Here is a 115,343-nt window from a genome sequence, read left to right as displayed (position 1 = left end):
GTTATAATTAACAATAAATTAAAATTGGGAGTAATTTCATGGCATTAAAAAAAGATAAATTTGAGCAAATGAACCGTTTATTGCGGAACTATATGATTAACATGAAGCATTTTTATACTGAACTTGCCCCTGAACTAGATATAACTCCACAGCAAGCTCATACGCTTTTTTATATAGAAAAACACGCTGGTCTTATTCAACGAGAATTAGGTGACCATTTCCATTTACGGAATGCTAGTGTTACCAGTATGGTGAAAAATCTTGAACGCGACGGGTATATTATCCGGAAGGCGGATCAAGAGTCAGCACGAATTAAGCGGATTTTTCTTACCAAAAAAGGTGAAGAAAAAACTAATGAGGTTAAAGAAATATTTGATAAAGCTTATTTGCAGATTATTGCCCGCCTCGATGAAGAAGATATTGATGCAATAGTTAAAGGGATGACTAATATTAATAACAATCTAAAAAAAAAGTTAGACTCTTGACAGTTAGGTATCTATGTGTTTAAATATTCATCATCATTAAAAGTTAGATATTTAACTGTTAGGAGGCTTATGCTTTGAACAGAAATAAATTTAGTTTTCGAAGTTTTTTTAGTTTAATAAATCAATTACATCCGCAGTATATTAAGCTTTTTGTGGGAATCTTACTAGGTTTTATCTCCACGGGTGCTAACCTATTTGTTCCTCAACTAGCGCAAAAGCTAATTAATAATTTTAAGAGTATTAGTCCAACGTTGGCAATTTTAACAGTTGTCATTTTTATAGCAGGGTTAATTACAAGTGCGTTATCAGGGTTATTATTAGGAATTTTTGGTGAAAATGTTGTTTCTAAATTACGGAAACAATTATGGCAAAAACTACTTAAAATGCCTGTAAAATATTTTGATGATGTTAAAACAGGCGAAATCAGTTCACGCTTAGTTAATGATACGTCACAGGTGAAGGATTTACTTGCTTCAACATTACCAAATGCAATGACATCGCTTCTGCAATTCGTTGGTGCACTGGTTATTATGCTAGCAATGGATTGGCGAATGACATTGTTGATGTTTGTGGCAGTTCCCTTAGTGATTTTAGTCATGTTACCGGTGATGAATCAGTCGCGTAAGATTGGTCGTGTTCGGCAAGATGAATTAGCAAAATTTGCTAGTGATTCCACCGATGTACTAGGTGAGGTCCGATTAGTTAAGTCTTCAAACGGTGAAGAACATGAACTGGCAAAGGGAAATCGTCGTATCGACAATTTATATCATGTCGGAAGAAAAGAAGCGTTGATTAACTCAGTAACGCAACCAATTACAAACATGCTCATGATGATAATGTTTCTTGGGATTCTTGGTTACGGAGCAATTCGTGTTATGAATGGTGCAATGACAATGGGCGCCTTAGTTTCGTTTTTAATGTATCTTTTCCAGATTATTAGTCCTGTTGTTGTAATTAGTCAGCTCTTCAATAATATGGCAAAGACTAGCGGAGCCACGGAGCGTATCCAACAAATCTTAACTGAACCAGAAGAATTTGCTGCTGATAAAGCAGAAAAAGATATTGCGAGTGCACCATTGAAATTTGAGAATGTTGATTTTGCATATGAGGAAGGTAAGCCAGTCTTACGAGATGTTAGTTTTGAAACTAAACCCAATGCAGTGGTAGCTTTTGCTGGCCCATCTGGTGGAGGAAAGACAACTATTTTCTCGTTGATTGAACGATTCTATCAGCCTACAGGTGGGAAAATTTTGATTGGTAAAGAGAATATCGAAAATGTAGACTTAGCCAAGTGGCGTGAACAAATTGGTCTCGTAAGTCAAGATGCCGCGGTAATGCCAGGAACTATTCGTGATAATTTAACTTATGGGTTGCGAAGAGAAGTCTCAGATGAGGAGCTTTGGCACGCGTTAAGACTGGCTTATGCAGATGGTTTTGTCAGTAAAATGAAAGATCAGTTAGAAACCGAAATTGGGGAACGAGGGATCAAACTTTCTGGGGGACAACGGCAACGAATAGCGATTGCGCGAGCTTTTCTTCGCGATCCCAAAATCTTAATGCTTGATGAAGCCACTGCTAGCTTGGATGCTGAATCAGAGGCAATGGTTCAAAAAGCACTTGGAGACTTAATGCAAGGAAGAACAACGCTTGTAATAGCTCATCGCTTGAGTACGATTGTCGATGCAGATAAAATTTACTTTATTGAAAATGGAACAGTATCTGGCGCAGGAACCCATCAAGAATTATTAAAAACAACACCACTATATGCACAATATGTAAAAGATCAATTTAAATAAAATAAAGTGAGTAGAAAATATTCTTCTCGACAAGGCTCGAGGCTAAGTATCGTTCGTACTTAGCCTCGAGCCTTGTGCTTATTTTCCACGTTATCTTACTGCTATTTTAAGTATGAAAAAAAGCGATTGAGATAAAATCTCAATCGCTGTAAACCTCTGATGGGCAGTCAGGGGATCGAACCCTGGACCCACGGATTAAGAGTCCGTTGCTCTGCCAGCTGAGCTAACTGCCCATATCCTTTAACAGAATACTTAGATATTTTAACCTGTCAGTGATCAAATGTCAAATATTTTTCATAAGTTTTTAGAAAATATTTATGGGACTTTTCCCTGTGCTATAATAGAGGCACTGATATATAGCAGATTTAAAGTAATTAATCAATTAACCCAATGGAGGGAATCATTGATATGGCAAAGAAAATTTTAGTTGTTGATGATGAAAAACCAATTTCTGATATCATCAAATTTAATCTTGAAAAAGAAGGATATGAAGTTGTCGTAGCCTATGATGGTGAAGCAGCTTTAGAACAAGTTGAAGCAGAAAATCCTGATTTAATTATTCTAGACCTAATGCTCCCGAAGATCGATGGACTTGAAGTCGCCAAGCGGGTTCGGGCCAAGCATACCATGCCGATTATTATGGTAACCGCTAAAGATTCGGAACTAGATAAGGTGCTAGGGCTTGAACTTGGGGCCGATGATTATGTTACTAAGCCATTCTCCAACCGCGAACTAGTAGCACGAGTAAAGGCTAATTTGCGACGGCAAGCTACTCTGAAGGCACCAGCAGAAGAAGAAAATAATACCGATATTCAAATTGGCGACCTTACGATTCATCCTGAAGCCTACACCGTAACTAAGCGGGGCGAAAATATCAATTTAACACATCGTGAATTTGAGCTTCTCCATTATCTAGCTCAACATATTGGACAAGTTATTAATCGCGAACATCTTCTTCAGACTGTATGGGGTTATGACTATTTTGGGGATGTACGGACAGTTGACGTTACCGTTCGTCGGCTTCGTGAAAAGATTGAAGATAACCCTAGCCATCCACAATGGTTAATTACCCGGCGTGGTGTTGGCTATTACCTAGCAAATCCTGATCAGAATTAGAGGCTGAACCATTGTGAACAGCAAGTTAAAATTTTATCAATCGATTCGTTTTAAAATCGCTCTCGTATTTGTGTTAATTTTAATGTTAACACTTGAATGTGTTGGGGCGGTTTTTGTGCGTCAATTAGAGCATCAAAACCTTAATACGTTTAAACAAACCATTGAATTACCGTCTTACGTTGATAATTCTTTAGCAGAGCAGTTATCGCAATCAAATACTAAAAAAGCTAACAAACAGATTAATCAAATTCTTTCAGAAGTTAATAACAATAATATTTCTGAAATTCGGGTGGTTGATAGTAAGAGCATTGTGCGGGGAACAAGCAACGCTGATAATCGGAATGCGATCGGTCAGAAAACAACTGATCAAGCCATCAAAGCAACCTTGCTAAATAATAGGTCGCATACCGAAAATTTGTATGATAATTCAAATCATACGCGCTACTATGTTAATGTTATTCCCCTCGTGGATAACAGTAATAATAACGTTGTGGGAGCTGTTTACCTGCGAGCTAGTTTGGAAAGTGTCTACTCTAATATTAATAATATTACTTTGGTATACTTGTCCGCGGCGATGATTACTATTGTTCTGAGTTTGATCTTGGCAATTATTATTTCCCAGGAAATTACCCGCCCAATTGAAGAAATGAGAAAACAAACATTACGAATTGCTCGGGGCGACTATTCCGGTCAAGTAAAAGTATTGGGAAATGACGAGTTAGGGCAATTAGCAGGGGCAGTTAATAATCTTTCGGTCCGGGTTGAAGAGGCACAGGAGTCGAGTGATTCTGAGCGACGGCGGCTTGATAGCATTTTGTCCCATATGTCTGATGGGGTTCTAGCCACTGATCGTCGAGGGAATGTGACAATTGTAAATAATATGGCGTTACAGTTACTGGGTGTCGAAAATGAAGATGATTTAATTGGTAAGTCTATTATTGATGTGTTGGATATTCGTCATGACTATACCGTTCGTCAACTAGTAAATGGTGAACAGCGCGAGATGATTATTGATATGTCAAACTCTGGCAATAATTTGATCTTAAATGCCTACTTCTCACCAATTCAACGTGAATCTGGTTTTGTCAGTGGGCTTGTTTGTGTTCTTCATGACGTAACGAGTCAACAAAAAGAGGAACGCGAACGGAAGCAATTCGTTTCAAACGTCTCGCATGAGTTGCGGACCCCATTAACAAGTGTCCGAAGCTATGTTGAAGCATTAAGTGATGGTGCTTGGCAAGATAAAGAAATTGCCCCTAAGTTCTTAAAGGTTGTTCAGGATGAGACGGACCGGATGATTCGGATGATCAATGACCTGTTGAGCCTATCACGGATGGATGCAGGGACAACGAAGCTCAATCTGGAATACGTAAATATCAATGAGTTATTTAACTATATCTTAGATCGTTTCGATATGATTATTAAAAAAGAAGAAGATCCAAAAAAGAAAAAATATACTATTGAACGATACTTTACTAAGAAAGATTTATGGGTTGAGATTGATACCGATAAGTTTACCCAGGTAATTGATAATATTATGAATAATGCGATTAAATATTCTCCAGATGGCGGTGTAATTACAACACGATTACTGGAGACGCATAATCATGTTATTTTAAGTATTTCTGATCAAGGTTTAGGGATTCCACGAAAAGATCTTGGACGTATCTTTGATCGATTCTTCCGCGTTGATAAGGCAAGAAGCCGGAAGCAAGGGGGAACAGGTCTAGGATTAGCTATTTCCAAGGAAGTTATCAATATGCTTGGTGGACAAATTTGGGTTGATAGTGTAGAAGGCAAGGGTTCAACCTTCTATATTTCCTTGCCATATGTACCTTATGAGGAGGAAGACTGGGATGATGAAGAAGCTGAAAAGTAATTGGCAAGCAATCGCCTTAACGGTTGTTGTGCTTCTTAGTCTATTCATTTCATGGATTGTTTGGACCAACCCATTTCCTTTTGAGGGAGCACGCCACGAAAATTTCAATAATAGCCAATCACAACAATATACACCGCAATCAATGGGTGATGTTTATCTTCCAACTAAAGCAGTGGAGACAAATAAAAAGGGAACTCAGAATCAACTTTATAGCCCTAAAGCTAATTTAATTCTGAGCGTAAAAAAAGAGTTAGAGGATTGGAAATTAGGTCGGACAAATGTTGTCAAACAAAATAACAGTGATGTTTATCTGAGTTATTTGCGGCGGCGGAACTCGTTAATGCTAACATATCCGGACGAGGTACCAAGCTCAGTCTTCAATGAAACATTTTCCCAGTCAATCGATACTGACCGGGTTAATCAGATTAACCATGTTGTTATCCCGCTAAACGGGCAACATGAGATTTACTTACTTGGTGACCACCATTATAGTGTGTACCGAGTACGGGTAGAGCAAGGAAAATTTAACCATATTCGGCAACTCTTAAAGTCAATGGATCGGATTCCAGTTGACCATAAAATTATTAACGGAGTAGCTGTAATGATGTATCCGCGGTCCTTTGAGTTACCAGCATTAGGATATCAAATTACTGCGCAAAATATTGATACCCTTAGCGCTAGTCTAATGAGTACTAACCAACACACAACAATTACGGCAAATCGGAATGGCAATGAAACTACTTATACGGACGGGACTAATCGTCGGCTGATATTTAATCGCCAAAATGGAACGCTTAAATACGAAAATTATCTTAGTAAGGATGATCGGGAATCAACAAGCCAGATCTTCCCACACTTCTATAATAAGTTGACGACAATTGGAATTCCGCTTGATAATTTGCGCTATGATGAGGTAAGTGAGCATGGGCGCCGGTTAAACTATCGTGCTTATGTTAATAGCTTTCCAATTTTCAATAGTGATGGTTATGGGGAAGTAACGCTTGAATCCACAAGTGGTGGAAATGAACGTTTCTGGCTAAGTCTTTATAGTCTTCAAATCCCATTGCCAATTGATCACCAAATGGTCAAACTCCCATCCAGTGCAGATGTAATTAACCAATTACATGCAACCAACCGAATGCATGATATCAAGGACTTACGTGTCGGGTATGTTTGGAAAACTGATAAAGATAGCCATGTTGTAAAGTTAGTGCCAACATATTTCATTAAGTATCGCGGCCACTGGGTTGAATATACTGAGTTAGAAAAGTAGGAGGGTTAAAGAATGAATTTTAAACGTATTCAATGGATCTTTATCCTTGCCTTTTTGCTTTTTGATATCTTTGTTGGAAGTTCATTAATTTTAGAAACTAGATTTACAGTTTCTAATGGTCAGCAAAATCGACAATCAACAGTGTTAAAAGAAATGCGTAGTGACTCGATTAGTTATGGCGAGCTTTCTAACAAGCAACAAACCGGATATTATATTGCTGGAAAAAAATCATCGGATGGCGGAGTCTTAGAGCAAGAAACCGGGAAATTACGTAATCAAAATTTTCGCCTTTCTTCAGGAACATTGACTAGTGAGTTCGATAAGCCAATTAAGACAACTAAAAATAATGATATTCGGCGTGTCGACCAGCTGCTAAAAAATAAAAAGATGGTAAGTTTGGGAAATCATTATCGTTATAACAAGGAATTATCTGACAAAAATACCCTTGTTTATACGCAAATGCTAGAAGGAAAGCCGCTATTTTCAAATGATGGGCAAATTCGTTTTCGGATCAACTCTAACCATGAGATAACAGGCTATACGCAGACTTACTTGCAAGATGTTGAAATCCTCCGGCAACGGTCAAATACGATTAGTCAGCGCCGAGCAATTACTTGGTTATATAAACATAACCAGATTCCTAATAATTCCCGCATTAGGTGGTCGGTGCTCAGTTATTCTAAGCTCCTTAACACTACTACTGATGATAAAGCGGTCTATGTGCCAACGTGGACTGTTGAAATCAAAACTAAAAATTCAGGAGCAATTCAACAATTACAAGTTAACGCATTCAATAGTACAGTTATGAAGGAAACGCCAGATAGTGTGAATACGAACTCGTTAAATAATAAGTAATTGAGGAGGAACTTTAAGTGACAGAAACGGATCCATTACGTTATAGTGTACTTGCGAGTGGGAGTACTGGGAATGTAACTTATTTGGAAACGCACAACCACCGGATCTTAATTGATGCTGGTTTAAGTGGGAAGCGGATTGAAAATTTAATGAAGAAGATTGATCGATCATTAAAAGACATCGATGCAATTTTTGTAACGCATGAACACAGTGATCATACGCATGGTGTGGGTGTCTTGGCACGCCGTTATGGAATGGATGTGTATGCCAATGAGGGTACCTGGCAGGCAATGGCCGATAAAGTTGGTAAAATCCCATTAGCACAAAAGCATATTATTGCACCAAATACTGTTAAGGATTTGGGAGACATGGATATTGAAAGTTTTGCGGTATCCCATGATGCTGCACAACCGCAATTTTACCAAGTTCACCACAATAATAAGACCTTCTGTATTATTACGGATACTGGTTATGTTTCTGATCGAGTTGCGGGAACCATCCGAAATGCAGATGCCTATGTAATGGAATGCAATCATGATACAGAAATGTTGCGGATGGGTCCTTATTCATGGCCATTAAAGCAACGAATATTAGGGGATGAGGGGCACCTTTCCAATGAAGAAGGTGCTGATGCATTGATGAGTGTTGTTGGTCGGCGAACTAAAGAGATTTTTCTTGGTCACCGTAGTCAACATAACAATATGCGTTCACTAGCCCACTTAACGGTTGCAAGTTTGATGGAGCAGCATGACTTTGGGGTTGATCATGATTTTAAATTGCAAGATGCTGAACCAGAAGAACCAAGCCAGTTAATGACGTTATAATAAAAGAGATCATGGTTTCTATCGACTTTATTCAATGATTTTTCATATTTAAATTGTAATTTGAAGATAGTAATTCTTTAACTTAGTGGAGGGTTTAATTGATGAATAGGATAAAACAAGCTTTTAAAGATCGTTTGTGGCTAGGCGTAATTATTGTCGGCTTATTTGCTGGGCTTATTGGTGGTGGAATCGCCTTAGGAATTAATAACCTGATACAACATCATGAAGAAGTGACGAGTACACGGGTTCCAGCTGGATCTAATAAATCTGGTGGCACGAAGGTTAATAAGAATAAGGCAGATTTAAACGGGGAAGCATCTCAAGCTTATAAGTCCGTTCAAGGAGCTGTTGTTAGTGTTATTAATAAACAAAAAGTTCAGCAATCAAGTGGGAGACTAGGCATTTTTGGTTATGGCAACAGTAGTAATGGAAGCAACAGTGATTCTTCTAGCGATAATAAATTAGAAACAGCTAGTGAAGGGTCAGGAGTTATTTACAAGAAGAGTGGAAATTCGGCTTATGTTGTTACTAATAACCACGTTGTCAAAGGTTCAAACGCGCTCCAAGTAATTTTAAGTAACGGTAAAAAAGTTAATGCTGATTTAGTTGGTGCTGATTCTGCAACTGACTTAGCTGTATTGAAGATTAACGCTACAAATGTTAAGACAGTTGCATCCTTTGGTAACTCTAATTCGATTGTTCCTGGTCAGGATGTGCTAGCAATTGGTTCACCAATGGGAAGTGAATATGCTAATACAGTAACAAAAGGAATTATTTCTGCAAAAGACCGGACATTAAAAGCCGGCACTGATGGAACTTTGACATCGGTTATCCAAACAGATGCCGCTATTAACTCCGGTAATTCAGGTGGTCCATTAATTAACATGGCAGGTCAAGTTATCGGAATTAATTCAATGAAACTAGCTTCTGATACACAAGGCTCTTCAGTTGAAGGAATTGGTTTCGCTATTCCAAGTAATGAAGTTGTGACAATTATTAACCAGTTAATTAAGAATGGTAAAATAACTCGTCCATCACTCGGAATTAGTATGGTGGATCTTAGTAATGTTACTTCTGATCAACAGCAATCAGTCTTAAAACTACCAACAAGCGTAAGCAAAGGGGTAGTGATTATGGATGTGAATAGTGGTTCAGTTGCTGATACTGCGGGATTGAAAAAGTATGATGTCATTACAAAGCTTGGTGATACTCAAGTTACAGATGCGGGTTCATTAAAGGCGGCCTTATATAAATACAAGGTTGGACAAAACGCTAAAGTTACTTACTACCGTGATGGTCAACAGCATACCGCAACTTTGCATCTAACAAAGAGTGCTGATACAACGTCAACTGATGACTCGCAACAAGATAATAATTAATGAATTAAGATTGGGGATGGACATTCCTGATCTTTTTTCATTAAAAGCTTCTTAACTAAAAGGGGTATAATATTAGTTATCAATATAAAGGATGGTGGGTAAAATGAATAATCCACAGTTTAAATACCCAGATACAAAGGCATATGAATTTGTAGTACATCGTTTAGAAGAACGCGGAGTAAACTTAGAAGAACTTGCGAAGATTGTGTATGAGACACAAAAGGGCTTTGAACCGGACCTAACAATGGAAGAATGTCAGAAATTTTTGATTGATACGATGCATAAACGTGAATTATTAAATAGTGCAATGGTAGCACTTGAACTTGATCGGTTAACCGAAGAAGGAAAAGTAGATGAACCCCTTGCAGGAATTATAAGAAATGATGCTGGGGTGTTTGGGGTAGACGAAACCCTAGCTTTACAAATTGCTAATATTTATGGAACGATTGGGACGACAAACTTTGGTTACTTTGACCGGGTTAAGAGTGGGATTATTGCCAAATTTGACCATGATAAGGTTCATGTAAATACATTTATTGATGATATTCTTGCGGCGATTGTAGCGGCTGTTTGTGGAAAGATTGCCCACCAGTACGCTTGATTAAAATAACCTCATTAACTTTTAAATGCTTTATCATGTACAAATAAGGGCCTGTACGGATTTCACGTACGGGCCTTTTTTATTTCGCTGGATAAATAATGGGAGTGCCAAAACGTGGAGATAGGGGTGAAACGAATTATGGGCTATATTATTGAAATTGTTGTGATTGGTGGTTATTTTAGGATTTTAAGGGTTCATCTTGGTGCTAGCTTAGTTATACCAAACATTAAGACCCTGAGAGTAATTTGCACATCGAGCTCTCTTTTCTGGAAGTCAGTACCAAACAATGTTGAGTAAAGTAGATGCGGTCATTGTTCCTAGTGACAATCCAATTGCCGGATCAATGGGAGTATTAGTAAAAAATGTGGCTTCCCTAGTGCTGATACAATAGTAAAAAATGGTGGAGTAGCTTCGATTAGTCTTAGCCAATACGAACAAGGAAAAATGGCAGTTAATAATTACCATCATGGGAAACCGGTTCTTAATTAGCAGGCACGTAAGTTAGGAATAAAAGTTCCAGCAAATTTTCAACGAGAAGCAGAACACCACGGAATAGTCTTTAAGTAAGATAGTGGGAAAATTCCGAATAATAAGAAAAAATAAAGAAGATAACATTCGCTAGGTAACATTCCGTTGTATATTTACCACAGATTGTGTTGTAAATAGTTAGAAATACGTTAAAATAATAATGTGAAATCGCTTGTGGATAAGTCAGTGGATAACTAACAGTAAATTTAAATTAATTTTATAAATGTCGGTATATTAATAAAATTTGTTGTTCAAAACTTATCCACAAGTTGAATGCGCATTTGTGGATAAGTGGAATTCTTTGTATAAGTTCATCGACAATGCTTACGGGTACAAGAGATAACGGAATGCTTGCTGAACAATTGTTCCTGTAGATAACTGTGGATAAGTAATTTTTAAGAAAACGCTTTTTTAACAAAAAATTAACCGAACATTCGGGAAAAAATAAAAAATCAACACTAGCTTGTGGATAACTTTGTGGATAAACTGTGGAAGGTAGTGGATATCTTGAATATAAAAATTATTGGTGTGGGTAAGTTAAAAGAAAAGTATTTTAAAGCAGGAATTGCTGAATATGCTAAGCGACTTGGACGTTATTGTAAGTTTGAAATCGTTGAGGTTCCTGATGAAAAAGCTCCTGAATCTTTAAGCCAAGCAGAAATGGATGAAGTAATGGCAAAGGAAGGAGAACGGATTCTTGATAAAATTAAAGATCGTGAATATGTATATGCTTTGGCGATTAAAGGCAAAGAACGTTCTTCTGAAGAGTTTGCAAAAGAGATCAATAAATTAACAACTTATGGCCACAGTGATATTACTTTTGTGATTGGGGGCTCATTAGGCTTAAGTCCAGCAGTATTAAAACGGGCAGATGCCCAAATCTCGTTTGGACGTTTTACTTTGCCTCATCAATTAATGCGTTTAGTTTTAAGTGAGCAAATTTATCGTGCTTTTACCATCATCAATGGCCTTCCATATCATAAATAAAGAATTTCTTGAGTTTTGTTTAGATTATTATTTATTGTCGTTAACGATGGTATAGTATTAATATGAAATGTGATGGCATAAGAATGAAGGATTTGATTTAAGATAGGTATACGAGGTTATCAAGTAATTCTTTTAGGGGTAATGGCAGGATTATGCATTTTAGTGATGCAAGGAAAAGTAAGTGCAAGAATAGTTAATGAAGCACGGCTAACATTGCCTAAGGAAAAAAGAATTGAGCATGATGAATTTGAACGTTACCAGTTTCGGACAAAGCAGTTACGAACTTGGTGGCAGGTCAAGCGACCGAAATATAAAATTGATTGGTCATTGTATCATAAGAAACGAGGATACTGGGATTAGCTCAGGTTCTCGTTTTTCTTTTAACTTTTCAAAAAAGTTATTAAAATGAAGATATTAAAGGAGGCAATGATAATGAAAAAAGTTGGGATTATTGTCGGCAGCGTTCGTCCAAATCGGCGGAGCATGCAAGTAGCAAACTGGTTAAAAGTTCAATTAAAGAAAAGTACAAAGGTGCAATTTGATATCATTGACCTAAAAGAAGTTAATTTACCGATGATGGATGAACCTAAAATTCCTTATTTAGGCTTATATGTTCATGAAAAAACGCGTAAATGGAGTGAATTAGTGCAAAGCTATGATGGTTTTGTGTTTGTTTTCCCGCAATACAATTGGGGCTATCCAGCAGTTTTGAAAAATGCTATTGATTACTTAGGAAAAGAATGGCAAGGAAAACCGATTAGTTTAGTAACATTTGGTGGACATGGTGGCTCGCAAGCACAAATTGCAATGAAATTAGTCGTAACTGGCTTAAAGATGGCGGCTCTTCCTGTTGATTTACAAATTAACTTGTTGCCAGATGATTCAACTGCGACTGCTGATCGGAAGTTAAATACGTATAATACGCAAGCAGCGTTATTAATGACTGCTTTTGAAAATGAGTTAAAGTAGTTTGTGATTAAAGTAGCAAATTATTGTGGGACATTAATATAAAATTGGTTCAATTTGTGAATATTATGACAAACATCGTGATATTGTAGCAGATTAGGCAAAATTATTATTACAAATTGGGCGATAATGAATAAAAAATCAAAATCTTTCTATTGCAAAAATAAAACGCTTGCATGATAATGGAATCGTATTCAAATGCCATGAGGAGGGTATTTTTAATGAATAGACAATTTGATTTCTTAATGCCAAGTGTTAACTTCTTTGGTCCTGGTGTTATTGCCAAGATTGGTGATCGTGCAAAGATGCTCAATATGCACAAACCATTGATTGTTACTACTGAAGGTTTGTCCAAGATCGACAATGGTCCCGTAAAGCAAACCATTGCTTCATTGGAAAAGGCTGGCGTTGACTATGCCGTATTTACTGGCGCTGAACCTAACCCTAAGATCCGGAACGTTCAAGCTGGTAAAAAGATGTACCAAGATGAAAACTGTGACTCAATTATCACTGTTGGTGGGGGGTCTGCTCACGACTGTGGTAAGGGTATCGGTATTGTTTTGACTAACGGTGATGATATTTCCAAGCTTGCTGGAATTGAAACACTGAAGAATCCACTTCCGCCATTGATGGCTGTTAATACTACTGCCGGAACTGGGTCTGAATTGACTCGTCACGCTGTTATTACTAACGAAAAGACTCATTTGAAGTTTGTTGTTGTTTCATGGCGTAACATTCCATTGGTATCATTCAACGATCCAATGTTGATGCTTGATATTCCAAAGAACATTACTGCTGCTACTGGTTGTGACGCGTTTGTTCAAGCTATTGAACCATACGTTTCTGTTGACCATAACCCAATTACTGATAGTCAATGTAAAGAAGCTATTCAATTAATTCAAACTGCTTTACCAGAAGTAGTTGCTAATGGTCACAATATTGAAGCACGGACTAAGATGGTTGAAGCTGAAATGCTTGCCGGAATGGCCTTCAATAATGCCAACTTAGGTTATGTTCACGCAATGGCTCACCAACTCGGTGGTCAATATGATGCTCCTCATGGTGTTTGCTGTGCCTTGCTCTTGACCACTGTTGAAGAATATAACTTAATCGCATGTCCAGAACGGTTTGCTGAATTGGCTAAGGTAATGGGCTTTGACACTACTGGTCTTACCCTTTACGAAGCAGCTCAAAAGTCAATTGACGGTATGCGTGAAATGTGCCGGCTTGTTGGTATTCCATCATCAATCAAGGAAATCGGTGCTAAGCCAGAAGACTTTGAAATGATGGCTAAGAATGCCCTCAAGGATGGTAATGCCTTCTCTAACCCACGTAAGGGTACTGTTGAAGATATTGTAAAGCTTTATCAAAAGGCTTACGATGGCATCTACTAATAATTAAATAAACACAAAGAGGCTGGAAATCAGCTCAGTCTCTTTACTGTTTTACGTATTAAACTGCCAGCCAACCTTACGGAGGTGGGACTATGAACTAGCCAAGCTAATTCTGTCCCCCTCTTTTTTTGTCTACTTTTAATTCTTAATATTTTGAATTTTTTTCACAAAGTTACTTGCAAGCGCATTCTTTTGAAACTATAATAAAAATTATTCTAAGAGAGAATAAGAGGAAAAGAGAAAATGATATATTTACTTGCTTTAATTCCAGCAATTGGTTGGGGTGCGATGCCATTAATTACTGGTAAAATTGGTGGTTCACCAGTTAATCAAATGTTTGGAATCGGTGCTGGAGCTTCAATTGTGGGAATTATTGCATATTTGATAACAAAACCAACCGTCAGTGTAACTGCTTTTTGGTTCTCGCTAGCGATCGGTTGTTTATGGACAATTGGACAGGTTGGTCAGTTCATCTCGTTTAAACATATGGGAGTTTCAAATACGATGCCCCTTTCTTCAGCATTTGTGTTAGTTATGACGTCGTTTGTCGGCATCTTTTTCTTTGATGAATGGCAAGGAGCCAGAGCATTAAGTATTGGGTTGACAGCGTGTGTAGTTGTAATTATTGGGGCTGTTTTAACCTCGATTTCGGACGGAACATCGGATAAAAAGGTTTCGACTAAGTGGGTATTATTTTTATTAGTAACAACAATTGGTTACTGTGCTTATTCGATTTTTCCTAAAATGCCACAGGTTGCTCATGAAAGTAGTCAGGGTATTTTCCTACCAGAAGTATTAGGAATTTTACTTGGTTCAGTAATTTATACTATTTGTTCGGGTAACGCTAAAGCATTTAAGCAAAAAGAACAATACTTAAATATTTTAGGAGGACTTTCATGGGGGATTGGTAACTTTGCCTATGTTTTTGTTGGTAAAGCTCTTGGAGTAGTGACTGCTTCAATTTTTGGTCAAATGAATGTTATTATTTCAACATTTGGTGGTATCCTACTTTTGCATGAAACCAAGACCAAGCGAGAAATGATATATACAGTAGTTGGAATTATCCTAATTGTAATTGGTAGTATTTTAACAGTAATTGCTAATTAATTATTGAAGATTTTAGGTAATATCAATAAATGAGAGAGGAAACGCGCAAAATCAGCTTTTTAACCGATTTTACGCGTTTTTTTAGTCTTATATTATTTCCCAGGTTATATTGTGCTATTTCTTATCAAGTAGATCAAACCTAATTTGTCCAAGTTGGAGTTTTTCAGGTTGCTTTGCGCCGTGAAAGATAAGTTTAAATAATCGGTTTTCAACGCCAGCCGTGAAGACAAGTTGCTTATTTCCAATATTGATTGTATAGGTATCACCCTCGCTCACTACTTCTGCTTGTAAGAGGGCTGACCATTGCTTAGCTGCTTCTTCTGGGTCGCTAACATTAAAGATAGCTTGTTTAACAAAGAGGTCGCCAGCTGGGTGGAATTTGATTAATCCCTGTTTCTTTAGGTCTTCGCGACGTTTATCATCATCTTCACTCCATTGAATAAAGAATGGGGCAGGCAAATGATTAACAAGTTCGTCATCAACATAGAAAATCTTCCATTGAATGAGTTTGCCAGCAGGATCAACCCGTTTTCCATCAGTAATATCACCGACATTAAGGCCCAGTCCCTTTAATCGCCGGTGGGTTTCTTCGATGTTATCAGTCCGAATAGCAATTGTTGTGATTCGCTGAATGCCAGCAAAATAATCCTCAACAGCATCATGAATTGCTGAGTTGTTTTCATATGGAAATGACTTAGCTTTTTCCTTATTGGCGACTGTTAATAGTTCAATATAGTTAAGTCCAAAATAATCTAGTGCGTTTTTGGTTCCCCAATATTCGTGATGACCACCAGGGGTAAAGGCTAAACCTTTAGAGTTGAAATAATCAATTGCATCTTGCAGATTAGTTACATCGACCATTGTATGATCCCAATTTAATGTTTCTGTCATTTTAATCACCCTTATTCTGTTTGCCTACTTCCTTTGTTCGTTTAACAGCAGCAAGGACAGCATTTTCGATTCCGGCTGAAAAAGAGCTTTTGTCTAACTCGTGCTGAGCTGTGATACCCACTCCGCCAGCAGAATTATTAATATCAAGTAATTCGGCAGGGTGTTTACCACTTTGTTCTACAAATGCAGCGGCTGCGCGTAAATTCTCAAGAGCAAGTTTATTTGCTTGTTGGCGAGGCATTCCGGCAAGCACGCCTGCGTTTGTAAAACTAATTAGAAAGTTATAGATATAGTTTGGCCCGGCCACGCCATATCCAGTAAATACATCTAGCAAGGATTCATCAATGTAATCAACTTTTCCGAAACTATTTAGAAAGTCTTCAATGACAGTTTGATTAGCTCGATCGTTTTTAACGACGCCACTATAACCCATGGCAACGTCAGTCAAAGTATTGGGGATAATCCGTGTAATTGCAAAAAGATCTTCCTGTGATGAAAGTTGCGCAACCGTTACGCCAGCAATAATTGAAAGCACGTCCTTTTGGTAGTGGTGGGCGACAAGTTCTTTCATGATCGCTTGCCAGTTATCTTGCGGACGTACTCCTAAGATAACAAGATCAGCCTTTTCAATGGCAGTCCAATCGGGTTGTTGACTTGCTTGAATATGATAAGCATCTGTCAAATAATTAACTCGATCTACCGAAATATCCGTTATGCCGGTTGTTTCAGGAGTGATTACCCCCTTCTTTAATGCAGCTCGGAACATTGCTTCCACCATTTGACCACCACCAAATGAGTAAATCTTAAGTGTCATTGAACCATCATCCTTTCCATATGTACCTAGTTCAATCGTAGCGTATTTCAAACCAAGACGCTAATTTAAACACTTCTTTCAAAAAAATAAATTCACAAATTGGTCTACTTGAAATCAAATTAACAAGAAAGCGTTTGCTGTATAATTAAATTATTAGTTAGAAATGGAATGAAATCGTTTTTATTTGTTAAAAAACACACTTTTCAATATGAGATAGTTGAATTTTTGTAGAGTGATATTAGTTGAATTGGTCTATTGAATAGTTATAAAATGTAAGCGTTTATTTAAGGAGGAACCATTATGGCATATCAAAGTATTAATCCATTTACTAACCAAGTAGAAAAAACGTTTGAAAATACAACTGATGAAGAATTAGAACAAGCATTGACTACGGCGCATCAATTATATTTAGATTGGCGGAAGTATAATGACCTTGAAGAACGGAAACATCAAATTTTAAAGTTAGGTCAAATATTACGTGAACGGCGTGTTGAATATGCGACAGTTATGAGTAAGGAAATGGGGAAATTAATTAGTGAAGCAGAAGGCGAGGTTGATCTTTGTGCATCTTTCTGTGATTATTATGCAGCCCATGCAGATGAATTTATGCAACCCAAAATTATTGCGACAACAAGTGGACGTGCCAAGGTTTTAAAGCAATCATTAGGAATTTTAGTTGCAGTTGAACCGTGGAATTTCCCATTCTATCAAATTGCCCGAGTATTTATTCCCAACTTTATTGCAGGAAACCCAATGATTTTAAAGGATGCATCGAATTGTCCAGCATCAGCCCAAGCATTTGCTGATGCCGTTAAGGAAGCCGGTGCGCCAGTTGGCAGTTTAACTAATTTATTCCTTTCATATGACCAAGTAAATAAGGCAATTGCTGATAAGCGGGTAGCTGGTGTTTGTCTTACTGGTTCTGAACGTGGCGGTGCAACCGTTGCTAAAGAGGCTGGTGCTAATTTGAAGAAGAGCACTTTGGAACTTGGTGGTAATGATGCCTTTATTATCTTAGACGATGCAGATTGGGATCTTGTCAAAAAAGTTGCGCCGGCAGCCCGGCTTTATAATGCTGGACAAGTATGTACATCATCAAAACGTTTTATTGTCCTTGAAAAGGATTATGATCGTTTCTTAAAGATGATGAAAGATGCGTTTTCTAAAGTTAAAATGGGTGATCCGCTCGATCCATTAACAACTCTGGCACCACTATCATCCAAGAAGGCGAAAGAAAAGCTCCAACAGCAAGTAGATATAGCTGTAGAAAATGGAGCCAAAGTTTATTATGGTAATAAGCCCGTAGAGATGGAAGGTCAATTCTTCATGCCAACAATTTTGACGGACATCACTCCGGATAATCCAATGTTTGATAAAGAAATGTTTGGTCCGGTTGCCGTTGTTTACAAGGTTGACACAGAAGAAGAAGCAATTGCCTTAGCAAATAATTCTAGTTACGGACTAGGAAATACTGTCTTTAGTGATAACTCAGAACATGCGGAACGAGTTGCTGAAAAGATTGAAACTGGAATGAGTTGGATTAATGCAGGTTGGGCCTCATTACCAGAATTACCATTTGGTGGTGTTAAGAATTCAGGTTATGGTCGTGAACTTAGCAGTTACGGAATTGATGAGTTTACTAACAAACATTTGATTTATGAAGCCCGCCGGTAAAATAGTTGAAATTAGATACAAGATAAGGGAGCGAGACAGAAGTCGCTTGTGACTTCGTTTTCGAGCCCCCGCAAGCAACAATAGGCCTCTAACGTTCGGTTTTGCCGGACGTTAGAGGCCATTGTTGTACTGCGTATTTGCTTTTTATGAAAGTAACTTAACTTATGTCACAGTCCCTTATTTTATTCCCCGGGAAATTAAAATTTGATTAATGTACTATTAATACAATCTTGCAATTTCATTCCATTGCTTATATACTTAATCACGTAAGTAGCTAACCATAGAATTACTATTTGGAGGAATATTCATATGACTGCGAAAAGAAACAGCCATCATAAATCTCGATTACGACAATTATTTGCAACACGTCGACGTCGATGGATTGGCATCGGTGGCCTAATTGTAATTATCATTCTTGTATTGGTTTCAATTCGACATACAAGTGAGGAAAAAGCTTCAGAAAAGAATGAATATAATATTCTACGGGTTACAGCGCAATCTGATTTTAATTTGACAGGAAAGATTGAACCAGTCCAGACGCAAACACTAACCTTGCCATCTGGTACCCTGCAAAATCTTAATGTGAAAAATGGCGATCACGTTGCGCAAGGAGAAGCGCTTTTGACTATGCATAATGATAGTACACAAGATAGTGTTGCTGAACTGCAGGGAGATCTTAGTAAAAGTCAACGAACGATGAATGCCCAACAACAAACGATCAATAATTTACGCCAACAGTTGAACGGGATGGGGCAAGGTGATGAAGGGTACAATGACCTGCGTAATCAGCTTACCGAAGCGCAAAATGCATATGCAGACGCACAAGCAAATGTTGCTGCCACTCAACAACGGCTTAACACCGCTTCAGGCAAGGTTAATCAAACGTTAACAGCACCTTTTGCTGGTTATGTTACGGTTGATCAATCAAAACAAAATGCTCCTGTAATTACTCTTTACTCAGATACGCTTCAATTTGTCGGTCAAGTCTCGGAATATGATTATAGTAAACTTCATCAAAGTGCTGATCTAAAGGTGAAAGCCTTAGCAACGAACCGGACTGCTAATACTCAGGTAAGTTATCTTTCAACAATTCCAACTAAAAATAGTGGAAATAATACCAAATATGAAGTAACTGCTAATGTTAGTGCTAATAAATTTATGGCGGGGCAAACAGCAAAAGCTTCTATTAAACAAGATGGAGTTCAAATTCCCAAATCAGCTGTCCGTCATGGGAAGGTATTTATTGTTGATTCAGACAACCGAGTTCGCGAGACAGATGTTAGTGGCCGGGCAGTCAATAGCTCTTATATTGTAACGGATGGTGTTGATGCTGGTGATCGGATTGTGACTAACCCTAACAGTAAGTTGAAAAATAATGCAAAGGTTGATTAATATGATCAAGCTAAAGAACATTAATAAATATTACCGTCAAGGTAGCCAACGTTTTCATGTTCTCCATGATATTAATGTTGATATTGAGCAAGGTGAATTAGTAGCAATTATCGGTGAATCTGGATCAGGAAAATCAACTTTGATTAATATTGTGGGCTTTCTTGATGATGATTTTGAGGGAACATACTTCTACCAAAATCATCCAATCCATGATTATTCACGAAAACAATTTTCAAATTTACGAAATCAAAATGTCGGTTTCGTTTTTCAAAATTTCAAACTGCTACGTGGATCAACCGTTGCAGATAATGTTGGATTACCCTTGCTATATGCAGGAAAACGACGCCGTGAAATTGGCGAACGTGTTTCTGAAGTCTTAGAGCAAGTTGGTTTAGCTGGATATGAAAATCAGTTCTCTAAAAATATGTCTGGTGGACAACAACAAAGAGTCTCTATTGCCCGGGCAATATCAACGAATCCGAAATTTTTAATTGCTGACGAACCAACGGGAGCGCTCGATACGGAAACAAGCCAAGAAATTATGAATCTTTTTAAGCGATTGAATCATGAAGAGGGAACAACGATTATTATGGTTACTCATGATCCTCATGTTGCTGAACAATGTGACCGGGTAATTAAAATTATTGATGGTCGAATTGTGAGTGACAGTAAAGGCGGTGAATATCATGCAGACAATTGAGTTGATAAAATCAGCTATCCAGTCATTAAAAGCGAATAAAAAGCGGAGTTTCTTAACCATTATTGGAATTATGATTGGTATTGCCGCAGTCATTGCTATCCTTGGAATTGGGGACGGGATTACGAAAACGATGTATGATAAGTTCGGTAATAATGCTAAGCAAGGCCAGCAAACGACCGAAATCGTCTATAATCCTGATAATGTTAATTCGACGGTTAATGGATTCACGCAGGAACAAGTTGCTGATATTAATACTCAATTCGGTGGTGAAATTAAAAAGGCTGAGATTGAGCAGGAATCAGATAATCTTTCAACACATGCAGATATTGGTGATGCGACTAAATCAGCGACACTAAGCTTATTAAAGAAACCAACCCATACGGTAAAACTTATTGCAGGCCACAACTTTAGTAAACGAACTTTTGAATTAGGGGAAGCTAATGTCCTAATGAGTGAAAAAGTAGCTAAACGGCAATATGGTTCAGCACAAAATGCGCTTGGCACAACTGTAACAATTAATAATGTCACCTATAAAGTTACGGGAGTATATAAGACACAGGCACAATTCACTGATGACGGAAACCAAAACTCATACGGCGTTGATTTATTATTACCGAAAAAAGTTTACTATCAAGGAGATAGTGCTAAAGAAGGAAATACGCTTAAATTAACCTTTAGCCAAGGTGTAAATGCCAGTGCGATTTCCCGCAGAGTCGCAAAATACTTAAAAAATAATAGTTCAGCAGCGACTCAAGGAACCTATGAATATTTAGACATGGAAAAAGCCCTTAAACAATTCTCTTCTCAAATGAGTATTATTACTACTTTCATTAGCTTTATTGCGGCGATTTCGCTTTTCATTGCTGGAATTGGGGTAATGAACATGATGTATATTTCAGTTTCTGAGCGGACACAAGAAATCGGAATTCGCTTAGCTGTGGGGGCCACACCCTTTAACATCATGATGCAATTTTTAGTGGAAGCAGTAATTCTTACCATGACGGGCGGATTATTAGGCTTTTTAGGTGGTGCAGGATTGGCGCACTTACTAGCACCGCTTTTATCAAGTGCGATTGGTGGCGATGGTATTCATATTCACGCTCATATTTCGCTTAATGCTTTCTTGTTGGCATTTGGAACATCGGCAGCTGTTGGTTTGATTTTCGGAATCTTACCGGCACGCCAAGCAGCTAATAAGAATTTGATTGATATATTGAGATAAGGAACTGTGACATAAGTTAAGTTACTTTCATAAAAAGCAAATACGCAGTACAACAATGGCCTCTAACATCCGGCAAAACCGAACGTTAGAGGCCTATTGTTGCTTGCGGGGGCTCCCAGAGGCTAGCTTCGCGTCGAAAAACGAAGTCACAAGTGACTTCTGTCTCGCTCCCTTGAAATTACTTTTTAAGCGATTGTGCAGTTTGGTTAATTAGACTTTGTTGTGCTTCAGTTGTATAGAATTCATTAATTAACGCGCTAATGTCATAAGTAGTCTTTGTCATTGATTGATCATTGTTATTCGGAGCCCAAACGGTAACGTTTTTCTTACCTTGGTTTACACGGAAAAGAATAGTACTATCAGGCGTGCCATCTCCAAGAATAAAGCGTGAGTGATTCTTATTCATGGTTAGTTGTAAGCCCTGATCATTAAGATGGTCAGCCCCAAAAGTCTTAGCATAAACTAAAGCTGCAACTTTATAGTAAGACAGTGTTTGCTTACCTTGAGATGAAGGAACAGTAATATTCTTACTTGCTTTCTTAGCAACTCGTTTAGTTTCTGCCGGTGTTTGTTTAGGGCTTGTTATTGCCGAGTTATTGGCTGAACTAGTTTGAGTAGTTTGCTTATTTGTTGTGGCATTAGAATTAGTGGTGCTTGAGCTTGTTTGACTAGCAGAATCCTTTGAACTTGACGCATGTGAAGAAGTGGTAGTTTGGCTACTATTTTGACTATCAGGATTAAATCCTAAGGAACTAAGGCTAATAGTTGAAGTAGTATATTTTTGCTGGGCAACTGGTGTACCAGGTTTGGATGCTAACTGCCATACAGTCATTGTTTTCCCATCACTATTAATCTTGTAGTACATGGTGCTTTCGGCTGTTCCTTGACCAATGCCGTAGCGACCATTACTATCCTTAAATATGCTAATATGAGAATTTTGAAAAGCATTACCGGAATAGTATTTGTTGTAAGCTTGCATTCCTAAATCATCAATAACCTGTTGATCTTGGAGTAATGCTTGTCGACTGGTTGGCTTTTGTGTAGTTGATGAACTTGAAGCCGTAGTTGACGAATTACTGCTCTGTGTTGGCGTTGATGATGGATTATTTTTAATTGCTGAAATGGCATTATTAATCGTTGCTTTTTGCGAAGATGTTTGGTTTTCGGATTTTTGTAAGCTGGCAATTGAGACGGTCTTCTTAGTATAGCCTTGCTTGTAAGTAGGTGTATTTGGATCACTCTTTAACTGCCAAATCGTTACAGTTCCATTATTATTAATTTTGAAGAAGGCAGTACTATCAGCTGTTCCTTGACCAATCCCATAACGGCCATTGCTATCTTTGAATACGCTAATGCTATGAGCATCGTTAACGTAATCTTGACCATAAGCATTTGAATAAACGAGTGAACCAACTTCATTAACATCATTAGTATTATTATTACTGCGTTGAGCTGCGTTGGCGTTACTTTCGGCGATTGATAATCCAGCAATAACCGCTAATGCAGTACTAAATAGGCTAACTTTTTTCATATTAACCCCTCCCAATTTTTAATCGCCATCATTATACGCCCTTTTTGGTTGATGAAAACGCTTCTTTACCATTTCTTTACCTTTTAGTGAAAATCGCTCAAACAGATAACGAATTCTGCAAAAAACACTACGAATTCTGCAAAATGTAAAAAATATCAAATTATCGAGTATAATAAAAAGATAAATTAAAGTGAAATATTAGGAGATAGGAAAAGATGAGTAAAAATAGGGGTAAATTAACGGTTATTTCATTGCTAGTTGTAATTATTGTGGTATGTGGAGGATACATGTTACTACACCCATCTTCATCAAAGAAAGTTGCTAGTGAAAAGGCTACTAAGACAGAGACAATTACAAGTAGTTCATCTAAAAAACATAAAGCAGCCAAAGAAGATAGTTCAGATAAAGTTAAAGATGATGATCCTGATGATTCGTCTTCAGTAGCTGATACTAATGATAGCGAGGTAACTTCTGCATCTGCCGCAGTAAGCAGTGGTAATCAAACAGCCCAACCTGCACAAAGTCAAAATACAACCCAAGCAACGGCGGTAAGTAATTCTGGCCAAACTGCTAGTCCTAAAGCTACTACGAATAATTACAAGGGAAATCGCAGTGTCGCCAACACAAACAACCGGCGGACAGTAAGCCGAAAGACAACCCAAGCTGCATCAACTCAACAACCTGTAACAGTGGAAGATGGGATGAACTTTAGCTACCGGGCTGCGCAAAAAGCGGGCGTGATTGATAATAATACATCTGTTGAAGAGTTTTACAAAAATGCCAAGGAAGGTAATGGTTCTGTAACCTACAAGGGTCAAACTGTTTACTATAAAGCAAATGGTAATGGTCAATATCAAGTTACAACCGCTAAATAGTTTGGTTATTAAAAAGTGTCCGGTATTTTTGCCAGACGCTTTTTTAGTAAAATACTATGAAAAATGTAAAATATACTAATTGTTTACGCTTTAGTATATAATGAATGAGCGTAATGAATATGTTTACAAAATGATCATTAAGTATAGAAATTATACTTAACTATTTGGATGTTATTGGAGTACTTTTATGCAAAAACTATCTATTAAACAACTAATAATAATCACATTGTGCTTATTAGTGCTGGTGGTTGGCTGCATGACTATTCACCAGCGTCGTCATTTTAATAAGAACGTTAAGATTGATAATGTGTCGGTTGGTGGATTGACTGCTAAGCAAGCATTAAAGAAGTTACAAGATAATCCACAATCGCCAAAAATTTATGTTAACAATGAGTTAGTATTTACGGATAAGCAATCAGTAGCAAAGTTTAGTAGTGCTGACGAACAAAAAATTGAAAATGCATTACATAGTCAGTATACTTTCTTCCCATCATCTAAGGCAAAGAACATTGCGATTAAGCCTCAAAATGTTAATCAAGATGAAGTATCAAAGATTGATCAAGCAGTCAGTCAAAAGGTAACAGAATTAAATAATGGTCGAAAAGCTCCTGTTGATGCTTACGCTGTATACGAAAATGGCCGAGTACAAGTAAAACCAGCAGTTGGTGGGACTCAATATAGTTTGGATGGTTTGCATAATAAGCTTGAAAAAGAAGTTGCTGGTGGAACAGTTCGTCTGAAGCCAAAATATACGGCTCCGCTTTCTGCAAATAGTAAAACTGTTCAGAATGAAAAAGCAAAGCTCGAAGAATTATCAAAACGAACTGTAACATACCAAGTACAAAACAAAAAGTATCAGTTAAATTGTGGTGAGATTATTACCAGAGCAACATATCAAAATGGAAAATATCACTTTGACACTGGAGCAGCTAATTCAAAGATTGATGAAATTAATAATACCCAAGCAACCCTTGGCAAATCATTTGAATTCAAAACACATGATGGATCAGTGATCAAAACAACGGCTGCTGGCTCGTATGGTTGGAAGATCAGTAAAAAACAAGCTGGAAAGACTCTTACGAATGCATTGGTTGCAAATAAGCAAACAGTAAACGCCAAAAATGATATTTATGGTAAGGGTTATAATCAACAAGGAACTGGGTATAATACTACAAGCAACAATGGTATAGGGGACACTTACGCCGAAGTTTCACTAGCCGACCAACATGCGTGGTTCTATAAGAATGGTAAATGTGTTCTTAGCACTGACATTGTTAGTGGGACCAATAACAAAGATAATGAGACGCCAAAAGGCGTCTGGTATATCATGTACCAGCAAACACCGTCTGTTCTTCGGGGCCTTAATGATGATGGTTCGAAATACGCTAGCAAAGTTCAATATTGGTCACCATTTACTGATAGTGGATGTGGATTTCATGATGCAAGTTGGCGTCACGATTGGTCAAAACAGGCTTATCTTGCTAAAGGCGGTGGATCGCACGGTTGTATTAACATGCATCCAGACGTAGCTGGTCAAGCTTTTAGTGACTTACATAAAAATGAGCCTGTGGTTATCTACTAAAGGAGGAGATGTTGTGCGCCCGAGTGCTGAACGCGCAATTATGATTGCAATAGCTTGCTTTGTTTTAACGATTATTATTTCTTTTGCATTATCAGAGGGATGGATAAAGTAGGAGTTAGTTATATGGTGGATTTGGATTTAGAAACGAAGAAAAATTTGGTAATCATTAACCTTTTTTATATCGGATTGATTGCCTTGTATTGTATTTTGCATGCAGGGCCACTGAATTTTTTAGTGTTTTTGGGAATGTTAGTGATTGCAAATGTAGCAGAGATTCTTATTGGATAGAGGAGGGACAGGCAATATGGTGCGTAGTAAGTATAAAATACTGTCAAAAACTTTTTTAGTAAAAATTTATGGTGGACGTAGCCATAGATTTAATAGAGATTGGAGATATCTTTTCCCCTATTGGAATAAAAGATGATCAAATTAACTATATTTCAAGCTTTTATCAATAGTTTTTCTAACATCTTTGAAATAATAATTATTTATCGTTTAATGATAAGTAGTCCAGTTGGAAAATCTATATTACATGATATATTATGGAGTTTAATTATAATTAGTATTCCATTAATAACAATTGGATCTATTAACTTAGTATTTTTGGTAATTTACTTATTTTTATTCGATCAAATAAGATCAAATAAAAATAAGGTTATGGATAGTATTCTAGCAATGTTTACGGCAGTTATAATGTCATCATTGTTTGATCTAGTTGATCACTATACTCATACTTTGCTTTTGCAAAAAAAATCAGACTTATCATTATGGGGATGGTTAATTCCCCTTAATGACTTTTTGACGACCCTTCTAATCGGAATCCTTGTTGTAAAAATAATTCGTCCTCGTATTAGTTGGTTAATGACTAGTCTTTCAAGGCCAACTTGGTTATGGAGGATAACAGCAATATTATTTATGTTATATATCTGGTTGACGGCAATTATGGAAAAAAATGGAATTGCTAATAGATACGCTTCTATGTTACTAATAGTATATTTCATCATTATTATTGTGAGTGCGATTGGCTTTATTGACTTTATGCGTACAAGCAAGCGAGCTCAGCAGCAACAACAAATCATTGATAAATACCAAGCACAGATTACCAATGCCAATCAGATGAACCAACAATACAATGAAATTCGACGGGAACGACATGATCTACGAAATATGCTCCTCAGTATTCAAGGTTATATTCGTGACCATAAGGATAAAGAAGCCGAAAAGTTGCTGTCAACATTTTTGCAAAACGATACAACCGAAAAGCACTATGATGAAGTCGACTTGGCCTTAGATAAAATCAAAATCTCTGGCTTACATAATCTTATTAAGGAAAAGGCTTATAAAATAGTAGAAAAAGGTATTCCATTTTCGTTTGAAGTTAATGCTGAGATCGACAAGTTACCAGGTTCCGAAATAAAAACTGCTAGAATCATCGGAATTTTAATGGATAATGCAATTGAAGCAACCTTTAAGCAAACTAAACCTTATATTCAGTTTGCATTGCTTAAGCACAGCCCAAAAGTTTATGAATTGGTAATTGCTAATTCAATTGAGCAAAAACTTAATATTAATACTGCACTAAAATTTGAACATTCGACTAAAGAAGGGCATCAAGGAATTGGCCTTTCAAATGTGACACAGTTGGTAGAAAATGATGACCATTATTCTTTTTCAGCGGAAGTTAAAGATAAGGTAGTTATGATGACTTGTTTTATTCAGAGAAAGTGAGAATAAAATGTTAAAAGTAATTATTTTGGAAAATGATGATTATCAAGCTGATTATACTGAGCGCCTAGTTTCTCAGCGAAAATTGATTAATGCTACTCCAAATAGTTATGACATCGAATTATATTTGCGGACAAATGATCCGCAAAAAGTGATTGATAGTATCAAAGATGAGGCTTATTTAGCGATTTTAGATATTGAACTAGATAATCAACTTAGTGGGATTGATGTTGCGGAGCAGATCCGCAAAAAAGCTGAATTTGCCGAAATTATCTTTGTAACTGCTTATCAAGAATATTTACCTTATACTGTTTCGCGCCGAATTGAGCCATTTGATTATATATCAAAGGGTAAGCAGATTGAGTCAATTGCGGATCGTCTCCGGATTGATATTGATGAAGCATATGCTCGCTATCAGAATTACATGAATAGTAATCAAAAACATCAAGAAAAGTTTACTTATGAACCGACTCATGGAGTAAAAAGGCAAGTTGATTTTGAAAATCTCTATTATATTGAATCAGTAAAAAACACAAATCGACGGTTACGGATTGTGGGAAAAGATATTCGGATTGAATATCGTGGCGAGTTAGGTCAAATTAATAACAAGCATTTATTGAAAGTGAATCAAAGTACGCTGATTAATCCCAAAGCAATCCAAGAATTTAATCGTAAAGAACGTGTGGTTTACTTTGATGAAAATCAGGAAATTAAGATAACTGTTAGTTACCGAAAAATAAAATCATTAATCAATTTTCTTGAAAAGGAAAATCACTAACTATTTTATTTTCAAAGAAACTGTGACAAAAAGCTGTCGTGGTTTCTTTTTTTGTCAAACAATTTTAGTAAACGTTTTCAAGAATTTTACTACGAATTCTGCAGAAAGGCTTACGAATTTTGCAAAATGACACAGAGAAAATTTTTACTTATATACTAAGGGTGGGATCAAGGTAAAGTATTATGCATTGGAACATAATGTTAAAATCCTAACTTTATCGTATCAGGAGGTAATTAAAATGACTTATCGTAAATTAAACTTCGATGAATTAAGCAAGGTTTCTGGTGGATGGAGTCTCTCTTCACAGGTTAATGAACTAGTTAAAGATGTTGTTAATTCCTTGAACAAATGGGCTCAATCTTGCTACGCAGGCTATAAAGATAGTCCATTTCACTAATAAGAGGAGAAGATGGTAAAAGTGAGAATTAATAAACAATTTTACAAAGATTTTAATTTTTATTTTTACATGTTATTTATTGTTCTTTGGATTAAACCGTTAATAGATGCAGAAAATGGTTATGAACTTACTTACTGCTTAGTTTTCTTAGTTGGAGCAATAATTGCTACTTTATTAACCATATTTAAAAATAAATAGTATCTTATGAGAATATAAAGCCCAGAATAATTATTAATTTTGGACTTTATTTCTTTGTCTAATTAGAAAGCGAGGTGAATGAAAATCAATTATCCTCATTATGTAGCTCAAGTTGATGAGGCAGATTGCGGAGTCGCCGCTTTAGCAATGATTTTGCACAATTTTGGGTCTGTTTATCCAATCGCAAAATTACGTGACTTAGCACGGACAACTAAGCAAGGAACTACCGCCTTAGGACTTGTAAAAGCAGCAAAACATCTTGGATTAGACGTTACCCCCATTCAAGCAGATATATCATTGTTTAATGATCCTGAAATTACTTACCCGTTAATCGCACATGTGATTAAGGATGATTTACTTCATTACTGTGTCGTTTTTAAGGCTGACCAAGATTACATCTATGTAGCTGATCCAGATCCTGCTACGAAAGTACAAAAAATGACTCGGGATGAGTTTGGTCGTTTATGGTCAGGTGTAAGTTTACTTTTTTCGCCTGCTAAGGGGTATACACCGCAAAAAGAACCTTTAGCTGGGTTAATGACGATGTTTCGACAATTAACTAATTATAAAAAAGATATATCAGGAATTATCATTGCGGCATTATTAATTACCCTCATCAGCATCGTTGGATCATACTATCTCCAATTAATTATTGATCGTTTTATTCCCTCGAAAAATATTGATGGCTTAGCGATCCTTGCTGGTAGTTTATTGGTAGTCTATGTGTTCAACTCTCTTTTTAACTATTTACGAGATGTTCTCTTGACTAGGTTGGATCAAAAACTAACATCACAAATAAGTCTTAGATATATTCACCATGTTTATCGTTTACCGATGAGATTTTTCTCTACAAGAAAAACGGGGGAAATTACTTCACGGTTCAATGACATTAATAAGATTATTGATGCCTTATCAAGCACTATTATTTCAATGTTCTTAGACGTTGGCGTGATGGTGATTATAGGAATTGTTCTTTCTTTGTACGATCGGTCATTATTTTTAACTACAATTAGTACCATTCCGATTTATGTCATTATCATTTATGCCTTTAATAAGCGCTTTGCTAAACTGGATCAAGAACAAATGGAGAGTAACGCTCAATTAAGTTCAGCAATTATTGAGGATTTAAAAGGCGTAGAGACGTTGAAAGTGCTGCAACTTGAAAATATCCGTTATAAAAATGTTGAAAAACAATTTGCGGATTTCTTACGAAAGAATCTAACATATGTTAAAACTAAATCTTTTCAGGATGCAATTAAAATGTGGATTCAATACGGCTTAGTAACAATCATTCTTTTTCAAGGAGCAGTTTTAGTAATTCAGGGTCGCTTAAGTATCGGGACATTGATGGCCTTTAATGCGTTATTAGCCTTTTTTATCAGTCCATTACAAAATATTATTAATCTTCAACCTAAACTCCAAGAAGCTAAAGTGGCGAATAATCGATTAAATGAAGTGCTGCAAGTTGACACCGAAAAGGCAGATACGAATTCTCAGGATCAAGTAGATTTGGTAGGTCCGATAAACATTCACCATGTTGACTATTCATATGAATATAGTCGTCCAATTTTACAGGATATCAATCTTCAAATTGGTTGTAATGATAAATTGACAATTGTAGGATTGAGCGGTTCTGGTAAATCGACCTTGGCAAAGTTATTAGTTGGCTTTTATTTACCTACTCAAGGACAGATAGAATTTAATCAGCATAAAACAACTGAGATTAATCTTTGCGATATTAGACAATATGTACATTACTTACCCCAATTGCCACAATTATTTTCGGGAACAATCAAAGATAACTTGCTAATGGGATTAGACCGGGAAGTATCAGCTGAAGAAATCGATAATGCATGTAAATTGGCATTAATCTATAATGATATTCAAGAAATGCCCCTAAAATATGAAACAAAACTAGATGAAGAAGCAACTGCATTATCTGGTGGTCAAAAACAACGCTTGACGATTGCACGGGCACTCCTAACTTCTGCGCGTGTTTTAATTTTTGATGAATCAACAAGTAGTTTGGATCCAATTACTGAAAAAAGAATCGTTGAGAATTTGCTTGAGATTGAAGACCGCACAATGATTTTTATTGCCCACCGTCTTTCAATTGCTAAAAAGGTCAACAAAGTAGTAGTAATGCGCGACGGAAAAATCATTGAACAGGGTACTCACCAAGAACTTTTGAATTATCATCAAGAATACTATAATTTGTGGAATGCATAAGGGAGCGAGACAGAAGTCACTTGTGACTTCGTTTTTCGACGCGAAGCTAGCCTCTGGGAGCCCCCGCAAGCAACAATAGGCCTCTAACGTTCGGTTTTGCCGGATGTTAGAGGCCATTGTTGTACTGCGTATTTGCTTTTTATGAAAGTAACTTAACTTATGTCACAGTCCTTTCTCAGTCTTTATTAAACATAATTGCGAGCATGGAACCGATAGTAAAAATTATAAAGAAGATACATAGTAGCGACTCATCTAATGGAAGCGAACCATCTGAAAATGGAGCAATCCAGAGAAACAAAAGTAATAAGTACACATAAAAGAAACCATCCCGCCAAAAGTCCTTATTGAAGTGAATTTTCATTAGTTCTCCCCCTAAGACAGTATGTGTACCTTAATTATAAGGAAAGATCTAATTTAAAGGACACTTTGCAAAATTCGTTAAGTTTCTTGCAGAATTCGTATAGGTTGACTATTTAGAAAAACGCCCTGGAAAATTCCAAGGCGTTTTTTCAACTAATCAACTTTTACAAATCCATCTTGAACAAATTTCGTTCCGTAGGTCAGAGTGTTTTCCACGGGACACTTTGCGGCAACGTCAGCGAGGAACTTCTTGATGTCTTCATCAGACTCGCTGCTGCGAAGGTGTGGTTGGTAACGGATCTCAGTAAATTTACGAACATTCTTACCATCAGCAACATCTTCACGACCAAGATCACCCTCGATTGTTACCCAAAAAGCTCGTAGGTCAAAGTTGCGTTTTTTAGCTAATGCTTGGGCAGTGATTGCCTGGCAGGCACCAAATGATGCGAGGAGAATTTCTACTGGGTTCATCCCCGTATTTGTACTTTCAGGTTCATCAAAGGTGATTTCAAAACCGCGGGTACCTGCTGAAACCTGCATTCCCGTTGTTGTCTTAGTCGCTGTTACTTTATATTTACTCATACCCGTTCCCTCCTTTAATACCCATAGTGTAATCGAGACGATACTTTTGGTCAATGAGGGTGCTCAATTATAAGGTGATTTCATGTGGTGATTTTCCTTCATTAAGGATTGTCATTACATCATTAAGAGAAATATCTACCATGTTTTTGACAGCTAAATTAGTAAAGAAAGCGATATGAGGAGTAAGAATAACATTATCCATTTCGTGAAGTTCTTTAACAAGTGGCTGGTCATCAAGCCCTTTTTCTCGACGATCTGTAGCTGCCACCGTTTCTTCACCCTCAAAAGTATCAAGGGCAGCCGCTGCAATTGTTCCTTTTTTAAGGGCCGCAACTAAATCAGCTGTATTAACGACTGGACCACGGCTAGCATTAACCAAACCGGCAGTTGGTTTCATCATTGCAAAGTCGTTAGCAGTCAGTAACCCTTTGGAAGTCGGATTTAAATCGACATGGAGGCTGACAACATCGGCTTGTTTTAGTAGCTCTTCTTTAGAAACAAACTGGACAATGCCATCGAGGTCAGTGCGCGGATTCGTATCATATCCTAAAACGGTAGCACCTAATGCATGAAGGAGTTTTGCTAGAGTTCCGCCAATGCGTCCAACACCAATAATCCCAACGGTAGCAGTATGAATTTCCGTTGATTGTTCATCGCTAAACCAGCGGAAGTCATTTTCGGCGACTTGATGGTCAAAGCGGTAAGTTTTCCGAAGTAACCGGAATATCTGCATTAATGCAAACTCAGCGACACTTCGCGGTGAATATGCTGGGACATTGGTCACGACTAGACCATTTTCATTAGCCTTTTTGACGTCGACCATGTCAAAACCAGCTGTCCGGGTCGCAATCTGTTTGAGACCATTAGCATGTAGTTTTTCATAAATAGTAGCCGGAACTTTACTACGTTGCTGAATCACGAGTCCATCAACACCGGCAGTTAATTCAACAGCATCGTCAATCAATTTCGGCGTTGTGATGATTTCGATATTATGTTCTTTTGCGTATTCGTTAATGGCGGTTTGTTCATCGTCCCGCACACTTGTCATTAAGATTTTTGTCATGTTAATCCTCCTTATTAATGAAGGCCGCAATGTTATCAAGAGCTCCGGTTAGATTTTCCATACTGGTTGCGTAACTAATTCGAACATATCCTTGGCCACCAGCTCCAAAGAAAGAACCAGGAATCACAGCAACTTTTCCTTCATTGGCAAGATTTGTCGCAAATTTAAGGTCATCATTACCATATTGTTCAGGAATCTTGGCAAAAACGTAGAAGGCTCCTTGAGGATTAATCAGCTCGAACCCTAATTTTTGGAGGCTATTAACAACGAAATCTCGTCGTTGCTTATAGGCTTCTTTCATTTCTTGAGTAGCTGTTTTTCCTTCGTCAGTACCAAATGCGGCTCCTGCAGCGGCCATTGCTGGATTAGAAGCAGCCGTTACTAACATCGCGTGAATGGCACTGACTGATTTCATCAATTCTTGTGGCCCAGCGATAAAACCAATCCGGTAACCAGTCATTGCATGTGACTTTGAGGCACCATTTAAAATTAGCGTTTGTTCGGGGATGTAATTAGCGATTGAAGTATGAGTAGCTCCGTAAACAAGTTCAGAGTAAATTTCATCTGCAATTACAATCAAGCTAGTTGATTTAACCGTATCGGCGAGTGCTTTAATTTGATCTTGGGTATAAGTAACACCAGTTGGGTTAGAAGGGTAGTTAAGAATTAGTCCCTTTGCGTTAGGATGTTCTTCTAGTATGCTTTGGAGTCTTGCGGGTGTGAGAACAAAATCATCGCTGCTTGTATCAACTTCAATTGGGATCCCACCAAGAATCTTTGTGACAGCTATATAGAAGGGGAAAGTTGGGGTTGGAATGATAATTTCGTCGCCAGGATTAATAGTAGTAGAAAGAGAAGCGAAAATCCCTTCTGTTGCGCCAACTGTAACCGCAATTTCATTTTCCGGATCGTAGTCCAGCTGGTAACGATCTTGCATGAAGTGGGCGATTGCTTGGCGTAGTGCTAAGGTTCCATTTCCCGGAGCATAGTGTGAATCATTGGCATTGATACTATCGATTGCGGCCTGCTTCATTGTGTTTGGCACATTAAAGTCTGGTTCACCTAATGTTAGCTTAATGATGCCAGGGATTGTACTGACTTGGTAGTCAAATTCGCGGATCCCGCCAGGAGTGAGTTTAGCGAAATTATTGTTAAGACGACTAAGAATTTCTTTTTTAGTAGCTGGCATGATAATTTCCTCCTATATAATATGTAAATTTAGAAAAAGAAGCCCTAAATGCTATCGGAATAACATCCAGGGCTTCTTGATCAGATTGGAATGAGTATAAAAGAGGCTCTCGGATGTTTGGGGGTCATCCGAGAACGCCACAATGACAAAATCACTGCTGGTTAGCGGACGGTAATCGCGCTAAACCAGAAGACATACGCTTGATTCAAGTGAATTGTCGCAGTGATCATCATTGTGTCCTCCTTTTGATTAACTGATTATTAATAATTCTAATTGTTTTTTAATTTTTGTCAAGCGGTGTTTGAAAAAAACTATTAATTACAAAATTATTTATTGGTTACAAATGTAAATATAACAAAGAGCGAAAATGTTTGTGATTATTAGTTCGCCTTTAATTTAATATTAAATTTATATCCTACAATTTTTTTAATTTTTTTGTGTCTTTTTTGTTGTCTTACTACACAAATGTGATATAATATTAATCGTAAAGGAAGTGGGTAGCAATGCGGATCGACATCAAACATTATTTGGAAGTTAACCACTTGACCATTTATCAAGTTTCCAAGCGTTCCGGTTACGGCTACACGACTTTACACAAATCGTTTAACAAACCACAGTCTAGTTCGACGTCGCTTAACCTGCGTGATCTTGACGCCTTGGCTCGCGCTCAGGACAAGAGCATGTGGGAGGTCCTTAAAGAACTAGAAGAGCATTACCTCGAATGAGATTGTGGTTTTGCTGTAGCCACAGGAAGTCAAGTGTGTTAACTTTTGGCTTTCAGAATACTTAGACTACGAAACTTAGAAAATAAAATATTATATTTAATTGAGGAGGGATTGCATATGGCTCAAAACCCAATGAATCCATTTGACAACGACATGAATGACATCTTTAATCAATTAATGGGTGGCATGAATGGTTTCAATTCTGATAATCGGCGTTACCTAATCAATGGTCGTGAAGTAACACCAGAAGAATTTGCTGAATATCGTAGAACTGGTCAATTGCCAGGCGGTGCAAATCCTCAACAAGGTGGTCAACCTGGCCCTCAACCTAACGCAGGTAAGGACAGTATCTTACACAAGTTAGGTCGGAATTTAACTCAAGAAGCTCGTGAACATGAACTTGACCCTGTTATTGGTCGTAACAAGGAAATCCAAGAAACAGCTGAAATTTTAAGCCGGCGGACAAAGAACAACCCTGTATTAGTTGGGGACGCTGGTGTTGGTAAGACTGCTGTTGTTGAAGGATTAGCACAAGCAATTGTTTCCGGCGATGTGCCAGCTGCTATCAAGGACAAGGAAATTATCAGTATTGATATTTCTGGTCTTGAAGCAGGTACCCAATACCGTGGTAGCTTTGAAGAAAACATGCAAAAGTTGGTTGATGAAGTCAAGAAGGCTGGAAACATTATTCTCTTCTTCGATGAAATTCACCAAATTATCGGTGCCGGTTCAACTGGTGATTCTAGTGGTTCTAAAGGTATGTCTGACATTATTAAGCCAGCATTATCCCGTGGTGAACTAACAGTTATCGGTGCAACTACTCAAGATGAATACCGAAACACTATTATGAAGGATGCTGCATTAGCACGGCGGTTCAATTCTGTTACTGTTAATGCTCCAAGTAAGGCTGATACAGTGGCCATCCTTAAAGGTATTCGTGACTTGTACGAACGTCACCACAATGTAAAGTTACCAGATGACGTTCTCCAAGCTGCTGTTGATTACTCTGTTCAATACATGCCACAACGCGCATTACCTGACAAGGCTATCGACTTAATCGATATGACCGCTGCTCACTTAGCAGCAAAGCACCCAGCACGTGATGCTAAGGCAATTGAAAAAGATATCGAAGCAGAAGAAAAGAAGCAAAAAGCGGCTGCTAAGAAAGAAGATTACAAGGCTGCCCAAGATGCTAAGGAAAAGATTGCTGACTTGAAGAAGCAATTGAGTGAAAACTCTGAATCTGAAAAGGTTACTGCTACTCCAGAAGACGTTGCTAAGGCTGTAGAACAAATGACTGGTATTCCAGTTTCTAAGATTGGTGCTAGTGACGTTGAACGTTTAAAGGACATGGACAAGCGGCTTGAAGGCAAGGTTATTGGCCAAGATAAAGCTGTTGAAGCAGTTGCTCGTGCTATTCGTCGTAACCGTGCTGGATTTGACGAAGGCGATTCACCAATTGGTAGTTTCCTCTTCGTTGGACCTACTGGTGTTGGTAAGACTGAACTTGCTAAGCAACTAGCCCTTGATATGTTTGGTAGCAAGGATGACATTATTCGGTTAGATATGTCTGAATACTCTGACCGGACAGCCGTATCTAAGATGATCGGTGCTACTGCTGGTTATGTTGGTTACGAAGACAACGGTAATACCTTGACTGAAAAGGTTCGTCGTCACCCTTATTCAATTATTCTTCTTGATGAAATTGAAAAGGCTAACCCACAAGTTATCACCCTCTTGCTTCAAGTGCTTGATGATGGTCGGTTAACTGATGGACAAGGTAACACTATTGACTTTAAGAATACTGTTATCATCGCTACATCAAACGCCGGCTATTCCAACGATGCTCCAGTCAAGATGGGTCGGAACGAAGATGAAGAAGACTTGATTAAGAAGTTGACTACTTACTTCCGTCCTGAATTCTTAAACCGGTTTAACGCTATTGTTGAATTCCACAGCTTGACTAAGGAAGATTTGAAGCAAATCGTTGACTTAATGCTCGCTGAAGTTAACCGGACATTGGCTAAGAAGGGCATGCATGTTAAGGTTACGGATACTGCAAAGCAATACCTTATTGATGAAGGTTACGATGAAGCCATGGGCGCTCGTCCTCTTCGTCGGGTTATCGAACGTGAAATCCGTGATAAGGTAACTGATTACTACCTTGACCACCTCGATGCAAAGGACCTTGTTGCCGAAATGAAGGATGGCCAACTCGTAATTGTTGATGCTAAGGATGCTTCAAAGGACGATAGCAAAGAATATACTTCACCATCTGAAAAGAAGGATGAAGAAAAAGATGATAAGAAGGAAGAAGACAAGAAGTCTGACGAAGATAAGAAAGACGAAAAGTAATTTTCCTTCATTACATTAATAAAACGCATGAATTATCTCTCAAGGGGATAATTTATGCGTTTTTTGTCTTTAAAAAATTGTTTCTTCAATAGAATAACGGTGAATAATGTTCCAAGCTAATCCATAGCCGATTCCTGAACTAGTTGGAACATTGATCTTGCCATTGTCTAACTTAATCTCAGGTTTAATAATGTCGTGAGCAAAGTAGCGTTGCGAAGCGGAGATATCATTCGGAAAGACGTAACCAGGAAGCGTAGCGGCAGCGATGTCAGCAGCCCTTGCAACGCCTGATCCTAACATTCCGCCACACCAGCAACCAATTTGATGAGCTTCTGCAAACGCTTGGATCATTTTTGCTGCGGTGAGGCCACCTACCTTGCTGATTTTAATATTAATTATTCGCCCACTTCCTAATTGCTCCATCGCCTGTGCATCTGCCAGGCTATTGATACTCTCATCGAGACAAAGCGGTGTGGTTAATTGTTGTTGAAGTTGGGCATGGTGAAGAAGGTCATCTGCTTCGAGAGGTTGTTCAATCATTAAGAGGTTAAGTTCATCGAGACGTTTTAAGCAGTCAATATCTTTTAATCGATAAGCTGAATTAGCATCAGCCATTAACATTAGATGAGGAAACTCATTACGAACTGCTTTAAGATATTGGTAATCGGCACCAGGCTTAATTTTGATTTTTACACGCTGGTAGCCAGCTTTTACCGCCTGACGTACTTTAGTAACTAAAAGCTCGGGAGAAGGTTGAATTCCAATACTAATGCCAGCTAGCACCTCTGTTTTATGACCACCAATTGCTCTTGCTAGAGATTGATGGTTTCTTTTTGCATATAAGTCCCACAAAGCGGTATCAACTGCAGCTTTTGCCATATTATTTCTCTTAATAGTCGTAAAATAGCAACTTAACTGGGTGGGTGATGAGAGCTCTTGATTAAGAATCATTGGAATAAGAGTATTTTTGAGAAGGAGATAAGCACTATCCCTGAATTCTTCCGTATAAAATGGCTGGCTGAATGCAGAACACTCCCCATATCCTGAATTACCCTCTTCATCATGTAGTGCTAATAGAGTGAAGTCTTTGGTTGTCATTTGACCGAAGCTTGTTCTAAAAGGTGATTGGAGTGGTAGGTTTATCTTATATAGGTGTGCAGCAGTGATTTTCATTAATACTCAGCTCCTTAATTAACTTATTAAATCCTAGTTTGAGATAAAGAAGGATAATTGTAAATGATATTATGCATAAAGTGCTCGGAAAAATAGCTAGAATATATGGGCTGAAAATAGAAAAAATAGGCAAAAATGGGGTGGAAAATGGGTTAATTAATGAGTTGACTTATCAACTCATTTGTTCGAGTGAAAAATAAAGTGAATTTGGTGGCTTTCTTGTTAAATGTAAGTGGATTAAATGTTGACATAACAACGGTTTAGTGAGTTACCGATTGTTAAATGATAGGCTAAAAAGATGATAAAAGGGATGTAAAATAGTCGTTGCATTCGTTTACAACCGTCTTATTTTGCGACAGATGTGTCGAAGTGTAAGAGGGTTTTAGGGCTATTTTAGTCGTTTTATTTGTCGATTAAATAGTGATTTAATGATCTATAATTATCACGGGAACGGTTTTAAAATTTTTTAAATTTTTTTGAAACTAGTTGTGGTGTTCAAATATATAAAAACAACTCCAATGATATTAGCTGTTGGCTGATTGCTTGATTAGTTTATAATCGTTGATATATAAGGAACTATTCCATACATTGATTTTTGTTCGAGTGATTAATGAACAGTTATTTCGCTGATAAGAAAAGCTATTTAACGGGTGAATAGCTAAAATATGAAAATAACCGTTTGAAAATTTGTGCTACTTGTAATCCCTCAAAACCTTGATATAGTAGGAACTGTTAAGTCATTAAGCAATAAACCTTGCATGAATAATTTATTTTCTTTTGAATATTTTTTCATAAACGGGGGTTTATTAAAATGAGAAATTCGAATACAAATAATTGGCGTTCAACTGCTTTGGTTGCGGGGGCAATCTTGACAGCAGGAGTCGTTACCACCACTTCAACGACAGATGTACACGCTGATAACAGTCAAAATAATGCACAAGTAAGTAATGACCAAGTTACTTACAATCAAGTTAGAGCAACCGCTGATCAGCAACTTGCACAATTGCAATCAGCAAATGATAGTAAAGAAGCTCAACAAGCTACGGCTAACGAGCAATCAAATGCTGCGGATCTTGCACAAACCAACGCACAAATTGATCAATTAAAAGCTAGTCATGCTGCTCTAGAACAAGAACAAGCCGGTGCTATCGCACAAGCACAAGCTTCCACTGCTGCTTCTATTGAGGCACAAACTTCAGCTGCTAATGCTGAATATCAACAACAAATTAACGCACAACAACAAAACGAAGCCATTCAACGTGCAGCAAATGATCAACAGTACGCACAAGCTGTTAGTCAAGCTGCTGAAAATCAACAAGCTGTTGCCGATATCAATGCACAATATCAAAAAGCTTTAAGTGATGCAGCTAATACGCAAACAAGCCAAGCACAGACTGCTGCTAATAATTACGACTCAGCTGTTGCTAAGGAAAATGATGCTTACCAAGGTAAGCTATCTGCTCAACAAGCAACTAATGCAGAGAATATTAAAAATGCTGAAGCATCTCTTGCAACCGCAACCGCTAATGCTAACAAGCCTTATGAAGTTGCAACTACTAATGATGTTGCTGTTACGGGCCGAGTTGCTAAACCACAAACAGATGTTAAAGTTCCTGATTATGTAACAAAATATGGAATTCATCTAGAAGTTCGTGGTTATAATGGTGCTATTCCTGTATCTGATTATACTTATCCTGAATTTGCTAATACTTACTATGGTGAATATCCAGATAGTGCTGTAATCACAAACAAGGCTGCTGAATCCACTCCACATGATATTTCAGAGATGCCATTAGACTTTCAACCAGGTCTATTAAGCTATGACGCTAAAAATGACCATTCAGAAAAAGTTTCTGCTGATGGATTAACGGCTGACCAAGTTCAAGTATTACGGGCATTAGCTCTTTCATGGGAAAATGGGTTCCGTAACAATGTTTTCCAAAATTACCGTGAATTTTACAATGCGGTTAATAAGAATGATGGTTTTGTAAATGTTGCTCCAGTTGATTTAGTAAATACTGATTTTACTGATAACATTGCAAATCAAGTTGTTGCTAACCGGGCAAAATACAATGTTGATAATAATAGCCATACTATTAAAGACAGTGGAATGCCTGCCGAAGCAACTTATACTAGCGTTATTAATGATGCAACCAGGAACTTGAAAAAGAATTTAACAAGTGAATTCAATGGTAAGGCAGTTTACACTGACGTTAACGAAAACTTAACTACTATGCAAGCGGGAATGCCAACCCTTCTTAATTACGCTATTAATCTCTATAACTCAATGCAGGGTATGTACTATGGTGAATTAGTAAATCCAACACACATCGGTGGACATGCAGTTAACCTTCTTCGTGCTGGTGTTCGGACTGTAGGAATTGGTTTCCAAAAGTTAACCGATGAGATGACTGCTAAGAATGGGTCAGGTGTTTCTGATCGCAAGAATCCATCATACGCTGTAACATTTGATCATGTCGGATTTAACATTGATCATGATGCTAACTTAACTAAAGAAGTTCAAAATCGTAATATATGGGGTACTTCAACTGTTGATGCACAATTAAATACTATTAAGACTGCTCAATATCACGTTAATAAAGTATCAGGCACAAAGACAGTTACGCCAACTGCTACTGATGTGCAAAAAGCTACTGCTAGTGAACAACAAAAATTAGCTGATGTTAAGGCACAAGCACAACAATCTCTTGATGCATTAGCTAGTGCCCATCAAGCTAACTTAAATAAGCTTGAACAACAATATAATGATGCGAAGGCTCAGGTAAAGGCTAACTATGATGCTGCAGTAACTAAGGCAGCTGGAGTTCGTGATGCTGCTCTTAAGGCTACTGGGGCTGTTGATCTTCAAGCATACAAGGCTCAATTGGATAATGCCTACCAAAACTTAGTAAAGGCTAACCAAGTAGCCGCTCAAAAACTTACTGCTGATCGTGACGCTAAGATCGCCAACATCAAGAAAGTTGAAAATGCAAAGCTTGATGCTAAGATTAACGAACTTGTTCCAAGCGTTGATCCACAAATCAAGCAATTACAAGATCAACATCAAGCAGTTATTGCTCATGGTGATGCTGTTCTTGCCGAATTAAAGGCTGAAAATAAGGCTGCTTATAACAAACTTGCTGAACAATTCAATGTTCAATTAGCAGCTATTCAACAGCGTGAAGATGCTAAGAGAGCTAATGAAGTTCGTTTAGCAAATAATACTATTGTCCTTCCTTCAGCAGTGAAAGTTGCTAATGATGGTAATGTTGATACTGTTGCCTTTCCAACAGCTTCAAACCGTCTACAAGCTGAAACTACTGGACGTGTTCAAGCTGTTTCAGCACCATCAATTGTAAAGACATCTACACAAACTCCTATTGCGGTTGCACCAGTTGTTACTACAGTAAATCATGCTGCTGAAAATACTGTTAAGAGTAATGAAAGTTCAGCACCAGTTGTAACACAAACAGCTGCAGTTGCTGCTACTACAAATGGTACACAAACACCGGTTGCTTCTACTGCTGATAATAAAGCCACTAAAGCAGACAACAGTGAGAAGTCAGTTGCTAAAGCTGATACTGTTACTAAGAAGCAAACTCCAGCTAAGAAGAGTAAATCATCACAAAAGGTCGATCAATCTTCTATGTCAATTGTTGCTTTAGCTGCCACTGCATTACTTGGTACACTTGGTATCACTTACAGTTCAAAGAAGCGCCACAACTAATCCGAAACGGTTAATAAATATAACAAAGAGGCTGGGAAATACCCCAACCTCTTTGTTGTTTTAAACTGATATTCTCTTTTGCAGCTTATAGCCTATCAATCAATGGTTGCATAAAATTATTATTGATTCGGGTAAGCTTATGGTAGCTTCCTAAGTTTAGTTCATAGGCTAATCGCTCGGGATCATTTTGGTCATTAACTTTAATGATTCCTCGTTTCTTAAAGTTAAAATTTTCGGCAATATGTTGCATCGCTTTATTGCTGCGGTGAGTATCAATCCGAAAGTTCTTAATTCCTTGCATTTGGCCAACCGTTAGCAAGTTAGAAAATAGCAACTTACTAAGTCCTTGTCCCCGATAATTACTGCTGATAGCGACCCGGTGGATGGTAGCATAAGGCTCATTTGGTTGTTGCCACTGCCCCTGTGTAATGTTGTGGTAGGTTGGTTCTGGTGTGAGTTGAAGAGTCGCAGTGGCCACTACTTTATTATCATTAATTAATATCCAGTTTGTTTGCATCGCAATATCTTGAGTAAAGTTTTCCTGATTGGGATAACCGTTTTGCCATTGCGGACTGCCATTTTTCTTTAGAAGCTCTTTTGCATCATCAATTATTTTCATGATCGCCGCTAAATCTTGAGTCTGAGCGCGTCGTAAATATATTTCTGCCATTAGTATCCTCCCTTGATTAATAATATTTCTATTGTACGCCATTTAGTCTTATTCAGCGGAGAAAATAGACGAGATTATATTTCAGAAAGAAGTAGTTTGCGTTAGAATGAAAAGCAATGAAATGAATGGAGGATAAGCGATGGCATTAACATGGACAATTATTTGGTGGTGTTTGCTACTGGTTATTCTCGTCAATGAAATTGCGGCCATTTATACTGTTTTCCGTGAAAAGCGGGATATTGCTGCAACTTGGGCATGGTTATTGGTGTTAACGCTGGTTCCTGGTTTTGGCTTTATTTTATATGCATTCTTTGGGCGAAAATTACCACATAAACAATTAGCCCGAATAAAATCCCAAACGCAACTAAAATTAAAACAAGCACTAGAAAGGCAGAAGCAACAATTCATCAATATGCCGAAGCCTAAAGATCAAACCGTCCAGATTTATCGACGGACCATCATGCTTTTTCAAAGTATTGATGACTCATTTTTAACGCGGCACAATACCGTTAATATTTTTACAAATGGTAATGTGCTTTTTAAGAAAATGTTTGATGATATTGCAGCAGCGAAAAAGAGTATCCATATTGAGTTTTATACAATTTATAATGATCAAATTGGTAATGAATTACGGACGTTGCTTGAACAAAAGGCAACTGAGGGAGTAGAAGTGCGAGTTCTCTACGATTCATGGGGGTCGATGGGAGTCTGGCCAAGTTTCTATGATCATTTACGTGAAGTCGGTGGTTATGCGGCCCCGTTCTTGATGTCGCGAAGTAACTTCTTTGATTTTCGGATAAACTATCGGGATCACCGAAAAATCGTTGTTATTGATGGTGAGCTTGGGTATGTTGGTGGTTTTAATGTTGGGGATCAATACCTAGGGCGCGTTCCTAAATTTGGTCCATGGCGTGATACTCACCTTCGAATTGTCGGTGGTGGTGTTTATGGTCTTCAGCGACGGTTTATCGGCGACTGGAACGCATCAATGAAGAAGGATAAGGATAAGGTTATTCATTACCATCCTTATTTTCAACCCATTAGAGTGCGTGGGAATGTTGCGTTGCAGACTGTTTCTAGTGGTCCTGAAGCGCCATTGGAAAAAATTAAAATGGGGTATTTACGTCTAATTAATGCAGCGCAGGACCATATTTGGATTCAAACTCCCTATCTAATTCCTGACGATAGTATATTGGATGCGTTGAAAGTAGCGGCTCATTCAGGAATCGATGTACGAATAATGATTCCTTCAATGCCGGATCATGCTTTTGTATATCGGGCAACGCAGTATTACGCTCGTGAGCTCGCTAATCATGGTGTAACAATTTATTACTATCAAAAAGGTTTCCTTCATGCCAAAACAATGATGATTGATGGTCGGATGGCTTCTGTTGGATCTGCTAACCTTGACTTTCGGAGTTTTAAATTAAACTTCGAAATTAATGCCTTTATTTATAATCAAAATACGGTAGACGATCTTGAGCGAATTTTTATTAACGATATTCGTGACTGTCGGGTAATTACACCGACAATGTTTGCTGAGCAACCGCGCTGGTTAAAGTTGAAGCAAACGGTATCGCGTCTGCTGTCCCCAATTTTATAATGATAGAACGAGTAGGAATGAAATACATGCCTACTCGTTTTTAGCTAAAGAATATATGTTCGTTTTATGATAAAATTAGAAGAGCAATTTAAACGATAGAAAGGATTAAAGACTATGGGAACACTGGGATTTGTTTTAGGAACAGCAGCAATGGACCATCAGCAAGTGTTGATCGATCAATTAGTTGACCAGCTAAAGAATGCATCTGCTGATGAGAGTTTTTATTATTTGGTGCCTAACCATATTAAGTTTGAAACTGAAATTAATGTCCTTGCTGGTCTTCGTGATCGCCAAGGACTTAGCGGAAGTGACAGGTTCGCCTCTTCACGCGTACAGGTACTTTCGTTTAGTCGGCTTGCTTGGTACCTTTTACGAGATACTCCAGCTTTTCAAAAACAACACCTTTCTAAAATTGGGATGGCGATGCTAACTTCCCAAGTTGTTCAAGAACAGACAAGTGATCTTCGTTTATATGCGAGCGAAGTAAAACAACCTGGATTTATCCAAAAGATGACAGCTCAGCTTGAAGAATTAAAAAATGCCAACATAACCGCTGACGACTTAACTGGTATTATTTCCCAGGTGAAGTCAGCGAATGATCCAGCAGCTAACCAGGCGTGGCTCGCTAAAATGCATGATGTTGAAATTATATATCATGCCTATGAAGATCGGTTGCGTGACCGGTACATTGGTAATAGTGAGTTATACCGGCAATTAGTGTCTTACCTTCAAAAATCACCAGAAGTTGCTAAGATGCACTTCTTTATTGACCGTTTTACTCAGTTTACTGCAAATGAACAACAGGTAGTGGATGCATTAATTACGAATGCCGCATCGACAACTATTTCTTTAACCCTTGATCGTGGATACCCCGATCAGAACCATCCAAATCCGCAGGAACTTCCTCCTAAAAATAATCTATTTTATTCTTCCGCGATGCAATTTCACCGTTTATGGAAATTTGGCCAAATGCATCAAAAAGAAGTAAAGGTTTTGCAAAATGTAGCGTTTGCGACGACTCCTCGTGTTGGTATGGAATTACAACAAGTTGATTCGTATTTTAAGCGTTATGCAAGCGAACCAATTGGCCCCGGCGAGCGGGAAAATCTTTCTTGTCCCCAAAATATTCAATTTATGACAACTAGCAATCGGATGACTGAATTAAATAGTGTGGCCACTCAGATTCGCCAATTAGTTGCTAGTGGGAAGTATCGTTATCGTGACTTCCTTATTCTTAGTCGCCACCTAGACGGTTATCAGACAATGATTGAACCGGTTTTTGCAGCACATAATATTCCAGTTTTTAATGATCATGAACGCTTGATGGATAACCATCCGCTAGTAACGCTCCTTACGACATTATTAGAATTACCGCAGCGAGGCTATCGAACAGCAGACATCATCCAATTATTGAAGACATGGTTACTTGTTCCACGGACAGGCACTGGTGATTTGATGGGGCTAGGCGACTTTCAAGCAGCTGTTTTCGCTACTGAGAATTGGTGCCTTAAGCAGGCAATTGAAGGAAAAAGTGCTTGGACAACTAATGATCCAGAAAAGGTTAAGCAATTATGGCAGGTGCCCGGAACGAACCTGACAGATCCAAAGTATACGCAATCACGGTTAAAAAAATTAAACGACCAGTTAGCCCTTGTGAAAGGCTTTGTTGCTAACCAATTACTGCCAGTTCTCGATCAGTTTAAACAGGCACAAACAGGACAAGAACTTGCGACTGTGTTATACCAGTTCTTAGCTACCATGGGAGTTACGGAACGGTTATATGCTTGGCAACAATACCAAAGTACCCGGGATTTAGATCTTGCGCGCCAACCACAACAAGTCTGGACTACCTTTTGCCAAATTCTCCAAGAATATGTAGAAATCTTGGGCCAACAAGAACTACGGAATGGAACTAGTGAGGTCCTTGCAGATTTTAGTGAATTGCTCCAGGCAGGTTTTGCGGCTGCCCAGTATTCTCAGATTCCGGCAACGCTAGATCAAGTAGTAGTCTCTGAAACTGGAATTGTCCAAAGTGAAAACCGAAAAGTAGTTTTTATGATTGGATCCACTGATGATGTGATGCCTGAGATGCAAGAAAGTGATAGTTTGTTAACTGATCAGGATAAGGATATTTTGAGTGCTTATCTTGATGAAGACTTCCAATACCTTCCTGGCACAGCAATTGACCAACTGATTGATGAGCCATTTGTCCACTACACTGGCTTTATGAACGCTAAGGAACAGTTGATTTTCTCGGCACCGCAAACTGATAGTGATGATAAGGAACTCAGTATATCGCCATATATGCATGATATGGCTCACTACTTTGGTCAACCGGTTCGTGAATATCCATTAGCTACTAGCAAGGCTGGGCAAGAGAATGCTATTGATTTTATTAGTGCGCCGCTTGCAACAATAAACCGGTTAGTCGAAGTTAGCCGGCAAATTCGTGATGAGCAAGGAGTTAGCATTAATCGCCAACCGGTCATGCCCGTTGGATGGCAAACAGTTGCTGAATCGTTGGTTAAGTTAGCTAAGCAATGGCAACAATCAGCTGATGCTAAGGTTCGAGCAGAAGGGATATCACTAGGTCAGCGTTTATCTTTAGTTGCTGCTGGCTTTCATTATCAAAATAAGATTGATTCCCTGGGAAATAAATTGGCTCAAGCACTTTATCTTCGAATGGCTCCAGATGACGAGCGTGGGCGGGTATTATATGCCTCGATTTCGCAGTTACAAGATTTTTATATTAATCAGTACGAATATTTCCTTAAGTACGGCTTGAGGTTGCAAAAACGAGAGGAGTTAACCTTATCTAACGACCGCATCGGTACTTTCTTTCATAAAGCAATGGAGACTTTTGTTACAACAATTCGGGAAAATAATTTGTCATTTGCAGACCTTGCCCACAAAGATAATCAAATGCAACGTGACCAGCTGATTGACCATGCATTAGTTACAGCTCAAGAGAACCAACCAACCTTATTGCGTCTCATTAATTCTTCAGCCCAAGCCCAATTCCAATATCAGCAATTAACCGCCATTGTTAAAACAATGTTAATTACATTATGCCGCCAAGCTGAATATACCGGCTCACAGCCAGTAAAAACCGAAGTTCAGTTTGGACGAATTGGTAACCAACAGCCGGGCAACCTTGGTTCTCTTGATTATCCGCTTAAAGATAATCATCATATTTATCTGCGAGGACGAATTGACCGAATCGATAATCTTAAGCAAGGAAACGATAATTTCTTGACGGTCGTTGACTATAAGTCGAGTAATCATCTTTTTGACCTCACTTCGGCTTATTATGGACTCTCTCTCCAACTTTTAACCTACCTTAACGGGTTACAGGCAAACTTAACTGAATTGGAAACGAATAATCCACGACTGGCAGGGGCATTATATCTTCGTTTGAATAATCCGACAATTAAGGCTACCGAGTTAAAGAAAAATTCCCTCGATGATTTGAAATTAAAAGAGCACCAATACAAGGGTATTCTCTTGAATGATCCACAATTATTGCGGGAGTTAGATAAGAGTTTAGATAAACAAGCATTCTTATACCCACTTAAGGAGTATAAGAATGGAAAAATCAAAGCTAATAAAGAAGCGCTTCTCGTTACGCCACAGCAACTTGATTGGCTGCAAAACATGAATAAGGAACTTGTAATTAATGCGGGTAATCAGATTTTGAGTGGTGACTTGAAACTAAATCCTTACCGGTTATTAACTGGAAGCAACCGCCGCACAGGACTTGATTATAGTGACTTTTTAGACGTATTTCAGTTTGATAATATGCTTGACCAGCAAAACTACCGCGACCTAAATCCTAATTTAGCAAAAGAAGCATTTGATAATGTAGTCCAAGACGATGATGAGGAGGATAAGAAGTAATGGCTGGATTTAAACCAACGCCTGCTCAATCCAAGGCGATTAATGACCGTGGCGAAAATATCCTAGTTTCAGCTTCCGCGGGATCAGGAAAAACGGCTGTGCTAGTAAATCGGACAATTGAATTAATTAAAGAAGGGCAAAGCATTGATCGAATGCTACTCGTAACATTTACGGACGCAGCAGCAAAGAATATGCGGGATAAAATCAGGACAGCCTTGCAGAAAATAGTACAAGATTCAGCTAATCCAAAAGATTTACGTGACCGGATGAGTAATCAAATTAACCGGCTTGCGGCTGCAGACATCAGTACGATTCATGCTTTTTGTTTAAAGTTAATAAAGCGCTACTACTACTTGATTGACCTTGATCCACAATTTCGGCTTTTAACTGATGAAACGGAACGATTGTTACTTCAAGAAGATGTCTGGCATGAAGTTAGTGAAGAACTATATAAAAATGCTGAAGAAAAAGTTCCGGGAAGAGCTTCTTTTAGCGAACTAGTTCTCAACTTTTCTAGTGATCGTGATGACCAAGGACTCGACGACTTGATTTTACGGTTGTATGAAATTGCTAATGCTCAACCTGACCCTGAAAAGTGGCTCCAAAAATTACCAGATAATTATGATTTAGGGGCGGGCTCCCTATTAGAATCTAATTTTTATCAACAACAGCTAAAGCCCCTAGTCATCGAAAAGCTCAATCAGTTTATTCAAGATTATCGTGAATTAGCAATAAGAGCTAGCGATAACGGACTAGACCAAGCCGCTGAGGTTATTAAGAATGATGAAGAGTTGATGCATCAACTTCTTTCTTCACTAGGGGGTATTACCGTCAGTGATGTTTGTCAAATGATGGCGCAGCAAAAGTTTGGTAGTTTTCGGGGACGACCAGCGGCAGATGATCCACGGATTGATGTATTTAAAGACATTCAAAAGCAGCGTAATCAGCTAAAGAAGCAGTGGGAACAGACAGTTAGTACTTACTTAGGGAAACAGGAAGCACAGGAACCAATTGTAAAAGAAGAACTGGTAACTGACCTAACGGCTTTCCGTGATCAATTTACAGCCTTGTTAAGCACAGCAACTGAAAGTCAATTAGACGATAAAACTATTGATTCATTGCAAAAAGACCAGCAGATGATGCTAGAGCTTTTAGACTTATTGCAACCACCTACTTGGAATACCATTCGTGATTTATTTGCTAATGCTAAATTTGCGCGAATGAGCGGCAAACCGAAAGACGACGAGCTAGCTGAGGAAGTATATAAATCGCTGGGAAATGCTCGAACTGGGATAAAAAAGCAATTTGATCAGCTAGTTGATCGGTTCTTTAATTACCGTGAAGACCAATTTCGATTAATTTCAACGCATGCTCAGGAACTTTTACGAGAATTGAGCGCAGTAACGATTAATTTCCGTCGGCGGTACCAACAAACCAAGTTAAATCGGCATGTCCTTGAATTTAGTGATTTGGAGCACTACGCGTACGCTATTTTAACGCCACCAGACGACCAGCCAAACTGGCAAGCCCTCGTTAAAGATCTGCAAAATCATTATCAAGAAATTATGATTGATGAATACCAAGATACGAACCGCCTTCAGGAAAGTATTTTGATGAAATTGACATCTCCTGAACGCAAGAACCTATTTATGGTAGGGGATGTTAAGCAATCGATTTACCGATTCCGTGAAGCTGATCCAACATTATTTCTTGAGAAATATCAAAACTACCGTCAAAGTAACGACGGAGAAGCGATTATTTTAGGGGAAAATTTCCGGTCGATGACTAATGTGACGAGCTTTACCAATGTCCTTTTCGAACAACTTATGGATAGGGAAGTTGGTGAAATTGATTATGATGAAGATGCCCATTTAAAATATGCGGCAACTTATTACGAAGAAAATCAAGATAATAAGGTGCAACCAACAGAAGTATTATTGTATGACGCGAATGCTCTTGATCCAGAAAAAGAAGATGTTGAACACGAGGATGATAAATTAGCTGGAGAATTTCGGATGATTGGGATGCGAATTAAGCAGATGGTCGAAAATCAAGAGTTAATTTTTCATCCAGAAGATGGACAGATGCATCCGATTCAGTACGGTGATATTGTTTTGCTTGAGCGGACAAAGGCAATCAATAATTCATTGATGGAAGAGTTTAATAAACTTAATATTCCATTGACGGTTCACGATGTTGAAAGCTATTTTCAAGCTACCGAAGTTCGAGTAATGATGTCCTTGTTGAAGATAATTGATAATCCACACCAGGATATTCCATTAGTTGCAGTTCTGCGATCACCGATTATCGGGTTAACTAACCAAGAATTAGCTTTTATCCGTCTTCAAAATCGCTCTGTTGATTACTATGCTGCCTTGCAAGCATTTATGAATAATTACCAACGAAAGACGCTTCGCCACCAATCGCTCCTTACTCCTGAACAGGTAAGTGATCTCTATGAAAAAGCGGATCGCTTCTTAGGGTTGCTTCGTGTCTTTCGACAAACAGCCCAACAGCAAACCCTTGTTGACTTGATTTGGCAGATCTATGACCAAACAGGTTACCTTGATTACGTCGGGGCAATGCCAGGAGGTCACCAACGGCAAGCAAACCTCCACGCCCTTTATCAACGTGCGCATTCCTATGAACAAAGCAGCTTTAAGGGCCTTTATCAATTTATTCGCTTTATTGAGAAAATGCAGGAACATGATAAAGATTTAGGAGTAGCACCGACGCAGTTAACTGCAAACACGGTTAATGTTATGACGATTCACGGAAGTAAGGGGCTTCAATTCCCCGTGGTATTTCTAATTGATGCCACACATGGTTTTAACAAAGGAGCAGCTCGTGAAAATGCAGTTGTTGATGCTGTTGCGGGGGTAGGAATTCGTTACATGGATGATCAACGGGTCATTTATGATACGCCGCAACGACAAGCAGTGATTGAAGAGATTCAGCGCGGAGAACGAGCAGAAGATCTTCGGGTTCTCTATGTTGCATTGACCCGAGCGGAACAGCGGTTAGTTATTACGGGCTCCTTTAATGAAGAAATGCGGACACAAAGTCTTGTTGGTTCATGGCAGCGATGGCAGAAAGCCTACCAGAGTAAGAATTTACTAATTGGCCCGCAACCACGGATCACTGCAAATTCATTTATGGATTGGATTGGTCTTGCACTATCTCGTTATCCGGAATTCAATGCGCAACAATTGAGTCGTGGAAATGTCACGTTAGAAGAAAGCACTCTTGCTGATACTAAAGTTACTGGTTTGGCGGCTGATCCTCATTTTATTGCAAAAACGTATACCGCGCTTGATGTTAGTGATGGATTGGCAAAAATTGGGCAAAATGCTAGTGCTAATGTAACGGAAAAGAACAATACAGTCACAACTGATGCTGCTGAACAAAAGATTGATCAAATTTTGCGCTATCGTTACCCCTATCTTGTCGCTACTCAAACAACTGCTTACCAATCCGTTACAGATGTTAAACGAGTCTTTGAAGATCCTGACACACGTGATATGGCGCGGTGGGATTATGATCAACAACAAAAGGTAAAGACGCAAGGTATTTACTTAAATAATAACTTTGATGTCCCTGCTTTCATTCAGCAGACTACTCAGGAACCCGCGGCAACAGAAATTGGAACAGCAACTCACCTTGTTTTCCAAAAACTCCCACTTGATGAAGGTCCGATTAACGTTGAATTTGTTGATCAAGAAATTCAAAAATTAGTAGGAGAAAAATTGATTAATCCAGTTGTGGCAGCGCAGATCAACCGTGAAGGAATAGTGGCCTTTTATCAGACTAATGTTGGACAGAAGATTTTAAAACATCCTGCAGGCTATCATCGTGAAGTGCCGTTCTCAATGATTATGAATGGGCATGAATTATTTAAAGGGGTAAATGTTAGTGATGATGAACGTATTTTAATTCACGGAATCATTGATGGCTACTTAAAAACTGATGAGGGAATTATTCTAGTTGACTATAAGACTGATCATCTTAACAAAGATTATCGCGACTTTGATTTGGCACGGATAAAGGACCGGTATCGGGGACAATTAGAACTCTATAAAGAAGCTTTGAACTTAATGGAAGGGATTTCAGTTGTCCAAATGGGGCTTTACCTGTTAGAATTAGGAGAGTTCGTGTTATTTACAAAAGAGGGTGATTAGTTGGCGACAATTAAAGATATTGCACAAAAAGCAGGGGTATCGGTTTCGACTGCTTCTCGAGCTTTAAACCATAATCCACGAATTAGTGAAAAAACACGACAACGAATCGCGACGATTGCTAAAGAGTTGGGATATCAACCAAATTACAATGCACAGAACCTAACACGGGGCGAATCAAATATGGTCGGAATTATTTTTCCAGTAACCAGTGATACTGCTCCTGCCAACCCTTTTCATATAGACTTGTTACGGGGAATTAGCATGGCATTAAAGCCAATTCACTATGAAATGGTTGTGGCAATTGTACCCACTACCACAGATCTTTTACAAAATGTAAAATCGATGGTCGAACAGTCGAAGGTGCATAACTTTTTAGTGCTTTATACGGTTAAAGATGACCCCATTACTAATTACCTTCGCCAAAATAACCTTAATTTTGTGGTGATCGGTCACCCAGATAAAGCCCAAGATCGTTTTGTCGACAATGATAACGTAGCGGCAGGACAAGCGGCGACTGATTATCTGATGGATCATCAGGAGGTTAGCCACCCTGTGTTTCTTCAATCTGCAAGTAATTGGGCATTTGAACAGGATAGACATCAAGGTTATAAGCAGAGTATGCGAAGTCATCAACTTCCTGCTCTTAGCTGGCGATATTCATCAAGCGGGACCGCAGTTAAAGATTTTATTAAACAACATCCACAAATCGATTCAATTGTTTGTGCTGATGACTTGTTACTGGTACGATTAATACGGCAACTACAAGAATTTAATTTACCAACTATTTGTTTTAACAATAGTCGGTTGATGGGGATGTTAATTAATCAAGAAGAAAAGGTTGATTTACAACCCCGCAAATTGGGTCAACAAGCTGTTGAATTGCTTTTTAATCCAGAAGAGCAATTTCGAATCGTTGATTTTAAAATAAATAGTTGATAGAAAGGACCACGGAATTACTTACCAGGGTCCTCTCTTATTTTTACATGGAGGGAAATCGGAATGGAGAAGGTTTACATTGTTGCTGCTCAGCGAACACCAATCGGTAAGTTTAATGGTCAGTTAGCTTCAAAGTCGGCAGTTGAATTGGGAGCGATTGCAATTAAAGCGGCTGTTGAAAAGGCAAAGCTCAGCGGAAACGAGATTGACCAAGTATTAATGGGGAATGTTATTCAAGCAGGGACTGGACAAAACCCAGCTCGCCAAGCATCAATGGTCGCTGGATTAGGTGAGCAGGTTCCGGCAATAACGATTAATGACGTCTGTGCGTCGGGAATGTCCAGTGTTGATTTGGCAGCAAGTTTGATTCGCGCAGGACAAGCTAATGTAATTGTTGCCGGGGGGATGGAAAGTATGTCTCAAGCCCCTTATGTTCTTCCTAAAGCACGGAATGGTTATCGGTTTGGGAACGGGACCTTACTTGATGCAATGCAAAGTGATGCTTTAAATGATGTTTATGGCGATTATCCGATGGGGATTACTGCTGAAAATATCAATGATAAGTATCAGATTACTCGTCACCAGCAGGACGAATTTGCTTTGACGAGCCATCAACGTGCAGTAAAGGCTCAAAAAGCAGGCTATTTCGATTCAGAGATTGTGCCAGTTGAAGTTAAGCAGAAACGAACAACCGTGACTGTAACGGTTGATGAAGCTCCACGACCAGCTACTTCACTAGCGGCTTTAGAGAAATTAAAACCAGCTTTTAAACCTGATGGAAGTGTGACCGCAGGAAACGCCTCGGGAATTAACGATGGAGGAGCGGCCCTAGTTCTTGCTTCTGAAAGTGCAGTCAACCAGTTAGGATTAACTCCGTTGGCTGAGTGGCAAGGAGCTGCAATTGTTGGTCTTGATCCAGCATTAATGGGTTTGGGACCATATTATGCAATCAAAAAGCTCTTAAAAAACCAGCAGATGTCGTCAGATGACGTAGATACTTACGAAATTAATGAAGCGTTTGCGGCCCAAGCCCTTGTCTGTCAAGACTTGCTTCATCTTGATCCTAGTGCTGTTAATCCTTGGGGTGGAGCAATTGCGTTAGGCCATCCTGTTGGGTGTTCAGGCGCGCGAATTATCGTCACGATGATTAACGAAATGCATAGGGATAATCATGAACGCGGTATTGCTTCGCTGTGTGTTGGGGGCGGAATGGGTGAAGCGGTTCTGCTTAAGAAAATTTAGTACCAAGAATAACTTTTATCGTAAAAGGCAAGTAATTGATGAAGCATGACTTTTTTCAATTGCTTGCTTTCTTTATTTTATTAAGCTAAATATGTTTTAAATTATTAACTATAACAGTTTTATTTCACAGAGCTTTAACAGTAATAACTTTAAATTATAAGAATCTGCAACCGTTTTCCAAAAAAATGCGCAAGCGGTTGCACAACAATTTTAAATTTGATATTATTAATATTGCAATAATGTATGAAGCGCTTACAATAATCATAAGTGTCTTTTAGAACTATTTTATAAGTTAAGGAGTTGTTAGCATGAGTCAAGAAAAGTCCACGGGGGCTGGATTACCTACTCTATCAAAGAGTACCATCTGGATGATCAACTTTGGATTCCTTGGTGTTCAGACAGCTTTTACTCTGCAGAGTTCTCAAATGAGTCGGATTTTCCAAACTATTGGGGCCGACCCTAACAACCTTGGCTGGTTCTTCATCTTACCACCATTAGCTGGTTTGATTGTTCAACCAATCATTGGTTATTATTCAGACCGTACATGGGCACCAAAATTAGGTGGTCGGCGGTTACCATACTTACTATTGGGAATGATTGTAGCTGTTATCGTTATGATTTTGCTTCCTAATTCAGGAAGTTTCGGTTTCGGGTATGGTTCGCTTGCTGCCCTTTGGTTCGGTGCAATTACTGTTGCTTTACTTGACCTTTCATCAAATGTGGCAATGCAGCCATTTAAGATGATGGTTGGTGATATGGTTAACGATGACCAAAAGAGTTATGCCTATGGGATTCAAAGTTTCTTATCTAACACAGGTGCTGTGTTAGCTGCCGTTTTCCCATTCATTTTAACTGCTTGGTTTGGGGTTCGTAACACTGCAAAACGAGGTGTTGTTCCAGATTCAGTTATTATCGCCTTCTACGTTGGGGCAGCCTTGTTAGTTGTTACTAGTTTATTTACAGTTTTCCGGGTTCATGAATATGACCCAGCAACTTACGCAAAGTACCATGGTATTTCTGAAGATGATAACAAAGAGGGTGGAAATTGGTTCACACTCTTAAAGCATGCACCAAAGGCATTCTGGACAGTTACCCTTGTTCAATTCTTCTGCTGGTTTGCATTCCAATACCTTTGGACATACTCAGCAGGGGCTATTGCTAAAAACGTTTGGGATACTGTTGATGCTACCTCTGCTGGTTACCAGGCTGCTGGTAACTGGTATGGTGTGCTTGCGGCTGTTCAATCAATCGCTGCTGTTATTTGGTCATACGTTTTAGCTAAGGTGCCAAACAAGTACCACAAGCTTGGTTACAGTGGTAGTTTACTTCTTGGTGCTCTTGGGTTCATTTCAGTGTTCTTTGTTCATGATCAATGGACGTTGATTGTTTCATACACCCTTGTCGGAATTGCTTGGGCTGCGATGAACACTTACCCATTAACAATTGTTACAAACGCATTGACTGGTAAGCACATGGGTACATACCTTGGATTATTCAACGGTTCAATTTGTTTACCACAGATTGTTGCTTCATTATTGAGTTTTGCTTTATTCCCATTATTTGGACACTCACAAGTTCACATGTTTATCCTTGCTGGTATCGTAATGGCTCTTGGAGCTCTTTCAGTTGCCACAATCAAGGAAACTTATGCTGAATAGGAGTTATTTAATAAAACAAATCAATTAAGTTATAATAAAGGCAGGTTAAAGACTACCTTTATTTCAGATGAAAGGAATTGAGATTTCAATGAAACGTACATTTGATATTGCCCCTTGGCATGTTGCTACTCACAAATGGGACCCACAAGACAAGCGTTTACAAGAATCAATGACTAGTTTAGCCAATGAAAATCTTGGTATGCGTGGCTTCTTTGAAGAAGGTTACAGTGGTGACCACATGGAAGGTATCTACCTCGGTGGAGTTTGGTTCCCTGACAAGACTCGTGTTGGTTGGTGGAAGAATGGTTATCCTAAGTACTTTGGTAAGATGATCAACGCTGTCAACTTCATGAAGTTAATCATTAAGGTTAATGGTGAACAACTCGACCTAGCCAAGCAAACACCAAAAGACTTTAAGCTTGATCTTGACATGAAGCGTGGTGTCTTAGAACGGCGCTTTACTGTTGAAATTGGTGGTACTGAAATGTACTTCAATTTTGAACGTTTTGTTAGTGTTACACAAAAAGAATTAGTTGGTCAACGTCTCCACATTAAGAACCGTGGCGACAATGATGCTAAGGTTGAAATTACTAGCATGATTGATGCTGATGTATACAACGAAGATGCCAACTACGATGAACAATTCTGGAACGTTTTAGGTAAGTCTGCTGATGGTGAACATGCTGAATTAACTTCTATGACTAAGAAGAATGATTTTGGCACTCCACAATTTATCGTTGGAATGAAGACTACTTCAAAGACTAACCTTGACCACGTGGGTGACGGCACTGACGAAAAGCACGCTTACAATACATTTGCTGGTACTGTAGCTGCTGGTAAAGAAGTTAACTTTGAAAAGCGCAGTATCGTAATGACTTCTCGTGATTATGACTCCCAAGCAGATATTGAAAAGAACTTGGATGTATTAGGCGACCAACTTGATAATCAAAGTTTTGACGATTTACTTGATCCACATATTAAAGAATGGGCAGACCGTTGGGTTAAGTCTGATGTTGAAATTGAAGGTGACGAAGGAGCTCAACAGGGTATTCGTTTCAACCTCTTCCAACTCTTCTCTACTTACTACGGTCAAGATTACCGTCTTAACATCAGTCCAAAGGGATTCACTGGTGAAAAGTATGGTGGTGCTACTTATTGGGATACTGAAGCTTACTGTATTCCAGTTTACCTTGGGGTTGCAGACCCAGAAGTTGCACGTAACTTATTAATGTACCGTTACAAGCAATTAGATGGTGCCTTTGTTAACGCTAAGGAACAAGGACTTGATGGTGCATTATTCCCAATGGTTACCTTCAACGGTATTGAATGTCATAACGAATGGGAAATTACCTTTGAAGAAATTCACCGTAACGGGGACATTGCCTTTGCTATTTACCTTTACACTAAGTACACTGGCGACAAGTCATACGTTCTTAACGAAGGTGCAGAAGTTCTTACTGAAATTTCTCGTTTCTGGGCAGACCGTGTTCACTACTCCCAAAACAAGAACAAGTACATGCTTCATGCCGTAACTGGTCCTGATGAATACGATAACAACGTAAACAATGACTGGTACACTAACCTTCTTTGTCGTTGGACCCTTCAATACACCCTTGATATCTTAGACCAAGTAGATGAAAAGGTAGCTAAGAAGCTTAATGTTTCAGAAGACGAAAAGCGTAAGTGGAAGGGTATTGTAGACAACATGTACCTTCCTTACGACAAGGAAAAGGACATCTTCCCAGAAAACGATGGCTTCATGGACAAGGACTTGACTCCAGTGTCTGAAATTCCAAGTGACCAATTACCACTTAACCAACACTGGTCATGGGATAAGATCTTACGTTCACCATACGTAAAACAAGGTGACGTTATCCAAGGTCTCTGGGACTTCATTGATGACTTTACTAAGGAAGAAAAGAAGAATAACTTTGACTTCTACGAACAATTTACTGTTCACGAATCAAGTCTTTCTGCTTCCGTTTACTCAATTATCGCTGCTGATATTGGTTACGAAGACAAGGCCGTTGAATTGTATGAACGTTCAGCACGTCTTGACCTTGATAACTACAATAACGATACTTCTGATGGACTTCACATTACTTCAATGACTGGTTCATGGCTTGATATTGTTCAAGGATTTGCTGGTATGCGTGTCCGTGATGGTCAATTACACTATGCACCATTCTTACCTAAGAAGTGGGATTCATACCAATTCCGTCAAATGTTCCGTGGTCGGATCTTGAAGGTTAAAGTTGACAAGCATGGTACTAAGATTGACCTTGTATCAGGTGACCCAATTACCATCGATCTTGACGGTAAGAAGCTTGAATTAAAGTAATTCTTGGAGGCATTTGAGATGAAGTTTGAAGATTTGAAAGGTTTTGCATTTGACCTTGACGGTGTTATTGCTGACACTGCTCGTTTTCATGGTCAAGCATGGCATCAATTAGCTGACAAGGTTGGAACTGAATGGACTCCAGAATTGGCTGACGCATTAAAAGGTGTTAGTCGGATGGATTCTTTGGAATTAATCTTGAAGGCTGGCGGTCATGAAAATGACTATACGCAAGAAGAAAAAGAAGCTTTGGCAACTGAAAAGAATGATAACTATATTAAATTAGTTGAAACTCTAACCCCTGCCGATATTCTTCCAGGAATGAAAGACTTCTTAGATGAATTGAAGGCTAATGGTTACCATATTGTATTAGCTTCTGCTTCTAAAAATGCGCCAAAGGTTCTTAAGTATTTGCAATTAACTGATTACTTTGAAGGAATCGTTAATCCAGCAAACTTAAGTCATGGTAAGCCAGATCCAGAAATTTACCAAGAAGCAGCTAAATTAATGGATCTTCCAGCTGACCAAGTAGCGGGACTTGAAGATGCCCAAGCCGGAATTGAATCAATTAACCGTGCTGGTGAATTATCAATCGGTTTTGGTGCTGATTTAAAGGATGCTGATGTTAAGTTCGATAAGACTGGCGACGTATCCTTAGCTGCTATTAAAGCGCAAATGAATTAAGATCCAATTTCTCTCTTTTAATAATCCGTAAAGACGTACTTAGAATAATCTAGGTGCGCCTTTTTTAGGTGAAATTATGAAAAGAAAAGTAATTATAGCAATCATTATTTTAATTAGTTGCTTATGTGTGGCAGTTACAATTAATTTTAATCGGCCTTCCCCTCAGCCAGTTCAAGATGAAACACAGTCAAGTCAGCAGCCGAAACCAAAATTTACCGATCAGCAAATTGGAATTTTAGCAGGATTGGCAACATCTCCTGAATGGTTAAAACAAAATATTGCTGGAAATCAACTCGTTTATGGAATTGTTAAGCCATCTGACACCGTTCCAGCGGGGGTAGCTGATTATAGCTATTTAGTAGCCGCTGACGACCAAGATGGGACGGTAATTTTCTTTAAAGAGGAAGGCCAAACCGTAATCATAAAATACACTTCTCAGCGAAATACAAAACTAAAAACAAAGGACTTAACCTTATCGCAATTAAAAAAAGAATTCTACCAAACGAGGTCACAAAAAAGAGAAGTAGATGACTATGTAGCAGGATTGCGAACCGAATAAAATTTAAGGCATCTTAAAAATGCTATTTTTAGGGTATTCTTTAGTAGTGAGTACTGTATAATATTCAAATTAAAGGAGGAAAATGTGATGTCAATTTACGGCCCATATGAGCAGATTTTGTCAAATATTCTTTCCCTCACAACTGATCGGATTAAAGAACTAAATCAGCAAACTGTGCAGGATGAGCAACCGAAACTTTATGAACATTTAATTGCCCGAGTAAAGACTTCCAAGAGTATGGAAGAAAAATGCCAACGAAAAGGCTATCCGGTCTCTACTGAATCGGCCTTACGAAAGTGTCGCGATGCAGTTGGAATCAGAATTGTTTGTAACTTTATCGATGATATTGACCGTTGTCTTTACCAATTACGTCAAGCTGACTGGTGTGAGGTTATTAAGGAAAAAGATTATATTACAAATGCAAAGCCAAATGGATATCGGAGCTATCATGTCATTATTGATGAAAAAGTTCCGTATCAAGATATTGAAGGAAATAACCCGGGACATTTTTATGTTGAAATTCAGTTACGGACGATCGCAATGGATTCATGGGCAAGCCTCGAACATGAGATGAAATATAAACATAATATTAAAAATCCAGAGCTAATTGGCCGTGAACTTAAACGTTGTGCTGACCAATTAGCATCATGCGACGTTCAAATGCAAACAATCCGGGAATTAATTAATTCTAGTGAGGAAGGCGAATAAGATGCGAATCCTTATAGCAGAAGATGAACAGCAGCTATCTCATGTATTAAGTTCAGCGATGACAGCGAGCGGCTATCAAGTTGATGTTGCTAATAATGGCCAAGAAGCGGTTGAGCAGGCGAAAGAAAATGCTTATGATGTCATAATTTTAGACATCATGATGCCTGTTAAATCAGGACTGGAAGCATTAAAAGAAATCAGAGCGAGTGGTAATCGCACGTATATTATGATGTTAACGGCAATGGGTGAAGAAGATGATAAGGTAACTGGGCTTGATGCTGGTGCTGACGATTACTTAACTAAGCCATTTTCCTTAAAAGAACTGCTTGCTCGTTTGCGTTCCCGTCAACGCCGCGATGATTCTTACCAAGTAGATGTTCTTGAATTTGGTGATTTGACCCTTAATGGAAATGATCAATCGCTTGAAAGTCATAATTCGATTAGTTTAACGAATCGGGAAAATCGCTTACTTCAGTATTTTATTTTGAATGCTAATAAAGAACTATCAGTAAATGAACTTATCAGTCACGTTTGGGATGAGAATGAAATCGCTGATCAAGAAAATCTCTGGATTAATATCTGTTATTTACGACAAAAATTACAGGCAATTCAATCTCAAGTAACAATTAGTGGTGAAAAAACTGGACCGTTTATGATTGTATACTAGGGGGCCAAGGAATGATTCAACGTTTTCGCTATAAATTTATTGCAATCTCAACTGCGGCGTTATTATTTGTGATTTTGACAATTGTTGGCAGTATTTGTACCCTCACTTACTATCAATCTCACCAAGAAATTGAACGGGTATTGACGATTTTAGTAAATAATGATGGTCAAATTCCTCGAAAAGGGATTCAGACTACTGACAATAATCAACCTCAATTTTCACGTGAGGGCCTTCATCAATATCGTTATTTTGCTGTATTGGTCGATAATAAAAATCAAGTAACGGAAGTGCGAGATGATCATATTGCAACGGTTACGCCGCAGGATGCCCGAGCAATGGCAGACCGTCTTATAAGAAGAAAGTTGCATAGCGGACAGTTGCTGTATCAAGGAGTAACTTATGCCTATAAGATTCGAAATAGAGACGGGGGAAAAGTAATTGTCTTTCTAGACGAATCACTTCTTATGGCCCGGACACGATCATTAATGCATACTGGGTTGATTCTAGGAATAATTATTTTAATTTTATACACCGTTGTCCTAACTCTTTACTCGCGTCGTGCAATTCGACCAATTATTGAGGCAGAGCAGCGGCAGCAAGAATTTATAACTAATGCTAGTCACGAACTAAAAACGCCATTGACGGTTATTTCAGCGAATAATGAAATGCAAGAGATTATCAATGGGGAAAATGAATGGACAACAAGTACCAAGCAACAGGTTACCCGCCTGACAAAGTTAATTAATAACCTGGTGTCACTTGCGCGCATGCAAGAACAACCGACATTAACGATGGTGCCAGTAAATGTAAGTCAAATTGCCAGGGATGTGGCTAGTAGTTTCAAGAGTGTGATTTCAACCGAACAGAAACAGTTCAATGTACAGATTGATAAAGGCTTGGTAGCAAACGCTGATGAGAATACACTACGGGAACTATTGAATATTTTGCTTGATAATGCGAATAAGTATTGTGATCCTCAGGGTGAAATTGATTTTACAGTGTCCTCATCTAGTCATAGCAAAAATATAATTATTACGATTGCGAATAGCTATAAAGATGGTAAAAGTCTGGATGTTAAAAAATTCTTTAACCGCTTTTACCGGGTTGATGAATCGCATACTCAAGGGAAAAAGGCTGGCTTTGGTATTGGGCTTTCTATGGCTCAATATATCGTTAAACAATTTAAAGGGAAAATTACGGCCAAGTACACAAATGGTAAATTAGCTTTTATCGTAACGTTAAAAGAAGTAGGAAAGTAAGAATGAAAATTTGGCGACTTAAGATTGGGATATATGCAGTTGTTTGGAGCCTAATAATTGGTGTGCTGACAGCAGCATATTTAAACTTAGTTAACTGGGTAATTGATTTAGTTTGGCATCAATACCTTGATACGACAGTTGGTGGCAAATGGTATCCGTTTTTAGTGTGTATTCCATTGGGATTTTTGATTGGTTTCTTGAATAAGCGATGGGGAAATTATCCCTTAACAATTGAACAAGTGCTGACGCAGGTAAGGATGAAGGGGCAATTAAATTATCATAATTGGTGGAAGTCTTTTATTCTTGGTTTATTGGCCTTGGGCGCCGGCGGAAGCATCGGACCCGAAGCTTCTACAACCGTATTAACTAGCAGTATGGTTAATTGGCTTGGGGATCGCTTGCGCTGGGCAGTTTCAATGCGCCAGAAGGTTTCTCTTTGGCATGGTAAAATGCAAACGCAAGATTTAGCCGTTGCCCCTAGATTCAGTCAGCTTTTTAAAAATAAATATCAACGAATTCTTGTTATTTCAGGATTAGTTGGAGTTGGGATAATAGGCGCAACGATTGTTTTTAAGCTTTTTCCTGAAGAAGGTGTTTTTGGAATTCATCACCGGACTATTAATTGGGAGTGGATCAATTTATTAACGAGTATCCCAACACTTATTATCGGGCTTGCTTTTGGGTGGCTGTTTGTTCACTTAGAAAATTGGGCTGCACTGATAATTAACGCAAAAATAAGCAAAATTTGGCAAGGTGGGATTTTTGGGCTAATTTTAGCGGTTAGCTCGTTGATCACAAGCGATATTTTGTTTTCTGGTGAGTTTAGAATTGTTCCTTTTACTCACGAAGCTTTTAATCATTCAATCACCTTCCTATTAGTTGTAGCACTCGTAAAAGCCGTAATGAGTAACCTTGGTTTTGCAATGGGATGGCGGGGAGGAACTATTTTTCCGGCTATCTTTTCGAGTGTAGCGGTAGGAACTGCCTGTGCGATGATGTTACCGGGGGATTTACGGGTAAATGCAATTGTTGTGATTGCGGCAAGCCTTACCTTTATTTTAGAAAAACCGTTATTAACAATTATCCTGCTGTTATTATTAGTACCGATTGAACTAGCTCCTGTAATCATTCTTGTTTGCTTCTTAGTGGGTAGGATTATTAAACTTTTTCCGGCTAGTGAATAGGGAATCTTTAATATCTTTTGTGCAACAAGGAAGATCGGGTATTTGCTAAGCCTAAAAATTATTTAAATTTCGTTTTATTAATATCTAGTTGTTTATATGAGAGAATTCCTGTATCTTTATTAAAAAACGATTAGAAAACGAGGCGATAATATGTTTAGCAGAATTGGTCAATTAATATTTGATAATGAAGCCGTTGCGAAGACTTCTGATTTTACAATGGGTCTTGAGATTGAAATGCAACGAGTAGACGAAGATGGCAACCTAAGCCTTGAGCCATATCCGTCAGCGATTGGGGATGAGAAGACTAATCCATGGATTACCAATGATTTTTTAGAAACAATGGCTGAAATGGTAACTCCTTCTGCCCAACATGCTCTTGATGCGATGCATTATTTGTATGTTATTAATAATACATTGCGATCTGCCCTAGCTCCTGGCGAGTTATTATGGCCGTTATCGATGCCTCCGCGACTCCCTAAAGATAAGACTAAATTGCGGCTAGCTAAAATGGGACCGAAAAAAGAAGCTTATTTGAAAGAATGGGCAAAACGTCATGGATACTCGCAAGGAACGCCTTGTGGAGCGCATATTAATCTGAGCATTGATCAGCACATTATTACGTTAGTACTTAATGCTTTTCCAGAGCGTTTTAAGAATGAGCGTGAAGTGCGGAATTATTTATATACTATCCTGGCACAAGGTTTTGTCCGGTATCGATGGCTCCTTACGTATCTTTATGGTGCAAGTCCAATTGTTGAGGAAAATTATTTTGAACCGGGAAAAGGGTTGCCTCACCCGATTCGGAGCGTGCGACAAAGTCAATACGGCTTTGGAACAAAATTTACTGGTGATTTTACTAATCTCGATCGTTATATTGCGCGGATTGAAGAAGGAGTTAAAGCAGGAATTTTAACATCGGATTACGAATTTCATGGTCCGGTGAGGTTCAAAGGAAACGCGGATTTAAAAAAGTTGCCTGAAGATGGAATTGAGTATTTAGAATTACGAATGCTCGATTTAGATCCTAGTAGTTCAGTAGGCGTTCGAACTGGCACACTAAGATTTATCCGTTTATTAGCAAGCTACTTGATCATGCAACCACCATTAAAAGAAAACGAAGTAGAAGAAATGTTGGTGACTGCCGATAAAATGAATGAAGTGGTGGCCGAGGAAAATCCCCAAGCAATTTGTAAATATCAGGCAAAAGCTCGTGCTGTTCTCAAAAGTTTAGAGCGGTATGCCAATCAAATCCAACTCGGTCCAGAATATTCCGAAGTTCTGGAAGACTTAGAAGATCGGGTAGAGAATCCACTAACTACCCCGAGTGCTAAACTCTTAAGCTATGTAAAGGATGGCTCGCTTACCAAGTATGCGTTGCGTCGTGCCAAACGTTATCAACAAGCAGCACAGGAGACAATCCATCCTTTCAAAGGGTTTGAAGATGGACGAATCTATACTGCTGATGAGCTGCGAAAAGAATTAACATTGTAAGAGAGCTGGCAATAACCTTTTCAACGAGGAATTATATTTTTTTGATTAATCGTAGGAAAGGGAGCGTGATAGAAGTTACTTGTGACTTCGTTTTTCGACGCGAAGCAAGCCTTTGGGAGTTCCCGTAAGCAAGGCCAAGGCCTCCAATGTTCGGTTTAACCGAGCGTTGGAGGCCTATTGTTGTACTGCGCTATTTGTCTTTTATGAAAGAAGCCTGACTTATGTCACAACCCTATTTACTTAACTGCTATTTTTGCTCTAGCGATTAAGTCAGCAAAAATAGCACGTGAATAATCATAATGTTTAAACATGTTTTCCGGATGCCATTGAACTGCTAAGATTTGATCAGAGTTAATGGTTTCCACGGCTTCTGGCACTTGATCATCAGCCCATGCCGTTACATGAAGTGGTTCAGCAATTTGATTTAGTGATTGATGATGACGTGAATTAACATATGGTCTGGGTCCTACTAAGTTAAATAATCGACTTGCCTTGTCTGTAGTAACGTGGTGGGAAGGGAAATTTCCTGGAGCATCTTGAGAATGCTTGAGCGTTTGATGAGGATTTTCCGAAAGATCTTGGTATAAAGTCCCGCCAAGCGCAACATTTAGTACCTGCATTCCGCGGCAGATTCCCATCATTGGCTTTCCAGCATTAAACGCAGCTGTTGCAAGACTGATTTCAAATTGATCTCGTTTAAGATATGTAGGACCTAATTTTTGGTGTGGTTCTTCCTTGAAAAAGGTTGGATCGACATCGCTTCCTCCAGCAAAGATAATCCCATCAAAAAGATCAAGGTAAGATGGTGCTAGTGAAGCAGCAACACTAGGAAGAATAACGGGTAATCCTCCTGATTTGATAATAGCTTCTATTAATGGGCGAGGTGCGAAGGCAGCATTTCGCTCGTTAATGATGTTTGTAGCTTCAGTTAATGTATCTGCAGGAATAGCAATTCGTGGATGCATATAATCCCTCCTCATTTAATTCTCATGATATTATAATCAAATCATAATTCGTTTGGAATAGCAATCAGTATTTTTAATAAAAAAGATATTAAATAGAAAATGAAAAAGAATGTAAAGATGCTTGAATATAACTAATATTAACTCGAGGTTCAAATAAAATAATGGGGTCAAGATGTCCTGCGTGGGATATGGTACATTTAAGACTCCGGCTGATACAGCTGAACAGGCCGTGAAAGAAGCAATTGAAACCGGTTATCGACCCATTGATACTGATGCTGTTTACGGAAATGAAGAAGCAGGAGGTCTAAGTAGCAAAAGACGCCAGCACAAGTCTGCTTACGTTAGATTCTTCAACAGGGGGATTCTTTCATTACCGAAGTCTGTACATAAAGAACGGATAGTAAGTAAAAATATATTTGATTTCAAATTAACGGATGAGGATATGCATAAGATTAATTTATTGCCAAACCGTGGTGGCCAATGTGTTGATCCAGATGAAGTTGATTTTTAATAATAAGAAACATGAAATTGATGCAACAGTATTGGGTATCTGGTCAGAATTAAAATAGTATGCTAAAAAAGTCTCGAACCTTCATGGAGGAGGCTTTTTTGATATAATTTCTTTTAGCTAATAACGAGGAGAATTTGAAAATGAAAAATGCTTATCGTGCGTTTATACAATATTCACGCCAATTCAGGAAAAATTGGTTGGAGTACTTAATATTATTCGGTGGTCTTGATATTGTAAATCAATTTGCAGTAATTCCCTTTTTTCGCTGGATAACGACCTTTGTATTACAAGCCGGAGAAATTCCGTTTGTTTCATATCAAAACTTAATAACTATTTTAACGAAGCACCCATTGGTTGTTATTAGTTTATTGATTGAATTAGGATGTTTGCTAATTATTATCTATGGCGAATTTATGCTCTTGTTGACGGGCTTTCGTGAAATTGGCTTGCCGGAGTTTAGCTGGCGGCGAATGTTTAGGCAAACGCAAGAAACTTTATCATTGTTAAATTTTGGATCGTTAATTTTATTATTAGGTTACTTTTTGCTCATTATTCCATTTGCGGATATCATCTTTCGGACCCCTTTACTGGCGAAAATCCAAGTTCCTCAGTTTATTGTTGATTATCTTACCCGTAATGTGTGGCTTATTGGTGGGTTGGCCTTGTTCTATCTTTTGATGACAATAATCGGTATTCGTTTAATATTAACAATGCCGTTAATGGCTTATCAACACTTACGGTTACGAGTTGCGATGTCTCAAAGTTGGCAAATGACAAGTAAGCTAAGATGGCTGAACTTTTTAATTCAAATTGTGCTGATGACAATGATTGTGGGTAGTATAACTGTTGTTTTTAATCTCATGATTTACCTTCTACAGGTTGTTTTGGATTTATTACCCGGGAAATTATCCTTGCTTACTGCTATCTTTAACTTGTCGATCTTACAACTTGGTGGTGAGCTACTAGCAGTATGGGCAGGAACGATTATCTTACTGGTAGTCGTCAATCCGTTAACGAGTATTAGTGAGCTAGCGACAACTTCTGAACATCCATCACGAGGCTTGCTTACCTCCTTTATGCTTGTGTTCTTGGTAATTGCTTTGGCAACTCTTGCAAATAATACTTTTTACATGCGGGGGACGGGATTTAAACGCCCAATAACCATCTCTCATCGGGGTGTTGCTGAAAAAAACGGGGTGCAAAATACCATTCCAGCAATGGAAAAAACAAGTAAATTTAAGCCTGATTATATTGAAATGGATTTGCATGAAACAAAGGACCACCAGTTTGTTGTAATGCATGACGAGAATCTTAAAGACCTAACAGGAGTAAACAAAACACCTCATGAACTAGCATTGAAGCAATTAACACGATTAACAGCGCGCGAAAATGGCTATCATGCTAAGGTGGCGAGTTTTGATCAATATTTAGCAGCGGCAGAGAAACATCATCAGAAACTTTTGATTGAGATAAAAACAACACCACATGATTCAAAGCAGATGCTCCAGAATTTTAATCGCCGGTATGGGAAGAGGATTTTGCGAGACCATGACCAAGTTCACTCGCTCGATTACAGTGCTGTGACTAAGCTAAAAAAGATTAATCCGCGGTTAACAGTTTTGTATATTCAACCTTATAATTTGGGTAATCCCCAGGGAGTTGCTGATGGTTTTTCGATGGAATATTCAACATTAAATCAGGACTTTATCACTCAAGCCCAGTGGCAACATAAACCGGTATATGCATGGACGGTTAATGAAACAGATTTAATGAAACAGACTATGTATAACCATGCTGATGGGATAATTACCGATAATTTAGGGAAATTAAATGCGGCAATTAAAGATTTTACTGGTAAGCAAAGTTATGCTAATCGAATTTTAAACTATATTATTGTTGTCCCTACAAGCGAAGGAATTGAACCGTAAAAAATACTCGAGAACAGATAAGCCATTAAGACGATTAGTTCTCGAGTATTTTTTATCCAATATGATGCTTCTTTAATTGCCTAATAACAACTAATGCCACTATTCCACCGATCATTCCTTGGATAAAGTTTGAACCTAAACTTAAAAAACCAGTAATTACATGGTACATGACGGTATTGCAGATAAAGTAAATTGCAATCATTGCGATTGTTCCAGCCAAGATTGCGGTCCATTTGCCCCAGGTGGTGTTGCCATATTTTTTATAAATCCAGCCACTAATAAATCCTTCTAAACCATGAGCAGCAAAGGAAAATAAGGCATCTTGCGGAAAGCCGGAAATAAGGTCAAGGAACATTCCGCCAAAGCCGCCAACAATTGTTCCTGCTCCTGGTCCCAAGAGCATTGCAGCAATGAATACACCAGCATCACATAAGTTGACGTTACCATGTGTCCATGGAATGGGGATAAGAAAGAAGCGACCAAGGACAAGAGTTAATGCTAAAAGCATTGCAGCAATTATTGAGCGACGCAACCGAAAAGTAGATTCCATATTAAGACTCCTAACATAATCAATTGTGAGTAATTTTACAATAATTTTTAAGAAATTTCAGAGAAAAAATGTATTGTTATTTATCTAGCGATATAAATAAAAATCAGCTTAATATCTTTCGTGATAGTAATTGCATTGAAATATTATGTAATAAAGCTGAGAATTGATTTTCGATTGATAATCAATATTCCTATTTTATATATTGATTAAATGAAAATTATGCGTATAATAAATTGTGAAAATTAGAACATGATATGAGGTGTGTGTTATGAAGGTTATTATTGTTGGTTGTACACATGCGGGAACGATTACTGCCACTCAAATTTTACAGAATCATCCAGAAACAGAAGTCTCAATTTATGAACGGAATGATAACGTTTCATTCCTCTCATGTGGGATTGCTGTTTACTTGAGCGGTGATGTTGGTGACCCAGATGCAATGTTCTATTCAAGTCCCGAACAACTTGCTGCCATGGGTGCAACAGTTCATATGCAACATAATGTAACTGATATTGACCCTGAGACTAAAACGGTTACAGTGACAGATCTAGTGACAGGTGAAACAAAGACTGACCATTACGACAAGTTAGTTGATACTACAGGTTCTTGGCCAGTAATCCCTCCAATTGAAGGTGTGGATGGCCCTCGTGTTTATTTGTGCAAGAATTACCATCATGCTAAAGAATTGTTTAACGTTGCTAAAGATGCGCAACGGATTGTTGTAATTGGTGGAGGTTATATTGGAGTTGAATTAGTAGAAGCTTACACTCGTCAAAACAAGAATGTTACATTGATTGATGGTTCTCCACGGATGCTTCATAAATACTTTGACCGTGAGTACACTGATCGGATTCAACAAGAATTTGTAGATCACGGCGCCCGCTTTGCTTTTGACCAACGCGTAACCGGATTTGAAAACCACGAAAATGGTGTAACCGTTAAAACGGATAAGGGTAATTATGAGGCAGATATCGCTATCCTCTGTGTTGGTTTCCGTCCTAATACTGATCTCTTAAAGGGTAAAGTTAAGATGCATAATAACGGGGCAATCATTACAAACGAATACATGCAATCATCTGATCCAGATATTTACGCTGCTGGAGATTCAACGGCTGTTCACTATAACCCAACTGGCAAGGATGCATACATTCCATTAGCTACTAACGCTATTCGGCAAGGAACAATTGTCGGCACAAATCTCTTTGGCAATACGATGCGCGATATGGGAACTCAATCTAGTTCTGGCTTAAACTTATACGGGACAACGATGGTATCATCTGGATTAACTTTGGAGAATGCTAAGGAAGCTGGTTTTGATGCAGCTGCGGTGACAATTGAGGACAACTACCGCCCGGAATTTATGCCAACGACAACCCCCGTGTTAATGACATTAGTTTGGGATAAAAAGACTCGGCAAATCCTTGGGGGACAGTTTATGAGTAAGCATGATGTTTCTCAATCTGCTAACATCATCTCCTTATGTATCCAAGATAAGCACACGATTGATTATTTAGCATTTGTTGATATGCTTTTCCAACCACACTTTGATCGTCCATTTAACTATGTAAATATTCTTGGTCAAGCGGCGGTAAAGAAGCAAGCTGAATTAGAAAAATAATAACTAAAAAAGGTTAGAAGAGAACGAAAAAGTTTTCTCCTAGCCTCTTTTTTGCGCTTATTTTTAAAAATCACCGTTCATAATCGAATCTTTTACAATCATATAATCGACCTTCCGAATAGCTTCAAGGTCACGACCACCCGAGTAAGAAATAGATGATTGCAAGTCTTCTTGCATTTCATTTAAGGTGTCTTTGATGGAGCCGCGGTAAGGAACGAGCATCTGCTTTCCTTCAACATTTCGATAAGCACCCTTTTGAACTTCAGATGCAGAACCCCAGTATTGCTTGTATTGTTTTCCATCAATGGTGATGACATGTCCTGGTGATTCGAGGTGGCCAGCAAGCAATGAGCCAATCATCACCATTGAAGCACCAAAACGAACAGACTTAGCAATATCGCCATTATGTCTAATACCGCCATCAGCAATGATTGGTTTACGCGCGGCTTTAGCACACCAACGAATAGCGGATAATTGCCAGCCTCCAGTACCAAAACCAGTCTTTAGCTTAGTGATGCAGGCTTTACCAGGACCAACCCCAACCTTAGTCGCATCCGCCCCTGCATTTTCAAGGTCACGAACAGCTTCGGGAGTCGCAACATTTCCCGCGGTTACAAAAGTGTCGGGAAGTTTTTCTTTGATGTATTGGATCATTTTGATCACAAAATCAGAATGACCGTGGGCAACATCGATCGTAATATATTCTGGAGTTAATTGTTCGGATTTTAGTTGATCAATAAACTTGTACTCATTATCTTTAATCCCGACTGAAATCGAAGCAAACAATTCTTTTTCGTGCATCATTTTAACGAAAGCTGCTCGTGTCTCTGGATTAAAACGGTGCATCACGTAATAATAGTCATTTTGGGCAAGCCAAATTGCTAAATCTTCATCGATGACGCTTTCCATATTTGCAGGTACAACAGGGATTTTAAATGTGCGCGGACCAAACTTGACGCTTGTATCTGCTTCCTTGCGGCTCTTAATCACACATTTATTTGGGACCAATTGAATATCATCATAATCGAATGTTTTCATTAGGGCAGCTCCTTTTTAAAAATTTACCCTAATTATTATGCGCTAAAATAGATGAAGCGTCAATGAAAATAGCGTACATTTGCTGAGTGATTCCTAAAAATAGTTCGATAAACTGTTGACGACAAGAAATTAATCCGGTAAAATAGCGAAGTAAAAACGTTAATTTTAGAAAATATAACTATGAGGTGAAAATAAATGTCATCAGTTGTTATTGTTGGTAGTCAATGGGGCGATGAAGGAAAGGGTAAGATGACCGATTACCTAAGCCAAGAAGCGGATGTTGTGGTTCGTTCACAAGGTGGTAATAATGCGGGTCATACAATTGCATTTGATGGTAAGAAGTTTGCCCTCCGTCTCGTACCATCTGGGATTTTTGCTAAAGACAAGTTAGCAGTAATTGGTAATGGAGTGGTTATTAATCCACCGGCATTATTAAAGGAATTGCATTATCTTCAAGACAACGGAATCGACATTTCTGGGTTACGGATTTCTAGTCGTTCGCATATTACTTTCCCATACCACATTCTTCTTGATAAATGTCAAGAAGAGGCGAAGGGTGATCACAAGGTCGGAACAACCAAGAATGGTATCGGACCGACTTACATGGACAAGGTTTCCCGAGTTGGTATTCGGATGTGCGACTTACTTGAAAAAGATACCTTTAAGGAAAAGCTTGAACGTAACCTAGCTGAAAAGAACGAATTATTCACTAAGTTATACCATGTTGACCCAATTAGCTTTGACGATATTTTTGAAAGTTACTACGAATACGGTCAAGAATTAAAGCAATACGTTACTGATACAGCTCAAATTGTTAATGATGCTCTTGATCAAGACAAGAAGGTCCTCTTTGAAGGTGCACAAGGGGTTATGCTTGATGTTGATCAAGGAACATATCCATATGTTACTGCTTCTAACCCAATTGCGGGAGGAGTATGTACTGGTGTTGGTGTTGGTCCTAACAAGATTGAAACAGTTGTTGGAATTTGCAAGGCTTACTCTACACGGGTTGGTGCTGGCCCATTCCCAACCGAATTAACTGATGAGATTGGTGATCAGATTCGTGAAACAGGTCATGAATACGGAACTGTTACAGGTCGGCCACGGCGCGTTGGTTGGTTTGATAGTGTTGCAATGCGTCATGCACGGCGGGTTTCCGGAATTAGTTGCCTTAGTCTTAACTTACTTGATGTTTTGACTGGCTTGAAGACTGTTAAGATTTGTACCTCATACAAACTTGATGGTAAGCAAATTGACTACTACCCAGCTAGTTTGAAAGAACTTGAGCGTTGTGAACCAGTTTATGAAGAACTCCCAGGATGGGACGAAGATATTACTGGTGCAAAGAAGTTTGAAGACTTACCAATTAATGCGCAAAACTACTTGAAACGGGTAAGTGAATTATCAGAATCACCGCTTGCAACTGTTTCTGTTGGTGCTGATCGGATTCAAACAATTATCGTTAAGGATCCGTGGGAATTAGCACATAAATAAATAGATGAAAGCTTCTAATGTTTGAATAATCTTTAAGCATTGGAAGCTTTTTATTTCTCTTGCCTCCCCTATGGTATAATCGAGACAAATACACGTTATAGGAGGCAAGATGATGACACAGCCAACCCTAACAGTAGAAAAACATTATTTGAATTGGCCGCTTAACCGCCCTTTAAATCAAGCTGACATAATGCATGAGTTGGGTGTGCATGCATCCGATGAAAATGGCCAAGATTTAACGAGTAAGGTGATGATGAACCTAACTCAAGTGAATGTTAACAAAGCAGGAGAATACCCTGTGATGTTAAGTGTGATGAATAATAATGGACAAAGTACTCAGGTAAGCATCACACTAAACATTCAACCGATGCGGACACAGAATGCAACTCAGGAAACTGCAGCTCCCAAAAAGTCAAGACGGGGATGGCTATGGGGCGTTATCGTAATCATTATTATCTTATGTGCCTGGTGGGCGATCAGCTCTCATAACCGGCAAGCAGCTAATCAAGCGGCAACTGATAGTCAGCAAAGTAGTCAAATAAGCAATAATTCAAGCAGTATTAGCGATTTAACAAAAGATAATCAACATCTCGCTAACCAAGTTGCAGAACTTAAAGGGGCAACCCAACAATATCAAAAAGACCACGATCAACAAGCATTAGAAAGTCGACTTGATAAGATTCAAAGTCAAACTCAAGACTTGCAAAATCAAGTCCAAAGTAACAATGTGAAGCAAGATTTAAACCAAGTTAATGAAACTGTTAATGAAGTACGGGAAAACCCAGATAATGGGACGAAAATTGTCAACAATCTAAAGAATAAGGGCGACTTTCAAGAAATCTGGGGAAATATTAGCCAAGAAGTCCAGAAATGGTTAGATGAGTTTGCTAATTAGTGAGTTTGACAGCAACAAGATAGACCCTTAAAATGGTAATAATAATTAGCGAGATTTCCCGTTAAGTTGTTAGGGATGAGGGAAAGGCTCAAGTAAATGCTGGATCCTTCCTTAGATTAGCGGAGGGTCTTATTCTTTTGAAAGATTTTAAATTAATTAAGGAAGTGACATGATGGCTCATGAGATCTTAGACGGCTCAAGTATGCAACGTGCATTGACCCGGATTACTTATGAGATTATCGAACAAAATAAGGGTGTCGATAACTTAGTATTTGTTGGAATTAAGACGCGAGGGGTATATTTAGCAAAGCGCCTCGCCAAGCGACTAAATCAGTTGGAAAATGTAGAAATGCCTGTGGCAGCACTTGACGTCTCTCTTTATCGCGATGACCGTCATGTACCAGACTATACTCAAGAACCAACCGTAAAAACTGATCAATTAGATATTGATATTACTAATAAACACGTTATTTTGGTTGATGATGTGCTCTTCACTGGACGGACAGTTCGGGCGGCTTTAGATGCCTTAATGGATACGGGACGGCCAAACCGAATTTCATTAGCGGTCCTTGTCGATCGGGGACACCGTGAATTACCAATTCGGCCAGATTTTGTTGGAAAGAATATCCCAACAGCAATGAATGAAACCGTTCATGTAGCAGTTGAAGAATATGATGGCCATGAAGATGTAACAATTGAACATAATTAAAAAGCTCAAGACAGAAATGCCTGTGAGCTTCCCACAAGTAACAATAGGCCTCCAACGTTCATCCTTTACTGGACGTTGGAGGCCTATTGGCGTCTTGCGCTGTTTATTTTAATGGATACAGCTTGACTCATGCTCCACAGCCTTTTATCTTATCTTCCGCCACCAATCCACTGTTGAATGCTCATTAAATACTCGGGTACCAAACTTTTTTTGAAACCACCGGACCTGTTTGGGGGTAAATCCTCGGAAGACTAATGGTAAGTTTTTCCAATGAGAATAGAGAGCATAGAGAAGGAGGATGTATTGTTCCTTGCTAATATCATCTACTGGAATCTCACTAACCATGGTCATCGAAATCCCTGTCCCCAGTGCAGGAAATGTATCAAGACTAATTTTGTAGATTGGGTTGTTACTGATGTTGGTGGTAAATACGATTAATGCTTGTTTTTGTCGCGGATGATAAACTTTTTCGATCCGCTTATTGATCTTGTGAACTTGGCGTTTAGTTGGGTTAAGAATTATATTTCGCATATAAAAGCCTCTAATCGAACGTCTGTTTAGGAGATAGTATATCATACTTAGGAACAGAATAAATCATGTAAAATTTCTTTATTGATGTAATTTTGCCAATTCTTTTCGTTGGAATTACACTATTCTTATTAATGCGGTATGATTGGATTAGTGAGTTTAGCATTAATCGTGCAGGCCATCTGATGCCAAAATGGTTTGCAATTTTTAGAATGGTCTTTGGTTTTGTGATTTTACTGTTAATTTTATTCTGGTTAACGTGGCATGAGCGAGCCAAAAAACTAGAGGAATAGAAAAACGCTCAATGATTGCACAAGTCATTGAGCGATTATTTTAGGGAATAGTAGTAGCTGATATCGCACATTATCTGCTACTAGTAAAATGTTAAGTCTGATTGAGGCGAATAACTAAAAACAACTATTGGCACCACCCTAGAAGAAAGAACAATTTAACTTTGGGAGTTTATTAGGATTTTTGTCCTTATTAAAATGAGAAAAAGTTAAGGACATTCTAGAAGTCATTAAGTAATAAAATTGATCTCTTCACAAATTGCTTTTGATGTTAAAGCTTCAATTCGTTGATATTTTACCAAGTAATTTATCAATAGTTAATAGTTTTACGAGATTATGCACTCACTGTGTACAAGTGATACCAAGAATATACTTTGTTCTAACAAGGGTGTTATTTTGCTATATTTTTACTAATCGTTTATATTAAGATAATATAGTTTGGAGTTTATATAGGAGAAAAAAGATGGATATTCGTAAAATTAATACGTTAAATAGAATTAAGGAAGGATTTATTACTGTTTTAGATACTAAAAAGTTATCAGAATGTACTACTAATGATATTGTAAATAGCGCTGAAATTAGTAAGAAAACTTTCTACAATTATTACCAAAATAAACAGGACCTTCTTCATGAAATTGAAAATGATCTATTGGAAGGACTGAAAGAAGCTCTCGTAATTGATCGGGAAGAGCTAAAAGATGTTAAGCATTTACCAGGTGCAGACGAAATTAAGGAATTAGCAGAAGTTGCTTTTAATCAGACTTTAGCTTTTTGTAATGAGAACAAGCATGCATTGTCAAATTTACTTTCCTCAAATGGGGACATGCAGTTTTATCAAATGATTGTTGAAGTAGCAAATGCAGAATTTGATGCGCGAGTTCCATATTTATTTGGTGATATAGACATTAAAGAAACTAATGTGAAATCGCCATTGCCGTTTTCATTTATTAAAACCCTCTATATCAATACAATTGTTAATTTGTTAATGCTTTGGGGTGCCGCACCAGATGCTTTGAGTATTAACGAAATTAAGTCAATTGCAGGCTTGATTCAAACAAAATCACCAGTTGAATTGATTCGAATTTATAAATTATATTTAAACTAGAAAATGAGGAGCCCAAAATTTTCGGCTCTACGTCAAGTAGTGTTGATACGCAAATATGAATTTTCGCCAATTAAATTGGTCTAGTTAGAATCGTCATTCGTGGCGGTTCTTTTTAGTTAGTTTGAATTTGGTGGCCAATAATTAAATAAATCCGCGTTTTAAATGCCGTAAAGTAACGATAACCACAGGCAACTCGTTTAATAGTTTTAATTCGATTATTAATCCCTTCGGTTCGACCATTTGAGAACTTCGTCTCAAAGCCACGCTTAATTCCCTCTTTATAGCGCGCTAAAACTTGACAACGGTGGATTGTATAATGGCTGACACTGTCTGGCCGGAGTTTAAGTAATTGAAAGAAAGTTGTAAAATCACGTTGATTGTAAGCACGCTTCAAGGATTGAATAAAATTATAGGTGGCTCTTAACTCTTGGTCATACGCTAACATTAAGTCTAAGATCATAATGGAATTAACAACGCGATTAAAATACCGTCCTTCGTAATAAACTTTTGTACTTAAATTTTCCCGATCTTGAAGAAATAGCCGCCAATAACGTTTAAGGCGCCGAGCTTGTTTCTGCTCCGCAGAATCACCTTTTCGCAAACGATTGAAGACATGAATTCGCACATGATTCATCGTATCATTAAGGTGTTTGGCAATATGAAAGCGATCATAGATGATTTGAGCACAAGGAAAAACGGTTTTAACTAGTTGATCATAAGCAGCGTTCATATCCATTACCAGATATTTTACCCGGCAACGGGCAGCACGTGTAAACTGTTGATAATGCTTAAATAAACTACGTAATCGCCGATCTTCAAGGAGCTCAAATAAGCAACTCCGATCACCATCAACGGCGATGAAACTCATCTTACCTTTAGCGCTCCGCATTGATTTAAATTCATCAATACATAGTGTTTCCGGTAGATAGTTTAAATTCGGCTTGTATTGATCAGCGAGGTCCAAAAGGACCCGCTGGACCGAAGCTTCACTGATAAACAAATCATGGGCAATATCTTTAATTGTTTGAATTCGCGTTAACCGAAGAATAATTTCACGCCTTAAATCACGACTAATTGTTCGTTGCTTTTCAAAAAGATAACTAGTCGCATTAAATGTTGTATGGCAGTCAGGACATTGAAAACGTTGGGTATTAACAAGCAACATTAATGGTTGAGCCCTAAATTGTCCATATTTGTGTTTAGCTTGATAAAAACCATATTTTAAGATTTGTCCACGATTAATAACGCCACAATTTGGACAAGCACGCGGGATATAAGAAAGGGTACAGGATATTTGTGCCACCCGAACGTTTTTAATTGATTTATATTTAAGCCAATGATGAGGAAAATTTAAATGAGGGTCTGTTAAATTGAGAAGAGTTCTTGTATCATTATCCATGGAGGTTACCTTCTTTACTATGTGATTTGGCGATTTCATTGTATCAGAGGGCATGCCTCTTTTTTAGTTTAAAAACAAAAAATCTGGTATTGGTATAGAAAGTGATATTTCTATATCAACACCAGATATTGTAGAGCCAAATTTTCTCGGTCTCCTCATTTTTTATTAACAAAAATTCTTTTTAAATTAATTGCCCTTCCAATAACGTGCTCGGGTAAGCAATTCCCGTGAACGTTGGTCAGCTGGTCGATAACCCTTAGTAAATAGGTGTCGGAAGTACATCATATTATAGAAAAAGCCAAAGAAAACAGAAGGCCATGGGAATTGGAGCAAGGCATTAAGTCCAAAGAAAAGGGCTACCAAAGCATAATCGAGGGTTAATACAATCATTAAAATGAAATTATAGTAATCCGCGCGAAAAAGTGCTGGCAGTGGCCCGAACCAAAGAGTTGTCCAAGAAAAGCCGACTTTGGCGATTCGGATATCCCCCTGGTCATTAACGATTTTAGCGTAATTTGGTGGGAGGGGGAGATTGTTTAAGTTAAACGGATTTTGGTTATCATTATTGTTATTACCAAATGGGTTTTGCATATCTCGTCCACTTCTTTCTATAAGTAATAATATTAACACATTGAGTGAGGGATAGGAAACGTCTCTATCAGGCTTTCAAGGAATGTTAACAATTATATGGTAAACTCAAAGTGATAACCATGAAAGGGGAAATCAAGGATGTTTTTTTTCCTAAACGATAATATTCAACGAAACAAATCAGGAATTGAGCATGCGCAAATTAAGCGTCTGCATCTGTTTGAAAAATATCATCAACCAGCTAAGATTGTTACTCGGCAATATTCAAATGAATTACACTTGGTAACATCAGAAGCAGGGATTGATGATCGTAACTTTATTAACTTGTTTGATTATTTTCAAGAGGCTTGTGAGGTTCCTCAAAAGAATATTCGGATTAAAGATATTCCAGTTAATCCCCACTGGGAACGCAAGGCTGACGGAATTAATTATAATTATTATCAAAATGGCAAACGTGTACTCTATATTCGCCGGCGCAGTGATACTGATCGGCGAGTAATTAATATTCAATATTTTGACCATTATGGAAAACTACTTAAGGTTAGTTGGTATGATAGCCGCGGTTTTATCTCGGTTGAACAACTTTATGACTGGGATGGAAAAATGGCAACGGAAAATTATTACCGTCCAGATGGAACCTTAGCAATCCAGTTAGCCCACCAGCAGGATAAGCGGGGAAAGGAAATTAAAACTTATCATCTCTTTAATTACCATGGTCATGACTACCAATTTAGTGGATTTGACCAGTTGACCAGGTTCTTCCTCGATGAACTGGTTGCTGATAAACAAATCTGTGGTAAGGGTCCGGTTGGCTTTATCGTTGACCGGGTTTATGAATTAGGCTGGGCGGTCCTGCACATGAAGCACCGTGTCTTTCGGATTCTTCAATTGCATAATGACCATGTCAATAATCCTGACGATATGCTCCATTCTCCCCTTAATTATAACTATGATTGGGGGCTTAAGCACCTCCAAGATTGGGATGGGGTTATTGCCTTAACTCCGCAACAACAAAAAGACCTTCAAGACCGGTTCGGCAAGCTTGGCGTGAAGATATACCGAATTCCCGGTCCGATTGTTCCTGCAGCAGTTATTGATAAGCGTCACGTTCCATTTAAAAAACGAACGAAGAAACAAGTTGTCATGGTCGCTCGCTTGTCTCCGGAAAAACAGCAAGATCATTTATTGAAAGCATGGCCACAAGTACTAGCGGCGGTTCCAGATGCCAAACTCGATTTTTGGGGTTATGCTAATGATGATTTTGATAAGACGCTCAATGAAATTGTAAAAGAGGAAGCGATTAATAGCTCTGTGACTTTCCATGGGTATACGGATGACGTCAATTCGGTTTACGAAGATGCGCAATTGCTTATTTTGCCAAGTCGGGCTGAAGGCTTGCCACTATCTTTAGTGGAGGCCCAGTCCCATGGGTTGCCGATTATTGCTAATGACATAAAATATGGTCCTTCAGATGTCGTTATTGACCAACAGGATGGCATACTGACCAAGAACGGTGATATTGATGGATTAGCTCAAGCGATCATTCGCTTATTGCAAGATCAAGAGCGATTAGCAAAGATGAGTGAAAATGCTTATGCTGATAGTGAACGTTATTCTGAACCAAACGTGATGAAGTTATGGAATGAGTTGGTTGATGATATGAAGGAAAAGGGGGAAGAGTAAAATGTATTTTTTTGTAAATCAATACTTATTAGGTAGTAATTCTAGTGTTGAACACGCCGAATTAAAACGACTAGCCCTATTTAAAAAGCATGGTGGAAAAGCTAAATTGGTAACCCGTGACTTTGACCTCGTTCTCCATGATACAATCAAAAAATTTGGCTTAACTAACGACCAGATTGTTAATATGTATGATTTTTTTGCAAACACGACTGATTATCAAGGTAAAAAGCTCCATACTGAGGATTTACCTTTACCAATTGAATATCAAGTAGGAACTGGAAATAACTATCGCGAAGTAAAAAGCGGTGACCGACTCGTTTGCGAGGTCCACTTTGCGGCTGGAACCATTGGGCAAGTTAGCCATGTTGATTATTTTGATATTGCTGGTAATATGACTCTTCGCCAACAATATGATATTCGTGGATTTAAAGCAGCTGACGAATTCTTTGGTGAGGATGGACAGGAATATTATGCGCGTTATTATCGCCCAGATGGAGAAACGTATCTTGAACGATATTTTGTAAAATCAGTTGAAAATACTCCGATTAATTCGCTGAATGTCTTACGCAATTATCAGGGGCAGGATCGCTTCTTTGATTCTTTAGAAGACCTCTTTATCTTCTTTTTGGATGAATTGAATAAGGCAAATGGTGAGGACAACGTGTTTATTGCTGACCGCCCAGCTGTTGCGATCAAACCGGTTCAATCAATGATGACAAAAGCAAAGAAATTCTTATGGCTTCCGATGAACCAGGTTAACGATGGCCAGGACTTAATAAATGGTCCTTTAAATTCTATGTTGCAAGACCCTGTTACTACGGATGCAAACAAGTGGGATGGCGTAATCGTCATGACTGCTAAACAAGCAGAGATTCTCCAGCAACAAATTCACAATGCTGTACCAATCTATGTAATTAATGGGACTCCCGTTCTTACTAATTATGCGCGAATTTATGAAGCTGATCGGACACCAGGACAGTTGATTTACGTTGGAAGATTAGCAGAAGATAAGCAAACTAGTCAACTAATCAATATGTTTGCGCAGATTCATCATCAAGTGCCTGAAAGTAAGCTGGTTTTCTATGGGTATGGCACTGGGAAAGATATGGATAACTATAAAAAGCAGGTTAAAAGCCTTGAATTAGATGGGGCAATTGAGTTTGCCGGTTATCAGGTATCGTTAGATGAAGCGTATGATCAAGCTCAAATGTTTGTCGATGCAAGTCGAATCGATGCACAACCCTTAGCGATGGGCGAGGCCTTAAACCATGGGGTACCAGTTGTTTCTTATGATTACCTTTATGGACCACGTGAAATGGTAATTTCAGGTCAAAATGGCGAGATCGTTCCTTTAAATAACCAGGGACAGTTCATTCAAACCGTCGTCAAATTATTACAAGACCAAGATAAACTGCAAAGCTTGAGTACTGGTGCCTATGACAATCTAGATGAATTGGCAGAAGAAAAAATTTGGAAGCAATGGCAACAACTATCAGCTATTTAGTTAAAATTGGTTATAATATATTCAGAAGACGAAAAGCAGAAAATAATCAAATTTTTTTGAAGCCTTTGGTCGTTATCTATTGATAATTTAAAGACGGAAAATGAGGGCGGAATGATGGATAATTATCAAGCAATGAATTTTTACTATGGACTTCTTAATTTGCATGCTGGTTTCTTTAAGGCTGACTTATGCGAAATACTAATGACGATCGCACAAAGTATCCCTGATAAAAATCAACAATCAGCAACGGCATACCATACTGTAGAAGAGACTTTAAGCCAAGACCACAAGCAATTGAGTCGTGATCAAATTGCATTTGGGTCATTTTATGAAGATGGTCATATTTTACATAATGTCAAAATTAATACCCAATCAGACTTTTTCCTCGATCCGACCCGGGAAGATACTGTCAAGTGGCATGTTAGTTTTACAGTTGCTAAAGATGTCCGGCCAGCTGATCAATTTACAGTTCAGCTGTCACCAAATTTGATGGTTACGCCTAATGGTCATCCTGAAAAGCCAATTCCTGATTTTAGTGATCAAAATGGGACTGTTATTGCGATGGGGGCTTATGACCGTGATAAGCACGAACTTGTCTATACTTTTACGAATTATGTAACCGAGCATCGACAAATAATTGGTGAATTAAAGGGAGAGCTGGCAATTGATCCCCTCACAACTCCAGAGAACAAATTTGGCTTGAAATGTTTTATAAGTGTTGATGATTATCGAAAAGACTTTACTATTGATATCGACTATCCAGATCTTGCTAACGACATGTTTCTCGGGATTTCTAGCCGGATGATGCATTTTGATAAGGATCAGCAGCTTTTTGAGGACATTATCTATGTTAATCCACCACAAAAAGACCTTAATCATGCCTATATTGTTTTTAATACGAGTGATCTAGTGGAAGAATTATCTAATGCCATCGTCAAACCGTCGACAATGCGGATTGAGATTTATCGTAATTCACGGGGATTAAAATTACCTCAATCATATGGGGTAAACCTTCAGCGACTACGGGATATTACTAATCGATTCCCGGTAGTGGAAGGCGATCACCTTGTCGAGACACCTTATACAATGTCCTTTGCTGATAACAAGATGCGTTTGAATTTTGGCGCCGATCACACTAATGATTCCTATATTATTAGGGTAATTGGTCAATATAATGCTGAACTTGATGGAACGGTACGCTTGCGAGCTCGCTTGTTTGGAATGGATCAGCAAAATGTTTATATGAGTAATTCTACGGCTGCAACAGCCACTGGAACTTCGATGGTCGCAAGTGGTCATGCCATTTCTAAAGAGAAGTTAGGGGAGAAGGTAGTAAATACAACAGAAGACGTGAAACAAGAAGACCATTTTGGCGACGTGGAAGAGCCTCTTGAATCATCGGTCATCGAAGAAATGGATATTCCAATTGCTTCTGATAGTCAGGAACAGTTTTCTGGTTCTCAAGGGGAAGAAGAGGAAACACCGATCAAAGAAAAGTTGGAGGATATCCCGATTAATGATGTTGATGAGGAAAAGCAAGTTGAACCCCAAGAAGATTTCGCGCAAAGTGCAGTTTCAGGCGATGAAACAGCCGTTGAAGAAGAATCTGACTCATCAGCTTATATAATCTCATTTGATTCAGATGATGAAGAAGAGTCGACTGTTGCTGCTGAACAAGAAGAAAATCAGGCGGAAGCTTCTGCGGTCAGTGCAGCAGTTGGTGGGGATGAATTATCAATCTCCTTTGACATCACTCCGCAAGCAACACCAGCAGAATCGACTCAGGCATTATCTGAAGAATCCGCCGCACCTGAGCCTGCTGTTGAAATTAAAGTTAGTGAAGAGGAGACAAGTCCAGCATCATTACCAATGCTGGGACGACGGCCACCACGTCGACATAGTCGTTTTCAAAAGCCAACACGGTCGAGTCATTCATTGCGTCATTTGCGGAGACGTTAATAAAAAAATAAAGCGTCAGGAGAGATTGTCCTGGCGCTTTATTTTTTACTAAAATGTAATCGTTTCCATAAAGTGCTTGCAATTAAAAATGTAGGTGTTAATATTTAATTGAAGCGAAGTAAACGTTTACATTGATGATTTAAATGAGAATTATAGTAGTTTTATGGAGAGAGGTTTTATTTTATGGAAAACAATCATTGGTGGAATAAATCGGTTGTTTATCAAATTTATCCAAAAAGTTTTCAAGATACCAATCATGATGGTGTCGGTGACCTTCGTGGAATAATTGAGCGCCTTGATTACATTAAAAAATTAGGTGTTGATGTCATTTGGCTAAACCCCATTTATGAATCTCCGCAAGTTGATAATGGTTATGATATTAGTAACTATGAAGCAATTAACCCAACTCTTGGCAACATGGATGATTTTCAAGAATTGATTGATGGCGTTCATGAACGTGGAATGAAATTGGTCATGGACTTAGTTGTTAACCATACTTCTGATCAACATGACTGGTTTAAAGAATCACGTAAGGGCAAAGACAATCTATACCGTGATTATTATATTTGGCGTGACGGTAAGGATGGTGAAGAGCCAAATAATTGGGGATCGTATTTCTCTGGAGCTGCTTGGAAATATGATGATGAATCCGGCCAATATTACCTCCATCTTTTTGCTCCAGAGCAACCAGATTTAAATTGGGAAAATCCGAAAGTTCGGCACTCTGTTTATGACATGATGAACTGGTGGGCTGCCAAGGGTGTCGATGGTTTTCGGATGGACGTTATTAACCTAATTTCTAAGCCGGATGGATTGCCAGATGCTAATAAGAACGAAGATGAGAAATACGCCAATGTTGAACCATTAGTATCAAATGGTCACCGTATTCATGAATTCTTACAAGAAATGAATAAGAATGTTATGAGTAAGCATAAGATGGTGACAGTTGGTGAAACACCGGGCGCTACACCGGAAGATGCCGAGAAGTATGCCAGCCTTGATAATAAAGAATTAAATATGATTTTCCAATTTGAACACATGGGCCTTGATAGTAACCCTAATCCAGTTCTTGGTAAGTGGGATGATCGCAAGACAAGCCTTAAAGATTTGCGGGCAAACTTAACGAAGTGGCAAGAAAAATTGTATGGCAAGGCTTGGAACTCCCTTTATTGGAACAACCATGACCAGCCACGGGTTGTATCACGGTTTGGTAATGACCAGGCCGAAGATTATCGAGTTAAATCTGCCAAGATGTTAGCAACCATGACCCATATGATGCAAGGAACGCCATACATTTATGAAGGGGAAGAAATTGGCATGACTAATGCCTATTTCCCAAAGCTTGAAGATTACGTCGACCTTGAATCGATTAATGCCTACCACCAACTTGTTGATGACCAACATTTGCTTGATGGCGAGACGATGATGAAGTATATTGCGATTCATTCACGTGATAATGCGCGGACACCAATGCAATGGGATGACAGCGAGTATGCAGGCTTTTCCGACCATACCCCATGGGAAAAAGTTAATCCAAATTACAAGCAGATTAATGTCAAAAACACATTAGCTGATAAAAATTCAATTTTCTATTACTATCAAAAATTGATTGAACTACGACACACAATGCCGGTAATTACTAATGGAAAGTATGCGTTAGTTCCTGGTAATGAAGATGATGAACAGGTCTTTGCATATACACGCCAAGATGATGACACTACTTTGTTGATAATCTTGAACTATACTGATGAGACTGTTAACCGCCATTATAATGTGCCAGCTGATGCGAAGTTACTAATTAGTAATTATGAGGATGATCAAAATGATACTATCCGGCCATACGAAGCTAAGGTTTATCAATACTAGAGTGGGGATGAATAATCATGGATAAATCACTTTCGAATTCGAAACAAAAAGTTGAAACGAAGCAGGTTGATCTGGATACAGGGATGCCAGACTTGCCCAAAAAAGAGCTATTTGCGATTACATTTGCTTTTCTGGGAATAAACATGGCTTTCTCACTGCAGAGTTCTCAGATGAGTCGGATTTGTCAAACGATTGGGGCAAATCCTAACAACCTAGGTTTCTTCTTCATTTTTCCACCATTAATGGGGATGATTGTACAACCGATTATGGGGAAGATGTCAGATCGAACCTGGAATCGCTTTGGTCGCCGGTTGCCCTACCTATTATTTGGGACACCGATTGCGGCATTAGTTTTGATCATGTTACCATTCTCCGGTTCCCTTGGTTTCGGCTATGGTTCAATGGCTGCGATGATTTATGCTGCGACGGCGGTATGTTTGATGGACTTATTTAGTAATATTTGTATGCAGCCATCACGGATGATTGTTGGTGACATGGTTAATAACAAGCAGAAGAATTTTGCTTGGTCATGGCAACAAGTCTTTTCCAATGGTGGGGGGATTTTAGCAACGATCTTACCATTTATCTTTACGATGTTTGGGATGTCTAATACTGCTAAACGAGGAGTAGTGCCAAATACAGTTATTTGGTCATACCTTTGTGCTGCTGCGGTTCTCCTGTTCACTGGATTATGGACAGTCTTCAATGTTAAGGAATATGATCCAGAAACATATGCAAAATACCACCACATTGATCCAGAAGAGCAAAATAAGTCAGTCAGCCTTTGGAAATTGATCAAAACTGCACCTCGCGCTTTCTGGGAAATTAACCTAGTTCAATTATTTAGCTGGTTTGCGATCATGTATGTTTGGACTTATACTACTGGGACTTGTGCTCGTAATATTTGGCATACTTCTGATGTAACTTCTGCTGGCTATCAAGCTGCTGGTAACTGGTACGGGATTTTAACTGCTGTTTATAGTATTGCTGGTATTGTTTGGGGATTGATTTATGCCCATGCCAAGGCCGGTTCACGGAAGAAGTGGTACACATTTGGAATGATCGTTGGTGGTTTAGGATTAATCTGGATGACCTTTGTAACAACTAAGACTACTTCGATTATTGCAATGATCATGTTTGGAATTGGTAACTTTAGTATCAACACAATTCCATTTACCCTCCTTACCTCATCTTTGAATGGTAAAAATGAAGGGGCCTATCTTGGCCTCTTCAATGTTGGTATCTGTGTACCACAAATTATCGCTTCATTATGCAGCTTCTTCCTCTTTCCGCTTGTTGGTCACAATCAACCAATGATGCTTTTGCTTGGTGGAATCTCCCTTCTTATCGGGGCGTTTGCAGTGCAAGCAATCCATGAAGGGGTAACTGTTAAAGAAGCATAACACTAATTAAATCTCTCCTTAATCTAAAATAGTTAAAATAAAAGGGAGCGAGATAGAAGTTACTTGTGACTTCGTTTTTCGACGCGAAGCTTGCCTCTAGGAGCCCCCCTTAAACAATAATAGGCCTCAAATGTTCGGGTTTTGTCGAGCGTTAGAGGCCTATTGTTGTACTGCGCTTGGCATGGATATTAGTTAGAATGTGAAAGTAGTAGTAAGAGGAGCCGCTGTAAGGGTGATCTAAGGCAAAGTATTGTATTGATGAATAAGAGAAAATAGGGTACCTAGAAACAGTGGAAGAAAGTCAAAGTTACTAACTTGAAAAGTTAGATATTATATCATGACGCGTATAAATTTGCTAGTACTTGAAAAGAATATTAGCAGGATATATAGTAAGCTACTAACTTACTCACTTAAAAATGGAAAACTAGAGCAACTTGGACATATTCGTAAGTCCAAGTTGCTCTAGTCAATTTAAAAGTGATTAAATTGTTGAACCGCTGTATACAGAACTATGAGTCCGGTGGAGTGAGCGGTTGATAATTAAGCTTGGTAAGTTTCCTTGATAAAGAGAACTGAAATTGCACCTAAGAGGGCAGAAATACCAGTAACAAGCATCATGTTGACTTGGGAACTACCAAGTAATGGGAAGAGACCAAAACTAAGTAGGGAGGCAACCATTTGGGGTACACAGATTGAACCGTTGAATAGGCCAAGGTAGGTCCCCATGTGTTTACCAGACAAGGCATTTGTAACCATTGTTAATGGGTAGGTGTTCATTGAAGCCCAAGCAATTCCGATCAAAACGAAGGAGAAGATAAGGGCGTTTTGTGAATGGATAAAGAAGATCGATGTGTATCCAATAGCTCCGAGTAAAAGACTGAAGGCATAGCCGGCTTTATGACGGTTATTAGGAACTTTGGCCAGAACATATGACCATACAACTGCCGCAATTGATTGAACAGCGGTCATAACACCGTACCAGTTACCAGCAGCTTGGTAGGCAGCTGAAGAAGCATCAGTTGTTAACCAAACATTCTTAGCGATGGCTCCAACAGCATAAGTTGAAAGGTATTGGAAAGAGAACCAGCAGAAGAATTGGACTAATGCGACATTCCAAAATACCCGTGGAGCGTGCTTTAAGAGAGTGAACCAGTTTCCACCTTTTTTATTATCTTCTTCTGAAATGCCATGGTAACGAGCATAAGTTGCGGGATCATATTCGTGAACCCGGAAGATAGTAAAGAGACAGGTGATGACTAAAATAACAGCTCCAACGTAGAACGAAATTACAACTGATTGGGGAACGACACCCTTTTTAGCAGTATTTGATACACCCCACCACGTTAAAAGAAATGGGAAAATGGCTGCTAAAACGGCACCGGTATTACAAATTAAACTTTGAATCCCGTATGCATAACTCTTTTGGTCATCATTAACCATGTCACCAACCATCATCTTAAATGGCTGCATTGCCATATTTGATGAAAGATCAAGGAAGGCAACGGTAATAGCCCCAAACCAGAGGGCTGCTAATGAACCGTATCCAAATCCAAAACTTCCTGAATTAGGTAGTAAAATCATAACGATAACGGCAATGACCATCCCGATTAACAGGTAGGGAAGACGCCGGCCACCAAGTTTTGGCGCCCATGTCCGGTCAGAGTAATAACCAATGATTGGTTGCACGATCAATCCTGCAAGGGGTGGTAGTAAGAAGAACCATCCTAAATTATTAGGATTCGCACCAATTGTTTGGAAAATCCGGCTCATTTGCGAACCTTGTAACGTAAAGGCGATTTGAACACCAAGGAAACCAAAGTTAATCATCCAGATAGTACTCTTTGGTAAGATTGGTAATCCACTCGTCGAAGTTTCTTGGTCTTGGTTAAGTACCACAGACTCATCTTGACTCATGAAAAACAACTCCTAACGAAAAATATATAAAATAATTGCAGTTCGAGCTGATGTAAGCTCTTACATGATTAATATAACAAACTTATTCTTCTTGCGCAACCGCTTGCAAAAAAAGAAGAATAAAAAAGTCGTGATCTGTTTCAATGAAAAGATCGCGACTTTTTAATGTCCTAATGATTTCTTGCCTAGGAGTCTTACGCTATTTCGCGGTGTGATATGAACTGGAATAAATTGTGAGTCATCATCCTTCAATAGACTCCTAACCGCGATGAGTCCCATTTGATAAAAGTCCTGAGTTACGCTTGTAATAGTTGGGATGGTAATGTCACAGAGAAAGGTTCCATCGATACTAATAAATGACAGGTCTTTTGGAATATCAAGGCCCAGTAAATGAGCCTCTCTGATCATTCCCACGGCCACCATATCACTAGCTGTGATGACCGCGTCAAGATTCTTATTTATTAATGTTTTGAGCATATTTTGTTGAGGACCAAAACTGTAATCCCCATATTCAATCCATTCCATATGAAGGATTAATCCATGTTCAGTCATTGCCCGTTGGTAGCCGTGAAGTCGTTGCTTTCCGGTTGAAGAATGATCAATGCCGGCTAACCCAATCCGTGAGTGTCCACGTTCAATTAAATAACTAGTGGCTGAATAACCAATTTCCTCGTTATTTGAACTTGTAAATTTAAATCCAATATATCGGGGATCATCTTCGTCATAGACCGATACTAACCGACAAGGGGTATTGCTTTCTTGTAAGGTGCGGGCTGCTTGTTCATCAAGGGAGGTTGCGACTAGCAGAATGCCGGCAACGTGTCGTTCGAGGGCAACGCTAATTGCTTGATTAAGCAGTCGGGCGTTATGGTTCCCGGCGTAAAGAATAAACATCTGGTAACCAGCTTTATCTGTCTCTGCTTGAATAGCAGCGATGATATCATTTGAAAAATTTGTTTGAGTATTATTTAAGATAACAGCGATTAACATACTGCTATTGGCAGCTAATTCAGCTGCTGCAAGGTTTTTCTTGTATCCTAGTTCTTTAGCGATTGCTTCAATCTTAGCCGCAGTTTCGGGACGGTAGGATTTCGCCTTTTTGGATAAAACGCGAGAAACAGTGGCCGTTGAAACATGGGCCCGTTGAGCAATATCTTTAATTGTTGGCTTCATAGACGGGCTTCCTTTATTATTTTCTTATTAAATCTATTATAATGAAATTATGATTTTTTGTAAACGTTTTCAAAAAAGGTGCTTGATAATTATTTAAAACAAAAATAGACCGAAAGAAAATTTTGTTTTCTCTCAGCCTCAACTACTTTTATGAACAATAGTAAGATGACGTGGAACTAGCTTCGCGTCGCTACAAGGCTCGACTCTAAGTGTGAACGATAATCGGCCCATGTTGTGCTAATCATCGTCCTAGCTTAGCCGACCGCCTTGTCGAGGAGGTTATTCCCACTTCTCTACATAACTATTCCTTATTTCCGTTTCGCAATGATAATTTCACGACTGCTTCACAGCGAGCTGTTTGGGGCATCATATCAATTGGTTGAATGTAGTCAACATGATAGACGCTAGTTAACCGCCGTAAGTTGCGAGCGAGAGAAGCCATGCCACATGAGACGTAGGCAAACTTTCGCGGCTTAACTTTTAAGATTTGCTTGATTAATTGGTCATCTAATCCGGTTCGTGGAGGGTCAACAACAAGGGCATCAAAGTTGAGTCCTTCTTTTTGCCAGCGGGGAAGAACTTCTTCTGCTTTGCCGACTTCATATTTAGCGTTAGTAATATTATTTAACTTGGCATTTTCGTTAGCATCGGCGACCGCTTCGGGGATGATTTCCATTCCGCGAACAGCTTTTACCCGCGATGCAAGGGAAAGACCGATTGTCCCGATCCCGGCGTATGCATCAATTAAGGTATCATCCTTGTCTAGTTCAAGGGCCTTAGAAGCTTCTTCGTACAATACCTCTGTTTGTTCGGGATTTAGCTGGAGGAATGACCGCGCTGAGAGTTTAAAATCAAGTCCCATCAAGCTTTCAAGGATTGAATCTTTGCCAGCAAGGTGGATCATTTTATCACCCCAGACTAAGGGTGTATCACCAGGGTTAACGTTTTGCATAACTGAAACAACTGCTGGTAATTCTTTTTCAATGCGTTCAAGCAAGTCGCGTTTGTGAGGAAGCTTAGCAGAATTAGTAATGAAAGTTAATTGAACTTCCCCAGTTGACCATGATTCCCGGACGGCTAAGGTCTTGATGATGCCGCTATTGTGTTTTTCATCATAAACTGGGATTTGCAAGTCTTCGATCATCTTCGTAACGGCTCGGACTGTCTCCATTGTCCGGGGCATTTGAACAGCACAAGTCTCCATATCAACGAGGGTATGACTGTTTGGCTGGTAAAGACCGGCTGATACTTTGCCATTGACCATTCGGATTTGAAACTGGGCCTTGTTACGGTAACCATATTCTTCAGGAGCTGCAATAGTTGGACGAACATCATAATTACGGAAGCCGTATGGTTGAAATTTTTCAAGACTATCGATGATTACTTGCCGTTTAAATTTTAATTGTTGTTGGTAAGCGAGGTTTTCAAGTTCAAAACCACCAGCGATATCAGCATACTCATCTCGTGGTGTAACCCGATCCCGACTCTTTTTCCGGATGCGGTGAATTTTAGCTTCAAGATAGCGTGGGAGAACGCGCGTAACTTCCGCGACTACGACTTCATTTGGCAGGGCACCGGGGACAAAACATACCTTGTGCTTATAGTAGCCGATTCCGTGCCCGTTAACGCCTAGACGACGAATTGTGAGCGGGAAACGTTTCCCGACCCATACATCAACATCTTGTTCATGCTGTTTAGTTTGTGACATATTATTTCTCCGTTCTATTAATTCAATGTGTTGACTATTTTAGCACATCTCCAAATATTACTGGACAAATATGTCGGGGGATGAAGAAACACGTAATCAATTTTCAGAATGCTAACTTAGCCAAGCTTATAATCAATTGTTATGGAAATGGTCAATTAAGTGTGCATATTACTAATAATATGTTTTTTGATTGAGTAAAATATAGTAGAATAACAATGTGAAATGTTGCATAAATAACTTAAAGGAAGTGACACGTTTGAAAATTGCTGCAATTGCCGGGTCAAATGCTAATCATTCATACAACCGGATGTTATTAGAGTTTATTGCCCGTCATTTTAGTAATGATGATATTGATGTGATTGATATTCGTCAAGTGCCAATGTTTAATGAAAATTATAAAGGAAAGATTCCTGAGGTTGTTGCTGATATTGATCGTCGTGTTTCAAGCGCCGATGCTGTTATTATTGCTAGCCCCGAATACAACCACTCTGTTACCTCTGCTTTAAAGAGTGTAATTGAATGGCTTTCCTATGAAGTTCACCCATTAGAAAATAAGCCGGTCATGATCATCGGGGCTTCTACCCATGACCAAGGCTCATCTCGTTCCCAAGTTCAATTACGAGATATTTTGATCTCGCCAGGTGTTAATGCTTATATTTTCCAAAACGAAGAGTTCTTTATGAGTGATGCTGCTCATATCATTGATAAAGATGGTGACATTGCTAATGAAACGACTATTCATTTCTTAGAAAAATGTATGCGCGAATTCAAACGTTACGCCAAGGCAATCAATCGTATGGTTGCTGAAAAGAAGGAGGCGAACAAGTAATGAAAATCCTTGCTTTAGTCGGAACTAATGCCAATTTTTCATATAATCGGATTTTGCTTAAATACATGAAAAAGCACTTCCGTCAAATGGCTGATATTGAGATCGCTGAAATTAGCCAATTGCCACCATTTAGCGTTGATACCCCTCTTTCTGAACAAACAGAGGTATGGAAGTTAAAGCAAAAGGTTAAAGCTGCTGATGGAGTTATCTTCTCTACTCCTGAATATGATCATGGTATTCCTGCTGCCTTAAAGAGTACGGTTGAATGGCTTTCTTACAAGACCGATGTGTTAAAGCACAAGCCGGTTATGGTTGTCGGTGTATCCTATGGACGCCAAGCTTCTGCAAGATCTCAAGTTCAAATGCGTCAGATTTTGGTTTCTCCTGATTGTGATGCTAACTTGTTGCCAGGTAATGAAGTTTTGATTGGTAATGCTAGTCATTCCTTCTCGAAAGATGGTCGATTAATTAATGCGGAAGCACGTGATAACCTTGAAAACTGCTTTACTCATTTTGTGGAATACATTCAAATCTTTGAAAATGTAAATAAGGAGGGACTGGATATGTCCATTAAACAACCAACGATCAGTGAAGCTTATATTAACTTCCCTACTGGTCGGTTGACATTAAAAGAAGTTCAACAAATCTTCAGTACAATCCCATTTGAAATTGACTTAATCGACAGTACTGACCATTTCGCATGGTTCTCTGACAAGCCAAATCGGGAACATGTTCGGAATGTAGCTTCTCTTGGGGAAACTGTTCAAGAATGTCATCCACCGTTAGCTGTTCCGGCTGTTATGAAGATTATTAACAGTTTCCGAGATGGTGAAAAAGACGTTGTTACTCGTCCATTATGGATGAATGGTCACCGTTCATTGATCCAATACTACGCTTTACGTGATGTTAATGGTCATTACCTTGGAACCATTGAATTTACTGGTAATGTGGAATATATTCTTAACCTCTTTGAAAATGGTGCATGGAGTACTGATGGTAACACTGGTGCATCTAAGCATGAAGAGGCTAATGATAACAGTGAAGAAGCTGACAGTGTTGATGCATCAACTGGTGCTTCAGAATCAAGCGATGATGATAACACTGACAATGATAGTGAAGTGGTTGCGACCCCAGCACCAGCAGCAAACGATGATACTGATGCGGACGCTACAACTGGCGCATCCGATGCAGGCAGCGTAGACGCAAATGATGATGAGGCAGATGCTACAACAGGTGCATCCGAAAACTAGTTATGAATAATGAATTGATGGCGCAGCGGCATGTGATGACTCATCACGCTCTCGGAACTCGCATAAATTTAACGATTTTTGGCAATAAATATTTTTCATTGTTAAAGAAATCCATGGACCTAATTGACCGCTATGAGGACCAATTAACGGTTAACCGTAATGAATCAGAAGTAATGTCGGTAAATCATGGTGCGGGGAAAACTCCGAAAATGGTATCGCCAACTACTTTTGACCTCATTGAGCTGGCAGTGAAATATAGTCGGGAAAACTTTGGCTTTAACGCTTTGATTGGCCCGTTAGTAAAATTATGGAAAATTGGTTTTGCAGGAGCACACGTGCCAAGTGATGCTGAGATCAAAGAGCGGTTAAAGTTGATCGACCCTTATAAAGTATTGCTGAACCGAGACGCACGGACGGTATATTTAGAAGAGCCGGGGATGGAATTAGACCTTGGCGGAATTGCGAAGGGCTATATTGCGGATCGTATTCGTGATCTTTGGATTGAAGCTGGAGTTCCCGCGGGAATTATCGACTTAGGGGGAAACCTCTTATTTGTTGGTAAGTCGCCACGGCGGGATGATGGACAGTGGATCATCGGTGTGCAGGATCCGCAATTACATCGTGGTGAAAATCTGGCAACTGTTCGCGAGCCTGCTTGTTCGGCCGTTACATCTGGGATTTATGAACGATTTTTGATCAAAAATGGTCGTCGTTATCACCATTTACTAGATCCACGAACAGGATACCCGTTAGAGACTGATTTGAGCAGCGTGACTGTTTTTACTAATCAATCGGTAATGGGTGAAATTGAGGCTAAGCGACTTTTCTTTAATGGCGAACCACTCGCGGACTGGGAAGCACGTCCTGGCAACCGTGGCGCTATCTTTATTCATAATGATGAATCAATGGTAAATGTTGGTTTTGAATAAAATTTAATTTCATTTAAGCGTGACTAAGTGAGATACTTAGTCACGCTTTTTGTTTAACATATGATTAGTTTATAAAATGCTTTTAAGATCTGTATATCCATCTCACCTTAATCCTTTCATAGATCTTCGCGAGGTATGTCAATTTAAAAACGCATATAATTAACAGCATTACATTAATTGATAACGATATTTATGTCATGTTATTAGGAGGAGTTAAGCGATGGTATCAAATGGTGTAGCTTTAGTTCTTATAGGTTTCACATTTATTTATGGAAATGAATGCTTCTGTGGATACAATTATGGAAGCAAATTAATGGGCTGCTGATCAAACCGCTGAATCGACATAAATGAGTAATGATGCTACCAAGAAGATCAGTGCATTAGCTAGTTTGAGGCTTTTAACATCTTTAGTTACGAAAGCCATGCCGTTAGCTGACTTAACTAATTCTGACGTCATCGCTTTAATAACACATTTCTCGACTAAATCTTCATGAAGTTCAACAATTAAACCGCATGATACTTTTTATGGCCTTAATATAAATATTTTTTTGAAGTTCTTGTTTTTGTGGACCACTAAGGTTGGGATTTTATTATAGGTGTTAATAATTTAAAAAATATAAAAAAGGAAGTAGGATTAATAGTGGTAATGATTTATGTATTAGTATGATATTTTTGGGGAGGAGCAAATTATGTTGTCAAAGAATAATCGAAAAGAACAACTTTTTAAGCAAGAACCTAAGAAACAACGGTTTACAATTAAGAAACTGACAATCGGTGTCGCTTCGGTATTAATCGGTTTTACGTTTATGGGAATAAACGCTTCTGCAGATGCGGCAACAGAGACTCATAGTAATACTGCTGATCAAGAAGCGATTCAAACAAATATCAATCCAGATTCAACGGTTCTGAATAATGAGCAAACTAATCTATCTAACTTGCCCACTAAAGCTAACCCAGTTACTAATGACAGTACAAATAATGTGATGCCAAATGATACTGGTAAGCAAAACTTGGCAACCAATCAGGAAACTGGTCAAAATGAAAGTGCGCAAAATACAACTACAATGGCTGTGCAAACTAACGGAGTACAATCAGTTAGTGATTATTCGCAATTCTTGAATGCATTACAGAGTGCCAATGTAAGCACAATTAAGTTAAATCAAAATATTGATTTCAGTAATGCTAATTTAAATAATGATAACTATCAGGACATAAACAACTATGGGATTGCTCGTACAGTAACAATTGATGGGCAAAATCAATATGCTTTAAATATGGGGAATAACTACATTGATCTTGACAGTAATACTTACTATGAACCAAATGCAAGTAATCCTACCCGTAATTGGAATGTCGTTTTAAAGGATTTAAATCTTCAAACAACTAGCGGATATGGTCCATTTTGGTTTAACAGCGCTACTTCTAACGATAGTACATTGACCTTTAATGGAGTTACGACCAGTAAAGATTCAGGTCAATTGCTTAATAATTCAACAACTTCCTCATATCCTAATGTCAATGTTAATTTTGAGGGACAGAATAAATTACAAGGCAGTCTAAATAATTCAAATATTACTAGTTCAGCTTTAATTCAAGCAAATAATGTTAACTTTAGTAATGGGTCGACCGTATTTACGGCAAATAATAATAGTTCAAGTGACTTAGCAGATATTGAGGCCTCGGGTAATGTTGTGGTAGATGGTAGTGCTCAAGTTGATTTTAACAGTGAAGCTACTTCAAATATGGCAGGTATTTCATTTGCTGATGGTGGCGCTGGCAATCAAACAATTGATAATGCAACTTCGGGCGTATTGCGTTTGATGCCTAATGCCCAAGTAACAATGGAATTAGGCTTGGGAGCTTCGATGGGAGTTAACAATGCAAGTAATCTTGACCTCCAAGATAATTCGTCGTTAAAAATTACCACTAGCAAAATGAATACAACTGGCTTTCGTTCTGCTGGTGTAGTTGGCTTGGATTATGATGGCGATACAAATGATAGTACCGTCAGAATTAGTCCCAATGCCTTGCTCTCGGTCATTCGAACTAATGTGAGTGATTCTGATGCACCTTTGCTTGCAATGGGGCCAAGCAGTGGGGATGGTGAGATTTATCACCTTGAAGTAAATGGCGGTAGCTTGAATTTACAAGATTCCGCTTACTCATCTTATCTTCCATCTTCCTATACATTGTCTAAGGGAGATTATAGTAATGGTTGGCCAGCTATTTTAACTATGTGGGGAACAAGCAGTCAGGACTACCTTAATTTCGATAATGCAAAATTAATTAATTTGCAACGTACTACACCTAATAAACCAGGATATTTAATTAAAACTGAAGGTGCAGGAGATGTTGCTTCTCACCAAACCCACATTGTAATCAACTCAGCTAATAGTACGTATAATACTCCATTAACTATAATTCCTGCTGGTGAAACTGAGCCAGTAACTTGGAATATTAAATACTTAAATAATACTAGTCAGGGTGGAGACTACGCTTATGCCTTTCGTTCATATCGTGACTTTGGCGACTGGAATAATGAAGGCTCTGAATATATGAATGGATCGGTCAATGATGATACTCCAGCTAAAGGTGTTAATGAAGTTGTATTAACACCGAATGCTTCTGATCCAGGTTCAAATAGCTTCTCTAACGGCGCGGTTGTACCTGAGGGAAATGAAACTAAAGCCTCAAAAGCCTTGAATGATTTTATTAATCACTTTAGTTGGTGGAATACTTCAGGTGTTAAATTTGGTTCAAGTTTAGAAGAAAATAATCAATATACACCATCATATAAACCAGTAACTGTTGAACAAGGTAAAACTGCGACTGATGATCCAGCATTTACGGATCAAGATGGTAAAGATACTACTGCTCCAACTGGAACGACATTTACTACAGGTACTGATACACCAGGCTGGGCAACTATTGATCCATCAACTGGTACTGTAACTGTTAAACCAGAAAATACTGTAACTCCAGGTGCTTACAACATCCCTGTGACAGTAACTTACCCAGATACGAGTACTAACGAGACGACTGTTCCAGTAATTGTTACTAAGGCTGGCCAAACAGTAACTTGGGGTGATAATGGTGCAATTGTCACGACAGTTGATACCTCTAAGCTTAATGCGCACGAAACTACTGAAAATTCACAAGTTCTTTCTGCCGCTGGTGTCATAAGCGCGGAAGGCTACGAGTTAACAGATGGCAAGCTTTCAACTACTCCAACTGCAATTACGATTGATCCGTCAACTGTCAGTTGGACAACTGCTCCAGATACTAATGTGGAAACAGCTACCGCTAGTGGTAAAGGTATTACAACTAGCATTAATGTTGACTTTGCTAATAATGACGCAGCTAAGAATATCTTGGGTGCAAAGAATGATGTTGTAACTACTAAGCCATTTACGATTCTTGCTAAAGGTGCCGGTGCTAAGAATGTTACGGTTCCAGTAAACATTCAATATCAATCTGATTTGACGGCTGAGCAATTTAGCCAATTAGTTGATAACAATATTCCAAGCGAGGAGATTGCATCTACTACTTGGGCAACTAAGCCGAATGAACAAGGTCAAGACGGTGTTATTAAAATTACCTTTACCGACAAGGCGGCAAATGGTGAACCAACCTACTTGAACGTTAATATTCCAGCAAGTTCGCTTAAAGTAACTACTGATGCTGACAAATACGCACCAAAAGGGCAAACTATCATTATTAAACAAGGTGAAACTCCTAGTGCTCCAGATGGAATTGGGAATAAAGATCAATTGCCAAAGGATACAACTTACACTTGGCAAAATACTCCAAATAACAATGAACCAGGTAAGAAGCCAGCAGTAGTTGTCGTCACTTACCCCGATGGTTCTAAGACTAATGTACCAACTAATATAATTGTTGACGCAAATCCTGAAGTTAAACCAATTACAACCACCGTTAATGGCACGCCAGCTGCGGCCGAAGGAATTGCTAACTTAGATAATGGTGGTTCTACTCCAGTTGATGGTTATCCATCTAGCGCAACTTGGACGACTGCCCCAGATACTTCTAAGCCAGGTGCGACTACTGGTGTTGCTAAAGTAACTTATCCGGATGGTACGACTGAAACTGTTACTATTCCTGTTGCTGTAAATGGTGGTGGGGATGTTGTTATCATCGATAATGGTCATGTCTTTAGTCTTTATGCTAATAATGTCGTAACGCACAAGACTTCAAACGCAAATATTATTGGCGAACCAGTAATTGAAAACTTTAAGTTGAGCTACTACGAAGATGGTCAAAATTATAGTAAGCCATACATTTACACTTTAAACACAAAGAAGGGTGCATATGAACTTACTCAAATAGGTGATCTGCCCGCTGATTATACTGGAAATATTCCGCAAAGTATCCCAGTGAGTGAAATTTCAGCTATTTGGACTCCAGCAGGTACAGAATTTGGTATTCCGGGAGTAACTGGTCAAGGTCAACCATCAAGTTTAGCTTCTGCTGCTAATAATGGTACTGAGACAATTACTTATACTGGTGACACTAATACGCAAGGCAATCAATATATTTATCCGATGTATTCAGCAACTGTTGATACTTCTAAAGTAGATTGGCCAATCTTTGGCAAGGGACCAAGCGCTATTCACCCATTCCCATTTGTTTATATTTATGGTGCTGAGGCTAATGGCACTATTCCATCAGTTAACTCAGATACAACTGATTTGAAGGCAGCTTTAGGGGATGCTTCAAAGCTTGTAAATACTAGTGATTTAACTGCTGCTCATAATGCTGAAATTAGTTCAGTTGCTTGGCAAAAATTACCATCACTTGAAGAAGCAAATGCTAAGGCTCCGGCAACAGTAAGAATTAACTTTACTGATGGCAGTTATCTTGATGTTCCAGTAGCTGTAAATGTGATTAAAGTTGACCAAGGTGTTGATAACAAGACTAATTCCGAAATTTACCGTGACATTACTCGGACAATCAATGTTCAAGGTGAAGACAAGCCATACATTCAACATGTTATCTACAGTCGTGCTAAAATAACTGATTTTTCTAAGCCAGCAGATCAACAAGTATCTTATACTGACTGGGTTGCTGCTAAAAATAGTGACGGGCAAGCAGTAACGAACTTCCCACAATTCAACATAACTAAGCCAGGCTACACTGCAACTGCCACTGGAGCAACTATTCAAACTGTTGATGGCAAGGAATACGTTCCAGCTTCCGCCACCATCACTCCAGATTCTCAAAATGAAGTAGTTGATGTAACTTACACTGCTAATGCACACACGCTAGTAATCAATTATGTTGATGGTAGTGGTGCTGTAATAGGTACTTACAAGGTTCCTGGTAAGACTGGTGAAAAAGTTAGCGTTAATGTACCTGGGAATGTTCCAGCTAACTGGCAATTAGTTCCAAATCAACAAGTTCTCGGATCTTATACGTTTGGTGCAAATGATCCACAACCCGTAGACTACAAAGTTGAACATGGAACAGCAGTCGTTCCTGTTGATAAGAACAACAAGAATACTTACCGTACGATTACTCAAACTATCCAAGAAGTTCTAGTTGGACAGAATAAAGCTACAACAGTAAGAAGCATTACTGTTCCATTCCAACGGACAGGTATTAAAGACTTAGTAACTGGTGTTATTGCTTGGAATGCATGGCAAGGTCCAGAGGGTTCGGTTGATAAAGATGGTCAATCAACCTACATGATTCCTGCTTACACTATTACCACACAAAAAGGATACGATACTTATGTAAATGGTGAAAAGAACACTGCCAACCAAATTCCAGCTGTTGATGTAACTGCTACTTCCAAAAACATTACTGACACCATCACTTATGTCAGAGAAGGTTCAACGCCAGTACCATATAATCCTTCTAATAAGGATATGAATATGTCTGTAACCCGAACCATTAATTATGAAGTGCCAACAGGTCATTCAATGATTACACCCGTAACACAAACGATTGAGTATATTCGAGATAACGATGGTGTGGCTGGCTACCAAGATCCAGTAACTGGTGACATTACTTGGAACCCATGGCATGTTAAGAATGGGGATGCTCAATTCCCATCAACTGGTGTTACCCAAATTGACGGCTATGACTCATATGTTGATGGTACAAAGGCTACTGAAGTTCCGGCTGTTGATGTTGTAGAAAAAGATGGGACTCCACAAAATGGTAAGAATGTAACCGTAAGCTACCAGAAGCAAAGTATTACTCAAACTGATGCTGACAAGTACACTCCACAAGGCCGGAATATTACTGTTGACAAGGGCGCTAAGGTTCCAGATCCTGCTACTGCAATCACCAACAAGGATCAATTACCAGGCGGCACCAAGTACACTTGGGAAACTACCCCTAATACTAATAAGGTTGGCGTTCAACCAGCAGTAGTTGTTGTGACCTATCCAGACGGTTCCGAAGATAAGGTGCCAGTCGTTATTACAGTTAAGAATTCCGGAACTCAACCAGGAACTATGACTGATGCTGATAAGTACAATCCAGAGCCACAGACTGTTACTGTCAAGAAGGGTGAAACTCCAAACCCTGCAGATGGTATCAAGAACAAGAGTGACTTACCAGATGGGGCTAAGTACACTTGGAAGGACACTCCTGATACAACAACTCCAGGTGACAAGCCAGCAGTTATCGTTGTAACCTACCCAGACGGCTCGAAGGATGAAGTACCCGTAACCATCCACGTAACGAACCCAGCAACGGATGCCAACAAGTACACGCCAGAAACGCAACCAATTACTACTCCGGAAGGTAAGGTTCCTAATCCAGCAGACGGTATTAAGAACAAGGCTGATCTCCCCGATGGCACCAAGTATACTTGGACAAACCCAGATCAAGTCTCACAAGATGTTAAGACGCCAGGTTCGCATACTGAAACAATTACAGTAACTTATCCAGACGGTTCCAAAGATACAGTTACAGTAACTGTGAATGTTCCTGCACCTGAAGGCAAAGATATTACAACTGATCAAGGCAAACTTCCTAACCCTGCAGATGCAATTAAGAACAAAGATCAGATGCCAAATGGTACAACTTACACTTGGAAGCAAGAGCCTGATGTTTCAACACCTGGTGACCATACTGGTGTAGTTGAAGTCCACTTCCCAGACGGAACTACCTATGACGTAACTGTTACTATTCATGTTAATGCTGTAATCCCAGAAAACAGTGGCAACACAAATGGCGGTAATAGTACACCTAGTCACCAGAACGGCAATGCAACCAATAATACCAATGCAATTAATACTACCTCTACTAATGCTGGTTCAGTAATTGAAAATGTAACTGGTCAATCACAAAATAGCGCAAACAATACTGATAGCCAGCAACCAGCAAAGGCATTGCCACAAACTGGTAATAATTCTTCTGAGTTCAGTGCATTAGCTGGCTTGAGTCTTGCTGCTTTTGCAAGTCTCTTCGGTTTCGTGGGTCACGATAAGAAACGCAAAGCTGATAAATAATTAAGATAACATCATTTCTCCCTCCTGAAAGATATAACTTAATTAAAAGCGCTGAACTAAAGAAGTGCGGATACTCATCAAGAATGGTGAGTATCCGCACTTTTTGCGTTATTTATACAATGATAAAATTATTGGTGAAAGATGGGGGGACGAAGGTTATATAAAAGAGGTTGAATTTTCAAAAATGATTCTTGTTGCAACTGGTATCATAGAGTTTTAATGGTTGTAATGCTTTTGCTGGCGATAAATAAAACTGAACAATTCGCCTCTGGAATTGAATGAAATTTTCTTCATATCTTCCTAAAAATATTTAATAAAAAGGCTGTTTTTTTCAAAAAGATAAACGTTGATATATCAAGGGTTTATCAATGAATAAGTGGAAACGACAAAAATACATTTTAAAAATACTTTCTAAATAGGTTGCCTTTTTTTTAAGAAATTATATATTAGTATTTGTAAACAAGTTATGTGCACTGTTAATTTGTATAATTCGTTTGTCAATAAAACCTAATAAGGGGGACACATAAATTATGTTATCGCATAATAACTGGGAAGAACAAATAAAGAAATATGAGCCTAAACAGCAACGTTTCACCATTAAAAAATTGTCTGTTGGTGTAGCGTCTGTTTTACTAGGTGTAACTTTTGCTGCAGGAACCGCCTCAGCAGATAGTACGACTGCAAATGCTGATTCTGCTTCTGGGAGCGATTCAGCAGAACAAACAGATCATAACCTTACATTAAATTCAGCAAGCACTTCTACTTTGAAGTCTGCTACTGCTGAAAATCAAAGCAACAATGCATCCGCTGCTGTGCAAAATCCAGCAGGGGATATTAAGGCACAAGCTGCTAATGATTACGAAGCTGCTGTTAGCGCTGCTGTTGCTAATGCTTCAAGTGAGGTTGCTAGTGACGCTGCTCAAAACAGTGCATCTGCTGTTCAAAATAGTGCAGCCCAAAACACATCAGCTACTAGCTCAAGTGCACAAGCAAGTGCCGCAAGTGCTATTGCTACACAATCATTTACAGTGAGTTCATCTGCTGTAAACAATAACTTAAACTACGCATCTGTATTCGCTAGTTTAGCTGCAATGCCACAAGCAAACACTGCTGCTCAATCATCAGCCACTAACGCAACGGCAAATAATGATGAATACAGTGGTTATAAGACTGTTACTGACTGGAACGGTCTCCAAAGTGCTGCCTTAAGTGGTGCTCAAGGTGTAAATATTAAGGGTAATATTACACCGGGCTGGTTTGGGAACAGCGACTTAAACATCAATGGTAACTTCACTATCCACGGTGTTGATGGGGCAGTATTAAATCTTGGGCAAAACAAGATTAATAACAACGGTCAATTAACTCTTGCTGATGTAACTGTTAATGGCTCAATCATGGGTAATGGTACTGTTAACATTAAGGGTGCTGTTACTTCAAACGTAAACAGTCTTAACTCATCTGTCCCAACGCAAGATCAATATAACGCTCAAAATTATACTGGTAGTAGAACTAATTTTAAGAACTCAAACATTGCTGCTAGTCGTGTAAATATTGAAAATGGTGCTTCCCTAACTATTAACAGTTCCGAAATTAATGATGGAATTAACTTAGCTGATGGCGGTACTGTTAAAGTTGGCGATAATGCTACTTTAAATGTTAACCTGACTAATTCATCAACTACTGCTACTCGTTACCATGTTGCTGGTGTATTTGCCAAGAATGGTGGTAACTTTATTAGTGGTTACAAGTCAAATGTTAATTTTAATACAGGATTAGGCCAAGCTATTGCTATTGGGGCTACTCGACCAACTGTTACTGACTCAGATCGATTTGGTGGATATGGAGCACGTTCAAGAAACGATGGTCCAACATTAGTTCAATTAGGCGATTCATCAACATTTAACTTCACTGGTCGAGACGGTATTATCCTAGGTAATAATGCTAACTTTATTTCTGGCGAAAATTCTAATGTTCATTTTGAAAATAAAGGCCGTGGGGTTGCCTTAGATTTAGCTAACAACTCAAATATTGAGATTTCTAAACACTCTACTACTTATTTCCATTCTGTTGGTAAGACCGGAACATCAGGTAGTTATGATGGTTACAACTACATTGGTGTTAACGAAGGCGGTAATATTACTGTCGATGAATATGCTACCTTCCGTGTAATTCTTGAAGGTCGTGGCGATAATCCATGGGATGACGTAATTTCCTTAGATTCTAGGAATGCTAACACAAATGCTGCTTTCACTTCTAAGACAGGAGCAATTGTTGACATTCGTGATGACAATACTAACTTTTACGCAGAACTTATTTCATTCCCGCTAGGAAGTGCGAACTCACGCATTGATATTCAAGATCCGTTGATGCTTAACTTGCAACGTTATTCTAATGGTGGTGCAACTACTGGTTGGATGGCAACCGGTGGTGATATGATTAACACTACTTCATCGCAATATACTTCCAACTTGATTTACATGTCAGGCTCTAAAGGAGTATTTAGTGTTAGTGGTGGGGATTATGATCCATCTAATCCTAATAGCTCTGGCTTTGTTGTTTACCAACAAATTAAGTCAGATGGCTCAAAACAAATCTGGCTTAATGTAAATAGCGTTGATATTCCAATGAATGGATTCCAAACTAAAGATATTTGGAATAATCAAGCAAACCCAGACGTATCAATTGCAGGTAATGGTTTAACTGCAGGTATTAAAGCGAACCAAGTTCATAACTTTGATGGGTCTCCATTAACTGGTTCGAATGCACCATACTATGGGATTTCAACCCAACGTGCTAGTCATCAAATTTGGATTCCTCATAGAACGCCGTTGGAAATAACTGGTAATCATACAAATACTATTAAGTATGTTGATGAGCAAGGGAATGAAATTTTCCCAGAAAATACCGCATCCTTAAATTTGAAGCGTAATATTATCCTTGATATTACACAAGAACAAATTAAGAAAATTCAAGATTATGCATTGAACCATACAGCTGATGAAACATTAGAGTATATAAAGAATAGTCAATCAGTTGCTCAAGATTCAGGATGGAAATTTACTAACGGTAGCGGTCAGACAGTGACAGATCCATATGCTACTGTAGAATCACCTAAACTGGATGGCTATACTGCTACTATTCAATCAACTAATGTTCAAGGTTTAAAGGTTGGGGAAGACGGCTCTTCTGTAACTGCTAAATTTGCAATAGATCCATCTGAAGATATAGTTCAAAATGGTGAATTATCAGATAGTTATAAGAACAATGGTATTACTGGAATTCCTGATAACTACGTAACTGTTGTTGTCTATAAGCATGTCGAAAAAGGTTCAGTAAAAGTTGTCTACCACGATGACACTACTAACACTGATATTCCTAATACTGAATACAATACTGGTTCAGTAGATGCTGGAACTAAGGTTGATTACAAGACTTCAACTACTATTCAAGGTCTTGAAAAACAAGGCTATGTATATGTAAGTACTGATGGTACAATCCCAGCTGAAATTGAAGGTAATAAGGACGTAACTGTTACTGTTCATATGAAACATGGTGTACAGCCAGTAACGCCAGATACACCAGATGTTCCAAAGACTCCAGATGGTAAGACTGTTGTTGACCCAGCTAACTTAACTAAGGATGTTAACTTAACTGTTAACTACGTAAATTCAGATGGAACTCAATTTACTGGAACTATTCCATCAAATGCAAAACAAACTGTTACATTTACTGGTAACGCCTATGTTGATAAAGTTACTGGTCAATTGGTAAATGCAACTCAACAAGACGGTAAGTGGATTGTTGATACAAATAATACTGCAACTCCACAAATCACGTGGACTGCTAAAGATGGTAAGACAAGTTTTGAAGGCGTAATTTCTCCATCAGAAACTGGTTACCACGTAGCTAATGTTTCAAGTCATGCCGATGGAAACAACGTAGCACAAATTGATGGCTTAACTAAAGATAGTCAAGACATTACCATCACTGTAACTTACGATAAGGATGTCGCTAAGCAGGGTGCTATTAACGTTACATTCCATGACACTACTAATAATGTGGATATTCCAGGTTACGGTAATCAAAGTGGTCAAGAAGATGTAGGTACTAGCTACACTTACAACCCACAAAACGATATTAAGGCTCTTGAAGACAAAGGTTATGTTGTAGATGGTATTGTTCCAACAATTCCAACCGAAATTACTGAAGGAACTCAAAATATTGTCATCAACATGAAGCACGGTACCAAGCCTGTAGATCCAGATAATCCAACTGACAAGTACACTAAGAGCGACTTACAAAAGCAAGCCACTCGTACTATTAACTATGTTGACAACAATGGGAACAAGATTGCTGATTCAGAAACTTCAACTGTTATTTTCACTGGTTCCGGTACTATTGATACTGTAACTGGTAACTTAGTCAACCTAAATCCTGATCGTTCAATCAAGGACCAAAATGGTCAATTAACTTGGACTTACTCAGTAGACGGTGGAGCTGCTCAAAATGGTAGTTCTTACACATTTGAAGCAACTGCTGCTCGTCCGACTATTACTTATAACGGCTCAGACTACAACTTCACTTCTGTAAACCCAGGTAACTACAATGCTGGAAACGGTGCGGTATCAAGCTACTTAGTAAATAATCAAGATCCACAAAACTTAACTGTTGATGTTATTTACAACAAGCAAGCAACATACCATGCAGGTAAGACTGAAACTAAAGAAGTAACGCGGACCATTAATTACTTAGATGGTAAGACGGGTGAAAAGATTCCATCTGGCCTGATCCAAAACAACCCAGTATCACAAACGGTTAATATGCACCGGACTGAGATTGTTGACAATAATGGTAAGGTAATTGGTTACGGTACAGTAAGTGCAGATGGCAAGTCATATACTATTAACAATGATTATGTTGTTGATGGTAACTGGGCAAGTGTAACCTCACCAGACTTAACTGCTAATGGCTACAAGGCTCCACGCTTTGAAAATGGATCTTCAGCAGCAGAAGTTGCCGCACAAACTGTAGATCAAAACACTACTAATACGACTGTTAATGTTTACTACGACCACAACGAAATTCCAGTTGGCCCAGATACACCAAATAAGCATGGTGTAGATCCAAATGAGTTGACTAAGAATGTTAAGGAAACAGTTCACTATGTTGGTGCGGGCGACAAGACTCCAGCTGATAGTGTTCAAAACTCTAAGTGGACGCGGACAGTTACTGTTGATGCTGTAACTAACGAAATTATTCCAAATGGTCAATACACTACTGACTGGACAATTCCGGATGGTCAAAAAACTACTTATGACCAAGTAAATACGCCAGTTGTAGAAGGTTACTACGCAGACCAAGCAAACGTACCAGCAACTGCCGTAACCCAAGACGACATTGAAAAGACGGTAACTTACAAGCCTGTTGGTAATGTTGTTCCAGTTGATCCAAACGGAAACCCAATTCCAGGTGTACCATCTACACCATTCCCTAACGACCCAACTGACCCAACTAAGACTACTCCAGGTACAAAACCAACTGTTCCAGGCTACCACCCAGAAACTGGTAAGCCAGGCGATCCAGTTGACCCAGTTCCAGGTAACCCAGGTGAAGATGTAAAGGTTCCTTACGTTAAGGACCAAGGTGCAGTACAAGTTATCTACCACGATGACACTACTAACACCACTATTCCAGGCGTTGGCTACAATTCAGGTGACTTAGACGCCGGTACTAAGGTTGAGTACACAACAACTTCCACGATTGCTGATCTTGAAAAGCAAGGTTATGTATATGTATCAACTGATGGTACTATTCCAGCTGAAATTCCAGCAAACGATAGTATCACTGTAACTGTTCACATGAAGCATGGTGTACAACCAGTTACTCCAGATACGCCAACTCCAGATGTTCCAAAGAACACTCCAGCAGAAGCTCGCCCAGATCGATTAACTAAGAAAGTTAACTTGACTGTAAACTACGTAAATGCTGACGGTACTACATTTACTGGTACGATCCCAGCAAATGCTAAGCAAACTGCTACATTTACTGGTACTGCTTATGTTGACAAAGTTACTGGACAATTAGTAAATGCCAAGCAAGAAGATGGCAAGTGGGTAATTGATACTGATGATACTGCTGCTCCACAAATCACTTGGACTAGTGACAAAACCAGCTTTGATAGTGTAACTTCACCAGCTGAAAAGGGCTACCACGTAACTAATGTTTCTGCTCATAAAGATGGTAATAATGTTGCGGCAATTACTGGCTTAACTAAGGATTCTAGTGATATCACTGTTACCGTAACTTACGCTAAGAACGGTACTAAGATTGAAAACCAACAAACTATCCATACCAAGGCAACTGTTCACTATGAAGGTGCTGGGGATCAAACACCAGCTGATAACGTTCAAGACGGCTTTACTTTCGAATATACTGGTGATACTTACGATGCCGAAACTGGTGATAAGCTTAGCGATGGTACTTGGAATGCAACTTCACATGCATACAATGCTGTAACCGTTCCTACTATCAATGGTTACCATACTGAAATCAGTGTCGTTCCATCGAGTGACTTAACTGTTACTCAAGATAAGCCAGAAGTTACTGTAACTGTTAAATATGTTAAGAATGGGGAAGAAGTTGTTAACAAGCAAAATCTTCCAGCATCACAAACAGTTAAATATGTTGATGAAGACGGTAATGCTCTTCGTCCTGAAAAGAAGCAAACTGCTGAATTCATTTACTCAGGTGATACTAAGGACAGTGTAACTGGTCAAATCACTAAGCAGGGTTCATGGAATGAAACTAACCACAGCTTTACTGCTGAAGATGTTCCAAGAATTGATGGTTATGTAGCAGTATCTGGTTACACTAACGAAGGCGGTCAGTACGTTGCTGGTGGCTTTAACGCTGCAAATACTGGTAGTGACGCAGATCGTAACAAGGTATTCACTGTTGTCTACAAGAAGGTTGGTAAGATTATTCCAGTTGGTCCAGATGGCAAGACACCAATTCCAGATGCACCAACGCCAAACTATCCAAACGATCCAACCAACCCAACAGATGTAAAGCCAAATGAGCCAGTTCCAGACGTACCAGGCTACCGTCCAACGGTTCCGACAGTAACTCCAGATAAACCAACTGAAGATACACCAGTTATTTACAACCAAGTACAAAAGGCTGACTTGACAATTGTTGATCAAGATAACAACAATCAACAAATTATTGTTGACGGTGTTACTACTAAGTTCAATGCCGATGGTATCAAAGATGAAAACATTGTCTTCACTGGTACTGAAGCTGCTCAGGCTGCCCTTGAAGCTCGCGGTTACGAATTTGTAAGTTCAAACTTCACTAGTGGCACTAAGTTCGATGATGACGCTAACACGGACCAACACTTCGTAATTGTTATGAAACATGGTCAACAACCAGTAACGCCAACCAACCCAGGTAAGCCAGGCGAACCGATCAACCCTAACGATCCAGATGGACCAAAGTACCCAGATGGTTCTGACCAAGTAACTAAGGATGTTACGCGGACAATCCAATACGTTGACGAAAACGGTGATACAGTAAGCAGTTCAGTAGAACAACCAGTTCACTTCACTGCTCAAGGTGTTCTTGATAAGGTAACTGGTCAATGGATTACCCCATTAACTTGGAGCGGTAGTCAAGCGGTTGCTAGCGTTAAGTCACCTGTAATTGCTGGTTACCACTTAGTAAATGTTGATCGTGATGCCGCTGGTAATGATGTTGCTGGTGTAACTCTTACTCATAGTGACAACAGCTACACAGTAACAGTTAAGTACGCTAAGAACGGAAAGATCATTCCAGTTGACCCAACTGGCAAGCCAATTCCAGACGTACCACAACCACAATACCCAACCGATCCAACTGATCCAACGAAGGTAACACCAAATGAACCGGTACCAACAATTCCTGGCTACACTCCAGAAATTCCAACAGTAACTCCTGATAAGCCAGGTGAGGATACACCAGTTGTTTACCATCAAGATGTTCAAGCTACAGTAAACTACATTGATGATGTTACAGGTCAAACGCTTAAGACTGATACATTACAAGGTGTTGAAGGTAACAAGAGTGATTACTCAACTAAGGGTTCAATCGCCAACTACGAAAGCCAAGGTTACAAGTTAGTAAGCGATGGTTTCCCAGCTGATGGTTACACATTTGCTACTGGTGAACATGTCTTCAATGTCCACTTGACCCACAGTACTTCTCCAGTAGATCCTGATCATCCAGGTGCGGGTTACAGTGCAACTGACTTGAAGAAGACTGTTACTCGGACGATCAACTACCTTGATGGTCAAGGAAATATTGTTGCAAACCAAGTAAGTCAATCATTTGACTTTATCGCTAATGGGACGGTTGACAATGTCACTCACAAGTTGGTTACTGTTGAAAATGGTAAGATCACTGGTGACGGTCAATTGACTTGGAACGCTGCTAAACATGACTTTGATGCTGTTGTATCACCAACGGTCAAAGGGATGCATGTAGCTAACGTAACACCTGCTGATCAAAAGGCCGGCGATAACGTTGCTAAGACAACGATTAACAACCAGAGCGGTAACATTGTTGTAAATGTTTACTACGCTCCAAATGGTACTCACCAAGATGGCGCTAAGACTGTTCCGTCAACACAAACTGTTACATTCGTTGATGAAGACGGCAATGAACTTCACGCTCCAGCTGTTAGTGACTTCACCTTTAGCCGGACTCCAGATGTAACTGATCCAGAAGGTAATGTTACTGAAGGTTCATGGAACGCTACTAGTCATACTTACGGTACAGTTAATGTTCCGGTAATCCCTGGTTACGTTGCTGAAGTTACAACTGCCGGTGGTAAGACTGCTACAATTGATAACCCTAACGTTACTGATAAGGTTGTCTACAAGAAGGTTGGTAAGATTATTCCAGTTGACCCAACTGGTAAGCCAATTCCAGATACACCAACGCCAAGTTACCCTAATGATCCAACAGATCCAACGAAGGTAACGCCAGATGAACCAGTACCAAGTATTCCTGGTTACACTCCAGATACGCCTACAGTAACTCCAGACAAGCCAACTACTGATACACCAGTAACTTATCGTCAAAATGTTCAAGCTACTGTAACTTACATTGATGATGTAACTGGTTCAACTCTTAAGACTGATACATTAACTGGGCTTGACGGCAAGCCTAGTGATTACTCAACTAAGGGTTCAATTGCCAATTACGAAAGTCAAGGCTACAAGTTAGTAAGCGATGACTTCCCAGCTGATGGATATACATTCTCCACTACTGGTACCCATAGCTTTACTGTTCACTTAACACATGGTACTGAACCAGTTAACCCAGAACATCCAGGTGCTGGTTACGACAAGACTGATTTACAAAAAGAAGTTACGCGGACCATTCACTTTGTTAATACGCAAAACGGTAACCAAGTAGCTGATCCAGTTTCTGAAACTGTTAACTTCACTGCTAATGGAACTGTTGATAAGGTAACTGGCAAGTTAGTAACGGTTGAAAATGGTAAGATTACTGGCCCAGGTCAATTAACGTGGACACCAGCTCAAGATGTTAAGGCCGTTGAGTCACCAGCTATTACTGGCATGCACGTAACTTACGTAAGTCGTGACGCAGATGGTACTAACGTTAAGGGCGTATCACTTACTCACAATGACTCAAGCTATGACGTTTATGTAAACTATGCGCCAAACGGTACAACTACTGAACATGGTCAAAACATTCCAGCTTCACAGACAATTAAGTTTGTTGATGAAAATGGTACTACGCTTCGTGAAAACAATGTTCAAACCAGTGAATTCACTCGAACACCAGATGTAGTTGATTCTGTAACTGGTAAGATAATTACTGAAGGTGTATGGAATGAAACTAGCCACAAGTTCGGCACAATTAACGTTCCAGTAATCGATGGGTACGTTGCTGAAGTTACAACTGCCGGTGGATTGACAGCAACTGCTGAGAATCCAAATGTTGTAACAGAAGTTGTTTACAAGAAGGTTGGTAAGATCATCCCAGTTGATCCAACAGGCAACCCAATTCCAAACGCCCCAACCCCAGGTTACCCTAACGATCCAACCGATCCAACGAAGGTAACGCCGGACGAACCAGTACCAACAATTCCTGGCTACACCCCAGAAGTACCAACAGTAACGCCGAGTGTACCTACTGAAGACACACCAGTTGTTTACCATCCAGTAGACAATACACAAAATGCTCAAGTTCGTTACATTGACTTAACTAACAATGAAGAACTTGCTAACTCTGGTAACTTAAGTGGTCAACCAGGCGACAAGATTAACTACAGTACGGCTGACGAAATTAAGAATCTTGAAGATAAGGGCTATGTTCTTGTTAACGACGGTTTCCCAACGGACGCTGCCTTTGATAATAATAAGGATCATGATCAAGTCTTCACTGTTACTTTCCGTCACGGTACCCAACCAGTAACACCAACTAACCCAGGTAAGCCAGGTGAACCAATCAACCCTAACGATCCGGATGGACCTAAGTACCCAGATGGTTCTGACCAAGTAACTAAGGATGTTACACGGACAGTTCAATATGTGGATGAAAATGGTAATAAGGTCAGTGAATCAGTAGAGCAAACTGTTAACTTCACCGCTCAAGGTGTTCTTGATAAGGTGACTGGTCAATGGATCACCCCATTAACTTGGAGTGGTAGTCAATCTGTTGTGGGCGTTAAGACGCCAGTGGTTGAAGGTTACCACGTAGTAAATGTGGACCGTGATGGCAATGGTAACAACGTTGCTGGTGTAACCCTTACTCATGAAAATGACAGTTACACAGTAACAGTTAAATATGCTAAGAACGGTAAGATTATTCCGGTTGACCCAAGTGGTAAGCCAATTCCAAATGTCCCAACTCCACAATACCCAACCGATCCAACTGATCCATCAAAGGTAACGCCGGACGAACCAGTACCAACAATTCCTGGTTACACTCCAAGTGTTCCAACGGTAACACCAACGGATCCTGGTAAGGATACACCAGTGCCATACAACCCAATCGTTAATGATCAAACAGCTGTTGTTAATTATGTTGACCAAGATAACAACAATGCTCAGATCGCAACTTCCGGTAACTTGACTGGTAAGCCAGGTAGTGTAATTAACTACAGTACGGCTGATCAAATCAAGCAACTTGAAAATCAAGGATACGTTCTCGTAAGTGATGGGTTCCCAGCAGGTGCAACATTTGACGATGATGATAATACAACGCAAACTTACACGGTTGTCTTGAAACATGGTCAACAACCAGTAACACCAACTAACCCAGGTAAGCCAGGTGAACCAATCAATCCTAATGATCCAGATGGACCTAAGTATCCAGATGGTTCTGACCAAGTAACTAAGGATGTTACACGGACAATCCAATACGTGGATGAAAATGGTAACAAGGTTAGCGAACCGGTAGAACAAACTGCTCACTTTACAGGTGAGGGAGTTCTTGACAAGGTAACTGGTCAATGGATTACACCGATTACTTGGACTGGTAATGGAAACTTAACTGGCGAAAAGACACCAGTGGTTGAGGGTTACCATGTTGTACGGGTTAGCCGTGATAGTAATGATAATGTTAACGTTGATGGTACAACTGTTAACTATGAAACTGCTGACTACACTGTTACAGTTAGCTACGCTAAGAATGGTAAGATTGTTCCGGTTGACCCAAGTGGTAAGCCAATTCCAAATGTCCCAACCCCACAATACCCAACCGATCCAACTGATCCATCAAAGGTAACGCCGGACGAGCCAGTACCAACAATTCCTGGCTACACTCCAAGTGTTCCAACGGTAACACCAACGGATCCTGGTAAGGATACACCAGTGCCATACACCCCAATCGTTAACGATCAAACAGCTGTTGTTAATTATGTTGACCAAGATAACAACAATGCTCAGATCGCAACTTCTGGTAACTTGACTGGTAAGCCCGGTAGTGTAATTAACTACAGTACCGCTGACCAAATCAAGCAGCTTGAAGACCAAGGTTATGTCCTCGTAAGTGATGGGTTCCCAGCAGGCGCAGTATTTGACAATGATGACAATACTACTCAAACTTACACCGTTGTCCTGAAGCACGGAACCACAACCTTCAAACCGGATAAACCAGGTACACCGGGTGAACCAATTAACCCTAACTACCCAGACGGACCAAAGGTAACTAACGAAGATGTTGACTACCTTAAGGATGTTAAGTTTACTGTCCACTATGTTGGTGCGGGAAACGATAATCCAGCAGACAACGTTCAAAACGCGCAATGGACTCGTTCTATTACGGTTGACAATGTGACTGGCAAGATTATCAGCTCCACAGAATGGGTAAGCAACAAGGGAAGTTATGATGGCGTTAAGACCCCAGTTGTTAATGGTTACCATGCTGACCGAGCACAAGTTGATGGGTCAAGTGTCACGATGGAAGATCAAGAAGCTACAGTTACTTATGTACCAAATGGAAAGATTATTCCAGTTGATCCAACTGGTAACCCAATTCCAGATGTTCCAACCCCACAATACCCAAC

Annotated in this window: 79 protein-coding genes, 1 tRNA gene and 1 pseudogene; 61 read left to right on the top strand and 20 right to left on the bottom strand. The window is 39.0% G+C overall.

Going from position 1 to position 115,343, the window contains the following annotated elements; genetic code table 11:
* Positions 1 to 38 precede the first annotated feature (38 nt).
* Together LMB57_RS09720 and LMB57_RS09715 are read left to right on the top strand one after the other, a co-directional pair.
* Positions 39 to 485 (top strand): MarR family winged helix-turn-helix transcriptional regulator, encoded by a 447-nt coding sequence (locus tag LMB57_RS09720; RefSeq protein WP_229272421.1) that lies wholly within the window; start codon positions 39 to 41, stop codon positions 483 to 485.
* Positions 486 to 559: 74 nt separating this feature from the next.
* Positions 560 to 2,281, top strand: coding sequence for an ABC transporter ATP-binding protein (locus LMB57_RS09715; RefSeq protein WP_229272422.1), 1,722 nt, complete (start codon positions 560 to 562; stop codon positions 2,279 to 2,281).
* Between the two features lie 160 nt (positions 2,282 to 2,441).
* On the opposite strand, the gene LMB57_RS09710 is transcribed toward LMB57_RS09715, so the two are convergent.
* Positions 2,442 to 2,514: transfer RNA gene (locus tag LMB57_RS09710), tRNA-Lys, on the bottom strand.
* A 175-nt stretch (positions 2,515 to 2,689) separates the two neighbouring features.
* Here LMB57_RS09710 and yycF point away from each other — a divergent pair.
* The 13 genes and pseudogenes from yycF to LMB57_RS09650 all read left to right on the top strand — a co-directional run bounded on the left by yycF (position 2,690) and on the right by LMB57_RS09650 (position 15,190).
* The gene (yycF, locus tag LMB57_RS09705; protein WP_011953351.1) at positions 2,690 to 3,397 is read left to right on the top strand and encodes a response regulator YycF; all 708 of its coding nucleotides are present in this window, start codon (positions 2,690 to 2,692) and stop codon (positions 3,395 to 3,397) included.
* Between the two features lie 13 nt (positions 3,398 to 3,410).
* On the top strand, positions 3,411 to 5,276 hold the full coding sequence (gene walK, locus LMB57_RS09700; protein WP_229272423.1) for a cell wall metabolism sensor histidine kinase WalK: 1,866 nt from the start codon (positions 3,411 to 3,413) through the stop codon (positions 5,274 to 5,276).
* On the top strand, positions 5,254 to 6,549 hold the full coding sequence (locus LMB57_RS09695; RefSeq protein ID WP_229278234.1) for a YycH family regulatory protein: 1,296 nt from the start codon (positions 5,254 to 5,256) through the stop codon (positions 6,547 to 6,549). The genes walK and LMB57_RS09695 overlap by 23 nt, the downstream gene beginning before the upstream one ends.
* 12 nt (positions 6,550 to 6,561) lie before the next feature.
* A complete protein-coding gene (locus LMB57_RS09690; protein ID WP_229272425.1) occupies positions 6,562 to 7,404 on the top strand; it encodes a two-component system regulatory protein YycI in 843 nt (280 codons plus the stop codon).
* Positions 7,405 to 7,421: 17 nt separating this feature from the next.
* Positions 7,422 to 8,228 carry an MBL fold metallo-hydrolase gene (locus tag LMB57_RS09685; RefSeq protein WP_229272426.1) on the top strand — a complete coding sequence of 269 codons (807 nt, stop codon included), beginning with the start codon at positions 7,422 to 7,424 and terminating at the stop codon, positions 8,226 to 8,228.
* Between the two features lie 101 nt (positions 8,229 to 8,329).
* On the top strand, positions 8,330 to 9,607 hold the full coding sequence (locus LMB57_RS09680) for a S1C family serine protease (protein ID WP_229272427.1): 1,278 nt from the start codon (positions 8,330 to 8,332) through the stop codon (positions 9,605 to 9,607).
* A 103-nt stretch (positions 9,608 to 9,710) separates the two neighbouring features.
* A complete protein-coding gene (locus tag LMB57_RS09675) occupies positions 9,711 to 10,208 on the top strand; it encodes a phosphatidylglycerophosphatase A family protein (RefSeq protein WP_418887482.1) in 498 nt (165 codons plus the stop codon).
* A gap of 216 nt (positions 10,209 to 10,424) precedes the next feature.
* Positions 10,425 to 10,775: pseudogene (locus LMB57_RS09920) on the top strand (peptide ABC transporter substrate-binding protein); the annotation flags it as partial.
* A 468-nt stretch (positions 10,776 to 11,243) separates the two neighbouring features.
* A complete protein-coding gene (rlmH, locus tag LMB57_RS09670) occupies positions 11,244 to 11,723 on the top strand; it encodes a 23S rRNA (pseudouridine(1915)-N(3))-methyltransferase RlmH (RefSeq protein WP_011953354.1) in 480 nt (159 codons plus the stop codon).
* 141 nt (positions 11,724 to 11,864) lie between these two features.
* Positions 11,865 to 12,083: a hypothetical protein gene (locus LMB57_RS09665; RefSeq protein ID WP_229275848.1), complete on the top strand. Its 219-nt coding sequence runs from the start codon at positions 11,865 to 11,867 to the stop codon at positions 12,081 to 12,083.
* A gap of 66 nt (positions 12,084 to 12,149) precedes the next feature.
* The gene (locus tag LMB57_RS09660) at positions 12,150 to 12,692 is read left to right on the top strand and encodes an NADPH-dependent FMN reductase (protein ID WP_229272429.1); all 543 of its coding nucleotides are present in this window, start codon (positions 12,150 to 12,152) and stop codon (positions 12,690 to 12,692) included.
* Between the two features lie 218 nt (positions 12,693 to 12,910).
* Entirely contained in the window at positions 12,911 to 14,083 is a 1,173-nt protein-coding gene (locus tag LMB57_RS09655; RefSeq protein WP_003675528.1) for an iron-containing alcohol dehydrogenase, read from the top strand.
* Between the two features lie 243 nt (positions 14,084 to 14,326).
* Positions 14,327 to 15,190 (top strand): GRP family sugar transporter, encoded by an 864-nt coding sequence (locus LMB57_RS09650; protein WP_003665279.1) that lies wholly within the window; start codon positions 14,327 to 14,329, stop codon positions 15,188 to 15,190.
* 114 nt (positions 15,191 to 15,304) lie between these two features.
* Here LMB57_RS09650 and LMB57_RS09645 read toward each other — a convergent pair whose 3' ends face one another.
* Both LMB57_RS09645 and LMB57_RS09640 read right to left on the bottom strand, forming a co-directional pair.
* Positions 15,305 to 16,081, bottom strand: coding sequence for a VOC family protein (locus LMB57_RS09645; protein WP_065533497.1), 777 nt, complete (start codon positions 16,079 to 16,081; stop codon positions 15,305 to 15,307).
* 1 nt (position 16,082) lies between these two features.
* On the bottom strand, positions 16,083 to 16,895 hold the full coding sequence (locus tag LMB57_RS09640; RefSeq protein ID WP_229272430.1) for a pyrroline-5-carboxylate reductase family protein: 813 nt from the start codon (positions 16,893 to 16,895) through the stop codon (positions 16,083 to 16,085).
* Positions 16,896 to 17,195: 300 nt separating this feature from the next.
* Here LMB57_RS09640 and LMB57_RS09635 point away from each other — a divergent pair, with 300 nt between their 5' ends.
* From LMB57_RS09635 to LMB57_RS09620, 4 genes are all read left to right on the top strand, one after another.
* Positions 17,196 to 18,569: an NAD-dependent succinate-semialdehyde dehydrogenase gene (locus tag LMB57_RS09635; protein WP_229272431.1), complete on the top strand. Its 1,374-nt coding sequence runs from the start codon at positions 17,196 to 17,198 to the stop codon at positions 18,567 to 18,569.
* Between the two features lie 309 nt (positions 18,570 to 18,878).
* On the top strand, positions 18,879 to 19,961 hold the full coding sequence (locus LMB57_RS09630; RefSeq protein ID WP_229272432.1) for an efflux RND transporter periplasmic adaptor subunit: 1,083 nt from the start codon (positions 18,879 to 18,881) through the stop codon (positions 19,959 to 19,961).
* 1 nt (position 19,962) lies between these two features.
* Positions 19,963 to 20,661 (top strand): ABC transporter ATP-binding protein, encoded by a 699-nt coding sequence (locus LMB57_RS09625; protein ID WP_229278216.1) that lies wholly within the window; start codon positions 19,963 to 19,965, stop codon positions 20,659 to 20,661.
* A complete protein-coding gene (locus LMB57_RS09620; RefSeq protein ID WP_229272433.1) occupies positions 20,648 to 21,883 on the top strand; it encodes an ABC transporter permease in 1,236 nt (411 codons plus the stop codon). Before LMB57_RS09625 ends, LMB57_RS09620 begins: the two co-directional genes overlap by 14 nt.
* Positions 21,884 to 22,061: 178 nt before the next feature.
* Here the strand turns inward: LMB57_RS09620 and LMB57_RS09615 are convergent, their stop codons facing one another.
* Positions 22,062 to 23,414: an Lreu_0056 family protein gene (locus LMB57_RS09615; RefSeq protein WP_229272434.1), complete on the bottom strand. Its 1,353-nt coding sequence runs from the start codon at positions 23,412 to 23,414 to the stop codon at positions 22,062 to 22,064.
* Between the two features lie 215 nt (positions 23,415 to 23,629).
* Here LMB57_RS09615 and LMB57_RS09610 point away from each other — a divergent pair, with 215 nt between their 5' ends.
* From LMB57_RS09610 to LMB57_RS09575, 8 genes are all read left to right on the top strand, one after another.
* A complete protein-coding gene (locus LMB57_RS09610; protein WP_229272435.1) occupies positions 23,630 to 24,289 on the top strand; it encodes a hypothetical protein in 660 nt (219 codons plus the stop codon).
* Between the two features lie 187 nt (positions 24,290 to 24,476).
* Complete coding sequence (locus LMB57_RS09605; protein ID WP_229272436.1) at positions 24,477 to 25,871, top strand: L,D-transpeptidase family protein; 1,395 nt, start codon at positions 24,477 to 24,479, stop codon at positions 25,869 to 25,871.
* A gap of 123 nt (positions 25,872 to 25,994) precedes the next feature.
* Complete coding sequence (locus tag LMB57_RS09600) at positions 25,995 to 26,159, top strand: hypothetical protein (RefSeq protein ID WP_229278215.1); 165 nt, start codon at positions 25,995 to 25,997, stop codon at positions 26,157 to 26,159.
* A 369-nt stretch (positions 26,160 to 26,528) separates the two neighbouring features.
* On the top strand, positions 26,529 to 27,599 hold the full coding sequence (locus LMB57_RS09595; protein WP_229272438.1) for a GHKL domain-containing protein: 1,071 nt from the start codon (positions 26,529 to 26,531) through the stop codon (positions 27,597 to 27,599).
* Between the two features lie 7 nt (positions 27,600 to 27,606).
* Entirely contained in the window at positions 27,607 to 28,374 is a 768-nt protein-coding gene (locus tag LMB57_RS09590) for a LytR/AlgR family response regulator transcription factor (protein ID WP_229272439.1), read from the top strand.
* A 238-nt stretch (positions 28,375 to 28,612) separates the two neighbouring features.
* Complete coding sequence (locus LMB57_RS09585; protein WP_003665305.1) at positions 28,613 to 28,771, top strand: hypothetical protein; 159 nt, start codon at positions 28,613 to 28,615, stop codon at positions 28,769 to 28,771.
* Positions 28,772 to 28,792: 21 nt separating this feature from the next.
* A complete protein-coding gene (locus tag LMB57_RS09580; protein ID WP_229278214.1) occupies positions 28,793 to 28,969 on the top strand; it encodes a hypothetical protein in 177 nt (58 codons plus the stop codon).
* A 78-nt stretch (positions 28,970 to 29,047) separates the two neighbouring features.
* A complete protein-coding gene (locus LMB57_RS09575) occupies positions 29,048 to 31,198 on the top strand; it encodes a peptide cleavage/export ABC transporter (RefSeq protein WP_229272440.1) in 2,151 nt (716 codons plus the stop codon).
* A gap of 175 nt (positions 31,199 to 31,373) precedes the next feature.
* On the opposite strand, the gene LMB57_RS09570 is transcribed toward LMB57_RS09575, so the two are convergent.
* The 4 genes from LMB57_RS09570 to LMB57_RS09555 form a co-directional block, all read right to left on the bottom strand.
* Positions 31,374 to 31,559: a hypothetical protein gene (locus tag LMB57_RS09570; protein WP_182586128.1), complete on the bottom strand. Its 186-nt coding sequence runs from the start codon at positions 31,557 to 31,559 to the stop codon at positions 31,374 to 31,376.
* 152 nt (positions 31,560 to 31,711) lie between these two features.
* On the bottom strand, positions 31,712 to 32,140 hold the full coding sequence (locus LMB57_RS09565; RefSeq protein ID WP_003669548.1) for an OsmC family protein: 429 nt from the start codon (positions 32,138 to 32,140) through the stop codon (positions 31,712 to 31,714).
* Between the two features lie 67 nt (positions 32,141 to 32,207).
* Positions 32,208 to 33,203 (bottom strand): D-2-hydroxyacid dehydrogenase, encoded by a 996-nt coding sequence (locus LMB57_RS09560; RefSeq protein ID WP_229272441.1) that lies wholly within the window; start codon positions 33,201 to 33,203, stop codon positions 32,208 to 32,210.
* A 1-nt stretch (position 33,204) separates the two neighbouring features.
* Positions 33,205 to 34,392 (bottom strand): aminotransferase class I/II-fold pyridoxal phosphate-dependent enzyme, encoded by a 1,188-nt coding sequence (locus LMB57_RS09555; protein ID WP_229272442.1) that lies wholly within the window; start codon positions 34,390 to 34,392, stop codon positions 33,205 to 33,207.
* A gap of 503 nt (positions 34,393 to 34,895) precedes the next feature.
* Between LMB57_RS09555 and LMB57_RS09550 the strand changes: the two genes are divergently transcribed.
* Both LMB57_RS09550 and LMB57_RS09545 read left to right on the top strand, forming a co-directional pair.
* Entirely contained in the window at positions 34,896 to 35,117 is a 222-nt protein-coding gene (locus tag LMB57_RS09550) for a hypothetical protein (RefSeq protein ID WP_003669553.1), read from the top strand.
* Positions 35,118 to 35,234: 117 nt separating this feature from the next.
* Positions 35,235 to 37,472 carry an ATP-dependent Clp protease ATP-binding subunit gene (locus tag LMB57_RS09545; RefSeq protein ID WP_324255241.1) on the top strand — a complete coding sequence of 746 codons (2,238 nt, stop codon included), beginning with the start codon at positions 35,235 to 35,237 and terminating at the stop codon, positions 37,470 to 37,472.
* Between the two features lie 69 nt (positions 37,473 to 37,541).
* Here the strand turns inward: LMB57_RS09545 and menC are convergent, their stop codons facing one another.
* Positions 37,542 to 38,645, bottom strand: a complete 1,104-nt coding sequence (menC, locus tag LMB57_RS09540) for an o-succinylbenzoate synthase (RefSeq protein ID WP_229272443.1) — start codon at positions 38,643 to 38,645, stop codon at positions 37,542 to 37,544.
* Positions 38,646 to 39,456: 811 nt separating this feature from the next.
* Here menC and LMB57_RS09535 point away from each other — a divergent pair.
* A complete protein-coding gene (locus LMB57_RS09535) occupies positions 39,457 to 42,372 on the top strand; it encodes a hypothetical protein (RefSeq protein ID WP_229272444.1) in 2,916 nt (971 codons plus the stop codon).
* An 85-nt stretch (positions 42,373 to 42,457) separates the two neighbouring features.
* Here LMB57_RS09535 and LMB57_RS09530 read toward each other — a convergent pair whose 3' ends face one another.
* The gene (locus tag LMB57_RS09530) at positions 42,458 to 43,042 is read right to left on the bottom strand and encodes a GNAT family N-acetyltransferase (protein ID WP_229272445.1); all 585 of its coding nucleotides are present in this window, start codon (positions 43,040 to 43,042) and stop codon (positions 42,458 to 42,460) included.
* A 139-nt stretch (positions 43,043 to 43,181) separates the two neighbouring features.
* Between LMB57_RS09530 and cls the strand changes: the two genes are divergently transcribed.
* From cls to LMB57_RS09460, 14 genes are all read left to right on the top strand, one after another.
* The gene (cls, locus tag LMB57_RS09525; RefSeq protein ID WP_229272446.1) at positions 43,182 to 44,645 is read left to right on the top strand and encodes a cardiolipin synthase; all 1,464 of its coding nucleotides are present in this window, start codon (positions 43,182 to 43,184) and stop codon (positions 44,643 to 44,645) included.
* 114 nt (positions 44,646 to 44,759) lie between these two features.
* On the top strand, positions 44,760 to 48,542 hold the full coding sequence (locus LMB57_RS09520) for a PD-(D/E)XK nuclease family protein (RefSeq protein WP_229272447.1): 3,783 nt from the start codon (positions 44,760 to 44,762) through the stop codon (positions 48,540 to 48,542).
* Positions 48,542 to 52,720 (top strand): helicase-exonuclease AddAB subunit AddA, encoded by a 4,179-nt coding sequence (gene addA / locus LMB57_RS09515; protein ID WP_229278213.1) that lies wholly within the window; start codon positions 48,542 to 48,544, stop codon positions 52,718 to 52,720. Before LMB57_RS09520 ends, addA begins: the two co-directional genes overlap by 1 nt.
* Positions 52,721 to 53,656 carry a LacI family DNA-binding transcriptional regulator gene (locus LMB57_RS09510; protein ID WP_229272449.1) on the top strand — a complete coding sequence of 312 codons (936 nt, stop codon included), beginning with the start codon at positions 52,721 to 52,723 and terminating at the stop codon, positions 53,654 to 53,656.
* A 63-nt stretch (positions 53,657 to 53,719) separates the two neighbouring features.
* Entirely contained in the window at positions 53,720 to 54,898 is a 1,179-nt protein-coding gene (locus LMB57_RS09505) for a thiolase family protein (RefSeq protein WP_229272450.1), read from the top strand.
* Positions 54,899 to 55,206: 308 nt separating this feature from the next.
* The gene (locus tag LMB57_RS09500) at positions 55,207 to 56,556 is read left to right on the top strand and encodes an SLC45 family MFS transporter (protein ID WP_019252100.1); all 1,350 of its coding nucleotides are present in this window, start codon (positions 55,207 to 55,209) and stop codon (positions 56,554 to 56,556) included.
* Positions 56,557 to 56,644: 88 nt separating this feature from the next.
* On the top strand, positions 56,645 to 58,897 hold the full coding sequence (locus LMB57_RS09495) for a glycoside hydrolase family 65 protein (protein WP_229272451.1): 2,253 nt from the start codon (positions 56,645 to 56,647) through the stop codon (positions 58,895 to 58,897).
* A gap of 18 nt (positions 58,898 to 58,915) precedes the next feature.
* Complete coding sequence (gene pgmB, locus LMB57_RS09490) at positions 58,916 to 59,578, top strand: beta-phosphoglucomutase (protein ID WP_003669573.1); 663 nt, start codon at positions 58,916 to 58,918, stop codon at positions 59,576 to 59,578.
* Positions 59,579 to 59,654: 76 nt separating this feature from the next.
* Entirely contained in the window at positions 59,655 to 60,137 is a 483-nt protein-coding gene (locus tag LMB57_RS09485) for an Lreu_0056 family protein (RefSeq protein ID WP_229272452.1), read from the top strand.
* A gap of 87 nt (positions 60,138 to 60,224) precedes the next feature.
* Complete coding sequence (locus LMB57_RS09480) at positions 60,225 to 60,845, top strand: GTP pyrophosphokinase (RefSeq protein WP_229272453.1); 621 nt, start codon at positions 60,225 to 60,227, stop codon at positions 60,843 to 60,845.
* Between the two features lies 1 nt (position 60,846).
* Positions 60,847 to 61,512: a response regulator transcription factor gene (locus LMB57_RS09475; RefSeq protein ID WP_229272454.1), complete on the top strand. Its 666-nt coding sequence runs from the start codon at positions 60,847 to 60,849 to the stop codon at positions 61,510 to 61,512.
* 11 nt (positions 61,513 to 61,523) lie between these two features.
* Positions 61,524 to 62,771, top strand: a complete 1,248-nt coding sequence (locus tag LMB57_RS09470) for a sensor histidine kinase (RefSeq protein WP_229272455.1) — start codon at positions 61,524 to 61,526, stop codon at positions 62,769 to 62,771.
* A 2-nt stretch (positions 62,772 to 62,773) separates the two neighbouring features.
* On the top strand, positions 62,774 to 63,955 hold the full coding sequence (locus LMB57_RS09465; RefSeq protein ID WP_229272456.1) for a chloride channel protein: 1,182 nt from the start codon (positions 62,774 to 62,776) through the stop codon (positions 63,953 to 63,955).
* A 150-nt stretch (positions 63,956 to 64,105) separates the two neighbouring features.
* The gene (locus LMB57_RS09460; RefSeq protein WP_229272457.1) at positions 64,106 to 65,446 is read left to right on the top strand and encodes a glutamate--cysteine ligase; all 1,341 of its coding nucleotides are present in this window, start codon (positions 64,106 to 64,108) and stop codon (positions 65,444 to 65,446) included.
* Between the two features lie 236 nt (positions 65,447 to 65,682).
* Here the strand turns inward: LMB57_RS09460 and LMB57_RS09455 are convergent, their stop codons facing one another.
* Positions 65,683 to 66,411: a gamma-glutamyl-gamma-aminobutyrate hydrolase family protein gene (locus LMB57_RS09455; RefSeq protein ID WP_229272458.1), complete on the bottom strand. Its 729-nt coding sequence runs from the start codon at positions 66,409 to 66,411 to the stop codon at positions 65,683 to 65,685.
* A gap of 172 nt (positions 66,412 to 66,583) precedes the next feature.
* Here LMB57_RS09455 and LMB57_RS09450 point away from each other — a divergent pair, with 172 nt between their 5' ends.
* Together LMB57_RS09450 and LMB57_RS09445 are read left to right on the top strand one after the other, a co-directional pair.
* Positions 66,584 to 66,922: a hypothetical protein gene (locus tag LMB57_RS09450; RefSeq protein ID WP_229272459.1), complete on the top strand. Its 339-nt coding sequence runs from the start codon at positions 66,584 to 66,586 to the stop codon at positions 66,920 to 66,922.
* A 140-nt stretch (positions 66,923 to 67,062) separates the two neighbouring features.
* Positions 67,063 to 68,850 (top strand): glycerophosphoryl diester phosphodiesterase membrane domain-containing protein, encoded by a 1,788-nt coding sequence (locus tag LMB57_RS09445; protein WP_229272460.1) that lies wholly within the window; start codon positions 67,063 to 67,065, stop codon positions 68,848 to 68,850.
* Positions 68,851 to 68,902: 52 nt separating this feature from the next.
* Here the strand turns inward: LMB57_RS09445 and LMB57_RS09440 are convergent, their stop codons facing one another.
* Entirely contained in the window at positions 68,903 to 69,400 is a 498-nt protein-coding gene (locus LMB57_RS09440) for an ECF transporter S component (protein ID WP_229272461.1), read from the bottom strand.
* 268 nt (positions 69,401 to 69,668) lie between these two features.
* On the opposite strand from LMB57_RS09440, the gene LMB57_RS09435 reads away from it, so the two are divergent.
* A complete protein-coding gene (locus LMB57_RS09435) occupies positions 69,669 to 71,018 on the top strand; it encodes an FAD-dependent oxidoreductase (protein ID WP_229272462.1) in 1,350 nt (449 codons plus the stop codon).
* A 63-nt stretch (positions 71,019 to 71,081) separates the two neighbouring features.
* Here LMB57_RS09435 and LMB57_RS09430 read toward each other — a convergent pair whose 3' ends face one another.
* The gene (locus tag LMB57_RS09430; protein WP_229272463.1) at positions 71,082 to 72,056 is read right to left on the bottom strand and encodes a GMP reductase; all 975 of its coding nucleotides are present in this window, start codon (positions 72,054 to 72,056) and stop codon (positions 71,082 to 71,084) included.
* Positions 72,057 to 72,251: 195 nt separating this feature from the next.
* Here LMB57_RS09430 and LMB57_RS09425 point away from each other — a divergent pair, with 195 nt between their 5' ends.
* The 3 genes from LMB57_RS09425 to pyrR all read left to right on the top strand — a co-directional run bounded on the left by LMB57_RS09425 (position 72,252) and on the right by pyrR (position 75,154).
* Positions 72,252 to 73,550 carry an adenylosuccinate synthase gene (locus LMB57_RS09425; RefSeq protein ID WP_153704811.1) on the top strand — a complete coding sequence of 433 codons (1,299 nt, stop codon included), beginning with the start codon at positions 72,252 to 72,254 and terminating at the stop codon, positions 73,548 to 73,550.
* 109 nt (positions 73,551 to 73,659) lie between these two features.
* Positions 73,660 to 74,445, top strand: coding sequence for an immunoglobulin-like domain-containing protein (locus LMB57_RS09420; protein WP_324255240.1), 786 nt, complete (start codon positions 73,660 to 73,662; stop codon positions 74,443 to 74,445).
* 172 nt (positions 74,446 to 74,617) lie between these two features.
* The gene (gene pyrR / locus LMB57_RS09415; RefSeq protein ID WP_229272465.1) at positions 74,618 to 75,154 is read left to right on the top strand and encodes a bifunctional pyr operon transcriptional regulator/uracil phosphoribosyltransferase PyrR; all 537 of its coding nucleotides are present in this window, start codon (positions 74,618 to 74,620) and stop codon (positions 75,152 to 75,154) included.
* Positions 75,155 to 75,298: 144 nt separating this feature from the next.
* Here pyrR and LMB57_RS09410 read toward each other — a convergent pair whose 3' ends face one another.
* A complete protein-coding gene (locus tag LMB57_RS09410) occupies positions 75,299 to 75,685 on the bottom strand; it encodes a hypothetical protein (RefSeq protein WP_229272466.1) in 387 nt (128 codons plus the stop codon).
* Between the two features lie 750 nt (positions 75,686 to 76,435).
* Between LMB57_RS09410 and LMB57_RS09405 the strand changes: the two genes are divergently transcribed.
* A complete protein-coding gene (locus LMB57_RS09405; protein WP_229272467.1) occupies positions 76,436 to 77,077 on the top strand; it encodes a TetR/AcrR family transcriptional regulator in 642 nt (213 codons plus the stop codon).
* Between the two features lie 112 nt (positions 77,078 to 77,189).
* On the opposite strand, the gene LMB57_RS09400 is transcribed toward LMB57_RS09405, so the two are convergent.
* Positions 77,190 to 78,476 carry an ISL3 family transposase gene (locus LMB57_RS09400; RefSeq protein WP_113897315.1) on the bottom strand — a complete coding sequence of 429 codons (1,287 nt, stop codon included), beginning with the start codon at positions 78,474 to 78,476 and terminating at the stop codon, positions 77,190 to 77,192.
* 186 nt (positions 78,477 to 78,662) lie between these two features.
* Entirely contained in the window at positions 78,663 to 79,067 is a 405-nt protein-coding gene (locus tag LMB57_RS09395) for a hypothetical protein (protein WP_003665350.1), read from the bottom strand.
* 138 nt (positions 79,068 to 79,205) lie between these two features.
* Here LMB57_RS09395 and LMB57_RS09390 point away from each other — a divergent pair, with 138 nt between their 5' ends.
* The 5 genes from LMB57_RS09390 to LMB57_RS09370 all read left to right on the top strand — a co-directional run bounded on the left by LMB57_RS09390 (position 79,206) and on the right by LMB57_RS09370 (position 87,479).
* The gene (locus LMB57_RS09390; protein ID WP_229272557.1) at positions 79,206 to 80,747 is read left to right on the top strand and encodes a glycosyltransferase; all 1,542 of its coding nucleotides are present in this window, start codon (positions 79,206 to 79,208) and stop codon (positions 80,745 to 80,747) included.
* 1 nt (position 80,748) lies between these two features.
* Positions 80,749 to 82,251: an accessory Sec system glycosyltransferase Asp1 gene (asp1, locus tag LMB57_RS09385; RefSeq protein ID WP_229272558.1), complete on the top strand. Its 1,503-nt coding sequence runs from the start codon at positions 80,749 to 80,751 to the stop codon at positions 82,249 to 82,251.
* Positions 82,252 to 82,362: 111 nt separating this feature from the next.
* Positions 82,363 to 84,210, top strand: a complete 1,848-nt coding sequence (locus tag LMB57_RS09380) for a fibrinogen-binding adhesin SdrG C-terminal domain-containing protein (protein WP_229272559.1) — start codon at positions 82,363 to 82,365, stop codon at positions 84,208 to 84,210.
* A gap of 183 nt (positions 84,211 to 84,393) precedes the next feature.
* A complete protein-coding gene (locus tag LMB57_RS09375) occupies positions 84,394 to 86,076 on the top strand; it encodes a glycoside hydrolase family 13 protein (protein ID WP_229272560.1) in 1,683 nt (560 codons plus the stop codon).
* 17 nt (positions 86,077 to 86,093) lie between these two features.
* On the top strand, positions 86,094 to 87,479 hold the full coding sequence (locus tag LMB57_RS09370) for an SLC45 family MFS transporter (RefSeq protein WP_229272561.1): 1,386 nt from the start codon (positions 86,094 to 86,096) through the stop codon (positions 87,477 to 87,479).
* A gap of 540 nt (positions 87,480 to 88,019) precedes the next feature.
* Here the strand turns inward: LMB57_RS09370 and LMB57_RS09365 are convergent.
* The 3 genes from LMB57_RS09365 to rlmD all read right to left on the bottom strand — a co-directional run bounded on the left by LMB57_RS09365 (position 88,020) and on the right by rlmD (position 92,274).
* Entirely contained in the window at positions 88,020 to 89,393 is a 1,374-nt protein-coding gene (locus LMB57_RS09365; RefSeq protein WP_229272562.1) for an SLC45 family MFS transporter, read from the bottom strand.
* Positions 89,394 to 89,555: 162 nt separating this feature from the next.
* Positions 89,556 to 90,566 carry a LacI family DNA-binding transcriptional regulator gene (locus tag LMB57_RS09360; RefSeq protein WP_229272563.1) on the bottom strand — a complete coding sequence of 337 codons (1,011 nt, stop codon included), beginning with the start codon at positions 90,564 to 90,566 and terminating at the stop codon, positions 89,556 to 89,558.
* Between the two features lie 301 nt (positions 90,567 to 90,867).
* The gene (gene rlmD, locus LMB57_RS09355; RefSeq protein WP_229272564.1) at positions 90,868 to 92,274 is read right to left on the bottom strand and encodes a 23S rRNA (uracil(1939)-C(5))-methyltransferase RlmD; all 1,407 of its coding nucleotides are present in this window, start codon (positions 92,272 to 92,274) and stop codon (positions 90,868 to 90,870) included.
* Positions 92,275 to 92,530: 256 nt separating this feature from the next.
* Here rlmD and LMB57_RS09350 point away from each other — a divergent pair, with 256 nt between their 5' ends.
* The 3 genes from LMB57_RS09350 to LMB57_RS09340 are packed head-to-tail and all read left to right on the top strand — an operon-like array spanning position 92,531 to position 95,282.
* Positions 92,531 to 93,103, top strand: a complete 573-nt coding sequence (locus LMB57_RS09350) for an NADPH-dependent FMN reductase (protein ID WP_229278212.1) — start codon at positions 92,531 to 92,533, stop codon at positions 93,101 to 93,103.
* Positions 93,103 to 94,353, top strand: a complete 1,251-nt coding sequence (locus LMB57_RS09345) for an NAD(P)H-dependent oxidoreductase (protein ID WP_229278211.1) — start codon at positions 93,103 to 93,105, stop codon at positions 94,351 to 94,353. Before LMB57_RS09350 ends, LMB57_RS09345 begins: the two co-directional genes overlap by 1 nt.
* A gap of 2 nt (positions 94,354 to 94,355) precedes the next feature.
* Positions 94,356 to 95,282 carry an FAD:protein FMN transferase gene (locus LMB57_RS09340; protein ID WP_229272567.1) on the top strand — a complete coding sequence of 309 codons (927 nt, stop codon included), beginning with the start codon at positions 94,356 to 94,358 and terminating at the stop codon, positions 95,280 to 95,282.
* Between the two features lie 325 nt (positions 95,283 to 95,607).
* On the opposite strand, the gene LMB57_RS09860 is transcribed toward LMB57_RS09340, so the two are convergent.
* Positions 95,608 to 95,739 carry a hypothetical protein gene (locus tag LMB57_RS09860; RefSeq protein WP_267493735.1) on the bottom strand — a complete coding sequence of 44 codons (132 nt, stop codon included), beginning with the start codon at positions 95,737 to 95,739 and terminating at the stop codon, positions 95,608 to 95,610.
* Positions 95,740 to 95,971: 232 nt separating this feature from the next.
* On the opposite strand from LMB57_RS09860, the gene LMB57_RS09335 reads away from it, so the two are divergent.
* Positions 95,972 to 102,766, top strand: coding sequence for a Rib/alpha-like domain-containing protein (locus LMB57_RS09335; RefSeq protein ID WP_229272568.1), 6,795 nt, complete (start codon positions 95,972 to 95,974; stop codon positions 102,764 to 102,766).
* A 530-nt stretch (positions 102,767 to 103,296) separates the two neighbouring features.
* A partial coding sequence (locus LMB57_RS09330) for a mucin-binding protein (protein WP_229278210.1) occupies positions 103,297 to 115,343 on the top strand: 12,047 nt, incomplete at its 3' end.

The organism is Limosilactobacillus secundus, assembly GCF_020784695.1.
Taxonomy (GTDB): domain Bacteria; phylum Bacillota; class Bacilli; order Lactobacillales; family Lactobacillaceae; genus Limosilactobacillus; species Limosilactobacillus reuteri_F.
The sequence above is the reverse complement of the archived record's forward strand: the minus strand, read 5'-3'. Positions and strand labels throughout refer to the sequence as shown.

Coding starts and splice junctions, on each gene's coding strand:
- LMB57_RS09720 (WP_229272421.1), top strand. CDS start 39: ATGGCATTAAAAAAAGATAAATTTGAGCAAATGAACCGTTTATTGCGG.
- yycF (WP_011953351.1), top strand. CDS start 2,690: ATGGCAAAGAAAATTTTAGTTGTTGATGATGAAAAACCAATTTCTGAT.
- LMB57_RS09695 (WP_229278234.1), top strand. CDS start 5,254: ATGATGAAGAAGCTGAAAAGTAATTGGCAAGCAATCGCCTTAACGGTT.
- LMB57_RS09690 (WP_229272425.1), top strand. CDS start 6,562: ATGAATTTTAAACGTATTCAATGGATCTTTATCCTTGCCTTTTTGCTT.
- LMB57_RS09680 (WP_229272427.1), top strand. CDS start 8,330: ATGAATAGGATAAAACAAGCTTTTAAAGATCGTTTGTGGCTAGGCGTA.
- LMB57_RS09675 (WP_418887482.1), top strand. CDS start 9,711: ATGAATAATCCACAGTTTAAATACCCAGATACAAAGGCATATGAATTT.
- LMB57_RS09665 (WP_229275848.1), top strand. CDS start 11,865: ATGGCAGGATTATGCATTTTAGTGATGCAAGGAAAAGTAAGTGCAAGA.
- LMB57_RS09660 (WP_229272429.1), top strand. CDS start 12,150: ATGATAATGAAAAAAGTTGGGATTATTGTCGGCAGCGTTCGTCCAAAT.
- LMB57_RS09655 (WP_003675528.1), top strand. CDS start 12,911: ATGAATAGACAATTTGATTTCTTAATGCCAAGTGTTAACTTCTTTGGT.
- LMB57_RS09650 (WP_003665279.1), top strand. CDS start 14,327: ATGATATATTTACTTGCTTTAATTCCAGCAATTGGTTGGGGTGCGATG.
- LMB57_RS09645 (WP_065533497.1), bottom strand. CDS start 16,081: ATGACAGAAACATTAAATTGGGATCATACAATGGTCGATGTAACTAAT.
- LMB57_RS09640 (WP_229272430.1), bottom strand. CDS start 16,895: ATGACACTTAAGATTTACTCATTTGGTGGTGGTCAAATGGTGGAAGCA.
- LMB57_RS09635 (WP_229272431.1), top strand. CDS start 17,196: ATGGCATATCAAAGTATTAATCCATTTACTAACCAAGTAGAAAAAACG.
- LMB57_RS09630 (WP_229272432.1), top strand. CDS start 18,879: ATGACTGCGAAAAGAAACAGCCATCATAAATCTCGATTACGACAATTA.
- LMB57_RS09625 (WP_229278216.1), top strand. CDS start 19,963: ATGATCAAGCTAAAGAACATTAATAAATATTACCGTCAAGGTAGCCAA.
- LMB57_RS09620 (WP_229272433.1), top strand. CDS start 20,648: ATGCAGACAATTGAGTTGATAAAATCAGCTATCCAGTCATTAAAAGCG.
- LMB57_RS09615 (WP_229272434.1), bottom strand. CDS start 23,414: ATGAAAAAAGTTAGCCTATTTAGTACTGCATTAGCGGTTATTGCTGGA.
- LMB57_RS09610 (WP_229272435.1), top strand. CDS start 23,630: ATGAGTAAAAATAGGGGTAAATTAACGGTTATTTCATTGCTAGTTGTA.
- LMB57_RS09605 (WP_229272436.1), top strand. CDS start 24,477: ATGCAAAAACTATCTATTAAACAACTAATAATAATCACATTGTGCTTA.
- LMB57_RS09600 (WP_229278215.1), top strand. CDS start 25,995: ATGGTGGATTTGGATTTAGAAACGAAGAAAAATTTGGTAATCATTAAC.
- LMB57_RS09595 (WP_229272438.1), top strand. CDS start 26,529: ATGGATAGTATTCTAGCAATGTTTACGGCAGTTATAATGTCATCATTG.
- LMB57_RS09590 (WP_229272439.1), top strand. CDS start 27,607: ATGTTAAAAGTAATTATTTTGGAAAATGATGATTATCAAGCTGATTAT.
- LMB57_RS09585 (WP_003665305.1), top strand. CDS start 28,613: ATGACTTATCGTAAATTAAACTTCGATGAATTAAGCAAGGTTTCTGGT.
- LMB57_RS09575 (WP_229272440.1), top strand. CDS start 29,048: ATGAAAATCAATTATCCTCATTATGTAGCTCAAGTTGATGAGGCAGAT.
- LMB57_RS09570 (WP_182586128.1), bottom strand. CDS start 31,559: ATGAAAATTCACTTCAATAAGGACTTTTGGCGGGATGGTTTCTTTTAT.
- LMB57_RS09565 (WP_003669548.1), bottom strand. CDS start 32,140: ATGAGTAAATATAAAGTAACAGCGACTAAGACAACAACGGGAATGCAG.
- LMB57_RS09560 (WP_229272441.1), bottom strand. CDS start 33,203: ATGACAAAAATCTTAATGACAAGTGTGCGGGACGATGAACAAACCGCC.
- LMB57_RS09555 (WP_229272442.1), bottom strand. CDS start 34,392: ATGCCAGCTACTAAAAAAGAAATTCTTAGTCGTCTTAACAATAATTTC.
- LMB57_RS09550 (WP_003669553.1), top strand. CDS start 34,896: ATGCGGATCGACATCAAACATTATTTGGAAGTTAACCACTTGACCATT.
- LMB57_RS09545 (WP_324255241.1), top strand. CDS start 35,235: ATGGCTCAAAACCCAATGAATCCATTTGACAACGACATGAATGACATC.
- menC (WP_229272443.1), bottom strand. CDS start 38,645: ATGAAAATCACTGCTGCACACCTATATAAGATAAACCTACCACTCCAA.
- LMB57_RS09535 (WP_229272444.1), top strand. CDS start 39,457: ATGAGAAATTCGAATACAAATAATTGGCGTTCAACTGCTTTGGTTGCG.
- LMB57_RS09530 (WP_229272445.1), bottom strand. CDS start 43,042: ATGGCAGAAATATATTTACGACGCGCTCAGACTCAAGATTTAGCGGCG.
- cls (WP_229272446.1), top strand. CDS start 43,182: ATGGCATTAACATGGACAATTATTTGGTGGTGTTTGCTACTGGTTATT.
- LMB57_RS09520 (WP_229272447.1), top strand. CDS start 44,760: ATGGGAACACTGGGATTTGTTTTAGGAACAGCAGCAATGGACCATCAG.
- addA (WP_229278213.1), top strand. CDS start 48,542: ATGGCTGGATTTAAACCAACGCCTGCTCAATCCAAGGCGATTAATGAC.
- LMB57_RS09505 (WP_229272450.1), top strand. CDS start 53,720: ATGGAGAAGGTTTACATTGTTGCTGCTCAGCGAACACCAATCGGTAAG.
- LMB57_RS09500 (WP_019252100.1), top strand. CDS start 55,207: ATGAGTCAAGAAAAGTCCACGGGGGCTGGATTACCTACTCTATCAAAG.
- LMB57_RS09495 (WP_229272451.1), top strand. CDS start 56,645: ATGAAACGTACATTTGATATTGCCCCTTGGCATGTTGCTACTCACAAA.
- pgmB (WP_003669573.1), top strand. CDS start 58,916: ATGAAGTTTGAAGATTTGAAAGGTTTTGCATTTGACCTTGACGGTGTT.
- LMB57_RS09485 (WP_229272452.1), top strand. CDS start 59,655: ATGAAAAGAAAAGTAATTATAGCAATCATTATTTTAATTAGTTGCTTA.
- LMB57_RS09480 (WP_229272453.1), top strand. CDS start 60,225: ATGTCAATTTACGGCCCATATGAGCAGATTTTGTCAAATATTCTTTCC.
- LMB57_RS09475 (WP_229272454.1), top strand. CDS start 60,847: ATGCGAATCCTTATAGCAGAAGATGAACAGCAGCTATCTCATGTATTA.
- LMB57_RS09470 (WP_229272455.1), top strand. CDS start 61,524: ATGATTCAACGTTTTCGCTATAAATTTATTGCAATCTCAACTGCGGCG.
- LMB57_RS09465 (WP_229272456.1), top strand. CDS start 62,774: ATGAAAATTTGGCGACTTAAGATTGGGATATATGCAGTTGTTTGGAGC.
- LMB57_RS09460 (WP_229272457.1), top strand. CDS start 64,106: ATGTTTAGCAGAATTGGTCAATTAATATTTGATAATGAAGCCGTTGCG.
- LMB57_RS09455 (WP_229272458.1), bottom strand. CDS start 66,411: ATGCATCCACGAATTGCTATTCCTGCAGATACATTAACTGAAGCTACA.
- LMB57_RS09450 (WP_229272459.1), top strand. CDS start 66,584: ATGTCCTGCGTGGGATATGGTACATTTAAGACTCCGGCTGATACAGCT.
- LMB57_RS09445 (WP_229272460.1), top strand. CDS start 67,063: ATGAAAAATGCTTATCGTGCGTTTATACAATATTCACGCCAATTCAGG.
- LMB57_RS09440 (WP_229272461.1), bottom strand. CDS start 69,400: ATGGAATCTACTTTTCGGTTGCGTCGCTCAATAATTGCTGCAATGCTT.
- LMB57_RS09435 (WP_229272462.1), top strand. CDS start 69,669: ATGAAGGTTATTATTGTTGGTTGTACACATGCGGGAACGATTACTGCC.
- LMB57_RS09430 (WP_229272463.1), bottom strand. CDS start 72,056: ATGAAAACATTCGATTATGATGATATTCAATTGGTCCCAAATAAATGT.
- LMB57_RS09425 (WP_153704811.1), top strand. CDS start 72,252: ATGTCATCAGTTGTTATTGTTGGTAGTCAATGGGGCGATGAAGGAAAG.
- LMB57_RS09420 (WP_324255240.1), top strand. CDS start 73,660: ATGATGACACAGCCAACCCTAACAGTAGAAAAACATTATTTGAATTGG.
- pyrR (WP_229272465.1), top strand. CDS start 74,618: ATGGCTCATGAGATCTTAGACGGCTCAAGTATGCAACGTGCATTGACC.
- LMB57_RS09410 (WP_229272466.1), bottom strand. CDS start 75,685: ATGCGAAATATAATTCTTAACCCAACTAAACGCCAAGTTCACAAGATC.
- LMB57_RS09405 (WP_229272467.1), top strand. CDS start 76,436: ATGGATATTCGTAAAATTAATACGTTAAATAGAATTAAGGAAGGATTT.
- LMB57_RS09400 (WP_113897315.1), bottom strand. CDS start 78,476: ATGGATAATGATACAAGAACTCTTCTCAATTTAACAGACCCTCATTTA.
- LMB57_RS09395 (WP_003665350.1), bottom strand. CDS start 79,067: ATGCAAAACCCATTTGGTAATAACAATAATGATAACCAAAATCCGTTT.
- LMB57_RS09390 (WP_229272557.1), top strand. CDS start 79,206: ATGTTTTTTTTCCTAAACGATAATATTCAACGAAACAAATCAGGAATT.
- asp1 (WP_229272558.1), top strand. CDS start 80,749: ATGTATTTTTTTGTAAATCAATACTTATTAGGTAGTAATTCTAGTGTT.
- LMB57_RS09380 (WP_229272559.1), top strand. CDS start 82,363: ATGATGGATAATTATCAAGCAATGAATTTTTACTATGGACTTCTTAAT.
- LMB57_RS09375 (WP_229272560.1), top strand. CDS start 84,394: ATGGAAAACAATCATTGGTGGAATAAATCGGTTGTTTATCAAATTTAT.
- LMB57_RS09370 (WP_229272561.1), top strand. CDS start 86,094: ATGGATAAATCACTTTCGAATTCGAAACAAAAAGTTGAAACGAAGCAG.
- LMB57_RS09365 (WP_229272562.1), bottom strand. CDS start 89,393: ATGAGTCAAGATGAGTCTGTGGTACTTAACCAAGACCAAGAAACTTCG.
- LMB57_RS09360 (WP_229272563.1), bottom strand. CDS start 90,566: ATGAAGCCAACAATTAAAGATATTGCTCAACGGGCCCATGTTTCAACG.
- rlmD (WP_229272564.1), bottom strand. CDS start 92,274: ATGTCACAAACTAAACAGCATGAACAAGATGTTGATGTATGGGTCGGG.
- LMB57_RS09345 (WP_229278211.1), top strand. CDS start 93,103: ATGAAAATCCTTGCTTTAGTCGGAACTAATGCCAATTTTTCATATAAT.
- LMB57_RS09340 (WP_229272567.1), top strand. CDS start 94,356: ATGAATAATGAATTGATGGCGCAGCGGCATGTGATGACTCATCACGCT.
- LMB57_RS09860 (WP_267493735.1), bottom strand. CDS start 95,739: ATGACGTCAGAATTAGTTAAGTCAGCTAACGGCATGGCTTTCGTAACT.
- LMB57_RS09335 (WP_229272568.1), top strand. CDS start 95,972: ATGTTGTCAAAGAATAATCGAAAAGAACAACTTTTTAAGCAAGAACCT.